Annotated in this window: 106 protein-coding genes and 4 pseudogenes (1 of these 110 cut by a window edge); 42 read left to right on the top strand and 68 right to left on the bottom strand. The window is 72.3% G+C overall.

What is annotated here, in order from left to right:
• Together IEY93_RS24305 and IEY93_RS24310 are read left to right on the top strand one after the other, a co-directional pair.
• Positions 1 to 446: cellulose binding domain-containing protein (locus IEY93_RS24305; protein ID WP_189165432.1), on the top strand; the 446-nt coding region annotated here is incomplete at its 5' end.
• 222 nt (positions 447 to 668) lie between these two features.
• Positions 669 to 773 (top strand): annotated as a pseudogene (locus IEY93_RS24310) (MerR family DNA-binding transcriptional regulator); the annotation flags it as partial.
• Between the two features lie 145 nt (positions 774 to 918).
• Here IEY93_RS24310 and IEY93_RS24315 read toward each other — a convergent pair.
• Positions 919 to 1,296 (bottom strand): hypothetical protein, encoded by a 378-nt coding sequence (locus tag IEY93_RS24315; RefSeq protein ID WP_189165433.1) that lies wholly within the window; start codon positions 1,294 to 1,296, stop codon positions 919 to 921.
• Positions 1,297 to 1,376: 80 nt separating this feature from the next.
• Here IEY93_RS24315 and IEY93_RS24320 point away from each other — a divergent pair, with 80 nt between their 5' ends.
• Positions 1,377 to 1,970, top strand: coding sequence for an alpha/beta hydrolase family protein (locus IEY93_RS24320; protein ID WP_189165434.1), 594 nt, complete (start codon positions 1,377 to 1,379; stop codon positions 1,968 to 1,970).
• A gap of 3 nt (positions 1,971 to 1,973) precedes the next feature.
• Here IEY93_RS24320 and IEY93_RS24325 read toward each other — a convergent pair whose 3' ends face one another.
• Positions 1,974 to 2,174 (bottom strand): DUF5999 family protein, encoded by a 201-nt coding sequence (locus IEY93_RS24325; RefSeq protein WP_189165435.1) that lies wholly within the window; start codon positions 2,172 to 2,174, stop codon positions 1,974 to 1,976.
• 325 nt (positions 2,175 to 2,499) lie between these two features.
• Entirely contained in the window at positions 2,500 to 3,120 is a 621-nt protein-coding gene (locus IEY93_RS24330) for a TetR/AcrR family transcriptional regulator C-terminal domain-containing protein (RefSeq protein WP_189165436.1), read from the bottom strand.
• A gap of 274 nt (positions 3,121 to 3,394) precedes the next feature.
• On the opposite strand from IEY93_RS24330, the gene IEY93_RS24335 reads away from it, so the two are divergent.
• Positions 3,395 to 3,772: a hypothetical protein gene (locus IEY93_RS24335; RefSeq protein WP_229691427.1), complete on the top strand. Its 378-nt coding sequence runs from the start codon at positions 3,395 to 3,397 to the stop codon at positions 3,770 to 3,772.
• Between the two features lie 78 nt (positions 3,773 to 3,850).
• On the opposite strand, the gene IEY93_RS24340 is transcribed toward IEY93_RS24335, so the two are convergent.
• The 3 genes from IEY93_RS24340 to IEY93_RS24350 all read right to left on the bottom strand — a co-directional run bounded on the left by IEY93_RS24340 (position 3,851) and on the right by IEY93_RS24350 (position 7,727).
• Positions 3,851 to 5,287 carry an RNA polymerase sigma factor gene (locus IEY93_RS24340; protein WP_189165438.1) on the bottom strand — a complete coding sequence of 479 codons (1,437 nt, stop codon included), beginning with the start codon at positions 5,285 to 5,287 and terminating at the stop codon, positions 3,851 to 3,853.
• An 882-nt stretch (positions 5,288 to 6,169) separates the two neighbouring features.
• The gene (locus IEY93_RS24345) at positions 6,170 to 6,514 is read right to left on the bottom strand and encodes a hypothetical protein (RefSeq protein WP_189165439.1); all 345 of its coding nucleotides are present in this window, start codon (positions 6,512 to 6,514) and stop codon (positions 6,170 to 6,172) included.
• A gap of 79 nt (positions 6,515 to 6,593) precedes the next feature.
• On the bottom strand, positions 6,594 to 7,727 hold the full coding sequence (locus IEY93_RS24350) for an AMP-binding protein (protein ID WP_229691440.1): 1,134 nt from the start codon (positions 7,725 to 7,727) through the stop codon (positions 6,594 to 6,596).
• Positions 7,728 to 7,892: 165 nt separating this feature from the next.
• Here IEY93_RS24350 and menD point away from each other — a divergent pair, with 165 nt between their 5' ends.
• A complete protein-coding gene (gene menD / locus IEY93_RS24355; RefSeq protein ID WP_189165441.1) occupies positions 7,893 to 9,548 on the top strand; it encodes a 2-succinyl-5-enolpyruvyl-6-hydroxy-3-cyclohexene-1-carboxylic-acid synthase in 1,656 nt (551 codons plus the stop codon).
• Between the two features lie 79 nt (positions 9,549 to 9,627).
• On the top strand, positions 9,628 to 10,317 hold the full coding sequence (locus IEY93_RS24360; RefSeq protein ID WP_189165442.1) for a DedA family protein: 690 nt from the start codon (positions 9,628 to 9,630) through the stop codon (positions 10,315 to 10,317).
• Here IEY93_RS24360 and IEY93_RS39600 read toward each other — a convergent pair.
• Together IEY93_RS39600 and IEY93_RS39605 are read right to left on the bottom strand one after the other, a co-directional pair.
• On the bottom strand, positions 10,284 to 10,532 hold the full coding sequence (locus IEY93_RS39600; RefSeq protein ID WP_307837593.1) for a UTRA domain-containing protein: 249 nt from the start codon (positions 10,530 to 10,532) through the stop codon (positions 10,284 to 10,286). The two genes, IEY93_RS24360 and IEY93_RS39600, sit on opposite strands and share 34 nt — an antisense overlap.
• A gap of 74 nt (positions 10,533 to 10,606) precedes the next feature.
• Positions 10,607 to 10,708: pseudogene (locus tag IEY93_RS39605) on the bottom strand (hypothetical protein); the annotation flags it as partial.
• On the opposite strand from IEY93_RS39605, the gene IEY93_RS24370 reads away from it, so the two are divergent.
• A complete protein-coding gene (locus tag IEY93_RS24370) occupies positions 10,684 to 10,950 on the top strand; it encodes a P-loop NTPase family protein (protein WP_229691444.1) in 267 nt (88 codons plus the stop codon). The pseudogene IEY93_RS39605 and the gene IEY93_RS24370 sit on opposite strands and share 25 nt — an antisense overlap.
• Before the next feature lie 138 nt (positions 10,951 to 11,088).
• Here the strand turns inward: IEY93_RS24370 and IEY93_RS24375 are convergent, their stop codons facing one another.
• On the bottom strand, positions 11,089 to 12,039 hold the full coding sequence (locus tag IEY93_RS24375) for an AraC family transcriptional regulator (RefSeq protein WP_189165443.1): 951 nt from the start codon (positions 12,037 to 12,039) through the stop codon (positions 11,089 to 11,091).
• A 136-nt stretch (positions 12,040 to 12,175) separates the two neighbouring features.
• Here IEY93_RS24375 and IEY93_RS24380 point away from each other — a divergent pair, with 136 nt between their 5' ends.
• Both IEY93_RS24380 and IEY93_RS24385 read left to right on the top strand, forming a co-directional pair.
• Positions 12,176 to 13,594: an MFS transporter gene (locus tag IEY93_RS24380; RefSeq protein ID WP_189165444.1), complete on the top strand. Its 1,419-nt coding sequence runs from the start codon at positions 12,176 to 12,178 to the stop codon at positions 13,592 to 13,594.
• Between the two features lie 103 nt (positions 13,595 to 13,697).
• A complete protein-coding gene (locus tag IEY93_RS24385) occupies positions 13,698 to 13,883 on the top strand; it encodes a hypothetical protein (RefSeq protein ID WP_189165445.1) in 186 nt (61 codons plus the stop codon).
• Here IEY93_RS24385 and IEY93_RS24390 read toward each other — a convergent pair.
• Positions 13,858 to 15,087: an isochorismate synthase gene (locus IEY93_RS24390; RefSeq protein WP_189165446.1), complete on the bottom strand. Its 1,230-nt coding sequence runs from the start codon at positions 15,085 to 15,087 to the stop codon at positions 13,858 to 13,860. The genes IEY93_RS24385 and IEY93_RS24390 overlap by 26 nt on opposite strands.
• Positions 15,088 to 15,344: 257 nt before the next feature.
• Here IEY93_RS24390 and IEY93_RS24395 point away from each other — a divergent pair, with 257 nt between their 5' ends.
• Positions 15,345 to 16,211: an SGNH/GDSL hydrolase family protein gene (locus tag IEY93_RS24395; protein ID WP_189165447.1), complete on the top strand. Its 867-nt coding sequence runs from the start codon at positions 15,345 to 15,347 to the stop codon at positions 16,209 to 16,211.
• Positions 16,212 to 16,239: 28 nt separating this feature from the next.
• Here IEY93_RS24395 and IEY93_RS24400 read toward each other — a convergent pair whose 3' ends face one another.
• Complete coding sequence (locus IEY93_RS24400) at positions 16,240 to 17,586, bottom strand: glycoside hydrolase family 6 protein (protein ID WP_189165448.1); 1,347 nt, start codon at positions 17,584 to 17,586, stop codon at positions 16,240 to 16,242.
• A gap of 545 nt (positions 17,587 to 18,131) precedes the next feature.
• Between IEY93_RS24400 and IEY93_RS24405 the strand changes: the two genes are divergently transcribed.
• Positions 18,132 to 18,344, top strand: a complete 213-nt coding sequence (locus tag IEY93_RS24405; RefSeq protein ID WP_189165449.1) for a hypothetical protein — start codon at positions 18,132 to 18,134, stop codon at positions 18,342 to 18,344.
• 227 nt (positions 18,345 to 18,571) lie between these two features.
• Here the strand turns inward: IEY93_RS24405 and IEY93_RS24410 are convergent, their stop codons facing one another.
• The 5 genes from IEY93_RS24410 to IEY93_RS24430 form a co-directional block, all read right to left on the bottom strand.
• A complete protein-coding gene (locus IEY93_RS24410) occupies positions 18,572 to 19,177 on the bottom strand; it encodes a response regulator transcription factor (protein WP_189165450.1) in 606 nt (201 codons plus the stop codon).
• Between the two features lie 203 nt (positions 19,178 to 19,380).
• Entirely contained in the window at positions 19,381 to 20,511 is a 1,131-nt protein-coding gene (locus IEY93_RS24415; protein WP_189165451.1) for a sensor histidine kinase, read from the bottom strand.
• A gap of 202 nt (positions 20,512 to 20,713) precedes the next feature.
• Positions 20,714 to 21,439, bottom strand: coding sequence for an ABC transporter permease (locus tag IEY93_RS24420; protein ID WP_189165452.1), 726 nt, complete (start codon positions 21,437 to 21,439; stop codon positions 20,714 to 20,716).
• Complete coding sequence (locus IEY93_RS24425; protein WP_189165453.1) at positions 21,439 to 22,419, bottom strand: ABC transporter ATP-binding protein; 981 nt, start codon at positions 22,417 to 22,419, stop codon at positions 21,439 to 21,441. Before IEY93_RS24425 ends, IEY93_RS24420 begins: the two co-directional genes overlap by 1 nt.
• Before the next feature lie 132 nt (positions 22,420 to 22,551).
• Entirely contained in the window at positions 22,552 to 23,574 is a 1,023-nt protein-coding gene (locus IEY93_RS24430; RefSeq protein WP_189165454.1) for a dipeptidase, read from the bottom strand.
• A gap of 99 nt (positions 23,575 to 23,673) precedes the next feature.
• On the opposite strand from IEY93_RS24430, the gene IEY93_RS24435 reads away from it, so the two are divergent.
• On the top strand, positions 23,674 to 24,306 hold the full coding sequence (locus tag IEY93_RS24435; RefSeq protein WP_189165455.1) for a TetR/AcrR family transcriptional regulator: 633 nt from the start codon (positions 23,674 to 23,676) through the stop codon (positions 24,304 to 24,306).
• Between the two features lie 36 nt (positions 24,307 to 24,342).
• Here IEY93_RS24435 and IEY93_RS24440 read toward each other — a convergent pair whose 3' ends face one another.
• From IEY93_RS24440 to IEY93_RS24470, 6 genes are all read right to left on the bottom strand, one after another.
• Positions 24,343 to 25,002 (bottom strand): response regulator, encoded by a 660-nt coding sequence (locus IEY93_RS24440; protein ID WP_189165456.1) that lies wholly within the window; start codon positions 25,000 to 25,002, stop codon positions 24,343 to 24,345.
• Positions 24,999 to 26,105, bottom strand: a complete 1,107-nt coding sequence (locus tag IEY93_RS24445) for a sensor histidine kinase (protein ID WP_189165457.1) — start codon at positions 26,103 to 26,105, stop codon at positions 24,999 to 25,001. The genes IEY93_RS24440 and IEY93_RS24445 overlap by 4 nt, the downstream gene beginning before the upstream one ends.
• Positions 26,102 to 27,580, bottom strand: coding sequence for a serine hydrolase domain-containing protein (locus IEY93_RS24450; RefSeq protein ID WP_189165458.1), 1,479 nt, complete (start codon positions 27,578 to 27,580; stop codon positions 26,102 to 26,104). Before IEY93_RS24450 ends, IEY93_RS24445 begins: the two co-directional genes overlap by 4 nt.
• Positions 27,581 to 27,721: 141 nt before the next feature.
• Positions 27,722 to 31,369: a S41 family peptidase gene (locus IEY93_RS38565; protein WP_229691428.1), complete on the bottom strand. Its 3,648-nt coding sequence runs from the start codon at positions 31,367 to 31,369 to the stop codon at positions 27,722 to 27,724.
• Between the two features lie 317 nt (positions 31,370 to 31,686).
• Entirely contained in the window at positions 31,687 to 31,827 is a 141-nt protein-coding gene (locus tag IEY93_RS24465; protein ID WP_189165459.1) for a hypothetical protein, read from the bottom strand.
• Positions 31,828 to 31,983: 156 nt separating this feature from the next.
• Positions 31,984 to 33,018, bottom strand: a complete 1,035-nt coding sequence (locus IEY93_RS24470) for an Rv2578c family radical SAM protein (protein ID WP_189165460.1) — start codon at positions 33,016 to 33,018, stop codon at positions 31,984 to 31,986.
• Positions 33,019 to 33,167: 149 nt separating this feature from the next.
• Here IEY93_RS24470 and IEY93_RS24475 point away from each other — a divergent pair, with 149 nt between their 5' ends.
• Positions 33,168 to 33,446: a DUF3040 domain-containing protein gene (locus IEY93_RS24475; RefSeq protein ID WP_189165461.1), complete on the top strand. Its 279-nt coding sequence runs from the start codon at positions 33,168 to 33,170 to the stop codon at positions 33,444 to 33,446.
• 273 nt (positions 33,447 to 33,719) lie between these two features.
• Here IEY93_RS24475 and IEY93_RS24480 read toward each other — a convergent pair whose 3' ends face one another.
• Both IEY93_RS24480 and IEY93_RS24485 read right to left on the bottom strand, forming a co-directional pair.
• Positions 33,720 to 35,357 (bottom strand): penicillin-binding transpeptidase domain-containing protein, encoded by a 1,638-nt coding sequence (locus IEY93_RS24480; RefSeq protein ID WP_189165462.1) that lies wholly within the window; start codon positions 35,355 to 35,357, stop codon positions 33,720 to 33,722.
• 214 nt (positions 35,358 to 35,571) lie between these two features.
• Positions 35,572 to 36,234: a lysophospholipid acyltransferase family protein gene (locus tag IEY93_RS24485; protein WP_189165463.1), complete on the bottom strand. Its 663-nt coding sequence runs from the start codon at positions 36,232 to 36,234 to the stop codon at positions 35,572 to 35,574.
• A gap of 1,124 nt (positions 36,235 to 37,358) precedes the next feature.
• Between IEY93_RS24485 and IEY93_RS39795 the strand changes: the two are divergent.
• From IEY93_RS39795 to IEY93_RS24495, 3 genes and pseudogenes are all read left to right on the top strand, one after another.
• A pseudogene (locus IEY93_RS39795) lies at positions 37,359 to 37,610 on the top strand (Tn3 family transposase); the annotation flags it as partial.
• Between the two features lie 73 nt (positions 37,611 to 37,683).
• Positions 37,684 to 38,028 (top strand): Tn3 family transposase, encoded by a 345-nt coding sequence (locus IEY93_RS39800; RefSeq protein WP_372444500.1) that lies wholly within the window; start codon positions 37,684 to 37,686, stop codon positions 38,026 to 38,028.
• Positions 38,029 to 38,086: 58 nt separating this feature from the next.
• On the top strand, positions 38,087 to 38,266 hold the full coding sequence (locus IEY93_RS24495; RefSeq protein ID WP_189165465.1) for a hypothetical protein: 180 nt from the start codon (positions 38,087 to 38,089) through the stop codon (positions 38,264 to 38,266).
• A gap of 127 nt (positions 38,267 to 38,393) precedes the next feature.
• Here IEY93_RS24495 and IEY93_RS24500 read toward each other — a convergent pair whose 3' ends face one another.
• Positions 38,394 to 38,765 carry a beta/gamma crystallin domain-containing protein gene (locus IEY93_RS24500; protein WP_111699642.1) on the bottom strand — a complete coding sequence of 124 codons (372 nt, stop codon included), beginning with the start codon at positions 38,763 to 38,765 and terminating at the stop codon, positions 38,394 to 38,396.
• A 163-nt stretch (positions 38,766 to 38,928) separates the two neighbouring features.
• Entirely contained in the window at positions 38,929 to 39,627 is a 699-nt protein-coding gene (locus IEY93_RS24505) for an SDR family oxidoreductase (RefSeq protein ID WP_189165466.1), read from the bottom strand.
• Positions 39,628 to 39,875: 248 nt separating this feature from the next.
• Between IEY93_RS24505 and IEY93_RS24510 the strand changes: the two genes are divergently transcribed.
• The 4 genes from IEY93_RS24510 (at position 39,876) to IEY93_RS24525 (ending at position 42,661) form a co-directional block, all read left to right on the top strand.
• Positions 39,876 to 40,775 carry a helix-turn-helix transcriptional regulator gene (locus tag IEY93_RS24510; RefSeq protein WP_189165467.1) on the top strand — a complete coding sequence of 300 codons (900 nt, stop codon included), beginning with the start codon at positions 39,876 to 39,878 and terminating at the stop codon, positions 40,773 to 40,775.
• Positions 40,776 to 41,291: 516 nt separating this feature from the next.
• The gene (locus IEY93_RS24515) at positions 41,292 to 41,690 is read left to right on the top strand and encodes a recombinase family protein (protein ID WP_189165468.1); all 399 of its coding nucleotides are present in this window, start codon (positions 41,292 to 41,294) and stop codon (positions 41,688 to 41,690) included.
• Between the two features lie 116 nt (positions 41,691 to 41,806).
• Positions 41,807 to 42,382 carry a GNAT family N-acetyltransferase gene (locus IEY93_RS24520; protein ID WP_189165469.1) on the top strand — a complete coding sequence of 192 codons (576 nt, stop codon included), beginning with the start codon at positions 41,807 to 41,809 and terminating at the stop codon, positions 42,380 to 42,382.
• A gap of 69 nt (positions 42,383 to 42,451) precedes the next feature.
• Positions 42,452 to 42,661 (top strand): hypothetical protein, encoded by a 210-nt coding sequence (locus IEY93_RS24525; RefSeq protein WP_189165470.1) that lies wholly within the window; start codon positions 42,452 to 42,454, stop codon positions 42,659 to 42,661.
• A 41-nt stretch (positions 42,662 to 42,702) separates the two neighbouring features.
• On the opposite strand, the gene IEY93_RS24530 is transcribed toward IEY93_RS24525, so the two are convergent.
• From IEY93_RS24530 to IEY93_RS24585, 11 genes are all read right to left on the bottom strand, one after another.
• The gene (locus IEY93_RS24530) at positions 42,703 to 43,689 is read right to left on the bottom strand and encodes a tyrosine-type recombinase/integrase (RefSeq protein ID WP_189165471.1); all 987 of its coding nucleotides are present in this window, start codon (positions 43,687 to 43,689) and stop codon (positions 42,703 to 42,705) included.
• A 28-nt stretch (positions 43,690 to 43,717) separates the two neighbouring features.
• Positions 43,718 to 44,281 (bottom strand): MarR family transcriptional regulator, encoded by a 564-nt coding sequence (locus tag IEY93_RS24535; RefSeq protein WP_189165472.1) that lies wholly within the window; start codon positions 44,279 to 44,281, stop codon positions 43,718 to 43,720.
• Between the two features lie 127 nt (positions 44,282 to 44,408).
• Entirely contained in the window at positions 44,409 to 44,789 is a 381-nt protein-coding gene (locus IEY93_RS24540; protein ID WP_189165473.1) for a SchA/CurD-like domain-containing protein, read from the bottom strand.
• 107 nt (positions 44,790 to 44,896) lie between these two features.
• The gene (locus IEY93_RS38570; RefSeq protein WP_203968592.1) at positions 44,897 to 45,532 is read right to left on the bottom strand and encodes an antibiotic biosynthesis monooxygenase family protein; all 636 of its coding nucleotides are present in this window, start codon (positions 45,530 to 45,532) and stop codon (positions 44,897 to 44,899) included.
• A gap of 70 nt (positions 45,533 to 45,602) precedes the next feature.
• Complete coding sequence (locus tag IEY93_RS24555) at positions 45,603 to 46,073, bottom strand: SRPBCC family protein (protein WP_189165474.1); 471 nt, start codon at positions 46,071 to 46,073, stop codon at positions 45,603 to 45,605.
• An 18-nt stretch (positions 46,074 to 46,091) separates the two neighbouring features.
• Positions 46,092 to 46,343 (bottom strand): acyl carrier protein, encoded by a 252-nt coding sequence (locus IEY93_RS24560; RefSeq protein WP_189165475.1) that lies wholly within the window; start codon positions 46,341 to 46,343, stop codon positions 46,092 to 46,094.
• 39 nt (positions 46,344 to 46,382) lie between these two features.
• Positions 46,383 to 47,627 carry a ketosynthase chain-length factor gene (locus IEY93_RS24565; protein WP_189165476.1) on the bottom strand — a complete coding sequence of 415 codons (1,245 nt, stop codon included), beginning with the start codon at positions 47,625 to 47,627 and terminating at the stop codon, positions 46,383 to 46,385.
• Positions 47,620 to 48,984 carry a beta-ketoacyl-[acyl-carrier-protein] synthase family protein gene (locus IEY93_RS24570; protein WP_189165477.1) on the bottom strand — a complete coding sequence of 455 codons (1,365 nt, stop codon included), beginning with the start codon at positions 48,982 to 48,984 and terminating at the stop codon, positions 47,620 to 47,622. Before IEY93_RS24570 ends, IEY93_RS24565 begins: the two co-directional genes overlap by 8 nt.
• Positions 48,981 to 49,400 carry a cupin domain-containing protein gene (locus tag IEY93_RS24575; RefSeq protein ID WP_189165478.1) on the bottom strand — a complete coding sequence of 140 codons (420 nt, stop codon included), beginning with the start codon at positions 49,398 to 49,400 and terminating at the stop codon, positions 48,981 to 48,983. The genes IEY93_RS24570 and IEY93_RS24575 overlap by 4 nt, the downstream gene beginning before the upstream one ends.
• The gene (locus IEY93_RS24580) at positions 49,393 to 49,722 is read right to left on the bottom strand and encodes a TcmI family type II polyketide cyclase (RefSeq protein WP_189165479.1); all 330 of its coding nucleotides are present in this window, start codon (positions 49,720 to 49,722) and stop codon (positions 49,393 to 49,395) included. Before IEY93_RS24580 ends, IEY93_RS24575 begins: the two co-directional genes overlap by 8 nt.
• A gap of 397 nt (positions 49,723 to 50,119) precedes the next feature.
• Positions 50,120 to 52,066: an AfsR/SARP family transcriptional regulator gene (locus tag IEY93_RS24585; RefSeq protein WP_189165480.1), complete on the bottom strand. Its 1,947-nt coding sequence runs from the start codon at positions 52,064 to 52,066 to the stop codon at positions 50,120 to 50,122.
• A gap of 483 nt (positions 52,067 to 52,549) precedes the next feature.
• Between IEY93_RS24585 and IEY93_RS24590 the strand changes: the two genes are divergently transcribed.
• The 3 genes from IEY93_RS24590 to IEY93_RS24600 all read left to right on the top strand — a co-directional run bounded on the left by IEY93_RS24590 (position 52,550) and on the right by IEY93_RS24600 (position 56,290).
• A complete protein-coding gene (locus tag IEY93_RS24590; protein WP_189165481.1) occupies positions 52,550 to 54,241 on the top strand; it encodes an acetyl-CoA carboxylase carboxyltransferase subunit alpha in 1,692 nt (563 codons plus the stop codon).
• Between the two features lie 184 nt (positions 54,242 to 54,425).
• Positions 54,426 to 54,902, top strand: coding sequence for an acetyl-CoA carboxylase biotin carboxyl carrier protein (locus tag IEY93_RS24595; RefSeq protein ID WP_189165482.1), 477 nt, complete (start codon positions 54,426 to 54,428; stop codon positions 54,900 to 54,902).
• A 32-nt stretch (positions 54,903 to 54,934) separates the two neighbouring features.
• Positions 54,935 to 56,290, top strand: a complete 1,356-nt coding sequence (locus tag IEY93_RS24600) for an acetyl-CoA carboxylase biotin carboxylase subunit (protein ID WP_189165483.1) — start codon at positions 54,935 to 54,937, stop codon at positions 56,288 to 56,290.
• A gap of 345 nt (positions 56,291 to 56,635) precedes the next feature.
• Here IEY93_RS24600 and IEY93_RS24605 read toward each other — a convergent pair whose 3' ends face one another.
• The 3 genes from IEY93_RS24605 to IEY93_RS24615 form a co-directional block, all read right to left on the bottom strand.
• Complete coding sequence (locus IEY93_RS24605) at positions 56,636 to 57,277, bottom strand: response regulator (RefSeq protein ID WP_189165484.1); 642 nt, start codon at positions 57,275 to 57,277, stop codon at positions 56,636 to 56,638.
• A complete protein-coding gene (locus IEY93_RS24610; protein ID WP_189165485.1) occupies positions 57,274 to 58,518 on the bottom strand; it encodes a sensor histidine kinase in 1,245 nt (414 codons plus the stop codon). The genes IEY93_RS24605 and IEY93_RS24610 overlap by 4 nt, the downstream gene beginning before the upstream one ends.
• Before the next feature lie 83 nt (positions 58,519 to 58,601).
• Positions 58,602 to 60,047: an alpha/beta fold hydrolase gene (locus tag IEY93_RS24615; protein WP_189165486.1), complete on the bottom strand. Its 1,446-nt coding sequence runs from the start codon at positions 60,045 to 60,047 to the stop codon at positions 58,602 to 58,604.
• A 497-nt stretch (positions 60,048 to 60,544) separates the two neighbouring features.
• Here IEY93_RS24615 and IEY93_RS24620 point away from each other — a divergent pair, with 497 nt between their 5' ends.
• Positions 60,545 to 61,882: an RNA polymerase sigma factor gene (locus IEY93_RS24620; protein ID WP_229691430.1), complete on the top strand. Its 1,338-nt coding sequence runs from the start codon at positions 60,545 to 60,547 to the stop codon at positions 61,880 to 61,882.
• Between the two features lie 108 nt (positions 61,883 to 61,990).
• On the opposite strand, the gene IEY93_RS24625 is transcribed toward IEY93_RS24620, so the two are convergent.
• The 4 genes from IEY93_RS24625 to IEY93_RS24640 all read right to left on the bottom strand — a co-directional run bounded on the left by IEY93_RS24625 (position 61,991) and on the right by IEY93_RS24640 (position 64,864).
• Complete coding sequence (locus IEY93_RS24625) at positions 61,991 to 62,140, bottom strand: hypothetical protein (protein ID WP_189165487.1); 150 nt, start codon at positions 62,138 to 62,140, stop codon at positions 61,991 to 61,993.
• 28 nt (positions 62,141 to 62,168) lie between these two features.
• On the bottom strand, positions 62,169 to 63,152 hold the full coding sequence (locus IEY93_RS24630) for an aldo/keto reductase (protein WP_229691431.1): 984 nt from the start codon (positions 63,150 to 63,152) through the stop codon (positions 62,169 to 62,171).
• 242 nt (positions 63,153 to 63,394) lie between these two features.
• Positions 63,395 to 64,192, bottom strand: coding sequence for an SDR family NAD(P)-dependent oxidoreductase (locus IEY93_RS24635; RefSeq protein ID WP_189165489.1), 798 nt, complete (start codon positions 64,190 to 64,192; stop codon positions 63,395 to 63,397).
• 222 nt (positions 64,193 to 64,414) lie between these two features.
• Positions 64,415 to 64,864 carry a MarR family winged helix-turn-helix transcriptional regulator gene (locus IEY93_RS24640; protein ID WP_189165490.1) on the bottom strand — a complete coding sequence of 150 codons (450 nt, stop codon included), beginning with the start codon at positions 64,862 to 64,864 and terminating at the stop codon, positions 64,415 to 64,417.
• A 129-nt stretch (positions 64,865 to 64,993) separates the two neighbouring features.
• Between IEY93_RS24640 and IEY93_RS24645 the strand changes: the two genes are divergently transcribed.
• Together IEY93_RS24645 and purB are read left to right on the top strand one after the other, a co-directional pair.
• Positions 64,994 to 68,191, top strand: coding sequence for an efflux RND transporter permease subunit (locus IEY93_RS24645; RefSeq protein ID WP_189165491.1), 3,198 nt, complete (start codon positions 64,994 to 64,996; stop codon positions 68,189 to 68,191).
• Positions 68,192 to 68,216: 25 nt separating this feature from the next.
• Positions 68,217 to 69,644 carry an adenylosuccinate lyase gene (purB, locus tag IEY93_RS24650; RefSeq protein ID WP_189165492.1) on the top strand — a complete coding sequence of 476 codons (1,428 nt, stop codon included), beginning with the start codon at positions 68,217 to 68,219 and terminating at the stop codon, positions 69,642 to 69,644.
• Between the two features lie 102 nt (positions 69,645 to 69,746).
• Here the strand turns inward: purB and IEY93_RS24655 are convergent, their stop codons facing one another.
• A complete protein-coding gene (locus tag IEY93_RS24655; RefSeq protein WP_189165493.1) occupies positions 69,747 to 70,199 on the bottom strand; it encodes an iron chaperone in 453 nt (150 codons plus the stop codon).
• A gap of 27 nt (positions 70,200 to 70,226) precedes the next feature.
• Here IEY93_RS24655 and IEY93_RS39420 point away from each other — a divergent pair, with 27 nt between their 5' ends.
• Positions 70,227 to 70,358, top strand: a complete 132-nt coding sequence (locus IEY93_RS39420; protein WP_268241583.1) for a hypothetical protein — start codon at positions 70,227 to 70,229, stop codon at positions 70,356 to 70,358.
• A 322-nt stretch (positions 70,359 to 70,680) separates the two neighbouring features.
• On the opposite strand, the gene IEY93_RS24660 is transcribed toward IEY93_RS39420, so the two are convergent.
• The 4 genes from IEY93_RS24660 to IEY93_RS24680 form a co-directional block, all read right to left on the bottom strand.
• The gene (locus tag IEY93_RS24660) at positions 70,681 to 71,274 is read right to left on the bottom strand and encodes a TetR/AcrR family transcriptional regulator (protein WP_189165494.1); all 594 of its coding nucleotides are present in this window, start codon (positions 71,272 to 71,274) and stop codon (positions 70,681 to 70,683) included.
• An 86-nt stretch (positions 71,275 to 71,360) separates the two neighbouring features.
• Positions 71,361 to 71,972: a GNAT family N-acetyltransferase gene (locus IEY93_RS24665; RefSeq protein ID WP_189165495.1), complete on the bottom strand. Its 612-nt coding sequence runs from the start codon at positions 71,970 to 71,972 to the stop codon at positions 71,361 to 71,363.
• Positions 71,973 to 72,139: 167 nt separating this feature from the next.
• Positions 72,140 to 72,445 carry a hypothetical protein gene (locus IEY93_RS24675; protein WP_189165544.1) on the bottom strand — a complete coding sequence of 102 codons (306 nt, stop codon included), beginning with the start codon at positions 72,443 to 72,445 and terminating at the stop codon, positions 72,140 to 72,142.
• Positions 72,446 to 72,452: 7 nt separating this feature from the next.
• Positions 72,453 to 73,046 carry a TetR/AcrR family transcriptional regulator gene (locus IEY93_RS24680; protein ID WP_189165531.1) on the bottom strand — a complete coding sequence of 198 codons (594 nt, stop codon included), beginning with the start codon at positions 73,044 to 73,046 and terminating at the stop codon, positions 72,453 to 72,455.
• Between the two features lie 73 nt (positions 73,047 to 73,119).
• On the opposite strand from IEY93_RS24680, the gene IEY93_RS24685 reads away from it, so the two are divergent.
• Positions 73,120 to 73,617 carry an FBP domain-containing protein gene (locus tag IEY93_RS24685; protein ID WP_189165496.1) on the top strand — a complete coding sequence of 166 codons (498 nt, stop codon included), beginning with the start codon at positions 73,120 to 73,122 and terminating at the stop codon, positions 73,615 to 73,617.
• Here IEY93_RS24685 and IEY93_RS39945 read toward each other — a convergent pair.
• A complete protein-coding gene (locus IEY93_RS39945; RefSeq protein WP_189165497.1) occupies positions 73,547 to 74,014 on the bottom strand; it encodes a cadmium resistance transporter in 468 nt (155 codons plus the stop codon). The genes IEY93_RS24685 and IEY93_RS39945 overlap by 71 nt on opposite strands.
• A 206-nt stretch (positions 74,015 to 74,220) precedes the next feature.
• Positions 74,221 to 75,963 (bottom strand): pyruvate dehydrogenase, encoded by a 1,743-nt coding sequence (locus IEY93_RS24695; RefSeq protein WP_189165498.1) that lies wholly within the window; start codon positions 75,961 to 75,963, stop codon positions 74,221 to 74,223.
• Between the two features lie 233 nt (positions 75,964 to 76,196).
• Here IEY93_RS24695 and IEY93_RS24700 point away from each other — a divergent pair, with 233 nt between their 5' ends.
• A complete protein-coding gene (locus IEY93_RS24700) occupies positions 76,197 to 77,237 on the top strand; it encodes a DUF4037 domain-containing protein (protein ID WP_189165532.1) in 1,041 nt (346 codons plus the stop codon).
• A 151-nt stretch (positions 77,238 to 77,388) separates the two neighbouring features.
• On the opposite strand, the gene IEY93_RS24705 is transcribed toward IEY93_RS24700, so the two are convergent.
• The 5 genes from IEY93_RS24705 to IEY93_RS39425 form a co-directional block, all read right to left on the bottom strand.
• Entirely contained in the window at positions 77,389 to 78,366 is a 978-nt protein-coding gene (locus IEY93_RS24705; RefSeq protein WP_189165499.1) for an aldo/keto reductase, read from the bottom strand.
• A 73-nt stretch (positions 78,367 to 78,439) separates the two neighbouring features.
• Positions 78,440 to 79,456, bottom strand: coding sequence for a tyrosine-type recombinase/integrase (locus IEY93_RS24710; protein WP_189165500.1), 1,017 nt, complete (start codon positions 79,454 to 79,456; stop codon positions 78,440 to 78,442).
• 158 nt (positions 79,457 to 79,614) lie between these two features.
• Complete coding sequence (locus IEY93_RS24715; RefSeq protein ID WP_189165533.1) at positions 79,615 to 80,628, bottom strand: tyrosine-type recombinase/integrase; 1,014 nt, start codon at positions 80,626 to 80,628, stop codon at positions 79,615 to 79,617.
• Positions 80,629 to 81,957: 1,329 nt separating this feature from the next.
• Positions 81,958 to 83,022 carry a ferritin-like domain-containing protein gene (locus tag IEY93_RS24720; protein ID WP_189165501.1) on the bottom strand — a complete coding sequence of 355 codons (1,065 nt, stop codon included), beginning with the start codon at positions 83,020 to 83,022 and terminating at the stop codon, positions 81,958 to 81,960.
• A 317-nt stretch (positions 83,023 to 83,339) separates the two neighbouring features.
• A complete protein-coding gene (locus IEY93_RS39425; protein ID WP_189165502.1) occupies positions 83,340 to 84,239 on the bottom strand; it encodes a LysR family transcriptional regulator in 900 nt (299 codons plus the stop codon).
• 241 nt (positions 84,240 to 84,480) lie between these two features.
• Here IEY93_RS39425 and IEY93_RS24730 point away from each other — a divergent pair, with 241 nt between their 5' ends.
• The 3 genes from IEY93_RS24730 to metE all read left to right on the top strand — a co-directional run bounded on the left by IEY93_RS24730 (position 84,481) and on the right by metE (position 88,594).
• Positions 84,481 to 84,966 carry a cation:proton antiporter regulatory subunit gene (locus IEY93_RS24730; RefSeq protein ID WP_372444496.1) on the top strand — a complete coding sequence of 162 codons (486 nt, stop codon included), beginning with the start codon at positions 84,481 to 84,483 and terminating at the stop codon, positions 84,964 to 84,966.
• Between the two features lie 9 nt (positions 84,967 to 84,975).
• Positions 84,976 to 86,163: a cation:proton antiporter gene (locus tag IEY93_RS24735; protein ID WP_189165503.1), complete on the top strand. Its 1,188-nt coding sequence runs from the start codon at positions 84,976 to 84,978 to the stop codon at positions 86,161 to 86,163.
• A 160-nt stretch (positions 86,164 to 86,323) separates the two neighbouring features.
• Positions 86,324 to 88,594 carry a 5-methyltetrahydropteroyltriglutamate--homocysteine S-methyltransferase gene (metE, locus tag IEY93_RS24740; protein ID WP_189165504.1) on the top strand — a complete coding sequence of 757 codons (2,271 nt, stop codon included), beginning with the start codon at positions 86,324 to 86,326 and terminating at the stop codon, positions 88,592 to 88,594.
• A gap of 215 nt (positions 88,595 to 88,809) precedes the next feature.
• Here the strand turns inward: metE and IEY93_RS24745 are convergent, their stop codons facing one another.
• The 3 genes from IEY93_RS24745 to IEY93_RS24755 form a co-directional block, all read right to left on the bottom strand.
• The gene (locus tag IEY93_RS24745; protein WP_189165505.1) at positions 88,810 to 89,187 is read right to left on the bottom strand and encodes a VOC family protein; all 378 of its coding nucleotides are present in this window, start codon (positions 89,185 to 89,187) and stop codon (positions 88,810 to 88,812) included.
• A 5-nt stretch (positions 89,188 to 89,192) separates the two neighbouring features.
• On the bottom strand, positions 89,193 to 89,654 hold the full coding sequence (locus IEY93_RS24750; protein ID WP_372444501.1) for a helix-turn-helix transcriptional regulator: 462 nt from the start codon (positions 89,652 to 89,654) through the stop codon (positions 89,193 to 89,195).
• Between the two features lie 148 nt (positions 89,655 to 89,802).
• Positions 89,803 to 90,519 (bottom strand): FadR/GntR family transcriptional regulator, encoded by a 717-nt coding sequence (locus IEY93_RS24755; protein ID WP_229691443.1) that lies wholly within the window; start codon positions 90,517 to 90,519, stop codon positions 89,803 to 89,805.
• A gap of 135 nt (positions 90,520 to 90,654) precedes the next feature.
• Between IEY93_RS24755 and IEY93_RS24760 the strand changes: the two genes are divergently transcribed.
• Together IEY93_RS24760 and IEY93_RS24765 are read left to right on the top strand one after the other, a co-directional pair.
• Positions 90,655 to 91,254: a gluconokinase gene (locus tag IEY93_RS24760; RefSeq protein WP_203968593.1), complete on the top strand. Its 600-nt coding sequence runs from the start codon at positions 90,655 to 90,657 to the stop codon at positions 91,252 to 91,254.
• A gap of 1 nt (position 91,255) precedes the next feature.
• Positions 91,256 to 92,632, top strand: coding sequence for a GntP family permease (locus tag IEY93_RS24765; protein ID WP_189165508.1), 1,377 nt, complete (start codon positions 91,256 to 91,258; stop codon positions 92,630 to 92,632).
• A 53-nt stretch (positions 92,633 to 92,685) separates the two neighbouring features.
• Here the strand turns inward: IEY93_RS24765 and IEY93_RS24770 are convergent, their stop codons facing one another.
• On the bottom strand, positions 92,686 to 93,417 hold the full coding sequence (locus IEY93_RS24770) for an HAD family hydrolase (protein ID WP_189165509.1): 732 nt from the start codon (positions 93,415 to 93,417) through the stop codon (positions 92,686 to 92,688).
• A 271-nt stretch (positions 93,418 to 93,688) separates the two neighbouring features.
• Here IEY93_RS24770 and IEY93_RS24775 point away from each other — a divergent pair, with 271 nt between their 5' ends.
• Entirely contained in the window at positions 93,689 to 94,462 is a 774-nt protein-coding gene (locus IEY93_RS24775; protein WP_229691433.1) for a hemerythrin domain-containing protein, read from the top strand.
• Between the two features lie 40 nt (positions 94,463 to 94,502).
• Here the strand turns inward: IEY93_RS24775 and IEY93_RS24780 are convergent, their stop codons facing one another.
• Together IEY93_RS24780 and IEY93_RS24785 are read right to left on the bottom strand one after the other, a co-directional pair.
• Entirely contained in the window at positions 94,503 to 96,818 is a 2,316-nt protein-coding gene (locus IEY93_RS24780; protein WP_189165510.1) for a phosphoketolase family protein, read from the bottom strand.
• A gap of 49 nt (positions 96,819 to 96,867) precedes the next feature.
• A complete protein-coding gene (locus tag IEY93_RS24785) occupies positions 96,868 to 97,371 on the bottom strand; it encodes a MarR family winged helix-turn-helix transcriptional regulator (protein WP_189165511.1) in 504 nt (167 codons plus the stop codon).
• Positions 97,372 to 97,455: 84 nt separating this feature from the next.
• Here IEY93_RS24785 and IEY93_RS24790 point away from each other — a divergent pair.
• The 6 genes and pseudogenes from IEY93_RS24790 to IEY93_RS24815 all read left to right on the top strand — a co-directional run bounded on the left by IEY93_RS24790 (position 97,456) and on the right by IEY93_RS24815 (position 102,585).
• A pseudogene (locus tag IEY93_RS24790) lies at positions 97,456 to 97,872 on the top strand (organic hydroperoxide resistance protein).
• Between the two features lie 128 nt (positions 97,873 to 98,000).
• Positions 98,001 to 98,930 (top strand): ABC transporter ATP-binding protein, encoded by a 930-nt coding sequence (locus tag IEY93_RS24795; RefSeq protein ID WP_229691434.1) that lies wholly within the window; start codon positions 98,001 to 98,003, stop codon positions 98,928 to 98,930.
• On the top strand, positions 98,930 to 99,712 hold the full coding sequence (locus tag IEY93_RS24800; RefSeq protein WP_189165512.1) for an ABC transporter permease: 783 nt from the start codon (positions 98,930 to 98,932) through the stop codon (positions 99,710 to 99,712). Before IEY93_RS24795 ends, IEY93_RS24800 begins: the two co-directional genes overlap by 1 nt.
• A 5-nt stretch (positions 99,713 to 99,717) precedes the next feature.
• The gene (locus IEY93_RS24805; protein ID WP_203968594.1) at positions 99,718 to 100,533 is read left to right on the top strand and encodes an ABC transporter permease; all 816 of its coding nucleotides are present in this window, start codon (positions 99,718 to 99,720) and stop codon (positions 100,531 to 100,533) included.
• 117 nt (positions 100,534 to 100,650) lie between these two features.
• Positions 100,651 to 101,358: an RraA family protein gene (locus tag IEY93_RS24810; protein ID WP_189165513.1), complete on the top strand. Its 708-nt coding sequence runs from the start codon at positions 100,651 to 100,653 to the stop codon at positions 101,356 to 101,358.
• 240 nt (positions 101,359 to 101,598) lie between these two features.
• Positions 101,599 to 102,585, top strand: a complete 987-nt coding sequence (locus IEY93_RS24815; RefSeq protein WP_189165514.1) for a radical SAM protein — start codon at positions 101,599 to 101,601, stop codon at positions 102,583 to 102,585.
• Between the two features lie 150 nt (positions 102,586 to 102,735).
• Here the strand turns inward: IEY93_RS24815 and IEY93_RS24820 are convergent, their stop codons facing one another.
• Both IEY93_RS24820 and IEY93_RS24825 read right to left on the bottom strand, forming a co-directional pair.
• A complete protein-coding gene (locus IEY93_RS24820; protein ID WP_189165515.1) occupies positions 102,736 to 104,394 on the bottom strand; it encodes a CocE/NonD family hydrolase in 1,659 nt (552 codons plus the stop codon).
• A gap of 2 nt (positions 104,395 to 104,396) precedes the next feature.
• Positions 104,397 to 105,389, bottom strand: coding sequence for a quinone oxidoreductase family protein (locus tag IEY93_RS24825; RefSeq protein WP_189165516.1), 993 nt, complete (start codon positions 105,387 to 105,389; stop codon positions 104,397 to 104,399).
• A gap of 120 nt (positions 105,390 to 105,509) precedes the next feature.
• Here IEY93_RS24825 and IEY93_RS24830 point away from each other — a divergent pair, with 120 nt between their 5' ends.
• The gene (locus tag IEY93_RS24830; RefSeq protein WP_189165517.1) at positions 105,510 to 106,187 is read left to right on the top strand and encodes a TetR family transcriptional regulator; all 678 of its coding nucleotides are present in this window, start codon (positions 105,510 to 105,512) and stop codon (positions 106,185 to 106,187) included.
• 183 nt (positions 106,188 to 106,370) lie between these two features.
• On the opposite strand, the gene IEY93_RS24835 is transcribed toward IEY93_RS24830, so the two are convergent.
• The 4 genes from IEY93_RS24835 to IEY93_RS24850 all read right to left on the bottom strand — a co-directional run.
• On the bottom strand, positions 106,371 to 106,877 hold the full coding sequence (locus IEY93_RS24835; RefSeq protein ID WP_504739362.1) for a YdeI/OmpD-associated family protein: 507 nt from the start codon (positions 106,875 to 106,877) through the stop codon (positions 106,371 to 106,373).
• Between the two features lie 451 nt (positions 106,878 to 107,328).
• Complete coding sequence (gene helR, locus IEY93_RS24840) at positions 107,329 to 109,473, bottom strand: RNA polymerase recycling motor ATPase HelR (RefSeq protein WP_189165518.1); 2,145 nt, start codon at positions 109,471 to 109,473, stop codon at positions 107,329 to 107,331.
• A gap of 578 nt (positions 109,474 to 110,051) precedes the next feature.
• Positions 110,052 to 110,498, bottom strand: coding sequence for a GNAT family N-acetyltransferase (locus tag IEY93_RS38585; protein WP_203968596.1), 447 nt, complete (start codon positions 110,496 to 110,498; stop codon positions 110,052 to 110,054).
• A 187-nt stretch (positions 110,499 to 110,685) separates the two neighbouring features.
• Positions 110,686 to 111,607, bottom strand: the 3' portion of a protein-coding gene (locus tag IEY93_RS24850; protein WP_372444497.1) for a L,D-transpeptidase. 299 nt of this gene lie beyond the right edge of the window; only the last 922 of its 1,221 coding nucleotides appear in the window; its start codon lies beyond the right edge, outside the window; the stop codon is at positions 110,686 to 110,688.

Raw genomic sequence — 111,607 nt, forward strand, 5'->3', positions numbered from 1 at the left:
GCTTCACCGGCGGCAGCGGCAACCTGTTCAACGTCAACTGGTGGCAGTTCGGCTCCGGTGGGCCGACGCCTACTCCCACCCCCACCCCGACCCCCACGCCCACGCCCTCTCCGACCCCCACCCCCTCTCCGACGCCCACTCCCACGCCGGGCGGTGCCTGCGGCGCGACCTACCGCACCACCAACTCGTGGTCGGGCGGCTTCCAGGGCGAGGTCACGGTGACGGCCGGCGCTTCGGCGATCAACGGCTGGACCGCCCGATGGACCCTGGGCAGTGGCCAGAGCATCAGCCAGGTCTGGAACGGCACGCTGAGCACCAGCGGCTCGACCGCGTCGGTGACCAACGTCTCCTACAACGGTTCGCTCCAGCCGTCCGGTTCGACGACGTTCGGCTTCCTCGCCAACGGCACCCCGACGACCCCGGCCATCACCTGCACCAGCCCCTGACGGCGACCGCCGTCCCCAGACGGGGACGGCGGCACGCCAGGCCGGCACGCCGGTGACCACGGCGTCGCATCTGAGCGGCCGGCGGTGTGCGGATCCCCGTGATCGCCGCACCGCCGGCCGTACCGGTCCGATCGGCATCGGCGAGTCTTCGGAGCCGGCCGCACGGCGAGCGTGATGCGCACGGTTTGACATTGACGTGACGTCAACGTTTCCGCTGAGGCCATGCTGATCGGTGAGCTCGCCGCGATGGCCGGGGTGTCGACCCGGACCGTGCGCCACTACCACCACCGGGGCCTGCTGCCCGAGCCGGCCCGCCGAGGTGCGGGTGATGCGCCTGTTCGCCGACGACCCGGCCGCCGTCCTCGCGGCCCTGCGGCCCGCCCGCACGCTGGACCCGTCCTGACCGGTCTGTGGCCCGGCCCGTCCTTCCGGCCGCCACGGCTCTGCCGCGCGGACGGCAGGTCCGCCGGGCCTACCTGCGGCGGCGGCCGAGCGCGGCGGCGACGTTCACCAGGATGATGCCGGTCCAGGCCAGAAACAGCCCGGCGGGCCCCGCCTCGCCCGCGGCGATCGCGGTCAGCGGGATGCCGATGCCGAGGGACCCGAGCGCGATCGGGATGGTGGAGTCGGTCTGCTTCGGCCTGCCCCGGGGAGGGGACGCTCCCGGCGTGCCCGGCTGGACCTGGTATCCGTTCTGCGCGGCCACCTCGGCCCGCACCCGGGCCTCGATCGCGGAGTCGATCTTGTCGAGGAAGGACTCGACCAGCGCCTGCTCGTAGTCGGGGCCGAGATCGCGCCGGGCCTCGATGGTGGCCCGGAGCTCGTCGCGGGGGAGTGTGTTGTCCGGCACCCTGCCAATGTGGCACAACGGCAGCTCACCGGCATCCCCCGGAAGAAGGAAGGCCCTACTCCCGGAGTACGGTGTTCGGCATGGAGATCATGACGCCGCGGGGGCGGGCGGTCGTGGAGGTCGACGAGGCGGCCGAGCCGAGGTTCCTGTTCGTCCTCACCCACGGGTCGGCCGGCGGGGTGGAGTCGCCTGATCTGCTGGCCGTGCGCGACGCGACGGTCGCGATCGGCGGCACCGTCGCCCGCGTGCTGCAGCCGTTCAGAGTCGCCGGAGCCCGCGCTCCGGGGTCGCCGGCCAGGCAGGACGAGGCGTGGACCTCGATCACCGCGTCGCTGGGGGAGAAGTTCCCCGGCCTGCCCCTGGTGCAGGGCGGCCGGAGCAACGGAGCCCGGGTGGCCTGCCGGACCGCGCGTGCCGTCGGTGCGGCGGCGGTCGTGGCGCTGGCCTTCCCGTTGCACCCGCCCGGCAAGCCCGGACGCTCACGGGCGCAGGAGCTGCGCGAGGCGGGGGTGGACGTGCTGGTGGTCAGCGGCGACCGGGATCGCTTCGGAATCCCCGAGCGAGCGGACGCCGCGCGCCTGGTGGTGCTGGCGGGCGAGGGGCACGACCTCAACCGGGACCCCGCCCGGGTGGGCGAGGTGGTCGCGGAGTGGCTCGGCCCGCGGTTCTCGTGACGGTCAGGCTGCGCTGATGGCCAGATCGGTGGGACGGTGCGGGGCGATGACGGCGCCATCGGGCAGGAGCTCCCCGGTGTCCTCGAAAAGCACGATGCCGTTGCACAACAGGCTCCACCCCTGCTCAGGGTGCGCCGCGATCGTGCGGGCGGCTTCGCGGTCCGGCGCGTTGGTGCCAGGACAGGACGGCTCATGCGGGCACATCGTGTGCCTCCGGTTTTCTCTCTCGGTCTGGGGCTCGCGGGGGCATCACTCGCCAGGCACCGCTGCCCTGCGCCGACTCCCCCATTCCCCGTCACACGGGGACGAGCGCTGTTGTGATGGTGTGTGCGCTAGCGCACACCTACAGAGTAAGTGTGCTGCGGGTCACACGCGTACGACATAGCCCATTGGGACGGTTTGTAGCCGCGGGTTAGGGGTCCGAGGGGGACCCGCAGGACTGGTTCGGTCGTGTGACCTGCCACACAAGCGTGCCCGACGGAAGATAACGGTCCAAGCACGACTCGCCGCCGAACGGATAAACGAATGGTTACGCGTCGGCGAGGCCCCTCAGCAGGGCGTCGAGCCCGCGTTCGAAGGCTGCTTCGGCCTCCTCGGCCGGCTCGGCCCGTACGGCCGCGGGGGACGGTCCCGTCACGGTCTCCCCGTCGTCCTCGGCGTCGGCGGCCGGTGCGGCCCAGCCGGAGCGCTGGATCTCCACCGCGACACTACCCAGCACGTACGCGCGCAGCGTGCGCACCGCCTGGGCGGCCCGGGCGGCATCGCCGAACCCGGCCGTGGCCAGTTGTTCGCCCTGCTCGCGGATGGCCAGCAGGGCGGTGCCCTGCGGCGGCTTGGTGAGAGCCAGGGCCAGCACACCCGGGTGCTCCAGCAAGGCGGTCCGTGCGACGCGCGCCCAGGCCCGGGCGACGTCCTGCCAGCCGGCGGCGGAGGCCTCGACGGTGACGCTGGTGACGTGCTCGGCGAGTGCGTCCATGAGCGCCTCCTTGCCCCGGGGGAGGTGGTGGTAGATCGCCATCGCCTCCACCTGCAGGGCGTCGCCGAGGCGGCGCATGGTCAGCCGGCGCAGGCCCTGACCGTCGGCGATGTGCAGGGCCGCTTCGATGATGCGTTCGCGGGACAGGGGGACCGGAGGTCGCTTCGCTGGCATGCCCATCATGATCCCGAGCCTGACTTACTTTGTAAAGGCCGCCGCGCTGGACAACCCCGGCGCCCCACCCGCGCCGCCGCACTCACCTGCGTGCGGAAGACACCGGTCCCGGAAGATCGATGACCGCCGGGGCCGCGGCCGAGCCGGTGCCGCGGGCGGCGTACGCTAGGGCGCGAGCGACGAACGCCGGTCAGGGCCGGCGGGCAGGAGAGATCGCCGGCGTGGCCGGTGGTGTGCCGAGAGAGGGCAGGCGATGGCGTTTTTCCGTCCGAGCGTGAGCAGGGAGGCGGAGGTCAGGCACCACGCCGACCAGGAGGTCGGAAAGAGCTTCCCCCAGTTGGTGGACAGGGCGCGTGCGGCCGAGAGTGAGCTGCGGCGGCGCCAGGCCGCCCGGGCCGGAGTGCCGGAGCTGCGGGAGGCCGCGCTCGCCTACGATCGCGCGCTGACCGACGCCCTGCGCGCCGCCGAGGCGGCCCAGCGCGCCACCCTGGGCGTCAAGGCCTACGACGACCGCATCCGGCGGCGCAAGGGCAGGGCGACCCCCGAAGGCGCCAAGTGGACCCAGGAGGTCGACCGCCTGCGCACCCTGCGCGAGGCCAACCGCCTCACCGGCATTCCCCGCGTCCCGCGCCCCGTACCCGCCGCGCGCTAGCTGTACTGCACCGGGAAGGCCCGGGCACCGCAACGGCCCCCGCCCGGTTGTGGGCGAGGGCCGTTTCGGATGGGTGCGTCAGCTCGCCCAGTCGAGCAGCGGGCGGGTGTTGCTCGGGTGGCGCAGCTTGGACAGCGACTCCTTCTCGAGCTGGCGGATGCGCTCGCGAGTCAGCCCCAGGTGCTTGCCGATCTCGTCCAGCGTGTGCGGCTTGCCGTCCACCAGGCCGAACCGCAGCGCCATGATCTTGGCCTCGCGAGGGGTGAGGTTGCCGAGCACGCCGCGCAACTCGGCGCCCAGCAGCTGCCGGTCCACCACCTCTGACGCCTCGGGGGCGTCGACGTCCTCGATGAGGTCGCCGATGGTGGTCTCGCCGTCCTCGCCGATGGTCGCGTTCAGGCTGATCGGCTGGCGGCTGGTGCGCAGCAGCTCCTCGATCTGGTCGGGGGTCTTGTCCAGCTCCACCGCCAGCTCCTCGGGGGTGGGCTCGCGGCCGAGGCGCTGGTGCATGTCGCGCTCGATGCGCGACAGCTTGGACAGCATCTCGAGCACGTGCACCGGGAGCCGGATCGTGCGGGCGGAGTCGGCGAAGCCGCGCTGGATCGCCTGCCGGATCCACCACATGGCGTAGGTGGAGAACTTGTAGCCCTTGGAGTAGTCGAACTTCTCCACCGCGCGGATCAGGCCGAGGTTGCCCTCCTGCACGACGTCCAGCAGCGCCATGCCGCGGTCGGTGTACTTCTTGGCCACCGAGACCACCAGGCGCAGGTTGGCCTCCAGCATGTGGTCCTTGGCCCGCCTGCCGTCCTCGGCGACCCACGTAAGGTCGGCGCGCTGCTCGTCGGTGAGCGTCTCGGCCTCGAGCTTGTACTCGGCGTACAGGCCGGCCTCGATGCGCTTGGCCAGCTCCACCTCCTCGGCGGCGGTCAGCAGCGTGCGGCGGCCGATCGACTTGAGGTAGGTGTGCACCGAGTCGCCCATGACCGAGGACTGGTCGTCCAGGTCGAGCGGCTCGTTGGACAGGTCGAGGTCGTCCTCGGTCCAGCTCTCCTCCGGCTCCGCGGAGTCCACCTGCTCGGCGGGGCCGGCCGGGGGCGGGGTGGGGGCGGCGGGGGCGGGGACCGTCTGCGTGGTCGTGCGGGCGCGGCGCGTCGCGGGGCGGCGGCGGGTGGCGACCGCGCCCTCGGCGGGCTCCCCGCCGGTGGCGGGGTCCGCGGTGGCGCTGGTGGTGCGGGTCATTGCCCTCTTCGCGGTAGTCTTCACTTCGGTGCTCTTACGGGTCTTTCGCGCCGGGCTGCGGGTGGGCTGGTCCTCCGTGGCCAGGCTCACGCCGGCCTCGGTGAGCTCGCGCAGGATCGAACGGCCCTTGGCCGGGCTGATCTGCGCCGATGAGAACGCCTCGCGTAGCTCCGCGAGGGAAAGGTGACCTTGCGCTCGCCCTCGGTCGAGGACCTGAGCGAGCGTCGTCGTGGTCGCCTCGCGCGAGGGCGAGGTCGCCGCGGCAGTTCGGGGCATGAGCACACCTCCTCCGTCACGGAGTCGTCATTTCGGTCTTGGGATGGTGCGGCGTTCGAGGCTCGGCGCACCGTTATCAATAACGTCAGACGGCGCCGTTTGTTCCCGGCACCCCTCGGCGCGGCCGGGCGGACCACCTGATGAGCGTGCACGTCCCGCCTGGTGAACACCCGGGGCGGCCCCGGCGGGCGTCGTTCGCGGCGGTCCGGCGGGGGCCGCGCGCCGCCGCACTGCCCGCCGGTGCCGCCGACCCTCCACTGCCCACGATCGCCCGATCCACACACCATCCGCGCTTCCCGCCGTCCTCCGGCCGGGCGCGCCGGGGAGAAGACCCCGGGGGAGTGGAGGGGACCGGGCGAGAAGATCGTGCTCGACGATGTTCACGGCCGCGCGAGCGCGGGGGATCCGCCGGTGGACGGGAGGGACGGGAAGCTCCTGTGGGTGCTCAGGCGTGTCTGACGGTTCGAAGTGGCGGAGCCGGAGCATCAGGGCGCCGATGGTGGCGCTGGCGAGGTGGCGGCCGGCGAGTTCGTCGAAGCGGGTGGCGACGGCTCGCCACTACTCGAGCCTGCCGGAGCAGGGTGGCGAAGGCGTGAGGGCGGCATCTGCGGCTGCCCCTTGTGCTTGCGGTCGGTGATCCGGTCCTTGCGCCCGGGGATGACCGCCTGGATGCCACGACGGTACAGGTAGGTGCGGATCTTGGTGGAGGACGCCCCTTGTCGCCGATCAGCCGGTCGGGACGGGACCGGGGCCGTCCTGGGCCGGTGCGGGGTGGCCGGAGTTCGGCCGTCACCGCTGCGAAGGCGGCAGGGGGGCTTGGCATGACAGGAGGCGGGCCGCCATCTGGCGGGCCGCCTCCTGAGAAGCCTGGCGCCTTGCCGGTTACTTCGGCTTCTTCTCGCCGGTGATGACCGGGATCGGCAGCGGCTCGGCCTCCTCCATGCGCTTCTCGGTCCAGAACTCCGCGACCTTCTTGGGGTCGCGGTTCATCTGCTCGTCGGTGAAGACCTTCGGCGGGGCGGTCGGCTCGGCGTTCGCGGGGACGTCGGGCCCGGGGATCCGACCAGGCGCCTCACCGGGGGCGTAGGTCGTGGAGGTCTCGCTCTGGCGACCGGCCTTATCGGTCTCGACCCGTCCCGTGGCGGCGGCCGCCGCGACGGAGATACCCCCGACGAGGACCGCTCCCACCACACCGGCGGAGATCCACATCTTGCGGGTTGGGTTCATCAAGGCGTCCTTCCTAGATCCACTGCCTGTCCCTATGACGGCTGGATACGGCTTCCGGTTCCCTGACGGGACATTGTGGTCAAGAAACATCACTTGCGCCAACAAACCCGGAAATATCCCGGCGGATCGCTACAAGATCGTGCTTGCCGTTGGGCAGCAGCGGGAGACGGTCTCTCAGCACCAGCACGCGCGGCGCCGCGTACCCGGGCATCCGCGTCTTCACCAGGGCGCGCAGCTCCTCCAGCGCCGGGGGAGCGGCCGGGTCGGCGGCGACCACCACCGCGACGACCTCCTCGCCCCACTCCGGGTGCGGGCGCCCGGCGACGACGGCCTCCCCGACGCCCGGATGCCCGGTCAGGATCGCGGCCACCTGGGCGGACACCACCTTGCGCCCGCCGGTGTTGATCACATCGTCGGCGCGGCCGAGCACCCGCAGCCGGCCGTTCTCCAGCGCGCCGAGGTCGGAGGTGACGTACCACCCCTCGCGCAGCGCCTCCCGCGTCAGGTCGGGGCGCAGCCGGTAGCCGGAGAACAGCGCCGGGCCGGCCAGCAGCACCCGGCCGTCCGCCCCCACCGCGGTCCGTACACCTGTGAGCGGCACGCCGTCGTAGACGCATCCACCGCACGTCTCGCTCATCCCGTACGTGGTCACCACGCGCGCCCCGGCGTCCCGCGCCTCGGCGAGCAGGCCCTCGGGCGCGGCGGCCCCGCCCAGCAGGATCGTGCGGAACCGCGACAGGCCGGCGCCCGCGTCGAGCATCCGCCGCAGCTGCGTCGGCACCAGCGACACGTGGTCGGCGCCGCTGCCGGCGACCGCCTCGGGGGAGAACCGCTCGTGCATCAACGGCTCAGTGCCGCCCAGCAGCGAGCGCACCAGCACCATCAGGCCGGAGACGTGGGAGACCGGCAGGCAGCACAGCCAGCGCTCGCCCGGACGGGCGCCGAGCCGGTCCAAAGAGGCCGCCGCGGCGGTGGTCAGGGCGGACGCCGCCAGCTCCACCCCCTTGGGCACCCCGGTCGAGCCGCTCGTCGCGATGATCACCGCGGTGTCCCCGGCCGCCGGCACCCCGCCCGCGTGGCGCCGCACGCCATCGGCGGTCGCCACATGGGTGGGGCGCAACGCCGAAAGCGCCTCGCGCAACGCCGGGGCGGGCAGGTCGGGGGCGAGCGGCAGCACCGCCGGACCCTCCCCGCGTACCGCGTCACGGATCATGCCGAACAGGGACGGACCGGGAGGGAGAACCACCGCGTGCACAGGACGCTCACTCACGGTCGTAAGGTTAGTCCGGGCGAGGGGCCCCATCCGGCCCTGCCCGTTCCCCCGGGTCGACCGCCCCGCCGGGCGGGCCGCCCCCCAGGCACTTTTCGAGGAGGGCAGGTGAACCCCGCCACCGCGCTGACCGGCGTCCTGTTCGACGAGCTGGCGCGCTGCGGGCTGACCGACGTGGTGCTCGCCCCCGGGTCCCGCTCGGCCCCGCTGGCGCTCGCCGCCCACGGCGACCCCCGCCTGCGGCTGCACGTGCGCATCGACGAGCGCTCGGCCTCCTTCCTGGCCCTGGGCCTGGCCCGCAGGTCGGAGCGGCCGGTCGCCCTGGTGTGCAGCTCGGGCACCGCCGCCGTCAACTTCCACCCCGCGGTGGTCGAGGCCCACGAGTCCGGCGTCCCGCTGCTGCTGCTCACCGCCGACCGCCCGCCCGAGCTGCGCGGCACCGGGGCCAGCCAGACGATCGACCAGCTCAAGCTGTACGGCGCGGCGGTGCGGTGGTTCACCGAGGTCGGAGTCCCCGAGGAGCGGCCGGGCCAGGTGGCCTACTGGCGCTCGCTCGCCTCCCGCGTCTACCAGCGCGCCCTCGGCCCCGGCGACCCCGGCCCCGTCCACCTCAACCTGGCCTTCCGCGAGCCGCTCATCCCCGACGGCGACACCACCTGGTGCGAGCCCCTGGAAGGCACCGGGACCGGCCCGTGGGTGCGGGCAAGGGTCGCGCCGCCGTCCGCCGGCCTGCACGTCCCGCCCACCCGCCGCGGCGTGCTGGTCGTCGGCGACGGCGCGCCGAACGTGCGCCGCTACGTCGCCGCCGCGGGCATGGCCGGATGGCCGGTGCTGTCGGAGCCGACCGGGGGCGGCCGGTACGGCGACCACGCCATCTCGGCCTACCACTTCCTGCTCGGCACCCCCGAGTTCGCGACCGCCCACCGTCCCGACGTCGTGGTCACCCTCGGCCGGCCCAGCCTGTCGCGGCCCCTGCTGGCCTGGCTCAAGCAGGCCACCGAGCACATCGTCGTCGCCTCCGACCTGTCACGCTGGCCAGACCCGGCCCGATCGGCCACCCAGGTCGCCCAGGCGGTCGAGATCCCGGTGGCCGCGGGCGGCGACTCCTGGCTGCGGTCCTGGCGTGCCGCCGAGGCCGCGGCGCGCGCTGCGGTGGACGCCGTGCTGGACGACGCGGGGATCACCGAGCCGCGCCTGGCCAGAGACCTGGCCGACATGCTGCCCAACAACGCCCTGCTGTTCTCCGGCTCCTCCATGCCGATCAGGAGCCTGGACCAGGCCATGCGGCCCCGGCGCGGCGTGCGGCTGCTGGCCAACCGCGGCGCGGCGGGCATCGACGGCCTGGTCTCCACGGCCGTCGGCGCGGCACTGGCCCACAACGGGCCCTCCTACGCGCTGCTCGGCGACCTGACCCTGCTGCACGACCAGAACGGCCTGGTGATCGGGCCGCGCGAGCCACGGCCCGACCTGTGCGTCGTGGTGGTCAACAACGACGGCGGCGGCATCTTCTCGCTGCTGCCCCAGGCCGCGCTGACCGACTCCTTCGAGCGGGTGTTCGGCACCCCGCACGGGGTGGACCTGTCCTACCTCGCCGCCGCCACCGGCACCCCGCACACTCTGCTGGCCTCGATCGGCGATCTGTCCAAGGCGATCAGGGGGGAGGGGCTGCGCATCGTGGAGGTGCGCACCGACCGCGCCGAGAACGCCCGCGTCCACGCCGAGATGCGCGACGCCGCCCAGGCCGCCGTGCGGAGTCTCGGCTGACCGCGCGGCCGCACCCCTGATTCCGGCGGGCCCGTCCGCGGGCGCTGCACAGGGCGTACCAGCGCATAGGGTGTGAGCCATGCATGTCGAGGAGTGGCTCCAGGCGATCCCGCCGGTGTGGATCTGCGTCATCGTGGGCGTCGTGATCGGGCTGGAGAGTCTCGGCATCCCTCTGCCGGGCGAGGTCGTCCTGGTCAGCGCGGCGCTGCTGTCGGCGCAGCACGTCGTCAGCCCGGTGTGGGTCGGGGTCTGCGCGAGCGCCGGCGCGATCATCGGCGACTCGCTGGGGTACGCCATCGGCCGCAGGGGCGGGCAGCCGCTGTTCGACCGGCTCGCCCGCCGCTTCCCCAAACACTTCGGCGCGGCCCACATCGCCAAGGCCGAGCGCGCCTTCGACAAGTGGGGCATGTGGGCGGTGTTCTTCGGCCGCTTCGTCGCCCTGCTGCGCATCCTGGCCGGTCCGCTGGCGGGCGCACTGCGCATGCCGTACTGGCGGTTCCTGGTGGCCAACGTGCTCGGCGGCATCCTGTGGGCCGGCGGCACCACCGCGGTCATCCACTACCTCGGCATCGTCGCCGACCGGTGGCTGAAGGGCTTCTCCTGGGTGGGCCTGCTCGTCGCCGTGCTGTTCGGCTGCGCCACCACCCTGTACATCAAACGCCGCGCCGGGCGCCTCACCGAGCCCGCCGAGGAGAGCGGTGCCGAGGCAGGGGCGACCGCCGCCCCGGCCGGCGCTCAGCGCTCGATCAGGGTGACCTCCAGCGAATAGTGCGAGGCCTGGTAGACATGTGAGCCGTGCTCGACGGCCCTGCCCTGGTCGTCGTAGGTCGTACGCACCATGGTGAGCAGCGGCGCACCCCGGCGCTCGTCCAGCAGTCGCGCCTCCGCGGCGGTGGCCGCGCGCGCCGATGCGCTGGTTGGCCACCCGCATGCGCACCCCGCCCGCGCACGGCAGATCGTACAGGCCGCGCTCCTCCAGAGCATGCCGTCAGCCGGCCGAGACCGGTGGGCAGCCAGTTGTGCAGCAGGGCCAGCGGCTCCCCGGCCGCATAGCGCACCCGCTCGAGCCGCAGCACCTCGGTGCCGGGCGCGACGCCGAGTACTCCGGCGATCTCGTCGTCGGCAGGCCGCGGTAGTGCTGCGCTACATCGCCCGTGCACGCGACCGCGGTCTCGGCGTGGTGTTCATCACCCACAATCCGCACCACGCCTACCCGGTGGGCGACCGCTTCCTGCCGCTCAACCGCGGCGTCAGCCTGGGAGAGTACGACCGGCACTCCATCACCCGCGAGGAGCTCACCTCGCTCATGGCCGGCGGCGCCGAACTGGACGACCTCGCCCACGAACTCGACCGCCTCCCCGGTACTTCGGCGAAAGACCGCCCGGAACCCGCGGCGGGCTGAACCGCGGTCTCCTTCGACAGAGCCGTCGCCGCCTCGAATCCCGACAAGCCGGCCATGGCCTGAGTGAACCCGAACATGGTGGGTCTCGCCGGTCCGATCGTGAGGTTCGCCCAGTACAGAGGGGCGCCACGACCGCTCTTACGTTGTCGTTCGGTCTTGTCGCCGGTATTTGCCGGGCGCGATGCCGTACTGACGCTTGAAGGCGTTGGCGAAGGCGAACTCCGAGGCATAGCCGACCTGCCGGGCCACCATGCTCAGGGGTGCCTCGGAGTCGCGTAGCAGCCGTCGGGCGATGATCATCCGCCACCAGGTCAGATAGGTGAGCGGGGGCCGGCCGACCAGGGCCGTGAAGCGGCGGGCGAACGCCGTCCGGGACAACCCGCCGCGCCTTCCCAGCTCCTCGACCGTCCAAGGCCGGGAGGGATCGCGATGGATGCCGCTCAGGGCCGCGGTGATCGCCGGGTCGCTCAATGCCGCGGCCCAGCCGGTGGTCGTGCCCTGCTCGGGGCGGCCGGAGAACCAGGCGCGCAGAATGTACAGCAGGAGTACGTCGAGGAGAGCCGGTACGGCGGCGTCCGCGCCGATGCGGGAGTTCTCCAACTCGGCGCCGAGGAGGTCGACGGCGGCGCGGAGCTCGGGATGGCGACCAAGCCGGGCCGGTAGGTGAACGATCTCGGGTAGGTCGTTCAGAAGCGGGTGCGCGAGCGCGGCGTCGAACCGGTACGCGCCGCACAGGGTCACGCTGGGCGGCCTCGAGCCCTGCTCCGCCCTGCCTGACGGGAACTCCTCGCGTTGCCCGAAGTAGAGGCCGTTCTCGCCGGGGAAGCAGAAGGGTTCGGTCAGGGGGCTGGAAGGGCTGTCGGCCAGTGCGTGGTCGATCGCCCGGGGAAGGAACACCACATCCCCTGGGCTCAGCGCGATCGGGGCGCCGTTGGAGGGAAGCAGCCAGCACGTCCCCTGGAGGACCACGTGGAAGGCGGCCCCTGGTGAGGGCGGATAGCTTCGCCCCCATGGGGCGTGTCGTCGCACGCGCGCGGAGACCGGGCGACCGACGTGCATGACCGCGAGCACGTCACTGAGCACGTCCATGAAGCCAGCTTACTCTCGCGAGCGTCTACATATCGGGACGATGCCGTATGAATGAGAGCTTTTCCAGCATTGGACGTCCCCCAACGCCGCCCTAGGGTCGTATGCGTTCCGTCTGCCATATCAGGAGACAACGCATATGCCCCAGAAGTCACGCTGGCGCGCGTTCGCCGTGCTCAGCGCCGTACAACTAGTGATCATCATCGACTCCAGCATCGTGTACGTGGCGCTGCCCACCATCCAGACCGACCTCGGGTTCTCTCCCGCAGGCCTGGCCTGGGTCGTGAACGCTTACATGATCGCCTTCGGTGGCCTGTTGCTGCTGTCCGGGCGGCTGGGCGACCTGATCGGCCGCAAGCGCATGTTCGTCGTCGGCCTGAGTACCTTCACCGCGGCCTCGCTGCTGTGCGGGCTGGCCGTGAGCCAGGCGATGCTGGTCGCCGCCCGGTTCGTTCAAGGGGCCGGTGGGGCGATGGCTTCGGCCGTGGTCATGAGCATCATCGTGACGATCTTCCAGGAACCGCGGGAGCTGGCCAAGGCGGTCGGCGCGATCGGGTTCGTCGCGGCCGTCGGCGGGGCGGTCGGCGGTACGGCCGGAGGGCTTCTCACCCAGGCCGCCGGCTGGTCCTGGATCTTCTTCGTCAACGTCCCCATCGGGGTCGTGGCGGTGGTGCTGGCCGTTCGGCTGCTGGCCGATGACCGCGGGTCAGGCCTCGCCGTGGGAGCCGACATCACGGGCGCCTTCCTGGTCACCGCGGGTCTGATGGTCGGCGTCTACACCATCGTCAAGGTGGAGCAGCACGGCTGGGGATCGGCGCATACGCTCGGCCTCGGCGCGGTGTCCATCGCCTTGCTCGCGGCGTTCGCTGCGCGCCAGGCCAGTGCCAGGAGCCCGCTGATGCCGCTGGGTGTCTTTCGCTCGCGCAACCTCGCAGGCGCCAATCTGGTCCAAGTGCTGATGGTGGCTTCCATGTCCGGATTCCAGTTCCTCACTGTCTTGTACCTGCAGCGGGTAGTGGGATACGGCGCGGCCGAGACGAGTCTGGCGGGACTGCCCATCGCGCTGGTGCTGGCGGTCGTGTCGCTCGGCCTGTCCGCGCGGATGAGCACGCGCTTCGGCCCGCGTGCCGTACTGCTGGCGGGTCTTGTGCTCCTCGCGGCCGCGCTGGCGTGGTTCACCCGTGCCCCGGTGGACGGCGGATACCTGGTGGACGTCCTGCCGTCGATGGTGCTGCTCGGCGTGGGCGGGGGCCTGGCCATGCCCGCGGTGATGACGTTGGCCATGTCAGGTGTACGCCCGGGCGACGCCGGGCTCGCCTCCGGTCTGGCCGGTACGGGAGCGCAGGTGGGAGGCGCCCTCGGCTTGGCGGCCTTGGCCGCGCTCGCATCCGGACGCACCGCCCGGCTGACCGCTGCCGGGCAGAGCACCATCTCAGGGCTGAACGCTGGTTACCACCTGGCGTTCGGCGCCGGTGCGGGCCTCCTCGCCACCGCCGTCATCGTCGGCTTCGTCATCCTGCGCCCTGAGCCCGCAGGACCGCCGCAGGAGAACCCGTGATCAAGGTAGCCGTCATGCCGCTCGGTATGGCGGCGTCCACCGCCGGGGCGGTACACGCCTGGGACCGGGCCCGCTCGCCGGTCGGTCCTGGCACTATGGGCGGGTGGATCGGTTCTTGGCCCTGGACGGGAGGACGGGGAACGCGCTGACCGCGTTCTGGCCCGCCGCCCGCGTCCGCGTGGTGCCCGGCGACCTGCCGATGCCCGCGGCCCTGGTCGCGGTCTGGTGCGGGTTCCCGCGCCGTCGCCGGCGCGGTGGGGTGATCAGCCTTCCAGGGCGTAGCGCATGACGCGGAACTTGGCCTGGGCCTCGGCCAGCTCGGCGGCGGGGTCGGAGTCGCCCATGATGCCGCAGCCGGCGAACAGCCGCGCCCGGCGTCCCTCGATCTGGGCGCAGCGCAGCGCGATGCCCCACTCGCCGTCGCCGCGGCCGTCGATCCACCCGACCGGGCCGGCGTACCCGCCGCGGTCCATGCCTTCCAGCTCGCGGATGACCTCCAGCGCGACCCCGGTCGGCGTGCCGCCGACGGCCGCCGTCGGGTGCATGGCGGCGACCACGTCCAGCACCGACGCGCCGTCGGCCAGGCGTCCCCGCACCCGGCTGGCCAGGTGCTGGACGTTGGGCAGCACCAGCAACTCGGGCTGGTCGGGCACCGTGAGCTCGGCGCACAGCGGCGCGAGCGTGTCGCGTACCGAGGCCACCGCGCAGGCGTGCTCGTAGCGGTCCTTGCGCGAGGCGAACAGGGCGGCGGCCTGGGCGTGGTCCTCCGCGGGGCCCGGCCCGCGGTAGGTCGTGCCGGCCAGCACCAGCGACTCGACCTCCTGGCCGGTGTGCCGGACCAGCAGCTCGGGAGTGGCGCCGACCAGGCCCGCGCAGGAGAAGGTGTAGCAGTCGGGGTAGGCGTCGGCGAGCCGGCGCAGCAGCAGCCGCACGTCGATCTCGCGTTCGGCGGTGGCGACCAGGTCGCGGGCGAGCACGGCCTTCTCCAGCCGGCCCGACCTGATCTCGCCGATCGCACGGCCCACGGCGTGCTGCCACTGGGGGGCGGTCAGCGAGCCGTCGCCGTAGCGGATCTCGCCGGGGCCCCGCGGCGGCGTCATCAGCTCCATCGGCGCCTCGCCCACGGTGGTCAGCCACGCGCGGCCGTTCCTGCGGCCCAGCACGACACGCGGGACGACCAGCACCGAGCCGGGGGCGTCGGGGTCGAAGGTGAACGAGCCGAAGGCGACCGGCCCCGAGCCGGGCACGTGCACGCCGTCGTCCACGCTGGCCTCGCCGAAGACGTCCGCCAGCCAGGCCCTGGCCCAGTCGAACCGGCCGGGGCCGGGAGGGACGTCGACCCGGGCCGCCTCGCCCCAGGCGACCATGCCCTCGCCCCGGTGCACCCAGGCGTAGGGGGGAGCCTGCGGCAGTCGCGCGACCAGATCTCCGGGATGGTCGATGGGGATGGTGCGAACCAGCGGGGGGCGGGTTATCCCGAGCGCGACACTCACCCGACCCACCTTATGCGGAATCTGAACATGTTCGACATCGGCCCCCTGTCTCACACGGCCCCGCAGGTCACAGGCGTCGCACGTCCATGGGGGCCTACACAGCCCTGCCGTCGTGTCAAGCCGCGATAGGAACTCGGTCAACGGTAGCAACGCCTTCCCCGCAGGTAATAGAGCATGCCCGCGCCGGTCCCTACCTTGGGTTGCCGATCTCCCACCCGGAGATCGCCCAGCTCAGCCCGTCAGCCCGGAGGTAGCCCATGGTCGGCAAGATCGCGTTCGTGCTCGCGGCCGTGGTGGTGTGCCTGCCCGGTACGGCCGCCCCGGCCGCCGCCGAGCCGGTGCCGCCGGTGATGGCGGCGCTGGGCGACTCGATCAGCGCGGGCTTCAACGCCTGCGGCTGGTACGTCTCGTGCACCTCCCGGTCGTGGGCGGCCGGGGACCACCCCTCGGTGAACAGCCACTACCTGCGCCTGCTCGGCTACGGCCAGGCCGTCAAGGGCCACAACCTCAACTTCGCCGTGCCCGGCTCCACCAGCGCCGACCTGGCCGCGCAGGCCCGCAAGGCCGTGGCGGCCGATGCGGCGTACGTCACGGTGCTGATCGGCGCGCAGGACGCCTGCGTGTCCACCGAGGCCCGCATGACGCCGGTGCCGTCCTTCCGTGACCGGATCGACCGCGCGCTGGCCGTGCTGGCCCCCTCCGGGGCGAAGGTCTTCGTGGCCAGCATCCCCGACGTCAAGCGGCTGTGGCGCATCGGCAAGGACAACGTCGTGGCCCGCTCGTTCTGGGCGCTCGGTCACATCTGCCCGGCGATGCTGGCCCGCGCCGCCTCCTCGGCGAAGAAGGACCAGGCGCGCAGAGACCGGGTCAGGGAACGCGTGCAGGACTACAACGAGCAGCTCGCCCAGGCGTGCGCGGCCTACGGGCCGGCGTGCCGCTACGACGGCGGCGCGGTGTTCGCCTTCCCGTTCACTCTGGACCACGTGAGCAAGTGGGACTACTTCCACCCCAACGCCGATGGCCAGCGCGCGCTGGCCCGGGTGACCTTCGAGCGCGGCTTCACCTGGGACCGCGCACCGCTCGCCCCCGAGACCACCCCCGACCCCCGCGCCCTGGCCCGGTGACGCCTCACCGGGCGCGCGGGGCGGTGGCTCACAGCGGCGGGTAGGCGTTGGCCAGGAGCTGACGGAACTGCGCGCCGAACCACTGCCCCGCCGGCGGGGCGCCCGGGAGCGCCCCGCTCGGCCGGTAGGAGCCGATCGGCGGAGAGTAGGTGGGGTCGCACATCGGGTCCTGGCCGACGCCCTCGGGGTCGGGGGCGCCGGTGCTGGAGCCGTCGGAGACGCCCGGCGGTTTGATCCAGGCGTAGGCGTCGATGCCGGTGGTGAGCACGGCCCGGGGGCGCTCGCCGAGCCCGGCGCCGGCCTGGTTACACCAGTTGGCGATGCGGTACCGGCGGTCGGTCCGGGACTGGTCCACGAAGGTGTCCACGTTCGTGGCGGAGCCGGCGTGGGCCGGACGGTCCGGCCCGCCCCAGCCGTTGCGAGAGGTGTCGATCACCATGCCGATGTCGGAGGTGAAGCCGGCCGCCAGGAGCCGCCGCCGGAAGTCCTGGGCGAACGGGAGCTCGTCCACGTAGTCGTTCCAGTCGACCCACCGGGACAGCTTCACCGGCTGCCCGTAGATCACCATGCGGGCGTTGTAGTGCGGTTCGACGAGCGCGCCGTAGTTCGCGACGTTCACCGTGAAGCCGTGGACGAGCGAGGCTCCCCCGGAGGCCACACCCGCGATGCCGGCCAGCAGGTCGGCGGCCCGGCCCATGTTCTCCGGGTACCCGAGGATGCCGTGGTGGGAGGCGTCGAGATAGACGTACACGTTGGGGATGGCGTGCAGCCGGCTCACCGCGTACCGCACCGCGCCGGGGTACCCGCCGCTCGACTGGACGGCCGCGCAGCGGTCGGTGACGGGCGGCATCAGCAGCCCGGGCAGGAAGTCGGGTTCGACGACCGCCACGATGCGCAGCCGCTGGTACGCCGGGTCGGCGAGGATCTCGGCGATCGGATCGACGTACTCGGTCCGGTAGCGGTCCAGGCCGCCGGAGGACACGCTGAAGTCGCCGGCGGACACCAGGCGGGTGCAGTTGCGGTCCGGCAGGTCGTTCAGCACGATCTGGATCGTGAGCGGGGCGGGGACGACGGCGGCGGCCTGCAGGAGGGCCTCGTTCAGGTGGGCGCGCAGCCCAGGTGCGGAGGCCGTGCCCTCGATGCGGGAGACGCGGTCGAGCCAGACGCCGGTCGGCTGGGCGGCCACCACGGCGCCGCCGGGCTCGGACGCGGCCGACGCCGACCACCAGGGGTCGACATAACCCCGGGCGCCCAGATAGGGATTGTCCACGCGGACGCCGGCCGCCGCCGGGGCGGCTGTGAGCATCGTCAGGACCGGCAGGAGGAAGACCGCCGCGAGCACCGCCACCAGAGGCGTTCCCCGTCGCACCGCCATGTCGTGCCTCCTCGACCGAGGGCGTGCGGATATTCGTGACAATGGACGTCGCCTCTACGATTCACACACCGCGCACCGGCTTGTACAGCGCCCGATCGGCCGGTGGCCCCTGCCATGACCGCCGCCGGCGGTGCGGACCCGCGCTCATCTCGGCGGACGCCCGCCGCGCCGGACGCCGCCGCCCGTGCCCCCGGTGAAAGCTTCAGCCAGGCCGGTCGTCCGCCAGGCGCACGGCATCCCGGCCGCACCGCCCGGGGGACCCCCTCGGTGCCCCGGCGCAGACACCTGGAAAGATCATCGCCGCGGGTCCGGCACGGCCGAGCCCGTCGGCCGTCGCGATGCCGGTCGGATCTCTCGTCCTCTTGCGGCGAAGCGTCATGCCCGGCGCCCAATCGGGCCCGCGCTGAACATTTCACCGCCATCACCCATTCCCGCAGCTCACGACCAGGCGGTGGCGGCCACACCGAAGTGATCTTCCTTCGTCCTGGCCCGGATGCGATGCTTCCACCGCCCGCACCGCGCCACCCCCGACCGCAGGAGGATCCATGCGCAGACTCTGCACGCTCCTCGTCACCGCCGCCCTCGCCGCCGGCCTCAGCTTCTCCATCGGCGCCGCCCCGGCCCAGGCCGAGAGCCTCCGCAACGTCTACTACTACGACTGGGACTGCAACCGCGTCGGCCAGCTCGGCATCAGCAGCGGCTGGTGGACCTCCTACCGCTGCGTCCCGCAGTACAACCTCTGGTTCCTCTACGCCTGACCGAAAGGCCCCTTGCCTTCTCCCGAAACCTGGAAGTCAAGGGGCCTTTCCCGGACGCCGGGTGCACAGTGGAGGCAAGGTCCGGACCACCTCACCGAGACGTTCGCGCCTTCCAGCGCGCGCATGAAGGCACGATCACTCCGGCGTGTCCGGGCGAACCAGCCGGAGCCCCGGCCGGACCCGAGCAGCGAGCGGCAGGTGGCCGGCGGCCACCTCGCCGGACGGTCTCACAGCCAGCCGTTGTGGCGGGCCGCGGCGGCGGCCTCGATGCGGTTGCGGGTGCCGGTCTTTCCGATGGCGGCCGACAGGTAGTTGCGCACCGTGCTCTCCGACAGGTGCAGCCGGCCCGCGATGTCGGCCACCGTGGAGCCGTCGGCGGCCGCGGCCAGGACATCGCGCTCGCGGTCGGTCAGCGGGCTCGGCCCCGCGCTCAGCGCGGCCGCGGCGAGCGCCGGATCGACCACCAGCTCCCCGGCCAGGACGCGCCGCACGGCCGCGGCCAGCTCCTCCACCGGGCCGTCCTTGACCATGAAGCCGCGGGCCCCGGCCTCCATGGCGCGGCGCAGGTAGCCGGGCCGGCCGAAGGTGGTCAGGATCAGCACCCGGCACCCCGGCAGCCGGTCACGCAGGTCGGCGGCGGCGGCCAGGCCGTTGCGTCCGGGCATCTCGATGTCCAGCAGCGCCACGTCGGGCCGGTGCTCCAGGGCGGCGGCGACGACCTCGTCCCCGGCGGCGACCTGGGCGACCACCTCGATGTCGTCCTCCAGGCCGAGCAGCAGCGCCAGCGCCCCGCGCATCATGCGCTGGTCCTCGGCCAGCAGTACCCGGATCACCGGGCTCCCGCCTTCGGTCTCGCCGCATCGGCCCGCCCGCCGGGGCCGTGCACCACCGCAACGCCCGCGCCGGTCGGCACCTGCTCGCCGCGGGGCCGGCGGCGAGCGGAGATGCCGGTGCGGCTGGTGTGAGACGTCACGGAAAGTCCTCTCCGGTAGGCGGTGCGGCGGCGCGCAACCGTCTCGGGTGCGCGAGGGCGAGGTCAGGCGAGCGCTCCGGGGATCGTCACCCGCAGGCGGAACCCGCCGGCGGGCAGGTCGTCCACGTCGAGCAGCCCGCCGGTCGCGGTCACCCGCTCGCGCAGCCCGCGCAACCCCTGCCCGGCACTCTCGTACCGGGCGCCGCCCCGGCCGTCGTCGCGGATCTCCAGCACCGTGCCATTGTCGCCGACCCCGAGGTCGATCTCGCACGTGCGCGCCCCGCTGTGCCGGATCAGGTTGGTCACGCCTTCCCGGACCGCCCAGCCGAGCAGCGCGTCGGCCTCCGGCGGCAGCTCGGCGGCCGGCATCCGGGTGGTGAGCGCCACCCCGGCGTCGCCGAGCACGGTGCGCGCCGCGCGCAGCTCGGCGGTGAGCCCCCGGCCGCGGTACCCGGTGACCGCCGCGCGCACCTCCCGCAGGGCCTCCCGCCCGACGCGTTCGATGTCGGCGGCCTGTTCGGCGGCGGCGGCCACGTCGGACGGCAGCACGCGACGCACGGCCTCGGCCTTGACCACCATCACCGACAGGGTGTGGCCGAGCAGGTCGTGCAGGTCACGGGCGAAGCGCAGCCGCTCCTCGGCGACGGCGGTCCTGGCCAGCTCCTCCCGGGTCTGCCTGAGCTGACCGATTACTTCGAACAGCCGCAGGACGATCGCCGGGACCAGGCCGGCGGTGAACGTCCCCCAGCCCAGGGACTGCAGGCCGCCCCACTGTCCGCCATCGGCCAGCAGGAGGCCGCAGGCCACGACCGTGGCCGCCCCGAGCACCGTGGCGGCCCGGCTGAGGCCCTTCACCGCGACGCCGCCGGCGATGGCGAACATCGGGAACAGCATGTACCAGGAACCGTGCAGGGTCAGGACGAGGACCAGGGTGAGCGCGCCGAGGGCGGGCAGCGGCCCGCGCTCGGCCCGGCGGGGGTCGACGAAGGCCAGCCTGATCGTCCACAGGTACAGCGCGCCCGCGGCGGCGAGGCCGGGGAGCGCCAGCCACAGCGGCCGCGCCTCGCCCTGGAGGACCTCCCACAGCGGCCAGGCCAGCAGCACCAGCCAGATCACGAACCCGCGGGCGTCCGGGCCCTTCGCGGCGAAGTCGCGGTCGGCGCGTTCGCGGCAGGGGACGTTCGGCTCGCTCACCGCACCAACCTAACCGCGATCCCCAGGCCTGTCCCACCCGCGTGCGCCCGCGACCTGCCCGGGGCTCCCCGGTGGCCGGGCACGCAACCGGTGTCCGGCGGTGGACACCGGCCGGGATCCGCACACCGGCGCGGATGGGACGGAGCCGGGCCCCTGCGCCGGCTCCTCCCCATCCCGCCTCGTACGGGACGCCCGATCGCGGTCACGCCCTGCGGCCGGCCCGGCGGTAGCCGTACAGCGCGTAGGCGCCGAAGACGGCCAGCCAGCCGAGCAGGATCAGCGCCGATCGGGCGGAGGGCGCCTGCCCGAAGGCGACGTGCCAGGACAGGTCGGCGTAGTTGAACGTCGGCGTCCACCGCGAGATCTCCTGCAGCCAGCCCGGGAACAGTTGTGCCGGCAGCCACAGCCCGCCGGTGACGGCCAGGGCCACACTCGAGGCGAAGTTGACCAGCCCCGCCGCCTGCCCGCTGAGCCGGTAGCCGTTGCCGAGGCCGAGCAGGGTGAACGGGATGGTGCCCGCCCACAGCAGCGCGATGATGGCCACCCACTGGCCGGGGCCGAGGGTGACGTGGTGGACCAGCGCGCCGGCGGCCAGGATCGCGGCGATCGCCGGCACCACGACGACCATTCCGGTGATCGTCTTACCCGCGACGATCGCGGTGGGCGCCAGCGGGGTGAGGCGCAGCTGCCGCAGCCAGCCGTGGGCCTTGTCCTCGGCCAGGCCGCTGCCGTTGTTGAACGCCGCTCCCATGCCGCCGTAGGCGGCCATGCTGACCATGGCGAAGAGCGCGGCCTCGCGTTCGGCGCCCGGGGCGAGACCGGCGCTGGTGAAGATCAGATACATCACGACGGGCATCGCGATGCCGAACAGCAGGAAGGTGACGTCCCGCAGGACGCGTGCCAGTTCGAGGCGGATGTAGCCGAGCATCAGGCGGCGCTCTCTTCCCCGGCCGTCCCGGCCGCGGGCATGGTGGTCGTGAACGGGGCGGTGCGGGTGGGGGAGTCCGGCGGGGAGGCGCCCACGGCGGCGTGCCGGCCGGTGAGGGCGATGAACGCGTCCTCCAGGTCGGCCGGGGCCACCTCCAGATCCCGGACGGCCCCGGCCTGCGCCAGTGCCATGACGGTGGCGTCGGAGTCGGTGCTGCGCAGCTTGGCGCGCCGGCCGCGGATCTCCACCGCCGTCACCCCCGGCAGCCCGGCGAGCCAGGAGGTGTCCCCGGTCACGGTCAGGCCGACCGTGGTGAGGGCGGCCAGGCGCTTGATCTCTCTGCTGCCGCCGTCGGCGACCACCCGGCCGCGGTCGAGCACCACGATGCGGTCGGCGTGCTCGTCCGCCTCCTCCAGGTAGTGGGTGGAGAACAGGATCGTCTTGCCCCGGGCGGCGAAGCGGCGCATGCCGTCCCAGAACTCCCGTCGCGCCTCGACGTCGAGCGCCGCGGTGGGTTCGTCCAGGATGAGCAGGTCGGGGTCGCCGGCCAGGGCCAGCGCGAATCGCACGCGCTGCGCCTGCCCGCCGGACAGCCGGTCCGCTCTGCGGCGCGCCAGTCCGGTGAGCCGGGCCATCGCCAGCACCTCCTGCACGGGGAGCGGAGTGGCGTAGGTGCCGGCGACGAAGCCGAGTAACTCGCCCACCGTGACCCGGGGGATGAGTCCGCCTTCCTGCGGCATGGCGCCCAGCCGGCCGGCCCGTACGGCGGCGGCGGGGGGCCGGTCGAACACCTGGACGTGCCCGGTGTCCGGTGCGGTCAGGCCGAGCAGCACGCTGATGGTGGTCGACTTGCCGGCTCCGTTGGGGCCGAGCAGGGCCACGGTCTGGCCTTGGGGGATGTCGAGGTCCAGGCCGTCCACGGCCCGCACCGCCCCGAAACTCTTGGTCACTCCCGCGAGTGACACGGCGTTCGCGGTCATGTCCATTGACGGTAGGCGGCGGGTGGATCGGCCAGTAGACACGCCGATCCACGGCTCCCCAGGACAAATGTCCCATGCGAATCCTCGCAAGAGGATTTGATCTACAATGTAAAGGCGCTCGCCGGGGTCATGTCACCAGGTGGCGTGCAGCACACGCTGCCAGTTCGCGTACGCGATTCCGGTCACTACGTCATCGTCGTATCCCGCGTCGCGCAACGCGACCAGCAGTTTGGGAAGAAGAACGGCTCCGCCGGGGTAGCCGGCGTTGGGCGAGCGATAGAGGTCGGAACCGAGGGCCACGTGGTCCGGCCCGGCCTGGTCGATCAGGTAGCGGATCTGGTTCATCACCTCGCTGACGATCCCGACGGGCGAGGGGGCGACGCCTTCGAGGCTGACGCCGATCACGCCGCCGCTGTCGGCGATCGCGACGATCTGGTCGTCGGTGAGTGCCCGGCTGGTGGGTGACAGGGCGTGGGCGGCGCCGTGGGTGACCACGAGCGGCGCTTGGGAGCAGGCGGCGATGTCCCAGAACCCGGCGGTGTTGAGGTGGGCGAGGTCGACCAGGATGCCGAGTTCATTGCAGGCGCGTACGAGCCGAGTGCCGGCCTCGGTCAGGCCGGGCCCGATGTCCGGGGTTCCCGGTGAGTGGTACGGCACGCCGTACCCGAAGCTGTTCTGGCGGCTCCAGGTGATCGCCAGCGAGCGCACGCCGGCCGCGTGAAAGAGGTAGAGGGTTTCCAGGCCGGTGTCGATGGCGTCGGCGTCGGCGAGGTGCAGCACGACGGCGAAGGCGCCCTCCTGCCGGGCCCTGGCAAAGTCGTCCACCGTTCGGGCAAGCCGCACCCGGCCCTTTGATTCTCGGATGAGCCGCAGCAGAGCGCCGATGCCGGCGATGTTCTGGTCGAGGGCGTAGTGGCGGTCGAGCCGAGGCGGGTATTCGATCTGAAGGCCGGTGTCCGTCTTGGTCATCTGCAGGCGATCGATGGGCGGGACCATCACTTCGAACAGGCCACCGCCCAGGCCGTTGGAGGCGGCCAGGTCCGCTGGAGGGACCTGAGCCCGAGGCGCGCCGGTGAGCGGCCCCTTCATGTCGTAGTCGGCCAGGCCCGCGATGAAGTCGCTGTGTCCGGCGAAGATCCATGGTCGGTCGGTCATTTGAGTCCTCCGGCACATGTGAGACTAGTCGGTCTAGTCTCGCTCGGATGGACACTCTAGACGGGACGGTTCCGTCTAGGCAATTGGTAGTCTGTGCCCATGGAGCAAGAAGCCGGGAACCGCCGTTCGCCTGCCAAGCGCGAAGCCATCTTGGGGGCGGCCTCGGAGCTGTTCTTGAGCGAGGGGTATGCCAGGGTCAGCGTCGATGCGATCGCCGCCCGCGCGAAGGTGGGCAAGCAGACCGTGTACAGCCACTTCGGCAACAAGGAGCAACTCTTCCTCGCGGTCGTCGGCGAGGCGCGGGCCGCGGCGAGTGTCCCACCAGATGGATCGTCGGAATCGATCCGCCCTACCGGTGACCCGCAAACCGATCTCCAAGCCGTGGGTGAGCGCCTCCTGCGCGTTGTCCTCTCACCCGCCGTCGCCGCCTTGCACCGGCTCACGATCGCCGAGCTCACCCATCATCCGGAGCTGCAGAAGTCCTGGCGAGAGACCAGCTCCGACGCGATCCTGCAGGAGGTTGCGGAATACCTGGCGGCGGCGGACCGCACCGGCACACTGGAGGTCCCCGATCCCGTCCGCGCGGCACGTCAGTTCGTGCTTCTTGTGGCCACCGAGGGGCGGGTGCGTTCGCTGCACGGCACGCACCCTCTCCCCGACCTCGACCGTCACCAGATCGCCCGCGAAACGGCGGAGTTGGTGGTTCATGCCCACCGCCCCGGCCGGCGATGAATCGGACCATCGACCAAGGCCGGTGGGAGGGCCGGGTCACAGGGCCGTGTGCACCAGACCGGCCTCGTAGGCGATGATGGCGGCTTGGACGCGGTTGTCCAGGCCGAGCCGCAGCAGGATGGCGCTGACGTGGGTCTTGACGGTGCCCTCCGAGAGGAACAGCTCACGGGCGATGGCCTGGTTGGACATCCCGCGGCCGACCAGCGCGAGCACCTCGACCTCGCGCGGCGTCAGCGCCTCCAGCCGCCTGCGCGCCGCGTCCGCCCGGGAGAGCCGTCCGCCGCCGAGGCGGGCGATGACCTTCCGCGCGATTCTCGGCGACAGGTAGGCCGCGCCGTCGGCGACCGCCCGCACCCCGATGATCAGCTCACGCGGGTCGGCGGCCTTGAGCAGGAAACCGGACGCCCCCTCGGCGAGCGCCCTGGAGACGTACTCGTCCTCGTCGAAGGTGGTCAGCATGATGACCGCGACCTCGGGCACGCCGGCGCGCAGCTCGGCGGCGGCCGACAGGCCGTCCAGGCGGGGCATGCGGATGTCGAGCATCGCGATGTCGGGCCGGTGCGCGCGCACCAGTTCGATCGCCTCGCGTCCGTCGGCGGCCTCGGCGACCACCTCGATCCCCGGGTCGGTGGTCAGGATCGTCCGCACCCCCACCCGGATCATGGCCTCGTCGTCGGCCAGCACCACCCGGATCACCGGCTCCCCCTCCTTGGTCCCGGTTCCGGGACTTCGTGGCCGTCTTCACGCTCGTACGGGCGTCGCCGCGTCAGGGCCTCCGGCGCGCAAGGCAGCCGCGCCGTCACGGCGAACCCGTCGCCGTGCGGCCCGGCGCACAAGGTGCCGCCGAGCAGCCGCACCCGCTCCCGCAGGCCCGCCAAGCCGCTGCCGCCGCCGGACGGGACCGGCTCGGCCCGTGCCGCGGAGTTGCGCACCGTGACCGCGACCTCATCGGCGGCCTGTGCCAGGTGGACGAGAACGTCCGCGCCGGGGGCGTGACGGGCGGCGTTGGTCAGCGACTCCTGCACCACCCGGTGCACGGCCCTGTCCACCAGGGCCGGCAGGGCGGCCGGCTGCCTGTCGCGTCGGAGCTCGACCACCATCCCGGCGTCGCGCGCGCGGCCGACCAGCGCCTCGACGGTCTCGTCCGGCGGCTCGGTCGGCGCGCGAGAGGGAATCTCACCCGCGCCCTGTGGAGTGGTGGTCTCGCGGAGCACCCCGATGGTGTGGCGGAGCCGGTCGGTCGCGGTGACCGCCGACGCCCGCAGACTCGCGGCCGCCTCCCGCGCCGGGCCGGTCAGGCCGGGGGCCAGTTCCAGCGCTCCCGCGCGCAGTGCGATGAGCGCCAGTTCGTGGCCGAGCGAGTCGTGCATGTCGGCGGCGATGCGGGCGCGTTCGCGCAGCGCGGCGCGTTCGGCGACCAGCTCCTGCTCGCGTTCGAGGCGGGCCACCCGGTCCCGGGCCGCCAGCACCAGTTCGGCCTGCTGCCCGCGGAACCGGCCGGCCAGCCACGGCAGAGCCACGAAGACGCCGAGCGCCATCATCGCCGTGGCCCCGTTCCAGAAGTCCGGCACGGCGAACACCGCCCCCTGCGCCGCGGCGACCGCGAGCAGCAGCCAGTCGCGCCGTTCGAGAAGGTGGCGTCCATGCAGGTAGGCCGCGACGACCAGCACGGCGAACAGGAGCTGCCGCCACGCCGGCACCTGGTCCAGGTGCAGGCCGTTGACGACGCCGGCCTGCGCGATCACCGCCAGGATCGCCCGGTTTCGCCACGTCATGGGCGGGGCCGCACGGTTGCTCACCGCGACGAGACTACCGATCGCAGCCGGAGCAGCCGCATCACGGTGGTGGCCGCCCCCGCCGCGGCCGCGACGGCCATGGTGACGGTCAGGGGCGCGGCGTGGTAGGTGAGCTGCTCCCAGGTGACGGTCCGCCCGTTCATGAGGACCGAGATCAGATCCGGGTACAGCGCGAGCAGCGCCACCGGCGGCAGCCCTGTGACCAGCCCCAGTGTGAGCCGCCAGGCGGGTCCGCCGGCGCGCCGGCGGGCCCAGCGGCGTGATCGCAGCACGCCCAGTACGCCCAGGCCCGCCGCGGCCAGGGCGGTCAGGCCCAGTGTCAGCTCCACCCACTGCCGGCCGCCGCCCGGTGTGGCGGGTGCCCGGCCCCGGCTCATCGCCACGAGCCCGGTGAGCACATCGTAGGTGTCGTCGTAGAGTCCGGCGCTGTTGGTCATGACGGCGAAGCCGTACCCGGTGTCCGGAACGATCGCCTGTACGGCGGTGTAGGTGAACAGGTTTCCGGCGTGCACGAGCAGTTCGGCGCCGTCCAGGCTCTCCCGTCCCCAGCCCATGCCGTAGCCGCCCACGGCGGAGGGGGCGTGCATGGCCAGCAGGCTCCGCGGCCGCACCGGCCTGTTGCCGTACCCGTTCTGGGTGATCAGCCATCGGCCCATGTCGGCGGCGGTGGTGATGACGCCGCCGGCGCCTCCGCCGTAGAGGAAGGCGCGCGGCTCGCTCCTGGCCGTCCAGACGCCGAACAGCGAGTCGAAGCCGTCCTCCGGCATGATCGTCCGGTCGCCGACGGCGCTGCCGGTCATGCCGAGCGGTGCGAAGATCCGCCGCCTGACGTACTCGCCGAAGGGCAGGCCGCCGGTCACCTCGACCAGCCGGGCGGCCAGCTCGTAGTTGGCGTTGCAGTACGCATAGCGGGTGCCGGGATCGGCGGCCAGGGTGCCGGTGCTCAGCGCGGCCACGTACCCGGTCAACGTCGTCGCGGACTCGGCAGCGCGGATGTCCACGGTGCCGTCGGTGATGCCGGAGGTCTGGTTGAGCAGGTGCCGCACGGTGACGCCGCGGGCTCGCGGGTCGGCCATGCGGAACTCGGGCAGCCACCGGGCGACCGGCTCGTCCAGTGCGATCTCACCGGCGTCGACCAGTGTCATGACGGCCATGGCGGTGAACGACTTGCTGAGCGAGGCGACGCGCATCGGCGTGCTGCCGGTGATGGGCCGGCCCGCCGAGTCGTGCCCGTACCCGGCGGCGTGCACGACCTTCCCGTTGTGGGTCACGACGACCGACATCCCCGGTAGCGCGGTCGATCTCATCGCCTTGGCGAGGTAGGCGTCGATGGCGGCGGGAGAGGGATCGCCGGTGGCGGTCGTGCCCGCCCGGGCGGCAGCAGAGGGGGCCGCGGCCAGGGAGGGAGCGGACGCCGGAACGGTGAGGGCCACGGCCAAGGCGGTGGCCCCTGCCAGGCCGGAGAGCTTGCGTTTCATGAGGCTCAACGCTAGGAACCGGTGATCGCGGCGGCATCCGGCGATCGGCCACGATCGCCTCTGACGAAAGGAGGACCCCGGGCGGCCGGGGCCTGTCGTCCTCGCCCGGACGGGAACGGCCGCGGCCGGGCGAGGCGCCGGTCAGGGGCGCGGGGGCAGCGCCGGGGGGACGAGCCGGGGGCGGTCGGCGGGGTTGGGAGTGTGCGGGGGGTTGTGCTCCAGGCGCTCCAGCGCGACGTCGATCGCCCGCTCGAGCTGGCTGTCCACGCCCCGCGCGTAGTCCTGCGGGGTGATGTCGACCTCGATGTCGGGGTCGGTGCCGTAGTTCTCCACCCGCCAGCCCACGTCGTCGAAGGCGAAGGAGAACTCGGGCTGGGTGGTCACCGTGCCGTCGGCCAGCCGGTGCCGCGGCCAGATGCCGATCACCCCGCCCCAGGTGCGCTTGCCGATCAGCGGGCCGAGCCCGAGCAGCTTGAAGGTGTGGCTGAAGATGTCGCCGTCGGAGCCGGCCCACTCGTTGGTGATGCCCACCAGCGGGCCGCGCGGCGACTCGGCGGGGTAGGGCTCGGGCACGCCCCAGCGCGGGAAGTCGTACCCGAGCCGGTGCCGTGCGAGCTTCTGCAGCAGCAGCCCCGAGACGTGGCCGCCGCCGTTGTAGCGGACGTCCACGATCAGCCCTTCGCGGTCGTACTCCGCCAGGAAGCCGCGGTGGAACTCGGCGTAGCCCTCGGGGCCCATGTCCGGGATGTGGACGTAGCCGATCCGGCCGCCGGTGCGATCGTGGGCGCGGGCGCGGTTGGCCTCCACCCAGTCGCGGTAGCGGGCCGGCTGCTCGTCGGACACGGCCTTGACGGTGATCGTGCGCGCCGGTCCGCCGTCGCGGGCGATGGTGAGCTCGACCTCTTCGTCGGCCTGGTTGACCAGCAGCCGCGCCGGTCCGCCCGGCCCGGTGACCGGCTGTCCGTTGACGGCCAGCACGGCGTCGCCGGGGCGGACGTCGAGGCCGGGACGGTTGAGCGGCGAGGTGGCCTCCGGGTCCCACGGGTCTCCGGTGACGATGCGGGCGATCGTGTGCAGGCGGCCGTCGTAGGCCCAGTCGACGCCGAGCTTGCCCTGCCAGTAGTGCGGACGGGGCCGGTACTCGCCGCCGCTCTCGTAGGCGTGGGAGGTGCCGAGCTCGCCGTGCAGCTCCCACAGCAGGTCGGAGAACTCCCCGCGCGTGCCGACCCGGTCGACCAGTGGCAGGTAGCGCTCGTACACGCCGTCCCAGTCGATGCCGGCCATGTCCTGGTCCCAGAAGTTCTCCCGCTGCAGCCGCCACGCCTCGCGGAACATCTGCCGCCATTCGGCCTCCGGGCAGACCGACACCTTGACCCGGTCCAGGTCGATCCATCCCGAGGACCTGCCCGGCCCGTCGTCGTCCGGTGGCGCCTCGCCGGCCTTGATGACCCGCAGCCGCCGCCTGGACCAGTAGAGCAGTGTCGTGCCGTCGCGGCCCAGCCGGAAGTCGGAGACGCCGCCGGTCAGCGCGTCGCATTTCTGCCGGTTCAGGTCGTAGGCGTGCAAGGTGCCGGAGGGGGCCTCGGGGGCGTACTCGTCGCCGAGGCCGCCCTCCACCGGGAAGGAGGTGAACAGGACCTTGTCCTTCAGCCCGGCCACGCGCTCGTAGCGGCCCTCGGGCACCGGGAAGGCGACGACCCGCCGCTCGATGCCCGCGAACTCGATCTCCAGCGCGTCGTCCTCCTCGTCCTCCTCCCCGGGCTCGGCCTCCTGCGCGTTCTTGGCGGCGCCGTCGTTCCCGCCGGCCTCGGCGGGTTCGGCCGCCGGCCGGTCGCCGGACCGCGGGGCGGCGTCCCCGTGTTCCTGCCCGTCCTCGTCCGGGTCGTCGGTGTCGTGGCCGGCCGTGTCGTCCTTGGGGGAGGCGGACTCGGCCGACAGCGGGCGGGGTTCGGGCACGAACGGCGAACCGACGTCGGGGCGCAGGGCGATGGCGTACGGACGGGTGCCGAGCGGGAATCCCAGGTCGAACTGCAGCGCGTCGTAGACGGGGTTGAATACCCGCTGGCCGATGAAGTAGAGGTAGCGGCCTTCCGGATCGAAGGCGGGCCGGCGGTCGCACAGCACCGGCCGGGTGGCCCGGTAGGTCTCGCCTGTGGCGACCCGGCACAGTTTGATCGCCGTGGTCTGGGCGGTGTCCGGGCAGGTGTAGGCGAGCCAGTGCCCGTCGGGGGACCATACGGGGTCTTCGATGCGGCCGAACCGGCTGCTGTCGACGACGGTCATCGTGGCCGTCGCCCGGCCGCCTCCGCCGTCCGTCCCGGACTCGCCCCCGGGCGCACTGTTCGCACCGTCCGTTCCCGTGGCCGGGATCGCGTCAGGTCCGCCGTCCGTCCGGTCCGCCTCCGCCGGCGGTGCCTTGTCCATGGTGCCGTCGGGCTCGGCCGCCGCGGTGGCCGCTTCGCTGTAGGCCGCTTCGCCCGCTTCGGCCGGTGCGGGAACGTCCGCTTCGCCGTGTGCCGCCGGCGCGGCCTCCGGTTGGCCGGCGCCGGTCTCACCCGAGCCGTCGGTGGCAGCGCCGTCGGCGGGGGAGGAGCCGCCGGGGGACAGTTCGATCAGGAGCAGCTCGTTGCGATGGTTGGTCAGCGCGATCTTGTCGGCGGCCGGGGAGACCTCCAGCGCGATCGCGCGCCCGGTCTCCAGTTCCGGCAGCCGGACCGGCGGGACGCTGCCGTCGGCGGTCAGCACGACCAGCACCTCGCGGTCGCCCTCGTCGCTGGCCGCCGCGACCAGCCTCCTGCCGTCGCCCAGCCAGCTCAGCAGCCGGTAGCGCACGCCGTCCGGCTCGCCGTGCTGGCGCACCGGCCCCTCCCAGCCGCCGAACGAGTACGCCTTGCCGCGCGTGGTGATCGCCAGGCCGCTGCCGTCGGGGGAGAGCCGGGCGCTGTCGAGGTAGGCGGCGGCCGGGACGAACCGGCGGTTGCGCTGGGTGCGCGAGCTGCCCAGGCGCACCTCGACCCGGCGCGGGCCGCCCTCGCCCGGGTCGAGCACGTACAGCTCGGCCCCCGCGTGGTAGACCAGCCGGGTGCCGTCTCCGGACAGGTTGCGCGCGTAGTAGTCGCCGTGGTCGGTGTGCCGCCGCAGGTCCTCGCCCGCGGGGGTGCAGGAGTAGACGTTGCCCACCCCTTCGTGGTCGGACAGGAAGTACACCCGGTCCCCCGCCCAGCAGGGGGAGGCGAGGTTGCCCGCCAGCGAGATCAGCCGGGTGAACTCGCCGTCGCCCTCGCGGTCGACCCACAGGTCGCCCACCGTGCCGCCGCGGTAGCGTTTCCAGCGCGCCGGGTCGGCGGTGTTGCGGCCCAGGACGACCGCGCCGCCGGGACCGTAGGAGATGGAGTTGGCCGGCCCGTGCGGCAGGCGCCGGGAGACCCCGTCCATGTCGAGGCGGTACAGCCACCTGCGCCGGCCGAACGGCTGTCCCTCGTCGCTGGCGTAGATGACCGCGCCGTCCCGGTCCCACCCGGTCACCGTGCACAGCGCTCCGTCGTAGGTCATCCGCCGGGCCGTGCCGCCCTCGGCGGGCATGACGTAGACCTCCTCGGGGCCCTCCTCCCGGCCGACGAAGGCGATCTGCGCGCCGTCGGGGGAGAATCGGGGGTAGCCGGCCTCCGCTACCCCGGCGGTCAGGCGGAAGGCCCGGCCGCCGCCGGCGGACACCATCCACAGGTCGTCTTCGGCGGTGAAGACCACGACGTCGCCGAAGATGGTGGGGAAGCGTACGTACACGGACATCGAACCTCGCGTTCGGGACGGGCCTCCCATGATCAGGCACCCGGCCCCGCCGCGTCGAGCCCACCGGCGATCCCGTACAGACGGCCGGGCGGTGCTGTCACGGCCGCCCTCTTGGGCCGGGGCGCGGCGCCGCGGAGGGACGCCGGCCGCGCGGGGAACGCCTCTCCCCGCTGCCGCGCGACTCCCGGATGCGGGCGGGGCCGTCGCGGCGCGCGGGGCGCGGGCTCGGCGGCGGGGGAGGGGTGCCTGATCTCGCCTGCTAGGCGGGGGCCCTGCTCAGGGGAGTGCCCGGCGTGCGGCGCGGGGCCCGTCCGCGCTCACCGGGCCTGTTCGGCGCCGGCCTCGCGCCTGTCCTCTTCCTCGCGTCTGTTCTGCTTGATCTCGCGCGTGGCCTTGATGGCGGCCTTCTTGGCCTTGCCGGTGGCCTTGCTCGACTTCTTCCGGTCTGCTCCCGCCATGATTCCCCCTGTTTCTCCGGGTTTTCTGCCGACAATGCGTCATATTCGGCGCATCACGCGCGTTAAATACCCAACAATGGAGTTAACCACCCATATGGCTATTTCGATGGCAGAACAGGGCGTTGGTCGGATCGGAGGGAACCGGTGCCGGCCGCTTCAGAGCAGGGTGAGCTGCTCAGGCCCGGCGGGGGCCTCGGCGGCGGCGCGCGGCCCGGTGCCTCGGGTGGCCGCAGGGGAGGAGCGCACCATTCCCGCGCGTCGTGCCAGCTCGTGCACCTGCCGTGCCACCCGCGCCTGGTAGGACTTGGAGGCGTAGGCGCCGCGGCCGTACAGCTCCAGGTAGCGGGGCACCAGCCGGGGGTGCTCGCGGCCCAGCCAGGACAGGAACCACTCGCGGGCGCCCGGCCGCAGGTGCAGCACGATCGGCACGATGTGCGTGGCGCCCGCCTCGGCGATCTGCCCGACGGCGCGGGCCAGCGCCTGGGGCGAGTCGGTGAGATAGGGCAGGATCGGCGCCATCAGCACCCCGCACCGCAGACCGCGCCCGGTGAGCGCGGCGCAGGCGTCCAGCCGTGCCTGCGGGCGGGGCGTGCCGGGCTCGACCGCACGCCACAGCTCGTCGTCCACGAACCCGACCGACAGCGCGGTGGACACCTCGGTCACCTCCGCCGTCTCGGCGAGCAGGTCGAGGTCGCGCAGGATGAGCGTCCCCTTGGTGAGGATGGAGAACGGGTTGCGGGCGTCGCGCAGCGCGGCGATGATGCCGGGCATCAGGCGGTAGCGCCCCTCGGCCCGCTGGTAGCAGTCGACGTTGGTGCCCATGGCGATGGAGTGGCCGCCCCAGCGTGGCGCGGCGAGCTCTCTGCGCAGCAGCTCGGGCGCGTTGACCTTCACGATGATCTTGGAGTCGAAGTCCCGCCCGGCGTCCAGGTCGAGGTAGGTGTGCGTCTTGCGGGCGAAGCAGTAGACGCAGGCGTGCGAGCAGCCGCGGTAGGGGTTGACCGTCCACTCGAACGGCACATGCGAGCTCGCCGGGACCCGGTTGACGATCGAGCGGGCACGCACCTCATAGAAGGTCATGCCGCGGAACTCGGGTGTGTCGAAGGTCCTGGCGACGGCGTCGCGGGCGAACAGCGGAACGTCGGCGGTGTCCTGCCCGGCGTCGGTCAGGCGCAGGTCGTCCCAGCGCATGCCCTCGATTAGAACAGAGGTTCGACACAGATCGCAACTGTGCCGAACGCCCGCCGAACCCGCGGTAAAAAGCGGCCCTCGAAAAGGCTAAAGATCTTCGTGGTTGGGCAGAACGTCGGCACACCGCTTGCGTCGCCGGGAGGTGCGGCATGGCCTGGTCGCAGGACGAGGAGCGAATGCTTGCCCAGATCGAGAGTTACCTCACCGATGATGACCCGCGCCTCGCCGCCCGGCTCGAGTCGTTCAACGAGCGTGTCGAGCGCAGGGAGACCCAGACCAGGAAACGCGCCGCTCGGGCGGGCCGGGGCCGTCGCCGTCCCAGCCGTTCGACGATCATCATCCTGGTGAGCTGGCTGCTGATCGCCACCTTGATCGCGACTTTGCTCATCATGGTCTTCCGGCACGACGCCGCCGCCCTGCCGATCTGATCGTACGGAGCCGCCGTCCGGCGCGCCCGGCCGCCGTCCGCACATGCGCGATCAGAGGCTTGCGGCGGGGGGAGCAGCGCCCTGCTGCCGTGGCCCGGCTTCGACCGCGTCCCAAGCCGCCGTCACCGCCTACGGAGCATCCGGGCGGTCCGCGCCGCGCCACCCACGGGCCCGGTCGCGCAGGCGTGCAGATGCAGGTCGGCCGCGTCCTGCACGGCGAGGTCAATCGGTGCATGACACCTGGACGGCAGACGCTCGGTCACGTCCTCACTGTCAGCCGGGCAGGGCGCGCAGGAAACGGGCGGCGGCCGGCGCGGCCACCTTGCCGCCCATGCCACCACCTTCGACCACCACGGCGAAGGCAACATCGCCGCGGTAGCCCATGAACCACGCGTGGGAGTCGAGCTCGGGGCCGGTGCCGAACTCCGCGGTGCCCGTCTTGCCCGCCGTGCCCTTGGGAAGGCCGGCACGCGCGGCGGTGCCCTTGGTCACCACGGCCGCCATCATCGACCGCAATTGCGGCACCACCGTCTCCGGCAGCGGCTGGGGCTGGACCTTCTGCTTGATCGAGGGCACCAGGGTCGGCGGGCGCCAGGTGCCGTCGGCGACCGCGGCGGCCACCGTCGCGATCACCAGCGGGCTGGCGGTGATACGCGCCTGGCCGAAGGACTCCGCGGCCAGCTCGGCGTCGCCGGCCGGCTCGGGCAGGCTGGCCTTGGCCGCCGGAACGCCGATCGACAGCGGCTGGTTGAACCCCATCTTGGTGGCGATCTCCCGCAGCTTGCCGCCGCCCAGATGCTGGGCGGCCAGCGGGGCGAAGGTCGTGTTGCAGGAGTGGGCGTAGGAGTCCAGGAAGCTGAGCGAGCCGAACGCCTCGTGGTCGGAGTTGCGGATCGACAGGCCGCCGACGTTGGCCGTCTTGGGGCAGGTCACCTTGCTATCCGGGGTGAGGCCCTCGGCGAGCAGCCCGGCGGCCGTGATCGTCTTGAAGGTCGAGCCGGGAGGGTAGCGCCCATCAAGGGCGCGGTTGAACCCGCCGCGGTTGTTGACCACGGCCAGGATCTCCCCGGTGGACGGGCGCACCGCCACCAGCGAGGCGGGCTTGGACAGGTCGCGCACGGCCTCGACGGCCGCCCGCTGCACGGCCGGGTCCAGGCTGGTGCGCACCGGGGAGCCCGGGGAGCCCTCGAACGTCTGCAGCGTCCGCAGGGACTTCTTGCCCGAGGCGTCCGTGACGACGATCGCGCTGGTGGGCGTTCCGGCCAGTCGCTTCTGGAAGGTCTCCTGCAGGCCGCCGCGGCCCACGGGATCGCTGGGCCGGTAGGCCGAGCCGAGCCGGGTGACGTCCTTGGCGGTGGCCTTGTCCAGGTAGCCCACCAGTTGCTGGACCGACCCGCCGGCCTCGCCGGTGTCGATGCGCCCCCCGGAGGCGTCCTCGATCGCCGCCCGCTGCGGCCAGGTGGTCTTCAGAGCGAGGTGGGACCCGGCGGTGAGCGCGGGGTGCACCGCCGCCGGCGTCCAGGCGACCTTCCAGTGGTGGTCCTTGACCACCAGGTCCAGCGAGCCGGTGTAGGTCCACGCGCCGACGTCCTTGAGGGTCATCGTCGCGGTGTAGGCGGCCTTGGCGCGATCGTCGCCGGCGGGGGTGACCGTGCCCAGCCGGATGGCGACCTTCTCGGCCCCGAGCTGCCGGACCGGCTCGGCGTAGGCGGCGTCGAACCCCGGTGCGGGACCGGTGAGATCGGCCTTCATGGCGGCGAGGTCGCCGCGCGACCATGCCGCGGCGAAGTGGCTCGCGGTCTGCTCGGCGCTGCCCCTGGTGTGCAGCACGTAGTAGGCGCCGCCCGCGGCGGCCCCCACCGCCAGCACGGTCACGGCGGAGGTGATCGCGATCGTACGGCCTCGCGGCACGCCTTACCCCCCGGTGTCTGGACGTCGCCACGAGCCTAGCGCGGCCCGCCGACAGGGCTCGCCCCTTCCGCCGAGCCGGGCTCCCCTCCGGCGGGTGCGGTCGCCGGGCGGACCAGGGCCTGCAACGGCGAAGACCGGAGCGGTACCTGCGGAGCCCGGCCGCGATGCGCGTGGGCGGCCCGGTGCGTGCCGGGGGGTGGAAGTGGGGGATGCGTCAGGCGGCCCGCTGGGCCTGCTCCTTGCGGCCGGCGGCGTAGGCGGGTACGTACTCCTGGCCGGACAGCCGCTGGATGGCGGCCATCACCTCGTCGGTCACCGCCCGCCGGTCCCTGGCCCGCGCCGCGTCGCCCTGGAAGGTCATCGGCTCTCCGATGCGTACGCCGATCTTGGCGATGCGCGGCACCGACGCCCCGGGCGGCAGCACCCGCTCGGTGTTGACCATGGCGACCGGGATGACCGGCGCCCCGGTGGTGAGCGCGAGCCAGGCCACCCCGACCTTCCCGCGGTACAGCCTGCCGTCGGGGGAGCGGGTGCCCTCGGGGTAGATGCCGAACAACTCTCCCGCCTTGAGCACCTGCACGGCCGCGTCGAGCATCTGCTGGGCGGCCGCGGCGCTCTGCCGGTCGATGGCCACCTGCCCGGTGCCGCGCATGAACATGGCCATCAGCCGGTTGCCGGTGAAGTACTCGGCCTTGGCCACGAAGGTCACCTGCCGCGGCAGCATCAGCGGCAGGAACACCGAGTCCACGATGGACAGGTGGTTGGACGCGAGGATCGCGGGCCCCGAGGCCGGGACGTGGTGCGCTCCGACCACCTTGGGGCGCCACAGCACGCGCAGAAAAGGGCTGCTGATGATCTTGGTGAGGCGATACAGCACGGACACTCCCGATGTGCGGACGGCCAAGGCCCACCATACGGTTCCGATGGGCAACCATGTGTTACGGCCGCCCACAAAGTGTTACATCGGTGTACAACGAAGCGCCCCGCAAGCCGGGCTTGCGGGGCGCTGACGTTTAGGCCGATGTGGCGGTCGCCTCCTCGGCGAGTTGCACAACACGGCTCCAGCCGAACGGTATTCCGTGAAGGCGGTAATTGCGGCCCGGGGGACACAAACCACATCGGCTCCTCGACGATATCTCACTCGCGGGGGTCGTCGTCCCGCGGCCGAGCCCCCGGCGCGCCCACCGGCGCCGCCCGCGTAACCGCGAACCCGCTCCCACCTGCGCGGACGTCCTTCTCCGCCCCGGCATCGGAAGATCTTGGGGTGCCGGTAGCTTCCCGGCGGTGACCGGTGGTGCGCAGACGCTGAAGGACTTGGTGTACGAGTTCAAGACCAAGGGCCCGGCCTACCGCACCACGGTGCAGACCACGCTGCGCGCCTCCTACACCAACCACTACCGGCGCGGGTTGATCGCGTTGCTGGACACCTTGGAGTTCAAGAGCAACAACACCGCCTACCAGCCGGTGATCGAGGCGTTGGAGCTGGTCAAGCGGTATGCCAAGGCGGGCAGCACCACCTACTACCCGCGCGGCGAGCGGGTGCCTGAGCATCGCGGCACCGCCGGGGCCTGGGAGGACCTGGTGTTCAAGCGCGACAAGCGCGGCCGCCGGCGGGTGGTGCGGATGGTGTACGAGATCGTCACCTTCCAGGCGCTGCGCGAGGCACTGCGGTGCAAGGAGATCTGGGTGGTCGGCGCGGGCTCCTTCCGCGACCCGGAGGAGGACCTGCCCGCCGATTTCGCCGCCCGTCGCGTGACCAACTACGCCGAGCTGCGCAAGCCGCTGGACCCGGCGGTGTTCATCGCCGAGTTGAAAGCCGAGATGCGCGCCGAGCTGGAGGCGCTGGACACCGCGCTGCCCACGCTGGACTGGGTGGAGATCAAGGACCGCAGGTCCGGTGCGATCAAGCTGACGAAGATCGGCCCGGCGGAGGAGCCGCGGAACCTACGCAAGATCAAGAACGAGGTGGGACGCCGCTGGGGTTCGGTGCCGCTGATCGACATGCTCAAGGAGGCGGTGCTGCGCACCGGCTGCCTGAACGCAGTCACCTCGGTGGCGGGCACCTCTAGCCTGGCGCCGGAGGTGTTGGCCGAGCGGCTGATGCTGGCGATCTTCGGGTACGGCACCAACACCGGGATCCGGGCGGTCGCCGCCGGCGGGCACGCCCACAGCGAGGACGACATCCGCTATGTGCGGCGTCGCTACCTGACCCCGCAGGTCGCCGCGGACATCGCGATCGCCATCGCGAACGCGACCTTCACCGCCCGCGACACCGCGCTGTGTTTTCGTCGCCCGCTACCTGCGCCTGCGCGAACTCCAGCGCGAGATCCAGGAAGGGCTGAACGTGGTGGAGGCCTCCAACGGCGCCAACTCGGTCATCCTCTACGGGAAGGGCGGCGACATCGCCACCAACCGGCGCGAGGAACTGGAGATGACCGTGCTGTGCCTGCGCATCCTGCAGGCCGCTCTCGTCTACATCAACACCCTGATGCTGCAAGACGTCCTGGCCGACCCCGAGTGGGTCAAGCTGCTCAAGCCCGCCGACCGGCGCGGCCTGACGCCCTTGTTCTGGCAGCACGTCCAGCCCTACGGTGAGGTGCGGCTGGATGTGGCCAAGCGCCTGCCGCTCGGCGGGCAGGAGCAGACCGGGCGGGCGCCTGCCTCCCAGTAACGCCGAGATCGACAGAAGACGGCCCGTCCCGGGCCGGGCGGATGCCAGCATCGACACCATGAACTGGTGGCGACGCAAGCCCTCCCGGCCCACCGACAGCGACCCCGACCTCGCCGACATCCGCCGCGACCTGGTGTGGAAGTTCGGCGAGGACATCGCTTACGCGATCTGGCTGACCGGCAAGGATCAGACGCCGGCCGCACCCCGACCTGGGACACGCTGGTTTCGTCCGCGTTGATGTCAGTGGCGGTGACGCGAACTCGCGACCTCAATGTGGGAGCCCGGCCTTCCCGGGGCTGTGCCCCGGGGCCTTGCCGGCCGGAGCGGCGATCGGGCAGGACCGCCGCCCCGATATCGCTGGCAGTTCAGACGATCCTGATCCCTTGGATGCGGACCCCACCGGGATGGTTCGGCCAGGTGAACACGGTCCACTTCGGGATCGGCTGAGCCGGCTGCCACCTTCCGTCCCCGTACCACTGGACGCGGTTGTTACCGGTTGAGATCCGGGTGACCCACCAGACATCCTGGACGTACATATCCGTTCCGCCGTTGGCGTAGCAGTAGTCGGCTGACGAGCCGCCGGTTGCGTGGATTGTGGCGCGCACGAGGTCGGTCCGGTCGCCGCACGGGACCTCATTGATCGCGTACGCCGCCGTCGGGAGGGCGACGGCGAGTGAGGCCGTCACCGCGACGGACGCCAGAGTGGCCAGGGCCGCGCGTTTGGTGATGCGTTTCATGGACTTCTCCTTTGCAGTGAGATTCATGCGGTGGAACTGGAGCCGGACTATCCGCAGGCGTGACCAGGAGATCTCTGGCCGCCTGCCGGGGTGGCTGTCTCGCTTCCGATGCGAACATCACGGCTCACGACCGGCTGCGATGCCACAGGGCGTCAGATCTGCCTCAGACGGGCTGGCCAACCGGCCGGATGGTCAGGGTGTTGAGGTCGACGTCGGCCGGCTGGTCGAGGGCGAAGCAGATGGCCTTGGCGACGGGCTCGGGGGACAGGGCGAAGGGCGGGACGCCGCCTTGCCAGAAGGCGGTGTCGGTCATGCCGGGGTTGACGAGGGTGACGCCGATGCCGCGGCTGGTGGCGTACATGCGCAGGTTCTCGGCCATGCCGGTGATGGCCCATTTGGTGGCGGAGTAGAGGTTGGCGGGGCTGTTCTTCAGGCCGGCGACGCTGCCGATGAGCACCAGCCGTCCGCCCGTGGTCTCGAGGTGGGGGAGGGCGGCGTGGGCCAGCAGGGCGGGGCCGAGGACGTTGGTGAGGACCATGGGCGCCCACAGGTCCGGGTCGCCGTCGGCGATGGTGCGCGGATGGTCGGCGGGGATGAAGCCGGCGTTGGCCACTGCGGCGTGCAGGGCGCCGAAGTGTGCCACGGTGCGGGTCACGGCGGCGTGGGTGGCCGGCCAGTCGGCGGCGTCGGCGATGATGCCGAGCAGGCGGTCGGGGTGGCCGGTCTCGTTGAGGAAGGACTTGAGTTTGGTCTCGTCGCGGCCGGTGACGGCCACGCGGTGGCCGCGGTCGAGGAGCAGTCGTGCGGTGTGGGCGCCGATGCCGCTGGTCGCGCCGGTGATCAGTACGGCCTTGCCGGTCATGGTCATACTCCCGGGTGCTGGAGGTCCTGGTGGTGCATCACAGGAGGGCGTCGACGGTGGTGGGCGGCCCGATCACCACGACAAAAGCTGGTCGGACAGGGTCCATCTCCGTGTCGCAGGTCGCGTTCGATTCGCTGATCCCAGGAAACCCGCCTGGCCGGGCGCGAGGCAGAGCGCGTTTATAGGGGGGATAAGCTCAGCCCCCTTACCGTCGGCGCCTGCGCGAACCCTGCGGTTACCGTGGGGGTATGGACGACCGGGCCGACAACCGCGACCAGATCCGGGATTTCCTCGCCATCCGGCGCGCGAAGCTCACTCCGGAGCAGGTCGGGCTGCCCACCGGCGGTCGGCGCCGGGTCCCCGGGCTGCGCCGCGAGGAGGTCGCGGTGCTGGCCGGTGTGAGTACCGAGTGGTACACCCGGCTGGAGAAGGGCCACATCAGCGGCGTATCGGAAGAGGTGCTCGACGCGGTCGCCCAGGCCCTTCGCCTGGACCAGGACGAACGCACCTACTTGTTCGACCTGGCCCAGGCCGCCCGGCCCGCCCGCCGCGCACCTTCGCGCTGCAAGGACGTCCAGGTCCCGCCGCGCGTCCAGTGGCTGCTGGACTCCATGACGATGTCGGCGGCGTTCGCACGCAACGGCCGCCAGGACATCGTCGCCCACAATGCGCTGGCTCGGGCCCTGCTCGCGCCGGTCTTCGACGGCCCTGCCAGCACACGGCACGGCCGCGCCAACCTCGCACGCTACGTCTTCCTCGACCCGGGCTCCCAGCGGTTCTTCGTCGACTGGGACGCGGCCACCGCCGTCAGCGCCGCGCTGCTGCGCGCCGAGGCCGGACGCGAGCCCCACGACCGGGCGCTACGCGACCTCGTCGGCGAGCTGTCCACGCTCAGCACCGCGTTCCGCGGCCAGTGGGCCGCCCACGACGTGCGCATCCGCCACGCCGGCGGCAAGCGGCTGCGGCACCCGCAGGTCGGCGACCTGGAGCTGACCTACCAGTCCCTTGACCTGCCCATCTCCAGCCGAACAGTGTACGACCTCACCATTTACACCGCGGAACCGGGCAGCGCCTCCGAAGAGCGGCTCAAGCTCCTGACCAGCCTGGCAGCCACCCAGCCGGCACACCCCACCAGCCAGCCGCGTTGAAGCGCGCCGACTTGCTCACGGCCTGCAGCTCGGGCACCTATAGCTACGGCGAGCCGCTGCGCTGACCGGGCCCCGCGGACAGGCATTGAACGAACATCACCACGACCTGAACACGCGTTCACCCCAGCATGCCAGCATGCCAGCCAACGTGCCTTTACGTGCCTGGCAAGATCACATCTCCCTGCCCTGCGAAAAGATGCGAACAACCCCAGATAGCCACGGCGACGCCTGTCATCATCGAGGTCCAGGTGTGCTTCGAGAAACGATCTCCCAGGGGGCGGCACGACGAGAGCGTGATCCCCGCCGTGCCAAGCCGATGGCGAGCGGGGGCGCAATCGACCGACTACGCCCCCTCACTCGATCCAATCAGAACCCAGCGCCCGACCTGCCGAAACCGGGCGCCGATCCAATCAGATCCGATCTTCACTTCCGCCCCTCCTTTTCGCCCCCTAAAGTGGCCATCAGAGCCCGCCGGACACCTCCCGGGCCACCTGCGGGGAAGGAACCTGATCGGGCATGGCCGACCGCGTCTACCTGCGGCACTCCACCGACAAGCAGACCGACGCCCGCCAGCGGCACGCCCTGGCCGCGCTGATCGCCTCCGGCACCCCCGTCTACGACGACCCCGCCACCTCCAGCCGCCAGCTCTCCCTGGACCGGGTGGGGTTCACCAAGCTGCTGCACGAGGCCGCAGTCGGCGACACCATCCGCCAGGCGCTCATCTGGGGGCGGATCATCCGCCGTGGCAAGGGCTACTCCATCCGCCTCACCATGCCGCTCGAACTCCACCACGCCGCGCTGCAACAGAGCGCAGCCCTCGCCGCCGAGGGCGCCGGGCCGGCCGAACGCAAGGCCTACCGGGTGTACGCCACCCGCATCACAGCTGCTCAACAGCAGAGGACGCCCGGCAACTAACCACGCCGCTTCGCCGGGCTCACCAGCCCCTGGCCGTACTGATCCGCTACCTCGGGCTCGTTTGGGGCTCATGACACGGTTCTTAGCGGCACCCCATCTTGGGGCAGAATGGGGCCATGCTGGAGACCGGACGACTCCTCCTGCGGCGCTGGACCCCGGCGGATCTCGCCCCCTTCGCCGAGTTGAACGCCGACCCCGGGGTGATGGAGCACTTCCCCGCCCTGCTGACTCGGGAGCAGAGCGACGCCTTGGCCGAGCGGTGCGTCGCCGGCCTCGAGCGGTACGGCTTCGGGCTGTGGGCGGTTGAGGTGAAGGCGAGCGGCGAGTTCATCGGCTTCACCGGCCTGGCGGTGCCGAACTTCGAGGCCCACTTCACCCCGGCGGTGGAGGTCGGCTGGCGGCTGCGCCGCTTGGCCTGGGGCCACGGCTACGCGACCGAGGCGGCGACGGCGAGTCTGGACCACGCCTTCGGGCCGGCGGGGCTGGGCGAGGTCGTCTCGCTGACCGCGACGACCAACCTGCGGTCGGCGGCGGTGATGCGGCGCCTGGGCATGACCCGCGACCCGGCCGACGACTTCGACCACCCGGTGCTGCCCGAGGGCAGCCCGCTGCGCCGGCACGTGCTGTATCGCCTGGACGCCGCCACCTGGCGCGCCCGCCGCCATACGGCGATTGCGGACCGGCCGCAATGACTCCGGAGAGAAGCCGGAAAGTCACGTGAAGTAGCGGACGCCTCGGAGATCTTGCGGCACGCTTGACCCATGGCTTACATCGAGGAACGCGTCACCACCGTCGAGGGCGGCATCACTGAGATCAGAGGCGACATCGCAGTGATCAAGAACACCCAGGCCGGGATGCAGCTGAAGCTCAACCGCGTCGCCGATGACGTCGCCGAGTTGAAGGCCGGTCAGATCGAGATCCGCGACCTGCTGGCCCGCGTCGTGGCCCGCCTGGAGGGCGTACGGGCGTAGGCGGCCCCGCGCGTCCCATCGTGCACCGCCGGCGCCGCCGGTCAGGGGGAGCCGGGGCGTAGCGGGCGGGCATCGGGCATGCGCAGCCGGTCGACGGCCTCGCGGCGGCGGGCTTCGGGCCGGCGGTCGTAGCGTGCGGTGGTGACCGGTGAGGCGTGACCGACCAGCGCCTGGGTGGTGGCGAGATCGACCCCGGCGTCCAGCAGTTCCCCGATGAAGGTGCGCCGGAAGTCGTGCGGAGTGCGCCGGGCGGCGCCGGCCGCGGCCAGGCGGCGGGAGACGATGTCGGCGATGGCCTGCCCGGTCATCGGGGCGGGGCGTCCGCCGGGGGCGCGCAGCCGCCCGGCCTTGTTGATCGGGCAGAACAGCGCTCCGGGCTCGTGGCCGCGCACGGTGAGCCATGCCTCGGCGCGTGCGACGGCCTCGCTGGTGAGATAGACCAGGCGTTCCTTGTCGCGCTTGCCGCGCACCCGTAGCGAGCGGGCGGCGCTGTCGTAGTCGGCCAGGGCGAGCCCGGCGACCTCGGCGCGCCGGCAGCCGGTGGAGTACAGGACGGCCAGCAGCGCTCCGTCGCGGGCTCCGGCGGGGGAGGGGTCGCCGTCGCAGGCGGCCAGCGCGGCGCCGGCCACCTCGGGGGGGACGTGCTGGCCGGCGGGCAGCCGGGTGTGCGCCATGGTGGGCAGGTCGGCGGCGCGGTGGTAGTCCTCGGCGCTCATCTGCCCGAGCCGCCAGGCCTCGCGGAGCACCCGCCGCAGCGCGACCAGATGCTTGTTGAGGTAGGCGGGCGACCATCCCTGCTCGGCGAGGATGGCCCGGATGCGCACGGTGTGCTCGTAGCGCAGCAGGTGCCAGGGCTGGCCCGCGCCGGTGGCGGCGGGGTCGCCGGTGATGACGCGGGCGACCCTGTCGAGGCAGCCGCGCATGGTGCGCCGCGACTCGGCGCTGGTGAGGGCGCCGAGGTAGACCACGTAGGGATCGCCCGCGGGTGTGACGGCGGCGGGGCCGCCCGGTACGGCGGGTACGTCCACGCGCCGATCTTAGCGGTCGATTAAGAATCTACAATGTAAAGGGCGTGGCCGGTTCGTTCAACACCTCCGCCAGATCGGACAACCGTCGCCCACGTGCCACCAGCCCGGCCACCAGCGCCAAGTCGTCGCATCTGCCGCCGGCGCGCGGTGCCCACGCCTCGCGCAGTTCGCGCAGAGCCGGCTCCAGTACGGCGCGCACGGCGGCGGGATGCGGGTGGACGACCGGCCTGCCCCGCCCGGGGCGGCCGCGCGGGGGGTGCCACGGCGTCGCGTCGCCCGGCCCGCCGGCCGGTGGGAACGGGTCGCCGGAGTCGGTGCCGAGCCGCACCTGGCCGTCGCACTCCAGGCGGGCGACCACCCGGGCGGCCTCCGGCTCGGGCAGACCGGCCAGCGCGGCCAGTCGCCGGAGCGTCAGCGGTCCCTGGTGCCGCAGCAGGACCAGGCAGCGGAAGCGTGGCGCGTCCAGGCCCGAGCGGGCCGCGAGGGCGTGCACCAGATGGTCGGCCTGGGCGAGCAGGCGGTCGGTCTCGCGTCCGACCGCCTCCAGGACGTCGACGCGGTCGGTGCGCTGGGCGCGGTCGTCGTGGGACATGGCGTGCTCGCTTCCGTTCGCGGCGGCGGGTCCGGGGCGGCGCCGGGTCGCCGGGGCGGACGGGGCGCTCCCGGCCTGGGGCGGCCGGCGGGGGGCCGGGTGGCCGGCCCGCCCGCCGTGGCCGGCCTCACAGCGGCGCGGCTTGCGTCTGGCCGGAGGACTGGGTGACGCAGCGCATCACGGCGTTGCGGAAGAAGGCGGCGAAGCCGTCGGGGGTCGCGGTGTCGCGCGGGTCGGCGAGGAAGGGCACGATGCCCTTCTCGATGGTGTGGACGTGCGGCTGGGCGGCCAGGTGGCGGGCGATGCCCGCGAAGTCGCCCTCGTAGTGGATCACCCGGACCAGTACGTCGTCCTTGACGAAGACGGCGGTTCCGATCAGCCGTCCGGTCTCTGTGCCGTGTTCGTCGGTGATGATGGGGGACTCCAGCGGTGGGGAGTCGGCGAATACCTTGGTCAGCTCGTCCTCATGTCCGGGTTTGACGCGGAATGTGATGGCGGCGTAGGGCATCGGATACCTCCGTGGTGGGGCTGATGGGTGTGGCGGTGCCGGTCGGCACCGGGTGCGGGGCCGGTCCCGGGCCGGTGTGGTGCCGTGGCCCGGGACCGGCGGGTGGGTCAGTAGGCGGCCACGACCTGGTAGGAGCCGAAGATGCCGAGGTTCTTGTCGTGGTAGCGGGCGAGCGGGGAGGTGGTGGGCAGGTGCTCGGGACTGCGTTCCCACTCGCGGTAGGCGGGCAGGTCGTCCCACTCGCTGAGCACGGCGTAGCGGCGGGGGTCGCGCAGGGAGCGCAGCAGTTCGTTTCCGCGTAGTCCGGGGCGTCCGGCCAGGGTGGTGCTGATCTGGTGGTAGGCCGTCTCGATGGAGCCCTTGTCGGACTCGGGTTCGTTGAGGTAGAGGGCGACGCGGACGCGGCCGGGCTGCTGGGCGGGTCGTTCGTCCAGGCGGGTGGAGACGAGCATGGGGGTCATCGAGGTGCCGGCCGGGTCGCGGTAGGGGTCCAGGCGCATGCGGTTGGCGGCGTGTTCGGGGCTGTGCTCGAACTCGTGGAACCGTTCCTCGTTCTCCCAGTCGCTGGTGACGTAGTAGACGCCGTCCTCGGTGGGGCTCTTGGCCATGGACTGGCCGCGGTTGGCGGGATGGCGGGCGATGGTGGCGGCGATCTCGCGCCAGGTTCTTTCGAAGTCGCGTTCCATGCCGGGGTGGATGCGCATTCTGACCATGACGCGGTAGACGCTGTCGTCGTGCTTCATGCCCACTGTTCTCTTTTCTCTGTGTCGTGTGTGGTGCTTTCCGGTGCCGTGGTGGGGGAGTGGGCGGGGGTCAGGCGGGGGTGGGTGACTGCCGTTCGGCGGCCTCCTCGACCAGTTGCCTGATGCGGTTCATCTGGATCACGGTGTTGTCGTTGAGTCGTTTGGTCATCTGCTTGTCGCTGACGGGGGCGTCGGGGCGCATCTCGAAGTCCTGGACCCATCGCATGCGTACGGCGTCGGGGACCTGGGTGTACTCCCAGAAGAGGTTCATGTACTTGAACCAGCCGGGTTCGACGCGGTGGGCGCGGACGGTGCGGGTGGCCGGGTCGGGGGTGCGTTCGGAGACCCAGCTCCACTGGTTGCCGTCGGCGTCGGGGTGCATGGTGAGCCGGAAGCGGACGGTGGGGCCGCGTCGTTCGAGGATGTCGGTGGCGGCGTACTCGCTGAACAGGGTGGGCCATGACTCCACGTCGTTGGTCATGTCCCACACCAGGTCCATGGGGCCGGCGATGATGATCTCGTTGTCGGTGTGTCCTGCCATGGATGGGTTCCTCCTGGTTCAGGCCGCGAGCCGGCGGTTGACGTAGTCGACGGCCGCCTGCGGGGTCTTCATCTCGTCGACGGCGTCGTCGGGGATGCGTACGCCGAGTTCCTGCTGGATGCGGGCGGCCATCTCCAAGACGGCGAGTGAGTCGTATCCGAGGTCGGTGAAGGGGATCTCCCCGATGTCGTCGGCGAGGTCGAGGCTTTCGGGGACTCCGGCGCAGCCGCCCATGATGCGTCTCATGTCGTCGAGGGTGAAGGTCGTCATGTCGTTCTCCGTTTCCGGTGGCTGGGGAGGTCTTAAGGGTCAGGGTGCGGTGACCAGCAGGGCCGCGTTGAAGCCGCCGTGCCCGCGGGCGAGGACGAGTGCGTTGCGTACGGGCCCGTCTCTGGGGGTGGCGCGCACCAGGTCGAGTTCGCATGCGGGGTCGGCGGCGCGTACGCCGACGGTGGGGGGGATGACGCCGTCGCGGACCGACAGCAGTGCCGTGGCCACGTCGAGTGCGGCGCCGCCGGCGTACAGGCGTCCGGTCATGGTCTTGGGTGCGGTGACGGGTACGCCGTAGGGGCCGAAGACGGTGGCGATGGCGTGTGCTTCGGCGAGGTCGTGGCCGGGTGTGCCGTGTGCGTCGGCGAAGACGACGTCGACGTCGCCGGGGGTGACGCCGGCTTCGCGCAGGGCCAGGGTGATGGCCCGGCCGAGGTTGGAGCGCGGTTGTCGGCCGGGTTCGGGTCGTGGGTCGAATGTGGCGCCGTATCCGGCGATGGCGCCGTAGGGGCGGGCGCCGCGTGCTCGGGCGGCCGTCTCCTCTTCCATGATGAGCATGGCGCCGCCTTCGCCGGGGACGTAGCCGCACGCGTCGGTGTCGAAGGGCAGGTAGGCCCGTTCGGGGTCGTCGCGGGGGCTGAGCATGCCGGTGGCGATCTGGGCGACCAGGCCGTAGGGGCACAGTGAGGCGTCGGTGCCGCCGGTGACCACGATGGTGGCGTCCTGGCGGAGCAGGCGTCTGGCCTGGGCCATGACGTCCAGGCCGCCGGCCTGTTCGGCGCAGATGACCCCGCATGGGCCGCGCATGCCGTAGCGGATGGAGATCTGGCCGGTGGTGGCGGCGTAGAACCAGGCGATCGACTGGTAGACGCCGACGTACTGGGGTCCTTGGCTCCAGAGTTTCTCGATTTCGCGCTGGCCGAATTCGGTGCCGCCGGAGGAGCTGGCGGTGACGACGGCCATTTCGTATTCGGGTAGGTCGCCGGGTTTGACGCCTGCGTCGTGCAGGGCCATGTCGGCGGCGGCGAGGCCGAGGTGGCTCCAGTGGTCGGTCTGTACGGCGAGCCGGCTGGGGACGTGTTCGGTGTCGTCGAATTCGGTGACCTCGCCGGCGACGCGGACGGGGTAGCGGGTGGCGTCGAAGCGGGTGATGCGTCCGAGGCCGCTTTTGCCGTCGAGTGTGGCCTGCCAGTAGGCGTGGGTGCCCAGGCCGTTGGGGGCGGTGACGCCGATGCCGGTGACCACGGGGCGGGTGGCCCGCCGGTCGGGTCGGGGTTCAGTCATGGTGGCCTCCCCGGCCGGTGTCCCCCGGGTCGCGGGCCAGGAGCATCGCCGTCTGGAATCCGCCGAATCCGCTGCCGACGCTGAGGACGACGTCGACGGGTTGTTCGCGGGCGGTGAGCGGCACGTAGTCGAGGTCGCATTCGGGGTCGGCGGTGTGCAGGTTGGCGGTGGGCGGGACGAGGTTGTGGGTGATGGCCAGGACGCAGGCGGCGATCTCGATGGAGCCGATGGCGCCGAGTGAGTGTCCGATCATGGATTTGATGGAGCTGACGGGCGCCTGGTAGGCGTGGTGGCCGAGGGCGTCTTTGAAGGCGGCGGTCTCGTGGCGGTCGTTCTGGCGGGTGCCCGAGCCGTGGGCGTTGATGTAGTCGATGTCGCCGGGGTCCAGGCGTGCCTGTCCCAGGGCGGCTCTGATGGCTTCGGCCATTTCCCGGCCGTCGGGTTTGAGGCCGGTCATGTGGTAGGCGTTGCTGCGGCTGGCGAATCCGACGATCTCGGCGTGGATGCGGGCGCCGCGGCGCAGGGCGGCTTGGCGTTCTTCCAGGACCATGACGGCCGATCCTTCGCCGAGGACGAATCCGTTGCGGTCGAGGTCGAAGGGTCGTGAGGCGTGTGCCGGGTCGTCGTTGCTGGGTGAGGTGGCTTTGATGGCGTCGAAGCAGGCGACGGTGATGGGTGAGATGGGTGCGTCGGTGGCGCCGGCGAGTACGGCGTCGGCGCTGCCTTCTTTGACGAGCTGGTAGCCGTGGCCGACGGCGTCGAGGCCGGCGGTGCAGCCGGTGGAGATGAGTGCGACCGGTCCTTCGGCGCCGCCGGCCCAGGCCACTTCGGTGGCGATGGTGCTGGGGACCATGTACCCGTAGAGCTGGGGTACGCCGTAGGCGGGGTCGACCAGCCAGGTGCGTCCGCCGTCGCTGAGGACGACGTACTCCTCTTCCAGGCCCATGGTGCATCCGACGGCGCTGCCAATGGAGACGCCCAGGCGTTCGGGTGGGATGGTGGTGGTGAGGCCGCTGTCGGTCAGGGCTTCGCGGGCGCTGACCACGCCGAGTTGGGCGGCGCGGTCCATGCGGCGTGCCTCTTGGGGGGACAGGCCGCGGGCGGCCGGGTCGAAGTCGCATTCGGCGGCGATCTGTGAGCGGAAGCCGGTTGCGTCGAAGAGGCTGATGGTGCGGGTGGCGGTCCGCCCGGCGCTGATCAGGTCCCAGAACGCGGGGGTGCCGATGCCGCCGGGGGCGGTGACGCCGAGGCCGGTGATGACGACTCTTCGCTGGTTGCGGGTGCGCCGGGTGGCGGTTCTGGCGGGCCGGGTGCGGGTGTGGCGCCGGGGGGCGGTGCGGGTGCCGGTCTGGCTCACCGCGGGCTCCCTGCCGGGGTGCCGTCGGCGGCCTGTTCGGTGTCGACGTGGCCGAGTTCGGGCCGGGGTGCGAGGGGGCTGGCGTGGAAGACCATGCACGCTTCCTCGTCGCCGGTGTTGTCGACGCGGTGGCGGACGGTTTTGGGCACCATGAGGGCGTCGCCGGGGTTGAGGGTGATCTCCTGGCCGCCGTCGATGCGGGCGGTGACGGTGCCGTGGACGAGGTACATGAACTCTTCGGAGTAGGGGTGGTAGTGCTCGACGAAGTGTTCGCCGGGTTTGAGGTAGGCCACGCCCATGAAGCCGGAGGTGGCGCCGGCGGTCTTGGGGCCGAGCAGTACGCGGATGTCGCCGCCGCGGCGGTGGTTGGGTGTGACGTTGGCGGCGTTGAACTTCTGCAGGCGGATGTCAGGCATGGCCGTCGGCCTCCCAGGTGTAGAAGGGTTCGGCCATGGCGTCTTTGGGTTCGCGCCAGCCGGGGTCGTAGGGGCGGATGTGTTCGGCGAGTCGCTGGTTGATGTCGCCGTACAGGGGGTGGCTGCGTGCCTTGTAGAGGTTGGGCGTGATGTCGTGGTCGGCTTCGACGAGGTGGAAGTAGAGGTCGTGGAAGCGGAACAGCGTGCGGCGTGACACTCCGATCAGGTGTGGCAGGTCGCTCGCGTCCGAGTCGGCGAAGATCTTCGCTACGGCTTCGGTCTCGGAGGGTTCCATTCGCGCGACGATTAGCGTGCGGTGCACCAGATGTCTCCTTTCGCTCGCAAGCAGCAATGCTGCGCGAATCTCCTGGTTTCATGCTGATGCGGCGCTAGTGTCGGAATTGCCGCCTGAAGCGCTTCCCGGTCCCCGCGTACAAGACCGGTGGCCTGGGGCTTGCGTGACGCCGGCCGAGACCTCGACGCCGGCGGGGTTCATGCGGATGGCCCTCCCGTCCCGGCGGTGGCGCAGGCTCGCCTCGATCCCGGTGACCTCCGGGTCGGCCTGCAAGGCCGCTCATGGACCGCAAGTGCGGGCGGCGTCACCGCTCACCGGAGGGCTCGCGCCTGCTGACGAGATGGGCGTACGACCGCTGTGAGCGGTGGTCGAGGGGCGGGTCGGAGTGGCGCTCCCATGCCGCACCGGTGGAGGCCGGCCGGGGTCAGGGGACGCGGACGGCGGTGCCGGTGAGGGGTTCGGCCGGCACGGTCAGCGGCGACGGCCGCTTCGCCGCCGCCTCCGTCGGCATGCCGGCGGGTTCGGGGTGCCCGGGCGCCGCGGTGGCGGGCGGTTCGGGTTCGGCGCGGCCGTCCAGTTCCCGCTCCAGGCATTCACGTGCGTACAGCCGGACCAGTTCGTGCATGGCGTAGTGCACCTCACCCGCCGGGGTGGTGTGCGCCGACAGCAGGCAGCGGTCGGCCAGGCGGGCCAGCAGCCGCTCGGCGTGGCCGCTCTGGCAGCCCAGCAGCGCCGCCGCCCGCCGGCTGGTGACCTGCGGTGTCCGCAGCAGGCTCAGCAGCCGGAACAGGCCGCGCTCGCCGTCGCCGAGTTGCTCGTAGGCGGCGTGGAAGGCGGTGCGCACGTCCAGGTCGGCCACGCGCAGATCCGACAGGCGCGAGCGGGGGTCCTCCAGCCGCTCGGCGAACATGGCCGGGGTGAGGCCCTGACCTGCGGCCAGCCGGGATCCGGCGCACCGCAGGGCGAGTGGCAGCCGGCCGCACAGGTGCACGATGCGCCGGGCGGCGGTGTGGTCGGCCCGGACCCGGTCCGGGCCGATGATCCTGGCCAGCAGCTCCAGCCCTTCGTCCTCGGTGAGGGGGTCGATGCCGATCATGTGGGCGCCGGCGAAGCCGTGCAGCGGGACGCAGCTGGTCACGATGACCGCACAGCCGCCGGAGCCGGGCAGCAGCGGCTGGATCTGGGCGTACCCGGCGGCGTCGTCGAGGACGATGAGCACCTGGCGGTCGCTGCACCAGGTGCGGAACAGCTTGCTGCGCTCGTCGCGGTCGGCGGGGATGTCGGCCGCGGGGACGCCGGCGGCGCGCAGGAACCCGGCCAGCACCTCCGAGGGGTCGGCGGGGGCGCCCGTCCCGCCGAGTTCGGCGAAGAACTGGCCGCAGGGGAAGGCGGCACGGGCCTGGTGGGCGGCGTGGACGGCCAGGGTGGTCCGGCCGGTCCCGGGCATCCCGCTGATGCAGATCACCCGTACGGCGGTCCCGCATCCGGCCGGGCGTGACAGGACGGCGGCGATGCGCTCGCCGGGCTCGGCGCGGCCCACGAAGTCGGCGATGTCGGGCGGGAGCTGGGCCGGTCGTACCGCGGCGGGCGGGGGCGCCTGCGGCGGGACCGCCGGGAGCGGCGGCTCAAGACCCGGGTCGGCCGACAGCAGGCGCTGCTGCAGGCGGCTCAGCGCGGGGGAGGGTTCCAGGCCGAGTTGCCCGACCAGCACCTGGCGCAGGTTCTGGAACACCTCCAGTGCCTCGCCGCGCCGGCCGGCCCGGTAGAGGGCGGTCATGAGTTTGGCGTAGAAGTCCTCGTTGAGGGGGTGGGTGGCGATGAGTTCCTTCAGTTCGCTGATCAGTTCGTGGTGGCGGCCCAGGCGAAGGTCGGCGTCAAGGCGCAGGTGCAGGGCGCGTAGCCGGCCCTCTTCCAGGCGGGTGATCTGCGCCGAGAGCAGTTCGCCCGCGGCCAGGTCGGCGAGCGCGGGACCGCGCCATAGGGCGAGGGCCCGGGTGAGGGTCTGGGTGGCGTGGGCGGGGTCGTCGTGTTCGAGCGCGTTCCACCCGTCGGCGACCAGCCGGTCGAAGCGGTGGGCGTCGATGGTCTCGGGGGCGGTGGCGAGCAGGTAGCCGTACGGCTGGGTGATCACGGTGGCCGGGCCGCCGGTGCCGAGCATCTTGCGCAGCTTGTAGACATAGGTGTGCAGGGTGGGCAGGGCGGTCGCCGGGGGGTGTTCGCCCCACAGTTCGTCGATGAGTTCACGGGTCGAGACGATCTGGTTGTGCCGTAGCACGAGCATGGCCAGGACCGCGCGGACCTTGCCGGCGCTGGGCGTCAGATCGGCGCCGCCGTCGACGACTTGCAGCGAACCGAGAACCCGGAACTCCATGTGATCTCCGCAATCGATCGGCGAGGTCGTCCGGGCGGGCGGCGCGCCGTGCCGCCCTTGGTGCCCGGGTGTGCCTGGTGGACCTCTCGAATTTAGATGAACCCGCTTATCCGAACTTCCGGAAAGATGGCTCATGAGGACAAAATCTCCTAAAAAGTCCCGGTCTAGTACTATATTCTTTACCGTGTACGGGATTTCGGAATAACGTGCATACCTCCAGGTAGGGGACGTCCGGTGGCCGATGGGCGGCGTCGATGGAATAACCCACTTATTTCCGGATAAGTCGCTTATGTAGCTATATGGTGTGCGTGGCCGGCGGTGCCCGGGCCGGCTCGGCATCCCCCGCCGAGCGGCCGCCGGCGCTCCAGCGGTGCTCCAGTGCGCTCCCAGCGGGCGACCAGCGGACGGGCGCATCGTTGCGGGACGGGAAGGCCCGCCATGACGCCGCGCGCCGGCCGTCCCGCCAGGCAGGGGAGGAATGCCATGCGACCGCACGCTCCTTCGGCGGCCGTCCCGCGGGCGGGCGGCGGCGCCGCGACGTCGCGGTGGATCCGCTGCCCCGGCTGCCACGATCTGCTGTACGCCGAGCACCACCGCAGGAACCTGATGGTGTGCTCCGGCTGCGGGCACCACGGCCGGCTCGGCGCCCGCGAACGGGTGGACCGGCTCTTCGACCCCGGGACGGCCACCCCGCTCGCCGCCGCGCCCACCCTGGCCGACCCGCTGGGGTTCACCGGCTACGCCGGCCGCCTGGAACGGGCCCGCGACGACAGCGGCCTGCCCGAGGCGGCGATCTGCGTATCGGCGTTCCTGAACGGCCGGCGCGTCGTCGCCGCGGTCATGGACTTCGCCTTCATGGGCGGCAGCCTGGGCTGCGCGGTGGGCGAGCGCGTCACCGCCGCCGCCGAGCACGCCCTGGCCACCCGCACGCCCCTGGTGGTGGTGACCGCCTCCGGCGGCGCCCGCATGCAGGAGGGCGCGCTGGCGCTCATGCAGATGGCCAAGACCGCCCAGGCCATGGCCGACCTGGACGAGGCGGGGGTGCTCACCCTCACCGTGGTGACCGACCCCACCTACGGGGGCGTCGCCGCCTCCTACGCCACCCTGGCCGACGTCATCCTCGCCGAGGCGGGGGCCCGCATGGGATTCGCCGGCCCCCGGGTGATCGCGGGGACCTTCGGGCAGAGCCTGCCGGAGGGCTTCCAGACCGCCGAGACCCTGCTCGCGGGCGGCCTGGTGGACGACGTGCGCCCGCGAGGCGAGCTGCGGCCCGCGCTGGCCGGCCTGCTCGCGGCCGCCGGCTGGGCGGCCGAGGGCCGCCCGGTCCCGCACACCTGGAAGGACACCGGCGCCCACCTGGTGCGCCACCCGGCCGCGCTGCCCGAGCGGGACGCCTGGCAGGCGGTCGCCCTGGCCCGCGACCCCGGCCGCCCCACCACGTTGGACTACGCCGCGTGCTTGCTGGAGGACTTCCACGAGCTGCACGGCGACCGGATGTCGGGGGACTGCCCGGCCATCGTCGGCGGCGTCGGCCGCCTGGGCGGGGTGCCGGTCGTGCTCATCGGGCACCAGAAAGGCCACGACACCCGCGAGCTGGCCGCCCGCGGGTTCGGCATGGGCACCCCGGCCGGGTTCCGCAAGGCCGCGCGGCTGATGCGCCTGGCCGGCAAGCTCGGCCTGCCGGTGGTCACGCTGGTGGACACCCCGGGCGCCTGCGCCGGGGTGGAGGCCGAACGCGGCGGGCAGGCCCACGCCATCGCCGCGAACCTGCGCCTGATGTCCACGCTGCCGGTGCCGGTGGTCGCCGTCGTCACCGGAGAGGGCGGCAGCGGAGGGGCGCTGGCCCTGGCCGTGGCCGACCGGGTGCTGGCCCTGGGCAACGCCGTCTACTCGGTGATCAGCCCCGAGGGCTGCGCCGCCATCTTGTGGCGCGAGGCCGGCGCGGCGCCGCGCGCCGCCGCCGATCTGCGGCTCACCGCCCGCGACCTGCTGGCCCACGGGGTGATCGACGCGGTGGTGCCCGAACCGGACGGCGGCGCGCACCGCGACCCCGCGCTCGCCGCCCGCCTGCTCGGCGGCGCCCTGACCGCGACGCTGCACGAGCTGGCCCGGGCCGACCCCGCCGAGCTCGTGGCCCGGCGCCGGCGCCGCTTCCGCCGTTTCGGCCTGGCCTGAGGGCCACCGGCCCACCTGGATCGCACCGGACCGGCGCCTCACCCCGGCCCTCCGGGGGGAGAGTGCGGCTCCGGCGGACCACGAGCACCCGCACGCCGCGCCCGGTGGATGCGGCCACCGGCAGCGTCGGAGCACCAAGCCACCGCATAGCCGCACGGCATGAACGTCCGGACAAGGAGGACACATGACAGCCGAACCCGCACCTTCGCAGGAGGGCGAGCGTGTGCTGGACTGGGTGACCCGCCACGCAGCCCGGCTGGCCGGCACCGGACCGGCCCCGCTGCGCCGGATCACCGTCTCCACCGCCACGCTGGCCGTGCACGTGGAGTGGGCGCCGCCTCCGGCCGGCGGCGCCGCACCGCCGGCCTGCCCGGCCGTGGAGGGGACCCCGGCCGCCGCCGCGCGGCAGGACGCCATCATGGTGACCTCGCCCATGGTCGGCACCTTCTACCGCGCCCGCGAGCCGGGAGCCGCGCCCTTCGTGGAGATCGGCGACCTCGTCGAGCCGGGCCAGCAGATCGGCATCGTCGAGGCGATGAAGCTGATGAACGCCGTCCAGGCCGAGCACGGCGGCCGGGTGGCCGAGGTCATCGCCGCCGACGGCGCCCCGGTCCAGTACGAGGAGCCCCTGCTGGCCCTGGTGCCCGACGACCGAGCCTGACCGCCGCCCCGAGCCCGCCCACCTGGAGCGTCATGTTCACCACAGTCCTGATCGCCAACCGGGGCGAGATCGCCCTGCGCGTACTGCGCACCTGCCGCGAGATGGGGATCCGCACGGTGGTCGCCCACTCCACGGCCGACCGCGACACCCCGGCGGTGCGCCTGGCCGACGAGGCGGTCCAGATCGGCCCCGCCGCGCCGCGCCGCAGCTACCTCAACCCGGCCGCGATCGTCGCCGCCGCCTTGCAGACCGGCGCCGATGCCGTCCACCCGGGGTATGGGTTCCTGTCGGAGAGCGCCGAGTTCGCCGAGATCTGCCGGGCGCACGGGCTCACCCTGATCGGCCCGCCGCCCGAGGTGATCGCCCGGCTGGGGGACAAGACCTCGGCCAGGGAGTTCGCCAAGACCGCGGGCCTTGCGGTGCTGCCCGGCGGCGGCACCTGCGGCGGCGCGGCCGAGGCCGCCCGCACCGCCGCCGCCATCGGCTATCCCGTGGTGGTCAAGGCCGCTGCGGGTGGCGGCGGGCGCGCCATGACGGTGGTGCACGAGCCGGGCGATTTCGCCCGTGCCCACGCCGCCACCCGACGTGACGCGCTCGCCCTGTTCGGCGACCCGCGGGTGTACGTGGAGCGGTACCTGGACGCCGCCCGGCACGTGGAGGTGCAGGTGCTGGCCGACGGCCACGGCAACGTGGTGCACCTGGGCGCGCGTGACTGCACGGTGCAGCGGCGCCGGCAGAAGCTGATCGAGGAGACTCCGCCGCCCACCCTCACGGCCGCGGCGGTCGAACGGCTGGGCGCGCTCACCGTGCGCGCCGCCCTGACCGCGGGGTATGTGGGGGCGGGCACCTTCGAGTACGTGCTGGACGAGCACGGCGCCTGCCACTTCATCGAGGTGAACTGCCGGCTGCAGGTCGAGCACCCGATCACCGAGATGGTGACCGGCGTCGATCTGGTGCGCGAGCAACTGCTCATCGCCGCCGGACGGCCGCTGAGCCTGCGCCAGCAGGACATCGTCTCGCGCGGGGTCGCGATCGAGTGCCGGGTCAACGCCGAGGATCCCAGCCGTGGCTTCCTGCCCACCGCCGGCACCATCGAGCACTTCGTCCCGCCGGGCGGGCCGTTCACCCGGGTGGACACCCATGCCAGCGCCGGGGCGCGCGTCACCGCCGACTACGATCCACTGATCGCCAAGGTCGCGGTGTGGGCGCCCGACCGGGCCCAGGCGCTCGCGCGTGCCGACCGGGCGCTGGAGGAGATGGTCGTCCAGGGGCCGGGGGTGCGTACCGGGCTGCCGTTCCTGCGCGAGGTGCTGGCCCACCCGCTGTTCCGCTACGCCAAGCACACCACCGGCCTGGTCGATCAGATGATGTCCACCCCGGTGCCCTGAACGCGGGGCCGAGGAACAGCCGAAGCGCTCCCAGGCGTCACCGCGTGCACGTCCGCACCGCCCGCCGCGGTGATGGCCGCGGCGGACGGCAAGGCGATCGCCGTGAGGGCCATGGCGGTGATGAGGAGGATCGCGGTGACCGTGCCGGCCGTCCACCGGCCTTCCGTCCACCGGCCTTCCGTCGGATCAAGGAGATGTGCACCTTTTCGAACGTCGGCCTGTCGGCTGTGGCACAGCCTTTGCGACGGTGGTCTTCGCCGCCCTCTCATCGAAGCGGACGCATTCCGCTGCGTCTGACGGGGCACGTGCCGTCGAACCCGGCGTCCAGGCGGCCGTCCGGCGTGGCTACTCGTCCGGGGACAGCAGCCCTGACCGGTAGGCGTAGATCGCGGCCTGGACACGGGTGCGAGTACCGATCTTGGCCAGGACGCGTGACACGTGGATCTTGACCGTTCCCGGGGCGATGCCGAGCATGTCGGCGATCTCCCCATTGGACCGGCCCAGGGCCACCAGCCGGAGCACCTGCGTTTCCCGCACCGTGAGTTCCCGGGCGCCGTCCCGGACCGGCGGGGTGGCGAACCTGCGCACGAGTCTGCGGGTGACCTGCGGGTCGATCAATCCCTGACCTCGGTGGGCCGCGTGCACCGCCGCCAGGTAGAGGTCGGGGTCGCCGTCCTTGAGCAGGAAGCCCACGGCGCCCGCTTCGAGCGCACCGAAGAGGTACTCGTCCGTGTCGAAGGTGGTCAGCGCGATGATCGCCGTGTCCGGCTCCCGGGCCGTCAGCCGCCGGATCGCCGTGATCCCGTCCATGCCCGGCATGCGCAGGTCGGTGAGTATCACCTCTGGCCGGTACTCGCGCGCCATGTCGATCAGCTCGGCCCCGTCGCGTGCGGCGCCGAGGAAGGCGATGTCGGGCTCGTGGCTCAGCAGTTGCCGCAGGCCCTCGCGGGCGAGACGCTGGTCGTCGGCGACCAGAAGACGGATCACGAGATCTCCTGCCGGACCGCACGGCCGTCCGTGCAGGACGCCGGGGAAGGGGCGTGATCGCCGCCGCCGGTCCTCGCCGCCGATCCGTGCTCCCGTCGCGCGCCGGGGGGCAGCGCGGGGAGGTCGGCGCGCACCCGCCAGCCGTTGTCACCGCGCCGGCCGATGTGGCAGTGTCCTGCGAGCGCCGCCACGCGCTCGCGCATGCCCGCCAGGCCTCGCCCCCCTTTCGGTGCGCGGTCGTCCAGCGGGTCGCCGACGGGCGATCGGCGGGGCGGGCCCGGGTCGTCGATGGTGACGATGACCCGGGTGCCGGCCGCGCGCAGATCGACCGAGGCCGTTCGGGCCGTGGAATGCCGTGCCACGTTGGTCAGCGCCTCCTGCACGACCCGGTAGGCGCAGGTCGCCGTCTCGGGGTGGACGGTGCCGTCGAGGCGGGGATCGACGTCCAAGGTGACGGCCAGCCGGGATCCGCCGCTGCGTTCCGCAAGCGCGGGAAGGTCGGCCAGGCCCGGCGCCTGCGCCTGGTCTTCGCCGTCCGATCGCACCAGTGTCGCCAGCAGCGCCCGGATCTCGGCCAGCGCATCGGCCGACGAAGCGGCGATCGCGGCCAGTGCGCGGTCGGCCTCGCCGTCGCGGCCGGCCAGCGCCCGCCGGGCGCCGACCGCCTGGAGCCTGATGGCGCTGAGGTGGTGACCCACGACGTCGTGGACATCCCGGGCGATCCGGGCGGCCTCCTGTGAGCGGGCCTGCTCTTGCCTGGCACGTCGCAGCCGCGCGGCCTGCGTGGCGCGTTCGGCCCGCAGCCGTAGCGCGTACCCGACGGCGACCGGCGCCGCGCCGGCCGCCGCATAGACGGACATGGTGGCGAGATCCGGCGTGGCCGTGCCCGCGATGCCCACCGCCACCGCCCAGGTGATCGAGCCGATCAGGAGAGCCGACCGAAGGCGGTGGCGGTGGTAGGCCGCCGACGCCACGGTCAGGCCCAGCACCCAGATGCCGCTGTCGCGCTCCAGAGCGAGGCCGGCCGCCAGCATCACCGCCGCGGACGCCGCGACCGCCGTCAGCGGCAACCGCCTGCGCACCGCCAAAGGTGCGCAGGCCGCCAGGATCGGCACCGCCCAGAGCGCCGCCGCACCCACATCGGCCAGGTCGGCAGGCTGATCGCGCCACCAGCCGTCCAGCGCCGAGACCGTCAGTGCGATGACCGCGGCGAGGCAGGCGAGCAGAGCGTCGCGGCCCATGAACGGGAGGTGCCTTAAGACACCGGCCGCCTGGCGTGTCGCCCGGGAGCCGAAGGCCGCTGTTGGTCTCACGGAGACCAGTATCACGCCGGCCATGCGGGGCAGGTGGTGCCCGCGGCCGGGAGCTTCCCGCTGATCAGGTATCTGTCCACGTGCCCGATCACGCAGGGATCGCCGTCGTTGATGTACCGGCCGTGACCGATGCCGGCGTACCTCACCGTGACCGAGCCGGGGACCTGGTCGGTCACGGCGCGGACAGAGGCGTACTCGTAGACGGGCCCGATGCCGAGCAGCGGCGCAAGCGCGCGGGCCGGAAGCGGCGCAGGCGGGTTGACGGCCTTGGCGGCCCACGGGGAACACCCAAGGAGATTGTTCTCCCGGACACCGGAGAAGTTCGGTGACACCTTGGCTGAGCGCCGTACCGCCGCACGGTAGGCGTGGTAGCCGTCGTAGCGGAAGCCGTCGGCGCACGTCACCGCCCGCAGGGCGCTGGGGAGTGGCGGCACGCCGCGGCCCTGAGGATCGAATCCGGACGCGTCGCCGTCGACGGCACTCGCGATGGCCTTGGCGAACGCGGGCCAGCCCGCCACACGCAAGACCATGCCCTGCGCCAGTGCCTTGAGGTCATCGCCGTCGTAGCGGCGGTCACCGGCGGCTGCGGCACCGGGCAGGGGATGGCGCTCGGCCCGATTCACGACATCCTGCCAGGTCGTTTCCACGTCGGTCCCGTGCAGTGCGCATTCCGGGGCTTCGGCGCACCAGCGGATGAACCGCTTGAACACCTCCTCCAAGCCCTTGTACTGCAGCCGCTCGGACTCCGCGAGGGGGGAGACGTGGTCGGGCACGCTGTCCAGCGCCATGGCGCGCACCCGCTGCGGGAACAGTCGCGCGTAGGAGACCCCGAGCACGCCGCTGTAGGAGTTGCCCAGATAGGAGAGCTTCGCCTCGCCCAGGGCGGCGCGGATGGCGTCCATGTCGCGGGCCTGGGTGGCGGAGTCCATGTGGGCGAACACCTCGGGCGCGGCCTCCCTGCAGGGGGCGACCGCGGCGGCGTTCGCCCGCAGTGCCAGGTCGTACTCGCGCCGGTTGTCCGGCGTGGCGAACGCGGGGCCGGTCACGCAGGACGCCGGCGGGAGGTGCTCGCCGCTCTGCCCGCCGCGTGGGTTCCAGGTGACGACGTTCATCCGGGTACGCAGGCCGGCGAAGTGGTGCAGCGACCGCGACAGCACCTGTACGCCAGGACCGCCAGGGCCTCCGGGACTGAACAGGACGGTGCCCGCGGCCTTTCCGGTCGCGGAGGCCCTGGCAAGGGTGAGGGAGATCATCTTCCCGTTGGGCTCGTCCCAGTCGAGGGGAACGGCGAGCTTGGCGCACTGCAGTTCGGCCGGCGCGTCCGCGCCGCATGCCGACCATGTCAGGGACGGCGCCGGTGCCGCGGTGGAGGGAAGTGAGGTGGCGCTCGCGGGGGCGAGCGATCCCAGCATCACGACCACGGGCAGGGAGCACAAAATCGATCTTGGCCAGGTCATGGAGTCTCCGATGGACGGTGCGGCCAACGCCGCAGATGACCTCGCACACGTTAGGTGGATGAAACTGCGGCCACATCTGCCACAGGGCATACACGCAGGCCCGCCGCCCGGCAGGATCGGATGGCGGTGCTCGCCGCCCTGTTCCAGCCCTTGCACCCTCCGGCGCCGCCGCGGCGTGGCCGGGAACCTTCGCCGATCGCGAGGCGGCGTCGCCGGGGCCGGTAGGTGCGCGTGCGTCGCGCGCGGGCACATCAGCGGTCGGTGTGCCCGCGCGGTCGGAGTGGCCGGGGCCGTTTCCATGCGGTCGTGGACGGCCCGGCGATGGTGCTCGGCGCCCGGCCGGTGCCGGGGGCAGGCGCCCGCGGAAGGCCTCGGGCCGGTCACGGGACCGGCCGCCCGGCCGGCTTCGTGCCGATGCCCTGTTCAACTGCCTGACCAGCCACGATCCGCCGGGGTGGTTTGCGGGAGCGGCGGAGAAGATGCTCTGATATGGGGTCATGGCGGTCTCGGAGACCCAGCACGCGGTCGGCCGGGTGTGGCGGGCGGAGTCGGCGCGCGTCATGGCCGGTCTGGCCCGTGCCGCGGGCGACATCGGCGCCGCACAGGAGCTCGCCGAGGAGGCCCTGGCGGCCGCGCTGGAGCGGTGGCCGCGCGAGGGCGTCCCCGACGACCCGGGTGCCTGGCTGCTGGCGGCCGGCCGGCGCCGGGCGGGGGAGCCGCTGCGGCGCCGCGGGTTCCTGGACGGTGAGATCGCCGGGCAGCCGGGCCGGCGGCCGGCCGGGCAGGGCCGTTGCGACGGCGCGGCGGAGGAGTTCCCGCCGGGCGGCGACGTCCAGGATGACGTGCTGCGGCTGGTGTTCACCGTCTGCCACCCGCTGCTGCCGGCGAAGGCGCGCGCCGCGCTCGCCCTGCGCCTGCTGGGCGGGTTGACGACCGGGGAGATCGCCCGGGCCTTGCTGGTGGCCGAGGCCACCGCCGCCGAACGTGTCACCGGCGCCATAGGCGCGCTGTCGCAGGCCCGCGTCCCCTTCGAGGCGCCGGCCGGGGCCGAGCTGGCCGGCCGGCTGCCGCCGGTGCTGGAGGCCGTGCATCTGATCTTCACCGAGGGGTACACCGCGGCCGCCGGCGACGGTGGGGCCCGCGGGGCGCTGTGTGAGGAGGCGCTGCGCCTGGGAGGGGTCCTGGCCGGGCTGCTGCCCGGCCAGGCGGAGGTGCACGGCCTGCTCGCGCTCATGGAGATCCAGGCCTCCCGGTCGGCCGCCCGCACCGGCCCCTGCGGAGAGCCGGTCCTGCTGCTGGAGCAGGACCGCGCCAAGTGGGACCGGGCCGCCATAGCGCGCGGCCTGGCGGCGCTGGCGCGTGCCGAGCAGGCCGCCGCCCCCGGGCCGTACACGCTGCGCGCGGCGATCGCCGCCTGCCACGCGCGCGCGGGCACCGCCGCGCGGACCGACTGGCGGCGCATCGCCGCGCTGTATGAGGCGCTGGTGCGGCAGTCGCCCTCCCCGGTGGCCGAGCTGAACCGCGCGGTCGCGCTCACCATGGCCTTCGGGCCGCAGGCGGGCCTGCGCCTGGTCGACGGGCTGGCCGGTGATCCGCGGATGGACGGCCACCCCCTGCTGCCGTGCGTGCGGGGCGACCTGCTGGTCAGGCTGGGCAGGACCGCCGAGGCGGGGCGGGAGTTCCGGCGGGCCGCCTCGCTCACCCGCGACGAGCGCGAGCGTTCTGTGCTGCTCGCCCGCGCCGCCGTCTGCGAAGCCCCCGCCGTGCCCGCCCTGTCGGAGGACACCGCGGCCCAAGAACGGCGGATCTCGGCCCGGCAGACCTCCGGAAGGTAGACCTCGCGGGTGCCGGCCTGCAGGCCTGGCGGGCTGCAGGCCGGCCGCTGAGGTGGAGCGTCGCCGGGGCGGGTCGTCCTCTCGCCGATGCCGCGGTGGCGATGGTGTTCATCCCCGCTCGCGTGTCCCCCATCCGCGGGTGGCCGCCGCCGGGACGCCGGCCTGGGCGAACCGCTGGAAGATGCGCTCGCGATCCGCCACCGCGATGCCCTCCCCGTCGCCCGGCAAGGCGACCGGCGCCCCGCGCCGATACGACATCCGGCCACCCGCGGAGGGTGGGAGGAGATCAGGAGGTGATGCGGGGGAGGGAGGCGGCCGGGTAGCGTTCCCCGGCCACGGCGCCCCTGGGCGCGGCCTGCTCCAGGGCGGCCATCTCATCGCGGGTCAGGGCGATGTCCAGCGCGGCGACGTTCTGCTCCAGGTAGGAGCGCCGCTTGGTGCCCGGGATGGGCACCACGTCCCGGCCCTGGGCCAGGACCCAGGCCAGCGAGAGCTGGGCGGGGGTGACCCGCTTGTCGCGCGCGATCTGCTCCACACCGGTGACCAGAGCACGGTTGGCGGTGAAGTTGCCGCCCTGGAAGCGCGGGTTGGCGGCGCGGAAGTCGGCGGCGCCGAACTGGTCGGCGCTGGTGATCGTCCCGGTGAGGAAGCCGCGGCCGAGCGGGCTGTAGGCGACCAGGGCGATGCCGAGCTCGCGCAGCAGGGGCAGCACCTCGTCCTCGATGTCCCGGGTGAACAGCGAGTACTCGTACTGGCCGGCCGTGATCGGGTGGACGGCGTGAGCGCGCCGCACCACGTCCGGGGCGGCCTCGGAGATGCCGAGGTGGCGCACCTTGCCGGCCGCCACCAGTTCGGCCATGGCGCCCCAGGTCTCCTCGATGGGGACCGCGGGGTCGACGCGGTGCTGGTAGTACAGGTCGATGTGGTCGACGCCCAGCCGCCGCAGGGACGCCTCGCACGCCTGCCGCAGGTAGCCGGGGCGGCCGTTGACCCCGACCCGGGTGCCGTCCGGGCGGCGTTCGATGCCGAACTTGGTGGCCAGGACCACCTCGTCCCTGCGCCCGGCGATGGCCTTGCCGACCAGGACCTCGTTGGTGAACGGGCCGTAGATGTCGGCGGTGTCCAGGAAGGTGACGCCCAGGTCGAGGGCGCGGTGGATCGTCGCGGTGGACTCGGCGTCGTCGCCTGGCCCGTAGAACTCGCTCATGCCCATGCAGCCGAGTCCGAGAGCGGAGACGGTGAGCCCTTGGCCGAGAGTGCGCTGCTTCACGACTGCTCCTCCTTGATGCTCCAGGTGGTGCCGAGAGCCCCAGTCTCGGACCTGGAGCGCACTCCACGTCAAATCGGCGCCCCACGCGCCCGGGACCGCGCGACGCATGGACATGGACGGGGGACGCCGATGCGGCGCGGGTGCCCGGCCATCCCCCCGGCGGGCCCGCCTCCGGCCTGCGAAGCCACACGACAGGGACGATGCCCGCCGGGGCGGAGGGGCGCTGGGCGCACGAGGCGCGGTCAGTGGACGGAGAAGCCGCCGTCCACGCAGATGGCCTGGCCGGTGATGTACTCGGCGCCGTCCCCGGCGAGCAGCACCGCGATGCCGGCGAAGTCGGCGGGCACGCCGTTGCGGCCGACCATGGAGCGGGCGGCCATCGCCTCGACCCGGCCGGGGACGGCCTGCGCGGAGGCGGTGAGCGGGGTGAGCACGAACCCCGGCAGGACCGTGTTGCTGCGCACGCCGTGCCGCGACCACGCCTCGGCCTGGGAGCGGGTGAGCCCGGCCAGGGCGGCCTTGCTGACGCCGTAGACGCCGCTGTCCCCGAAGGCGCTGGTCGACTGCTGGGAGCCGACGTTGATGATCCGGCCGAAGCCGCGGGCCGCCATGCGGGGGCCGAAGTACTGGCCGAGGGTGTAGGGGGCGGTGAGGTTGACCCGGATCGTCGCCTCGTAGTCCTCGGGCGTCAGCTGCTCCATCGGGCGGCGGATGTTGTTGGCGGCGGCGTTGACCAGGATGTCGATCTCACCGAAGAAGCCGGACGCCTGCTCGCACACCCGGCGCAGGTCGCCGGGGTCGCCGAGGTCGGCGGCGATCGCGGCCACCCGCACTCCGCGCTCGCGCAGCCGTCCGGCCGCGGCGTCCAGGCCGGGCTTGCCCCGGGCGAGAAGGACCACGGCGGCGCCCGCGCCGCCGATCGCCTCGGCCATGGCCTGGCCGATGCCCGAGCTGCCGCCGGTCACCAGGGCGGTGCGGCCGGACAGGGAGAACAGTGCCTGGAGGTGACCGGTGGTGCCGGTGGCGTCGCCTGGCTGCATGGACCATGAAGGTAGCAGCCCGCCACACGCGGCCGGCGCCGGACCGGACGCCGGTACGGGCGGGCCGCCGGCCGCATCGGGTGATCGCCATGGGCCGGGGAGGACTCCTCGCAGCGCCCCGCCCAAGGCGAAGGCGCCCCGTCCAAAAGGCCGGGCGCGGTCCAAGGTGGAGGGCGGCCGCGCACGCTCCGGTCGCGTTGCGTTGCGGGGCGCGGCGAAGGATCAGCAGGGGCCGTACAGGTCGGCCGCGGCGGCGCACAGCTTGGCCATCACCTCGTCCAGGCTGCGCAGCGTGGCGGTGTCCAGACGTTCGAGCAGGCGCCGGTAGCCGGCCAGGCCCGCGTCGATGAGCTCCTCGGTCATGCGGCGCCCGGCCTCGGTGAGCTCGACGCGGCGCACCCGGCGGTCGGCGGGATCCTCACGGCGGGTGACCAGGCCCTGGGCGACCAGGCGGTCGACGATGCCGGTGACGGTGCCGGGCCCGGTGCCGAGGGTGGCGGCGAGCTCCTGGCCGGAGGCCGAGCCGCGGCCGGCCAGGATGAGGGCGACCTTGAGCTGCCGCATGGTGAGGTTGAGCGCCAGCAGCGGCGTGGAGCGGTCGCCTGCGAACGCGCGCCCGAGGGTGTGCTGGGCGTCGCCGATCCGGGTGATCAGCTCCTGTCGTTCGTCCACGTTCGCCTTCCGCTGCGGGCCGCCAGATTACCAGGTGTTCATAGCAGTGCTAAATATTCGTACCAGGCGAAGTGTTAGCATTGCCGGAAACTTTCGGCCGCCGGCCGTCTTTCGGAGGAAGGTCGTGCCATGACCGCTCTGGCCAGGCTCAGCCTCGCCAACCGCAGCCTCGTCATCCTGGTCGCGGTCGTGATCAGCGGCTTCGGCGCCTTCGCGATCCCCTCGCTCAAGCAGCAGCTGCTGCCGTCGCTGTCGTTCCCCGGGGCGTTCGTGGTGGCGCCGTACGCCGGTGCGGCCCCCGACATCGTCGAGGAGCAGGTGACCAAGCCGGTCGAGGGCGCCGTGCAGGGCATCAGCGGCGTCACCGAGGTGACCTCCACCTCCCGGGAGGGCATGGCGCAGGTCCAGGTGTCCTTCGAGTACGGCACCGACATCGAGGGTGCGGTGGCCGAGCTGCAGCAGGCGGTCGGCCGGCTGGGCGGCCGGCTGCCCGCAGGGGTGGAGCCCACGGTGGTGGCGGGCAGCACCGACGACATCCCGGTGATGGTGCTGGCGGTCGGCGACGCCGGCGACCAGCGCGCGATGGCCGACAAGCTGCAGCGCATCGCGGTGCCCGAACTGCGCGGCGTGCCGGGGGTGCGCGAGGTGTCGGTGACCGGCGCCCGCGAGCAGACCGTCGTCATCACTCCCAACCTGCTCGCCATGGCGCTGCACGGGGTGGCGCCCACCGCGATCGCCGACGCGCTGCGCGCCAACGGGACGCCGATTCCGGCCGGCGGCCTCACCGAGGACGGCAGGACGCTCACCGTCCAGGTCGGCCGCCGCGTCTCCTCCCTTGATGACCTGCGCGGGCTGTACCTGACCCCGCAGGCCGCCGCCCCGGCCGGGCAGGGCTCCGGGCGGGGCGGCGCGTCGCAGGCGCCACCCGCCGGCACCGCGCAGGCCGCGCCGAAGCCGGTGAAACTGGGCGAGGTGGCGACGGTGGAGGAGAGACCGGCCGAGGCGACCACGATCACCCGCACCGACGGCGCCGACAGCCTCGGCGTGTCGATCACGATGACCCCCGACGGCAACGCCGTGCGCATCTCCCACGACGTGCGCGGCAAACTTGCCGGGCTGACCCGCTCGCTCGGCGACGTCGCCGCGATCACCGTGGTGTTCGACCAGGCCCCCTACGTGGAACGCTCGATCGAGGACCTGTCCACCGAGGGCCTGCTCGGCCTGGTGTTCGCCGTCGTGGTCATCCTGCTGTTCCTGCTGTCGCTGCGCTCGACGATCGTGACCGCGGTGTCCATCCCGCTGTCGGTGATCATCGCTCTGATCGCGCTGTGGGCCGGAGACCACTCGCTGAACCTGCTGACGCTGGGCGCGCTGACCATCGCGATCGGCCGGGTGGTGGACGACTCCATCGTGGTGCTGGAGAACGTCAAACGCCACCTGGGGTACGGGGAGGCCAAGCGCGAGGCGGTGCTGACCGCGGTGCGCGAGGTCAGCGGGGCGGTGACCGCCTCGACGCTGACCACGGTCGCGGTGTTCCTGCCGATCGCCTTCGTCGGCGGCATGGTCGGCCAGTTGTTCGCGCCGTTCGCGATCACCGTGACGGTGGCGCTGCTGGCCTCGCTGCTGGTGTCGCTCACGGTGATCCCGGTGCTGGCGTACTGGTTCCTGCGCGCGCCCGCGCTGACACCCGAGCAGGCGCGGCAGGTGCGGGCCGAGGCCGAGGCCGCCGAGCTGCGCAGCCCGCTGCAGCGCATCTACCTGCCGGTGCTGCGCCTGGCCACGCGGCTGCGCCTGGTCACCCTGCTGGCCGGGGTCGCGGTGTTCGCCGGCACCCTGGCGCTGGTGCCGGGGCTGAAGACCAACTTCATCGACTCCTCGGGCAACGACACCGTCAACCTCACCCAGAAGATGCCCGCGGGCACCGACCTGGCCACCACCGACAAGGCCGCCAAGAAGGTCGAGACGCTGCTGGCCTCCCTCAAGCAGATCGCCTCCTACCAGGTCAACGTGGGCTCCGGCGGCACGTTCGCCGGCGGGGTGGGCGGCTCACCCGACCGGGCCTCCTACTCGGTGACCGTCGCCGAGGGGGCCGACACCCCGGCGCTGGAGCAGACACTGCGCGACCAGCTCGCCGGGCTCGGCGGAGTGGGCGAGGTGACCGTCGGCGGGCAGGGCGGCGGCGCCTTCGCCTCCGACCGGGCCGAGGTGATCGTGCAAGGGCCCGACCTGCCGGCGCTGCGCGCGGGGGCCGAGGCGGTGGCGGCGGCGCTGCGCGGCATCGACGGGCTGCGGGACGTCACCTCCAACCTGCAGACCGGCGCCCCGCGCGTGCAGGTGGCCGTCGACCGGCGCAAGGCCGCGGCCGCGGGCCTCACCGAGGCGGCCATCGGGCAGAGCGTCGCCCAGGCGTTCCGCGGCGCCACGCTCGGCCACCTCACCCTGGACGGGCGCGGCAACGAGGTGATCTTGCGGGTGGGCTCGGCGCCCGATGACCTCGCCGCGGTGCGCGACCTGCGGCTGCCCACCGCCTCCGGGACGGTGAAACTGTCCTCGGTGGCGGCGGTGCGCCAGGTGGAGGGGCCCACGCAGATCACCCGCAAGGACGGCGACCGCACCGCCTCGGTGTCGGCCGCCGCCACGGCCAGCGACCTCGGCGCCGTCACCGCGAAGATCACCGAGCGGATGCGGTCGCTGACCCTGCCCGCCGGGGTGAACTACAGCATCGGCGGGGTGAGCGCCGACCAGGACGAGGCCTTCGCCCAGCTCGGCCTGGCCATGCTGGCGGCCATCGCCATCGTCTTCATGATCATGGTGGCGGCGTTCCGCAGCTTCGCCCAGCCGCTGATCCTGCTGGTGTCCATCCCGTTCGCCGCCACCGGCGTGATCGGCCTGCTGCGCGTCACCGGCACCCCCCTCGGGGTTCCGGCGCTGATCGGCATGCTGATGCTCATCGGCATCGTGGTCACCAACGCGATCGTGCTGATCGACCTGATCAACCAGTACCGCGAGCAGGGCATGGGCGTGGTGGAGGCCGTCGTGGAGGGCGGCCGGCGGCGCCTTCGGCCCATCCTGATGACCGCGATCGCCACCATCTGCGCGCTCACCCCGATGGCCTCCGGCCTCACCGGGTCGGGCGGGTTCATCTCCCAGCCGCTGGCGATCGTGGTCATCGGCGGCCTGGTGTCCTCCACGCTGCTCACCCTGATCCTCGTCCCCACCCTGTACACGATCGTCGAACGCGCCAAGGAGCGGTTCGGCCGCCGGGGCGGCGGCGCGGCCGGCCGGGAGCCGGCGGTGTACGACGAGCAGGCGCTGGCCGCGCACTGAAGCGGCCCCTCTACACTGGGGCGACGTGACCAAGCCGCGTATCCCCAATGTCCTTGCCGCCCGCTACGCCTCGCCGGAGCTGGCCCGTCTGTGGTCTCCCGAGCACAAGGTGGTGGCCGAGCGCCGTCTGTGGGTGGCCGTGCTGCGCGCCCAGGCCGAGCTGGGCGTCCCGGTGCCGCCCGGGGTGGCCGAGGACTACGAGGCGGTGGCGGGGAAGGTCGATCTGGACTCCATCGCCGCCCGCGAGCGGGTGACCCGCCACGACGTCAAGGCGCGCATCGAGGAGTTCAACGCGCTGGCCGGGCACGAGCACGTGCACAAGGGCATGACCTCCCGCGACCTGACCGAGAACGTCGAGCAGCTGCAGGTGCGCGACAGCCTGCTGCTGGTCAGAGACCGCACCGTGGCGCTGCTGGCCCATCTGGCCGACCTCGCCGCCCGCCACGGCCACCTGGTGATGGCGGGACGGTCCCACAACGTGGCCGCGCAGGCCACCACACTCGGCAAGCGGTTCGCCACCGCCGCCGACGAGCTGCTGGTGGCCTTCGCCCGGCTGGAGGAGCTGATCGCCCGCTACCCGCTGCGCGGCGTCAAGGGCCCGGTCGGCACCGCCCAGGACATGCTCGACCTGCTGGGCGGCGACCGCGACCGGCTGGCCGCACTGGAGGAGCGGGTGGCACGCCACCTGGGCTTCTCGCAGGTGTTCACCAGCGTCGGCCAGGTCTACCCGCGGTCGCTGGACTACGAGGTCCTCACCACCCTGGTGCAGCTCGCCGCCGCTCCCTCCAGCCTGGCCAAGACCATCCGGCTGATGGCCGGGCACGAGCTGGTCACCGAGGGCTTCCAGCCGGGGCAGGTCGGCTCCAGCGCGATGCCGCACAAGATGAACACCCGCTCATGCGAGCGGGTCAACGGGCTGACGGTCGTGCTGCGCGGGTACGCCTCGATGGCCGGGGAACTGGCCGGCGACCAGTGGAACGAGGGCGACGTGTCGTGCTCGGTGGTACGCCGGGTGGCGCTGCCGGACGCGTTCTTCGCCTTCGACGGGCTGGTGGAGACCATGCTGACGGTGCTGGCCGAGTTCGGCGCCTTCCCCGCGGTGATCGCCGCCGAACTGGACCGCTACCTGCCGTTCCTGGCCACGACCAAGATGCTGATGGCCGCGGTCCGCGCGGGCGTGGGCCGCGAGAGCGCGCACGAGCTGATCAAGGAGCACGCGGTGGCGTCGGCGCTGGCGATGCGCGAGAGCGGGTCGCCGAACCTGCTGCTGGACCGGCTGGCCGCCGACGAGCGGTTCCCCCTGGACCACGCCGCGCTGCAGGCGCTGCTCTCCGACCCGGCGCCGTTCACCGGCGCGGCGTCCGCGCAGGTGGAGCAGGTCGTGGCCCGGGTGGGCGAGATCGTGACCCGCCACCCCGACGCCGCCGCCTACCGGCCGGGCGCCATCCTGTGACGGCGCCCGGCCGGTAGGCCGCCGGCGCGGGCCCTTGGCGGACGGCGCTCGCCGCCGCCGAGGCGGCCGGTGACCAGGGGCCTGCCCTTCGCAGGCGGTGCCTCAGCTCACCGCCTGCTTCACCAGCGCGGCGATCCGGGCCTCCACCTCCTGCGTCATCTCGGTCAGGGCGAAGGCGACCGGCCACATCGCGCCATCGTCCAGGTTCGCCCGGTCGCTGAACCCGAGCGTCGCGTAGCGGGTCTTGAACTTCTCCGCGGGCTGGAAGTGGCAGACGATCTTGCCGTCCAGCGCGTAGGCGGGCATCCCGTACCAGAGCCTCGGCGCGAGATCCGGGGCACTGGCCATCACGACCTCATGGACGCGCTCGGCCATGATCCGGTCCGGCTCCTGGAACTCGGCGATCTTGGCGAGCAGGTCCCGCACCGCCTCCGCCGCCTTGTCCGCGCGCGAGCCGCGCCGCGCCGCCTTCTTGCGTTCCTCGGCGTGGTCCTTCATCGCGGCCCGCTCCTCGGCCGTGAAACCCTCGTAGCCGCTGCTTTCGGTGCTGCTCATGGGACGAACCTTTCGGTGAATATCGTGATGTACGGAGTTCATGGCGCCCGGGCCGGTGTCACCGGGCGCAGCCAGGCCATGCCGCCGCGAGCCGACGCCGGCACCGGCGTCCACCGGGGCCTTCGCGACATCGCGGGCACGGCGCCGGTCGCCGCGTGAACGTGGCAAGGCGCCGCGCGGGCCGCACCTGTCGGAAGGGTGTCCAGGCGGCCCGGTTACGGTGAAGGGACCGGCCCGGCCCACCGGTCCGGGTGGCCACCGTCAGGGTAGGCGACCGCGGCCACCCGGGCGGCCTTGCTTCACGAGCCGTTCATGGCGGCCCCGGTGATCGCGGGCACATCGCCTTGCCGTGTCCATGCCCACAGCCTGCTCCCCGCCCGGCCGGCCCGCATCCGTGGTGACCACGGATCAGGCCACGACAGCGGTCCGCACGGACCCCACCTGGTGGTCACCGCCATGGCGGCTCCGGCCCGGGGCGCCGTCAGCACTCCTTGGGCCTGAGCGGTTCGAGGGCCAGGGTCAGGGCCTGCTCCAGGTAGCCGACCCGGCCGGTGGCACCCAGCATGACCACGCCGCCCTGGACGGCCGCCAGGATCGCGCGCGCCCTGGCCGAGGCGTCGGCCCCGGGGGAGCGGCCGGCGGTCAGGGCCTGGACCCCGCCGGTCAGTGCCGCCTCCCAGGTGTCGTACAGCAGGGTGACGATCGCCCGGGCCTCGGGGGAGGACCTGCCGAGCTCGCTGGTGAGGGCGCCCAGAGGGCATCGCTCGCCGAGTTCGGTGTAGTGCGCCAGGACGGCCTCGCGCCACTGCTGCCAGGACCGCCAGGTCGACAGGTCACCGAGGAACGGCTGCTGCGCCTGGATGACCTGAGCCGCCTCGTGCTCGGCCACGGCGACCAGGATCTCGCTCCGGCCGCCGGGGAAATAATGGAACAACTGGCTCTTGCTGGTGGAGGTGGCCGCGCGGATGTCGTCCAGGCTCGTCTCGGACGCGCCCTTGTCACGGATCAGCAGCGCGGCGGCGATCACGATGCGCTGCCGGGTGGCCGCGCCCTTGGCGGTCAGTGTCCTGCTCATGGCCCCTACCCTCCCGCATAATGGACCTCGCGGTCCAGCGGAGCCTGGGGGCGCGCCGGCACCTGGACGCGGCCGCGCCAGGGCGCCTACCGGATCGGTTCGCCGGCCCGGGCGCCGGCGGCCTCGTCGTGGCCGGGAGGCCGCCGGTCGAGCCACTGCCGCCGGGTGATCGCGTATTCGACCTCGCCGAGCTCACTGCCGGGGAGCGGATCATCCCAATCGGGGTGGAAGGTGCGCACGTGCCGCAGGCCGACCGAGGCCATGGTGGCGCGGGAGGCGGTGTTGACGGCCATCGTCTCGGCGAAGACGCGCTCCAGCCCGAGATCCTCGAATCCGTGCCGGACGAGCTCGCGTGCCCCCTCGCTCGCCAGCCCCTGCCGCCAGTGGCGGCGCAGCAGCCGGTAGCCGAGCTCGGCCTGCCCTTCGGCCGGCCCCTGGTCGGGGCGCTCCGGCGGCTCCAGGATCCACCAGCCGACGAAGGTGTCCCCGGTGAAACCCACCCAGAACCCCAGGCCGGGAACACGGGCGGCGGCCGCCAGCCGCCGGCGGTGAAAGACCTCCACCTCCTGGCGGGTACGGGGCCGGCCGAGGTAGCGCATCACCTCGGGGTCGGCGTCGAGTTCGACCTCGTGCTCGAGGTGGTCGTCGCAGAGCGGGACGAGCCGCAGACGGGCGGTTCGAAGGATGGCCTGGTGCATGGGCGCATTCTCGTGCACGCCCCGCCGGTGTTCCATCCATATTCGCCCAAAGCCGTCACCCGCCCCCGCCGGCCGGCGCCTGCCGCCATCCTGCGGTGACGTCGTGGGTGTACAGCCAGGACGTTCCGCGCTCGTAGAACAGCCATAGCGCCGCTGGCATGAGAAGGTCACGCAGCCGGCGTGCCACCGGACCGGCGGTCTTGGCGTCGCGGTTGGCGGCGGCGGATCGCACCAGTTTGGCGATGCGCGCCCGCCGCCGCCGCGTATGGTCTTCCAGCGCGGCGGCGGGCGGAGTGCTGCTCGAGCGCGCGGGCCAGCACCACGGCGTCCTCGATCGCCATCGAGGCGCCTTGTCCGGCGCCGACAGGCTGGCCGGCGCCGCCGACCAGCACGATGCGGTCGCTGTGCCAGGTCGGGACCTCGGCCAGGACGTGCATGAGAGTGGGCGGCTCAAGGCGCAGCGCCCGTCGCACGGCCCGGTCATCGCGGCCCGGCCTCGGGCGGGGGCCAGTCGGTGAGCACGGCGTGCAGGGCGTCCAGGGTCCGCGACCACGAGGCGTCCACCAGGCGAGGGGTGTGACGGAACCCGCCCGCGATCTCCAGGCTCACGAAACCGTGGAAGGTGCCGTGCAGCATCCGGACCGCATCGGTCTGGTCGGGCTCGGCCAGCCGGTATCCGCGCAGGATCGCACGCGTCATCTCCGCGTGCCGGCGCGCCGCCTGCGCCGCCTCGCCCCGCGGGTCGATCCCGTCGAGCTCGATCTGCATCGCGGCGTACCTGCCCGGATGCTCCTTGGCGTAGCCGCGGTAGGCGCCGGCGAACGCCACCAGCGCGTCCTTGCCCGCACGGCCGGCCAGGGCCGAGGCGGCCCGGTCGGCCAGCTCGGCAAGGGCCAGGGCCGCCACCCGCACCCGAAGGTCCTGAAGGTCCCTCACGTGCGAGTACAGCGCCGCCGGCTTGACCGCGAACGCGCGGGCGAGCGCCGAGACGGTCACGTTCGCGAAACCGATCTCGTCGGCCAGCTCCGCCGCCGCACGCGTCAGGCGCTGCGCGGTCAGCCGCTCGCGCGTCATCTCGTCCCCTCCCATCACTTAAAGGCTTTAAGTATTTGCATACTACCCTTAGGGAGAGCTAGCCTCGCCGCTCATGAGACCGCTCACCGACCGCGACATCCGCGCCTCGTTCATCAACTGCTCGAAAGGGGAGACCAAACGCCTGGACCTGCCCGGCGACCTCGCCGAACGCCGCTGGGATGACCTGGACTTCCTCGGATGGCGAGATCCCGGCGCGCCCGAACGCGCCTACCTGGTGACCGAACGCGACCAGGCGCTCGTCGGCGTCGCCCTGCGGGTGACCACCTCCGCCTCACGCAACTTCACCTCGCGCAGCATGTGCTCGCTGTGCCTGACCACGCACACCAGCGGCGGGGTGGCGCTGATGACCGCGCGCAGGACCGGCGAGGCCGGCCGCCAGGGCGACTCCGTCGGACGGTACCTGTGCACCGACCTCGCCTGCTCGCTCTACATCCGGGGCGAGAAGCAGCCCGCGGGGGCCGAGATCGTCCAGGAGTCCCTCACCCTGGAGGAGAAGATCGCCCGCATCCGGGAGAACCTGTACGCCTTCCTGGACAAGGTGACCGCCTGAGACGGCGAGGCGATCGGGGGAGGGGCCACGTCCGGTGACAAGCCGTTCGCTGCCTCACAGGGGGCGGACCAAGTACGAGTGAAGGGGCGGTGAGTCGGGGCCGGGATCCGGCGCCGCGGTGCTCCAGCCACGCCTGCCAGGCGGCCTTCACCCCGAGGGCGAGGGGGAGTAGCCCCAGGTAGGGCAGCACGGGCTCGGGCAGGAACGTGGCACCGAACGCGGCGGCGACGGCGAGGACGAGGATGGCCGTGAACCCCGCGTACTGGCCGGCCACCACCTGGGCGGCGCCGCCGGGCCGCCCGGAGCCGCGGGCGTAGAACAGGGCCAGCACCACGATGTCGTCGACGTTGGTGACGGCGAACAGCCCGGCGGCCTGCCCCACGATGCCCGGGTTCATCTAAGGAGTCCCTAATCCCGTGGCGAATGTCCGATATGATCTACTTTGTAAAGGCGGTGGCCGTATACAACCAAGATCAATCACAACATAAGCCGCAAGCGACGAACCAGTAGCAGAGGAACCCTATCGAGGCCGTGGTCACCATCCAGCCGCAAAGCCCCGCCCGGTCATGAGGCGCCGTTCGGCGGAGCCGGCGTCCGCTGACGTCACGGACGGGGGATGTTGCGGAGGTTGGAACGGGCCAGGTCGATCATGCGGCCCACGCCACCGGTGAGGACCAGCTTGCTGGTGGTCGTGGCGAAACCGGCCAGCTGACGGCCGGTGATACGCGGCGGCATGGCCATCGCGTTGGGGTCGGTGACCAGATCCAGCAGAGCCGGCCCCGGATGCGCCAGCGTCTCGCGCAGCGCGTCGCGCACGTCCGCCGGATCGTCGACCCGGACACCGTGGGCTCCGGCCGCACGGGCGATCGCCGCGTAATCAGCCGAAGGATACGCCGTACCGTACGGCGGGTAGCCGGCGACCAGCATCTCCAGATCGACCATGCCGAGCGCCGAGTTGTTGAAGAGCACGACCTTGACCGGCAGGTCGTAGTGGACCAGCGTGAGGAAGTCGCCCATCAGCATGGAGAAGCCGCCGTCGCCCGACATCGAGATCACCTGCCGGCCCCGGCCGGCCAATTGCGCACCGATCGCCTGCGGCATGGCATTGGCCATCGAACCATGGGTGAATGACCCGAGCAGGCGGCGCCGGCCGTTGGGGGACAGGTAGCGGGCGGCCCAGACGGTGCACATGCCGGTGTCGACGGTGAAGATCGCGTCGTCGGCGGCCTCCTCGTCCAGGATCGCGGCGACGTACTCCGGGTGAATCGGCCGGTGGCGCTCGACGTCGCGGGTGTAGGCGGCGACGACCCCCTCCAAGGCGTCCGCGTGCCTGGCCAGCATCCGGTCCAGGAACCGGCGGTCGGACTTCTGCGCCACCTGCGGGATCAACGCCCGCAAGGTCTCGCGGACGTCTCCCCACACCGCAAGATCCAGCTTGGAGCGGCGGCCCAGGCGCTCGGGCCGGACGTCGACCTGGACGATGCGCACGTGCTCCGGCAGGAACGCCGTGTAAGGGAAGTCGGTGCCGAGCAGGATGAGCAGCTCCGCCCCGTGCATCGCCTCGTAGGCGGCGCCGTAGCCGAGCAGCCCCGACATGCCGACGTCATAGGGATTGCCGTACTGGATCCACTCCTTGCCGCGCAGCGCGTGCCCGACAGGGGCCTTGACGCGTTCGGCGAAGGCCATCACCTCGTCATGGGCGCCCGCGCAACCGCTGCCGCAGAACAGGGTGACGGCGTTCGCCTCGTCCACCAGCCGGGCCAGCTCGGTGATCTCGGCCGCTCCCGGGCAGACCGCCGGCCGCCGGGTGAGCATCGCCGCTCCGGGCAACCGTTCCGGCGCGTCCTGACCCGCGATGTCACCGGACATGCTCACCACGGCCACGCCGGACAGCCCTATGGCGTGCTGGACCGCGGTCCGCAGGATGCGCGGCATCTGCTCCGGCTGAGAGATCAGCTCCGAATAGTGGCTGCATTCGGCGAACAACCGATCGGGATGGGTCTCCTGAAAATAGGAGGTGCCGATCTCGGCGCTGGGAATGTGGGCCGCCAACGCCAGAACGGGCGCCATGCTCCGATGCGCGTCGTACAGGCCGTTGATCAGATGCACATGGCCTGGGCCGCAACTGCCGGCGCACACGCACAGCCGCCCGGTGATCTGCGCCTCCGCCCCGGCCGCGAACGCCCCGGCCTCCTCATGCCGTACCTGGACCCATTCCATCGCGGGGTCACGGCGCACGGCGTCGGTGACGGGATTGAGGCTGTCGCCGACCACACCGTAGATCCGCTTCACCCCTGCCTGGGAAAGAACCTGGACGAACTGTTCGGCCACGCTTTGCCGTGCCACTTCTCCAACCCCCGTCCGGCGTCGGCTCAGCCCCTTCCGGTGAATGATGCCCGCCAGGTGGTCATCATCGCGCCATGCCCGGAAAAACACGACTTTGACCAGGCGTGACTCGTCCAGCTTCGGAGGGCAACGGACTCACGCACCGCACAGGCACCCCACCACACGCCCAGACGACGGCACGACGCGGAAAACCAGATGAAGCCCGGCCACCGGCGAGGCACAGTTGTCGAGTGATGTCCGATTTCGCGTCCGGCTTCGTGCCAGGTCTGGAACTGTCCCGCACCTTCTACACCGAGGTGGTACGCCCCCTGATCGGCGAGGTGCCGCACAGCGCCGCGCTCATCGGCCCCGGCTCAGAGGTCCTGGCGTTCGACACCGAACGCTCGGCCGACCACGACTGGGGACCACGCGTGCTGGTGTTCGTCGAACCCGGCCAGGAGGCCGGGCTGACACAACGACTGGCCTACGCCCTGCCGGCCCGCTTCCGCGGCTATCCGACCGTCTTCGGATCCGACCGCAACCCGCCCCGCCACGGCGTGGTGGTCACCGGGTTCGGCCGCTTCGCACGATCACGGCTCGGCTTCGACCCGCGCCGCCCGATCAGCACCGCCGACTGGCTGGGCGTCTCCTGGCAGCGGCTGGCCGAGATGACCAGCGGCGAGGTCTTCCACGACGGCCTCGGCGAACTCGCCACCGCCCGCGCCAACCTGCGCTGGTACCCCGACCAGGTGTGGCGGTACGTACTGGCCAGCCAATGGAGGAGAGTGGCCGAACTGGAGAGCTTCCCCGGCCGATGCGCAGAGGTCGGCGACGACCTCGGCTCCCTGCTGGTGACCGCCCGCCTGGTCGAAGAGCTCATGCGGCTGTGCCTGCTCATGCGCCGCCGCTACCCCCCCTACGCCAAATGGCTGGGCAGCGCCTTCGCCCGGCTCGGCGGCTCGGCCGAACTCGGCGAGGCGTTCTCCGCCGCGCTCGCCGCACGCGACTGGCACGCACGCGAGGAACACCTGTGCCGCGCCTACCAGCGGGTGGCCTCACTGCACAACCGCCTGGCGCTGACCGAACCGCTGGACACCTCCGTACGCGGCTACCACGACCGGCCGTTCCGGGTGATCGGCGCCGCGCGATTCGCCGAGGCGCTACTGGACACCGTCGGACCACCCCTGCGGGACCTGCCCGCGACCGGATCGGTGGACCAGTTCTGCGACGGAGTGGCCCTGCTCGGCGACAGCACCCGCTCCCTGGCGGTATCCCGCACCGTACACGGCGCCTGACCAGCCGCGGGGGAGCGGAGGGAAGGGCCATCGCGATGGACGTCCCGACCGGCCCGCCGACACGATGAACACCCGGTGGGGGAGCGCGGCCGGCATGCCCACATCCGGCACGCCGGCCGCACGCCCTCCCGGACGACACCTCCCGCGGCGGCTACCAGCGGTGGTGCACCTGCGGGCGGATCAACTCCTCGTACACCCCGGCCACCGCCGCGTGCACCTGCGGCGACAGCGGCGGCAACTGCGCCGCGGCGGCGTTGCCCACCGCCTGCCGCTCATTACGCGCACCCGGAATCACCACGCTGACCGCCGGATGATCGATGATCCACCGCAGCGCGAACTGCGCCGTCGTCATCCCCTCGGGAACCAGCGGCCGCAACCGCTCCACCGCGGCCAGCCCCGTCCCGAACTCCACACCCGAGAACGTCTCACCCACATCGAACGCCGCACCCTGCCGGTTGTAGGCACGATGATCGTCGGCCCCGAACGTGGTGTGCTCGTCGTACCGGCCCGACAGCAGGCCACTGGCCAGCGGCACCCGGGCGATGATCCCCACCCCCGCCTCGGCCGCCGCCGGCAGGACCCGCTCCAGCGGCTTGAGCCGGAAGGCGTTGAAGATGATCTGAACCGACGCCACCCCCGGACGCGCGATCGCCGTCAACGCCTCCTCGCACGTCTCCACGCTCACCCCGTAGGCGGAGATCCGACCCTCGTCCACCAGGGTGTCCAGCGCGTCGTACACCGCCTGGTCCCCGAAAACGGCAGTAGGCGGACAGTGCAACTGCACCAGGTCGATCGTCTCCACGCCGAGGTTCCGCCGCGAACGGTCGTTCCAGGCCCGGAAATTGTCCAACGTGTAGGCCTCGGGCACCTGCGCCACCCGGCGGCCCATCTTGGTGGCCACCATCAGCCCCGGCCGCTCCTTCAGCAGCCGCCCGACGATCTGCTCGCTGCGCCCGTCACCGTACACATCAGCGGTGTCGATGAACGTCACCCCCGCGTCCACCGCGGCGTTCAGCGTGGCCAGCGCCTCGCCCTCGCTCACCTCACCCCAGTCGGCGCCCAACTGCCACGCCCCGAGCCCGACGACCCCGACCTGCCTGCCCGTACGTCCCAATACACGCTTTTCCACACGCCGAATCGTACGGCCCACCACCACCCCTCAAACCTCCGGGGCACAGCCCTCCACCCCTCACACCGCCGCGCTAACCACCGCTGCGCCGCTCACGCAACAGCGGATGCGCCCGCATCGCCACCTCAAGCTCACCCGGCAACTCATCCCGATAACGCCCCAGCGTCGCCAGATCACGATGCCCCAGCACCCGCCGCACCGCATCCATGTCCACCGCGTCCGCCAGCAGATGCGTCGCCGTCGTATGCCGCAACCCATGCGGCGTCACCGACCGCCGCCGCGCCGGATCGACCCGCCGCTGCACCCGATCGATCACCGCCTGCACATCACCCCGCGCCAGCCGCCGCCCCCGCCACGACAACAACAACGCCTTGTCCGCCGTGGCCGGCCGCGCCCCCGACAGATAGAGATCGAGCACCCCCGCCACATCACCCGGCAACGGCACATCCCGCGTACGCCCGCCCTTACCGAAGATCCGCCAATATCGCACCCCGTCATTGGTGTAGAAATCCTCCACATTGGCCCGCACCAGCTCCGACACCCGCGGCCCCAACGTCGACAACAACAACACGATCAGCGCATCACGCACCTCCACCTGCTGATCACGCCGCCCGGCCCGCGGCTCGGTCACCGCCTGCTCCCGCGCCGCCCCCACTAGCCCCTGCGCCTGCTCCCGCGTCAACGCCCGCCGCTCGGCACGCAACCCGCCCCGCTCCCGCGCCGTCACCGTCGCCGTGGTCATCGGATCGACCTGCACCCACCCCGACAACGCCGCATGCTTGAAGAACGCCGACACCGACCGGCGGAACCGCGCCTGCGACGACGGGCTCTGCGTCGCCGCCGTGGGGGAGGAGCGCCGCCCGTCCGGCTTACGCGCGAACGCCAGCAGCACCGCATCGACGTCCTCACCGGTCAGATCGTCCAGCACCCGCCCCGGCCCCGCCAGCTCGGCGAAGGTCGACACATCACGCCCGTACACCTCCGCCGTCGCCGCCGACAGCGCCCCCGTCACCGTCTTGGCACGCACCAACTCCACATAACGGTCGACACACTCCTCAACGCTCAGGCGTGTCAGCTTCACGGGACGCATCGGTCAGCAATCCTTCCGGCCGGGAACCACCGGCACCGTACCCGCTCCCACCGACACTTTCCGCGCCCACGACCCCACCGAACCGGGGGAGCGGACCAGAGAAACCGGGGGAGCGGGGAACAGAGCCGGAAACCACCCCCGCATCCTGCGCCCCGGAATCAGACTCCCTCCACGCCCTGCCCACCGGACGCCCCACCCTCCACCGGCGGACGCAACCGCCCCAGCACCCCGTACGCCGGATTTCCCCGAGCCGCCGCCCGCACCTCCCGCGCCGTCGAAGCCACATACGCCTGACCGGTGACGATCGACGAATGCCCCAGCAACTCCATCAGCTCATGCGCCGAAGCCCCCCGCTCGGCCAGCCGGGTCGCGAACTCGTGCCGCAGCGCATGCACCAGCGTCCCCCTCTGCACCCGGTCATGCACCCCCGCATACCGGTAACACTGCCGCACCAGATACTGCAGACCACCCCGCTTCAACGGCTCGTTCCGGGTGTCCACCAGCAACGGCGCGGAACGGGGGAGCGCCGCCTGCCCGAACCGCCGCAACCGGCTGCTCAGATACTCCTCGATCAACCGCTCCAGCGGCGGCTCGATCGGCAGCGAACGCGTCTTGCCGCCCTTGCCGACCACCTGGATCCTGCGCTCGCCCTCGCCACCCCCGATCGACCCCAGCGTCAGCCCCAGCAACTCCGCCGACCGCATCCCCGTGACCAACGCCAGCGCCAGAACCAGCAGATCGCGCTCCACCCACGGGTCACGCGCCTTACGCGCCCCCTCGGCCACCCGCTCCAGCAGCGTGGCCGACGCCGTGCCGTCACCCAGCAGCGGCTTGGGCGCCTTGGCCGGCTGCTTGGGCCGGGGGACCGCCGCCATCGGATTGCCCTCCAGCAACCCCTCGGCCACACAGAACGTCAGAAACTGGTTCCAGGCACTCCACGCCCGATTGACGCTCGCCGCGGACCGCGGGCCGGCGAACTCGGCGAACGCCCCTCGCATCAGCCGCCCGCCCAGATGACGCACCTCGAGGTCGGCCTCCGCCACGCCCGCCAGCCGCGCCGCGATCCGGCCCACCAGATCAAGATCACGCCGGTATCCCGCGACCGTGTGCGGAGAGAGCTTCTTGGTGCGCAACGAGGACACGTACTCCGCCACCGCCTCCGGCAGGCGCATCAGGATCAGCGGATCACGATCGTCCACGACGGCCTCACCCTCCACCTCCGGCGCGCTGACGCGCGGCGACCTCACACCACGCGATGGTGCCTCGCGGGCGGCAGGCGCGGACGCACGTGGCTGCGATTATGCATCAAAGCGATGAATCAGGGCCGGTGACACGCCGCATGAGTCCTCCCAAGCGCCCGCATAACGCGCCACCTCGCCGGATCCGGACACCTCCCGCGAATCGTCGGCCGAGGACCGGACGGCCGCCGGCCCGAGACGGACCCCGCCGCGCCGCGCAGGGACGCCTGAGCGGCGACGCCGAGCGGCAGGTAATCCGGGCGGCCAGCACCCGCATCGGGGAGGCCGGGGCAGGCGCCGCAAGTGATGCATAAGTGCGATTATGCATGAAACGCTGATAACGCACCCCGGGAAGGGGTCGCACAAGACGCGCCGGGCACGGCCCGTCTCGTGCATGCCGGACGGCCGCGCAGGCGCTCGGCGCCGGACGCGTCGCTTCGCTGACACGCCGTCGTACGCGGCCCGGCGGCCTCGGTGCAGCGTCGTGCAGCGCGCGGGTGCCAACCCTGGGCGCCGCCGCACCGCAGGACGCCGATCTTCGGCGGCGGGGACGCATCTGCGGTGGGCCTCCGTCCCAGAGCCGGCGATACGGCCGAGGTGCGGTGAGGTTTCCGCCCTTGCCGGCACGGCCGGGACGATCATCCGTAAAACGATCTTGAAGGGGACGCCTCGAGGGCCCGTCCGCTCCAGCGGCCGTCGTGCCCGGGAATCACGATGTCGGCCGGGGCGCACCGCGACGCCCGTGGCCAGGCTCACCTACAGCCCCGTTCTGGCCCCCTCTTCAGACGCACAGATCTCCTATACCGAACAGAAGCTCAATTCTGTTCGGTATAGGAGAAGTCTGTAGATAACCGGACAATGCGGCCACGGTGACCCTGCGTCCCAGATCGCCCTCAGCGGCTCCTCTGTTCAAGGGCGCCGACGCGCGACCTCAGTTCGGGACGGGCAAAGATGTGCGGTCTCACCCGCTCCGGCATCGTCAACGCCGCGTCCGCCGTCGGCGGACGCGGCGCACAGGTGCCCGCCCCTCCCCCGAACTCGGACGCGCCGCGTCTGCCGACCGGCAGACGCGGCGCGTCCGCGGGCCGCTCAGGGGTCTGCGGGCGGCCCGAACCCGCCCGGCACCGCGGCGTCGGTCAGGACCACGACCGCGCGGGTCGCAGGTGAGAAAGGGGGAACCGGATCGCGGTTCTCCCCTCCTCACCGGGGAGGGTCATCCGGCCGAGTGTGCCGGTGTCCCGCAGGGCCGATCGGACGATGCGCTCACGAGCGCGACTCCGGGGGTACGTAGTCGAAGGTGGGGCCGGCCACGGTTCCGTCCTCGTGGCGCATCAGCAACAGGGCGTCGGCCTGGGCCTTGAGCGCGTACATGGTGCCGACGGCGGCGCCGAGCGTTCCCGGGTCGCCGTTGAACGCCTGCTCCAGTTGGTTGAGCAGGGTGCAGTAGGTGCGGTTGAACTCTTCCTGCGCGTTGCGGATGGCGCTGCCCGGGGCGTGGTCGGACAGCCGCGGGTTGGGCCGCATCGGGCGTACCGCGGCCATGTCCACCGAGATCGGCTCGCCGGTGGGCCCGGACTGCGGGGTGTCTCCGCGCTGGTAGCGCCGGCCGAGTTGCAGTTCCCGGAAGCGGTAGTAGTGCCCGACCTCGTCCCGATCGGGATGGAAGACGTCCTGGTCGCCGTCCCAGACTTCGCCTCTGACGGTGCCCTCGCCCTGTTCGACGATCTCTTCCAGCGCCTCCAGTGCCGACTTCAGGTCCCGTACCGCGGTGAGCCGTCCGGCGGTGTGCCGGAAGTGGCTGTCGTTCAGCTGGCGGGCGGGATCGCCGCTGAAGACCTCCTGCTCGCCGAGCCGCTCGCTCAGCTCACGCAGTCCTTGTTCGATCGCGGCGTAGAACTGCCCGATCGTCTCGTAGTGGTCGCCTTGTGCCGGCGCTTGGCGTGGGGCGGGCCGTTCCAGGCGCAGGAACATCTCCAGGGCTTGCGGGCCGAATGGGAGCAGTGACAGTTCCAGGTCGCTGTGGGGTAGCCGCCGGGGGTGCGGTGGCAACATCTGTGGCGTGTCCAGGCGTGGCCGGCCGCCGACGGCGTTGAGCAGGTTCGCGGCGAGCGCCAGGTGGAGCATCTCCTCGGCGAAGACGCTGCTCACCACCTCTGCGGCTTCGGGGTTGTGGTCGGGTTCCAGTGAGTACAGCGCGCACAGGTACGGCGGCAGTGTGGCCTGTTCCAGTTCGACCGCCCATTGCAGGTGCTCGCGCAGGCTGTCGAGGGTGTCGATTCGTGCCGGTGCTGGAGCGGCGACCGTCTTGCGAGGCTCCGGATTCTTCATCAGGTGCTTCTCCGTGTCAGAAGGGTTTCGCGCAGCGTGATCGCCCGGCGGTCGTCCGTCCGCCGATGGCGTCCGTCGCCACCCGGTCGCCAGCTAAGACCGGATGTCTGTCCACGTTGTGACGATCCGGCGAGATTCGGCCCCGGCCGCGGTGAGGCCGCCGATGAGCTCTCGGGGCTTGGCCGGCCGTGCGCGGGTCTGTCCGTCGTGCGGGTCGCGGCGGTGACCGGCGGTTGATGTGGTCGCGGGCCGGTTGGTGGGCGAGGGCCGCTACCGGCCGGTGGGGTTGTGCCGGCCGCTCCCCTGGTCTGGATGGGTCAGCGGGTCCACAGGGCTTCCTGGACGGTGTTGATCAGGGTGATCAGTTCGGGGGTCGCCTGGTCGGGTGACCAGGCGATGCCGTAGGTGATGCGCAGTTCCCCCGCTTGGAAGGGGACGAAGGTGACGTCGGGCCGTTTGACGGAGGTGGCGAGCAGCCGGGGTACCGGCAGGACGCCGGTGCCGGCGGCGACCAGGTCGAGTAGTGCGGCGAAGTCGTCGATCTCTTCGGCGACGAGGCGGTGCTGGTGGGGGCCGTGCAGGGTGGCGGCGAGGGTGGCCCACATGCCGCCGCGTGGGCGGTCGTGGGGCATGAGGACCTTGTGTGCGGCGAGTTGGGTGGGTTTGACGGCGGTGGTGCCGGTCAGCGGGTCGCCGGTGGGGATGGCCAGGTGGGTGATGGTCATGCCGAAGCGGGCGCTGGTGGTGTAGCCGGTGGGGAACGGGGCGGGGAGCAGGGCGGCGGCGACTTCGCCGTTGGTGAGGGCTTGGAGGGCGGCGCGTCGTCCGGTGGGGCGCAGGTCGACGTCGATGGCGGGGCGGCGGCGGGACAGGCGGCGGGCGGCCTGGGCGACGAGGCTGCCGGCGGGGGGTGCGTAGGCGAGGCGGATGGCCGGGTGGCGTGGGGTGGCGAGGCGGCCGGCTTCGGCGTGCAGGGCGGCTGCGGTTTCCAGGAGCGCTTCGGCGTAGGGCAGCAGGGCCTGTCCGGCGGGTGAGAGGCGTACTTCGCGGCTGGTGCGGTCGAACAGGCGGACGCCGAGTGAGCGTTCGGCGCGGCCGATGGCTTGGCTCATGGCGGGTTGGGAGAGGTTCAGGTCCGCGGCGGCGCGGGAGAAGCTCAGTGTTCGGGCCACGCGGGCGAAGCAGTCGATTTCGCGCAGGGTGGGTGTGGGTTCCACCGGGTCAGTATGGCGGCCTGTTGTTGCCGGTGGGGTGGCGGCGATAAGCGGTGTTGATGGATGGGCGCTCTGTTGCCCTCCCCCGCTGGCGGCTGGGTGTGTGGCGCGGTGTGCCGGCTGCGCTTTTGGGGGGTGTCGGGGGTGGTCGCGCGGGTGCCGGCTCATGGATTCGTCCAGATCTACCCACTTATTGGTAAGTTTCAGGAGCACATTTGGCAATTCAGAGCAGGAGGACCGGGCCGTGGTGGACATCGAGCAGACGGCGCTACCGGGCATCGGGTTGCGGCACGAGTTCACCACCCGGTCGGGGCGCCGTATCGGTGTGATCTCTCACCGGTCCGGCCGGCGCGACCTGGTGGTCTACGACAAGCACGACCCCGACCAGGCGTGCGAGACGGTCAAGCTGAACGACGAGGAGGCCGACGCGCTGGTGGAGCTGCTCGGCGCCCCGCGCATCGTGCAGCGTCTCAACGCCCTGCACCGGGAGGTGGAGGGGCTGGTCAGCGCGCAGTTGCCGATCACGCCGGGTTCGCCCTACGCGGGCCGGGCGATGGGCGATGCGCGGGTGCGGACGCGTACCGGTGCCTCGATCGTGGCCGTGGTCCGTTCGGGGCAGGTCTTCGCGAGTCCGGCGCCGGACTTCACCATTCAGGCCGATGACATCGTCGTGGTGGTGGGCAGCCCGGAGAGCACCTCCGCCGTCGCCGACATCCTCGGCCACGGGTGAGGATCCCGCGTGGAGCACACTGCAATACTGTTTCTGGAGTTCGGTGCGGTTCTGCTTGCGCTCGGGGTGCTGGGTGCCCTGGCGTTGCGGGCGGGCATCTCCCCCATTCCCCTGTATCTGATCGCCGGGCTGGCTTTCGGCACCGGTGGGATTCTTCCGCTGGCGACCAGTGAGGAGTTCATCGGCACCGGCGCGGAGCTCGGGGTCATTCTGCTTCTGCTGACGCTGGGGCTTGAGTACAACGCCGACGAGCTGGTGACCAGCTTGAAGGGGAACGCTCGCGCGGGTGTGGTGGATCTGGTGCTGAACGCCACGCCGGGGGCGGTGTGCGCGCTGCTGCTGGGGTGGGGGCCGGTGGCGGCGGTGGCGATGGCGGGTGTCACCTATGCCACTTCCTCGGGTATCACGGCCAAGGTGCTGTCGGATCTGGGGTGGATCGGTAACCGGGAGACGCCGGTGGTGCTGTCGCTGCTGGTGTTCGAGGATCTGACGATGGCGGTGTATCTGCCGTTGCTGACCGCGATGCTGGCGGGGGTGAGCCTGGCCAGCGGGGCGATGTCGGTGGGCATCGCGCTGGCGACCGTGGGTGTGGTGCTGGTGTTCGCGCTGCGGTACGGGCGGTGGATCGAGGCGTTCGTGGCCAGCCCGAACTCCGAGGTGTTGTTGCTGAAGGTGGTCGGGCTGGCGTTGCTGGTGGCCGGGATCGCCCAGCAGTTGCAGGTGTCGGCGGCGGTGGGGGCGTTCCTGGTGGGCATCGCCTTGTCGGGTGAGCTGGCCGAGGACGCGCAGGCGTTGCTCGCTCCGTTGCGTGATCTGTTCGCGGCGGTGTTCTTCGTGTTCTTCGGTCTGCAGACCGATCCGGCGAAGATTCTGCCGGTGGCGGGGCTGGCGGCGGCGCTGGCGCTGGCGAGCATGCTGACCAAGCTGGCCACCGGTGCGTACGCCGCGCGGCGGGCGGGGATCGCGCCGGCGGGCCGGATGCGTGCGGGTATCGCGCTGATTCCGCGTGGTGAGTTCAACATCGTGATCGCGGGGCTGGCGGTGGCGGCGGGTGCGCATCCCGACCTTGGGCCGCTGGCCGCGGCGTACGTGCTGATCCTGGCGGCGTTCGGGCCGCTGGCGGCGCGGTTGGTGCAGCCGTTGCTCACCGCGATCGCGAACCGGGGGGCCGAGTCGGCCGGGCGGGCGGGTCGATAGGCGTCGTCGATGGGACGGCGGGGGTGGCAGGCGGGGCGGGGCGGTTCGCGCGGGTGGTGACCTGCGGGCGATAAGCGGCGTGGATGGATCGGGCCGGGCGGGGCGGTGGCGGGCAGGATGCGGGGCGATCACCTTCGCTTCGAGTCACCGGGAGTGTCATATGACCGCCGTACCGACGTCGCCGTTTCCCGCCTCTACCGTGCTGGGGTATCCGCGGATCGGCCCGCGCCGTGAGTTGAAGCGGGCGCTGGAGGCGTACTGGCAGGGCCGCCTTGGGGTGGAGGGGCTGCGCGAGGCGGGGGCGCGGTTGCGGGAGGGGACCTGGCTGCGGCTGGCCGAGCTGGGTCTGGCCGCTCTGCCGTCCAACACCTTCTCCTTGTACGACCATGTGCTGGATGCGGCGATGATGGTGGACGCGGTGCCCGGGCGGTACCGCCGGCCGTTGCCGGAGGACACCTGCTTTGCGATGGCGCGTGGTGGCGAGGGGGCGGCGCCGCTGCGGATGACCAAGTGGTTCGATACCAACTATCACTACTTGGTGCCGCAGGTCGGTCCGGGGACGCGGTTTCGGGCGGTGCCCGGGAAGCCGGTCGGGGAGGTGCGCGAGGCGCGGGCGCTGGGGTTGTCGACCCGTCCGGTGTTGCTAGGGCCGGTGACCTTCCTGCTGTTGTGCCAGGCCGAGCCGGGGGCTGCGGAGGGTTTCCGGCCGTTGGAGCGGTTGGACGATCTGCTGGCGGTGTACGAGCAGGTGCTGGGTGCGCTGGCCGCCGAGGGGGTCGCGTGGGTGCAGTTGGACGAGCCGGCGCTGGTGGCCGACCGCTCCCCCGGTGAGCTGGCGGCGGTAGGTGAGGCCTACCGCAGGCTGGGCGGGTTGCGGGGGCGGCCGGGGTTGCTGGTGGCGGGCTATTTCGGTGAGCTGGGGGCGGCGCTGCCGGTGCTGGCCGGGACGCCGGTGGAGGCGATCGGGCTGGACCTGGTGCGGGGTGGGGGCGATCTGGCGGCCGCGTGTGCGCTGCCGGAGCTGGCGGGCAAGACGGTGGTGGCGGGGGTGGTGGGCGGGCGTGATGTGTGGCGCACCGACCAGGAGCGGGCTTTGGCGGGGTTGCTGGCGTTGCGGGCGCGGGCGGGGCGGGTGGTGGTGAGCACGTCGTGTTCGCTGCTTCACCTGCCTTATGACGTCGATGCGGAGGACGGGCTGCCGGCGGGGTTGCGGGAGCGGCTGGCGTTCGCCGAGCAGAAGGTCGCCGAGGTGGTGGAGCTGGCCGGGCGGCTGGCGGCGGTGCCGGTGGACGCGCCGGTGCCCGGGGTTCCGGTGCTGGCTGCGGGGGCCGGTGTGCCGGACGCCGGGCGCGGCGCGGCGGGGCCGTGGCCGGCGTCGGGGCGTGCCCCGTATGAGGTGCGGGCGGCGGCGCAGGCGGCGCGTTTGCGGCTGCCGGCGCTGCCGGTGACGACGATCGGGTCGTTTCCGCAGACCGGGGAGTTGCGCGCCGCGCGGGCGGCGTTCTCGGCCGGTGAGCTGGGCGCCGGGGAGTATGAGGAGCGGGTGCGGGGGGAGATCCGCCGGGTGGTGGAGCTTCAGGAGCGGCTGGGGCTGGATGTGCTGGTGCACGGGGAGCCGGAGCGCAATGACATGGTGCAGTACTTCGCCGAGCATCTGGAGGGTTTCGCGGTCACCCGGCACGGCTGGGTCCAGTCGTATGGTTCGCGGTGTGTGCGGCCGCCGATCCTGTACGGGGAGGTGCGTCGCCGGGGGCCGGTCACGGTGGGGTGGACGCGGTATGCCCAGTCGCTGACGGACCGGCCGGTCAAGGGGATGCTGACCGGGCCGGTGACCATCGCGGCCTGGTCGTTCGTGCGGGATGACGTGCCGTTGCCGCGGGTGGTGGGGCAGATCGCCGAGGCGGTGCGGGAGGAGGTGGCCGATCTGGAGGCGGCGGGGGTGGCGATCGTCCAGGTGGACGAGCCGGCGTTGCGGGAGTTGATGCCGTTGCGTGCGGCGGGCCGGGCGGAGTATCTGGCGTGGGCGGTCGGTGCTTATCGGCGGGCGACGTCGGGGGCGGGTGAGCGCACGCAGATTCATACGCATCTGTGTTATTCGGAGGCTTCGGAGATCGTCGAGGCGATCGACGCGCTGGACGCCGATGTGACCAGTGTGGAGTCGGCGCGTTCGCAGGGGCGTCTGCCGGCCGAGCCGGGGGTGGCGGGTTTCGGCCGGGGGCTCGGGCCGGGTGTGTACGACATCCACTCGCCGCGGGTGCCGGGGGTGGCGGAGGTCGCCGGGGGGATCGAGGCGGTGCTGCGGGTGCTGCCGGTGGAGCGGGTGTGGGTGAATCCCGACTGCGGGTTGAAGACGCGCACCTATGAGCAGGTGGAGGCGGCGCTGGCCAACATGGTGGCCGCGGCTCGCCTGGTGCGTGAGCGGTTGCTCTAGGGGGTGAGGGGGCGCGTTGGTGCGGGTGGTGCGCATCCCTCGGCCGGCTGAGGGGTACGCACCACCCGCGGCCGGCCGTCGGATCGGTGGTGGTCGCCGCGTGCGCGTCCGGTCATGGACCGCGCCGTAGGGGCGGGTCGATGACCGGACGCCTTGAGGTGGAGGGAGGTGGCGGGGCCGGTCACCCCGCTCCCCCGCCGGGTGGCATGCCGGTCTCAGCGGTCCTGGATCAGGCCGAGGACGTTGCCGTCGGGGTCGGTGACGGTGGCCACCAGGCGGCCGCCGCCGACGTCGTGCGCGGCCTGGTGCACGGTGGCTCCGGCGTCGGTGAGTTCGGCCAGTTTCGCCGCGATGTCGGGGACGTGCCAGTAGGCCACCGGCGAGGTCATGCCCTGCGGTCCGCCGCCCGGGACCAGCCCGATGTGCTGGCCTCCGGCGTCGAAGCCGACGTAGTACGAGGAGTCGGCCTGAGGTTGGATGCCGAGCAGGGCGGCGTACACGGCCTTGGCCTTGTCCAGGTCGGACACCGGGTGCAGCACGGTCTTGATGGTCGGCCCGGTGAACGGGGGGATCTCGGCGTTGGTGGTGTTCATGCAGATCAGGCTAGGTGTGGCGCTCCGGCGGGCGCTTCTCGATTCCTGACCGGTCTGGTGACCTGCTTGGCCAGGCACGAGGGCAGCCCTGCCGCCGCGCTCGCCGCGCGGCGCCGGTAGACGCTCGGCGGCATGCCCACCAGTTCGGTGAAGCGTGTGCTGAAGGTGCCCAGGGAGGAGCAGCCGACCGCGAAGCAGACGTCGGTCACGTTCAGGTCGCCGCGGGCCAGCAGTGCCATCGCGCGTTCGATGCGCCGGGTCATCAGGTATCCGTACGGCGACTCTCCGTACGCCCGGCGGAACTCGCGGCTCAGGTGTCCGGCTGACATGTGCTCGCCGCGGGCCAGTGCCTCGATGTTGAGCGGCCGGGCGTACTCCCGGTCGATGCGGTCGCGGATGCGCCGCAGCCGTGCGAGGTCGTCCAGGCGTCGTGCCTCGATGCCGTTCGTGCTGGTCACCTGAGAAATCGTGCCACATGGTACGGCCTGCTGAGTCGGCGAGCCGGTGCGCTGGGCCGGCCGGCTCCAAAGCATGGCGGGGTGGGTGATTCGGACGGGTCTGCGGCGGGCCGGGCATCGGTGTGTGAATCGGTGGGGCTTGCCGCGTTGCCGGGTGTCAGGGGGTGGGGGGTGGGGCGAGCATGGCGGTGGTGGCCTCGTCGACGATGTCGCGCATGGCGCGTTCGGCGGCTTCGGGGTCGCCGGCCTGTACGGCCTGGGCGACTTCGGCGTGGCGGCGGATGGCGGCGGGTTCGGGGTGGGCGGGCATGAGGTGGTGGCGGGTGCGTCCGGCGAGTACTTCGGTGACCACGCCGGCGAGCGCGGCGAGCATCTCGTTGCCCGAGGCCTGCAGCAGGGTGGTGTGGAAGGCGATGTCGGCCTGCAGGTAGGCCGCCAGGTCGCCGGCCCTGCCGTGGACGGCCATGCTCATGACCGCGCCGGTGAGCAGGCCGCACTGCTCGGGGGTGGCGTTGCGGGCGGCCAGGGCGGCGGCGACCGGTTCGACGCCGCGGCGTAGCTGGCCGAGTGAGCGGAGCTGGTCTTCGCGGTCGCCGGCCTGCAGTCTCCAGCGGATGACGCGGGGGTCGAACAGGTTCCATCGGTCGCGGGGGGTGACGGTGACGCCGACGCGGCGCCGGCTGGTGAGCAGGCCCATCGATTCCAGGACGCGGATGGCCTCGCGGACCACCGAGCGGGAGACGCCGAAGTGTTCTTCGAGCTGTTCGATGCGCAGGGTGTGGCCGGCGGGGAGTTCGCCGGAGGCGATGCGCAGGCCGAGGCCGTCCAGGAGGGTGCCGTGTAGTCCTGGTTTGGTCTGGTCTTTGGCTCCCACGGCGGTCAATCCTGCCATGGTGTGCTGGAAGATCCGCCCCTGAGACCAAAAGGTCTGATTAATCGGTCATTACCTCTTGATTACGGCATATCAGTCATGACAGGCTGTGCGGCAGCCCCGTCGAGAGGTCCGTCAATGAACCCCGCAGATCCCTCGCCCCCGGCTTCCCCCGGCGCCGCAGGGCAAACCCGCGCCGAGGCCGGGACGGCGCCGCTGCTGGTCGTCATGGGGGTCACCGGATCGGGCAAGACCACGGTCGGCCAGGCCCTGGCCGACCGGCTCGGGCTGCCGTTCGCCGACGCCGACGACTTCCACAGCCCGGCCAGCGTCGCCAAGATGACCGCCGGGATCCCGCTGGACGACGACGACCGCATGCCGTGGCTGCGGGCCATCGGCGCCTGGCTGGCCGACCACGCCGCCGGCGGCGCCGTGGTCAGCTGCTCGGCGCTCAAGCGGTCCTACCGCGACGTGCTGCGCGCCGCCGCGCCGCCGGCCTGCTTCGTCCACCTGGCCGGCGACCGGGAGGTCGTACGCCGGAGGGTGGCCGGCCGGCCCGGGCACTTCATGCCCGCCTCGCTGGTCGACTCCCAGTACGCCGCCCTGCAGCCGCTGCAGGACGACGAGCGCGGCGTGGTGCTCGATTTCACCCGTGGCGTCGAGCAACTGGTGGAGGACTACCTGGCCGCCGCCTGTCCCGCGGATCTTCCCGGCCCCCCGCGGGCACCGGAGAGATGAGATGAGCCCCACATCGCTCGCGCTGGCCCCCGCCGGCGCGGCCGTCGCCGCCGGGCGCCTGCTGCCGGCGGCGCTGGTCGGCATCGCGCTGATCGTCGTGTTGATCACGCGGTTCAAACTGCACCCGTTCCTCAGTCTCACCCTGGGCTCGCTGGCCGTCGGCGCCGTCGCCGGTCTGCCCATGACCGAGGTGATCGGCAGTTTCACCACCGGCTTCGGCTCCACCGCGGCCGGTGTGGGCACCTTGATCGCGCTCGGCGCCATGTTCGGCCGGCTGCTGGCCGACTCCGGCGGTGCCGGGCAGATCGTCGACACCATCGTCGGCCGCTCCAGTGCCCGTTCCCTGCCCTGGGCGATGGCCGCGGTGGGCGCCATCATCGGCCTGCCGATGTTCTTCGAGATCGGACTCGTGCTGCTGATGCCGGTGATCTTCCTGGTGTCGCGCCGCTCAGGTCTGTCGCTGGTCAAGATCGGCATTCCGGCGCTGGCCGGCCTGTCGGTCATGCACGGCCTGGTGCCGCCGCACCCTGGACCGCTGGCCGCCATCGACGCCCTCAAGGCCGACCTCGGCCTCACCCTGGTGCTCGGCGTGCTGGTCGCCCTGCCCACCGTGGCCGTCGCCGGGCCGCTGCTGGCCCGCTACGCCGCCCGCTGGGTGCAGGTGCCCGCGCCGGAGCTGTACGATTCCGAGCCGGGCGAGCCCGACGCCCGCCGGCCCTCCTTCGCCCGCACCGTGGCCACCGTGCTGCTGCCGGTGGTGCTGATGATGGGCAAGGCCGTGGCCGATCTGGTCGCCGCCGAGGGCGCGTTGGCCCGTTCGGTGCTGGACTTCCTCGGCACGCCGCTGGTGGCCCTGCTCATCGCGGTCATCGTCGCCATCTTCACCCTGGGCCGCGGCGGCGCCATGGACCGCAAGGCGATCACCGCCTCGCTGGAGAACTCACTGCCGCCGATCGCCGGGATCCTGCTGATCGTCGCGGCCGGTGGCGGGTTCAAGCAGACGCTGGTGGACTCCGGCATCGGCAAGCTGGTGGCCGACTGGGTGCAGAGCAGCGGCCTTTCGGTGCTGCTGCTGGCCTGGCTGGTCGCGGTGCTGATCCGCCTGGCCACCGGGTCGGCCACGGTGGCCACCGTCACCGCCTCGGGCATCCTGGCCCCCCTGGTCCCCGCCCTGGGCACCGGGGAGACCTCGCTTCTGGTGCTCGCGATCGGCGCGGGGTCGCTGTTCTTCTCACACGTCAACGACGCCGGGTTCTGGCTGGTGAAGGAGTACTTCGGGCTGAGCGTCGGCCAGAACATCAAGACGTGGTCGGTGATGGAGACGGTGATCTCGGTGGTCGGCCTGGTGCTGGTGCTGGCACTGGACCTGGTCGTCTGACCGCAGGCCACTCCCCCGGCTCCGTCCCGGCACACCAGCAGGTGTCGATGGGGTCAGGCGCTCGCGGGTGACAGCAGGCCGGGCAGGTCGGCGAGCCGTTCGATGCGGAGCACCGCCTCGTCCGCCGTCGGCGAGGGTCCCCCGGTGACGAAGTCGACGCCGCGGTCCAGCCAGATGCCGGTGAGCCCGGCGAGGGTGGCCGCGTGCACGTCGCTTTCCAGCATGTCGCCGACGTTGACCGCCCTGGCGGGGCCGGTCCGCATCCACCGGCAGGCGGCGGCGTAGGCGGCGGGCTTGGCCACACCGAGCTCGGCCGGGGTCAGGACGGCTTCGAAGTGGTCCAGCAGGCCGAAGCGGGCGAGCTTGGCGCGCTGCTGCTCGGGGTCGCCGTTGGTGAGAACGGCCAGGCGCGGTGGGCGGGGAAGCCGTTTCAGGTCCTCCAGGCAGGGCCGGACGTCGGGGTAGCACCGCCAGGACCGCTCGAACACGGTGAGGTAGCGCTCGGCGATCCAGGCGTCCAGCAGGGCGGGGCTTTGCGGGACCGGCTCGCCGAGCATCGGCAGGAAGGAACGGAGCCTGCGCCGGTGGTGCTCGGCGAAGGAGCACCGGCCGGCCAGGTATTCGCGCATGTGGCGCGCCTCGAGGGTCCACCACAAGGTCATCAGTTCCTCGGGGGGAGCCGTCGCGTTCGGCGCGGCCTGGACGATCTGGCCGATCGCCTCCCAGACAGCGCTCCGGTGATCGACCAGGGTGCCGTCCAGGTCGAAGAAGACCACATCCGTCATGGGGTGATCATCTCGTGGTGCTCGCCCTGATTCCACAGGGGGCCGCGGCATCTGGGCGCCGGTCCGGCGGAGCGCGGTGCGGGGTGGCGCCCGGCGGCGAGGGGGTGCCTGTCACCTGGCCGAGCCGGGATCCGCGCGAGGAGTCGTGAGGCGAGGAGGCCGATCAAGCATTTACCCGCCTGTCGGCGTGGGGGTCGGCGGGAGAGGGGACTCTCCGGTGCAGCGCGGGTGCGTGCGGCGAAACCTGACAATCGGGCAAAACGGAGATATCGTGGAAGATCAACGAGGGCCGGCGGTCAGCCGCCGTGACCTGCTCAGCCTGTCCACCGTCGCACTGGCCGGCGCCGTGCCCCTCGCCGTCCATCCCGGGTCCGGCGCCCCGGCGCTCGCGGCGGTGTCCCCTTCGCAGGCCCGCGGGCACGAACCGGAGGAGACGCCGGCCGAAGACCTCATGCACGAGCACGGGGTGCTGAAGCGGATCCTGCTGGTGTACCGGGAGGGGATCCGGCGGATCCGGCGCGGTGAGCAGGTGCCCGCCCAGCCGTTGCACGCCGGGGCCCGCGTCGTGCGCGACTTCATCGAAGGCCACCACGAGCGCCTGGAGGAGAAGTACGTCTTCCCCCGCCTGGTCAAGGCCGGCCAGCTGCGCCACACGATCACGGTCCTGTGCCTGCAGCACAAGCGGGGACGCGAACTGACCGGCCGCATCCTGGCCGCCACCCGCCATTCCCGGGCCTCGGCCCATCAGCGCAACGCCCTGGTCTCCGACATGGCGGCCTTCATCCGCATGTACGAGCCGCACGAGGCCAGGGAGGACACCGTGGTGTTCCCCGCCTTCCGCAAGGTGACGCCCGCCGGGCAGTACGCCCGGCTGGGCGAGATCTTCGAGGCCGAGGAGCGCCGTCGTTTCGGGCCGCGCGGGTTCACCGTCCTGGTCCATCGGGTCGCCGACATGGAACGGGCGCTGCACATCCACGACCTGGCCCGCTTCACCCCGCCGAAGTCGTCCGCCCGCACCTCACGCGGATCCGCCCCGGCCCGCTGACCTCCCGCGTTCTCCCCCGTGAAGGCCGCGCGGGCGCGGGTCAGTGCTGCCAGGTCCAGTCGCGGATCTCGGGCAGGTCCTCGCCGTACTCGCGGGTGTGGGCACGGGCCCGGGTGCGCGCGTCGGTCATCTCCTGGCGCAGGTGGCCGCAGCGTTCCGACAGGCCGGGTACGCGGTCGATGACGTCCATGACCAGGTGGAAGCGGTCGATGTCGTTCATCATGGCCATGTCGAACGGCGTGGTGGTGGTGCCCTCCTCCTTGTAGCCGCGCACGTGCAGGTTCTCGTGCCCGTGGCGGCGGTAGGTCAGGCGGTGGATCAGCCATGGGTAGCCGTGGAAGTTGAAGATGACCGGTTTGTCGGTGGTGAACAGGGCGTCGAAGGCGGTGTCGGTCAGCCCGTGGGGGTGCTCGGAGTCCGGTTGCAGGCGCATCAGGTCCACGACGTTGACCACGCGCACCTTCAACTCCGGCAGGTGGCGTCGCAGCAGGTCGGCGGCGGCCAGCGTCTCCAGGGTGGGGACGTCCCCGGCGCAGGCGAGCACGACGTCCGGCTCATGGCCCTGGTCGCTGGAGGCCCATTGCAGGATGCCCAGGCCCCGGGTGCAGTGCAGGATGGCGTCGTCCATCGACATCAGGTCCAGCACCGGCTGCTTGCCGGCGATGACGACGTTGACGTAGTCGTGCGAGCGCAGGCAGTGGTCGGCCACCGACAGCAGGGTGTTGGCGTCCGGCGGCAGGTAGACCCGTACCACGGTCGCCTTCTTGTTGACCACCACGTCCAGGAACCCGGGGTCCTGGTGGCTGAAGCCGTTGTGGTCCTGGCGCCACACATGCGAGCTGAGCAGGTAGTTGAGCGAGGCGATCGGGCGCCGCCAGGGGATCTTGCGGCAGGCCTCCAGCCACTTGGCGTGCTGGTTGAACATCGCGTCGATGATGTGGATGAACGCCTCATAGGAGGTGAACAGTCCGTGGCGGCCGGTGAGCAGGTAGCCCTCCAGCCAGCCCTGGCACAGGTGCTCGCTGAGCACCTCCATGACCCGGCCGTCGGTGGTGATGTGCTCGTCGGTGGGCAGCTGCCCGGCCTGCCACACCCGGCCGGTGACCTCGAAGGCCGCGCCGAGCCGGTTGGAGGCGACCTCGTCGGGGCCGAGGAGGCGGAAGTCGCGGGGGTTTGCGGCGATGACGTCGCGGATGAAGCCGCCGAGCTGGCGGGTGGGCTCGGTGGTGCAGGTGGCCGGCGCCTTGACCTCGGTGGCGTAGTCGCGGAAGTCGGGCAGCTTGAGCGGGTCGAGCAGTTCGCCGCCGTTGGCGTGCGGGTTGGCGCTCATGCGGCGCGGCCCGTCGGGCACGATGGCGGTGACCTCGGGCAGGGGCCGGCCGTGCTCGTCGAACAGTTCGCCGGGACGGTAGGAGCGCATCCAGCGCTCCAGCTCGGCGAGCTTGCCGGGGTCGTCGCGTACCGCCGACAGCGGCACCTGGTGCGAGCGCCAGGTGCCCTCGACCGGCAGGCCGTCGACCTGCCGGGGGCCGGTCCAGCCCTTGGGGGACCGCAGGACGATCATCGGCCAGCGCGGGTCGTCACCGGCCTTGACCTCGGCGATCTGGTCGAAGACCACCTCCAGGGTGTCGGCCATGAGCCGGTGCATGACGGCGGGGTCGTCGCCGGAGACGATGTGCGGGCGGTAGCCGTAGCCCTCCATGAGCTTGATCAGCTCGGTCTCGGGGATGCGGGCGAGCACGGTCGGATTGGCGATCTTGTAGCCGTTCAGGTGCAGGATCGGCAGTACGGCGCCGTCCCGCGCGGGGTTGAGGAACTTGTTGGAGTGCCAGCTGGTGGCGAGCGGGCCGGTCTCGGCCTCGCCGTCGCCGACGACGCAGGCGACCACCAGGCCGGGGTTGTCGAACGCGGCGCCGTAGGCGTGGGCCAGGGAGTAGCCGAGTTCGCCGCCCTCGTGGATGGAGCCGGGCGTCTCGGGGGCCACGTGGCTGGGGATGCCGCCGGGGAAGGAGAACTGCCGGAACAGCCGGCGCATGCCCTCGGCGTCCCTGGACACCTCGGGGTAGACCTGCGAGTAGGTGCCCTCCAGCCAGGCGAGCGCGACCGCGGCCGGGCCGCCGTGCCCGGGGCCCGCGATGTAGATCATGTCCTGGTCGCGCTGCCGGATCATCCGGTTGAGGTGGGCGAAACAGAAGTTCAGCCCGGGGGTGGTGCCCCAGTGGCCGAGCAGGCGGGGCTTGATGTGCTCGGGCAGCAGGGGCTCGGTCAGCAGGGGGTTGTCCAGCAGGTAGATCTGCCCGACCGACAGGTAGTTGGCGGCACGCCAGAAGGCATCGACTCGCTCAAGCTCGTTCATGGGTACGAGGGTTCCCGCTGGGGGGTGAGTAATCCAGTGCCGTTGGTCCCTAGGCGGCGGGCCCTGCGGGGGTGGTGGCGTCGGCGTCCGCGACGGCCAGGTCCAGCGAGGCGGTGACCCGGCCCAGCATGCGGCGCAGGTGCTCGGCCTCGGCGGCGTCCAGGCCGGAGGCGGCGTGGGCGCGTGCGGGCACCCGCTCTGCCCTGGCGCGCAGCGCGTGGCCCTGGCCGGTGAGCGCGACGCGTACCGACCGCTCGTCGTGCCGGTCGCGCTCGCGGCGGACCAGGCCCGCGGCCTCCAGGCGCTTGAGCAGGGGGGACAGGGTGCCCGAGTCCAGTCGCAGGGCCCGGCCGAGTTGCTTGACGGTGGCGGCGGCCTCGCCGTTCGGCCCGGCGTCGGCGGCGCGGCTCCACAGCTCGAGCATCACCAGGTACTGCGGGTAGGTGAGGCCGAGGGCGGCCAGCTCGCGCCGGTAGAGGGCGTCCATCGCGCGGCAGGCGGCGTACATGGCGAAGCAGAGCTGCCCGTCCAGCCGCAGCAGGTCCTTTCCCATGCCGGCCAGTCTACCGCTTTGACAGCACCCAATTCGGTTGTGCACAATCAAACGGTGTCACGTTCTCCTGGAAGGGCACCCATCATGAGCACCGCGCTGTACACCGCCGTCGCCACCTCCTCGGGCCGGGACGGCCGCTCGGTCAGCTCCGACGGCCTGCTGGACGTCGGCCTCGCCGTCCCCAAGGCCCTCGGCGGTGACGGCAAGGGCACCAACCCCGAGCAGCTGTTCGCCGCCGGGTACTCCGCCTGCTTCGCCAGCGCCCTGTCCGCGGTCGCCAGGCAGACCGGGCAGGACGTGGGCGAGGCCGCGGTCACCGCCGAGGTGGGGCTGCACAAGGCCGAGGGCGGCACCTACGGCCTCAGCGTCACGCTGCGCGTCGAGCTGCCCTAGCACTTGCAGGGCGAGGCCGGCCGCACGCTGGTCGAGGCCGCCCACCAGGTCTGCCCCTACTCCAATGCCACCCGCGGGAACATCCCGGTGGAGCTGATCGTCGAGTAGCCGCCCCGGCCGCGCCTAAGCGCCCGGCGGGCCGTGCCGCCCGTGCCCGTTCCCGCCGCCTGGGACGGGCGGGCGGCGCGGGGAAAATGCGTTGCGGAAGTGTCGGTGGCCTTGGTTAGGGTCGCCTGGTGTCCCAACTACCTCTGATCCACGCGCGTGGCCTGGTGAAACGCTTCGGCGACTTCACCGCGGTCGACGGCATCGACGTGTCGGTCGCCCCCGGCGAGTCGTTCGGGTTCCTCGGCCCGAACGGCGCCGGCAAGTCCTCGACCATGCGGATGATCAGTTGCGTGTCGCTGCCGACGGCCGGCGAACTCCGCATCCTCGGCATGGACCCCGCCCGTGAGGGCACCCGCATCCGCGCCCGCCTCGGCGTGTGCCCCCAGCTGGACAACCTCGACTTCGACCTCAGTGTCCGGGAGAACCTCACCACCTACGCCCGCTACTTCGGTATCGGCCGCAGGCAGGCCCGGGCGCGCGCCGAGGAGCTGCTGGAGTTCGTCCAGCTCGCCGACCGGGCCGGCGGAAAGGTCGAGCCGCTGTCGGGCGGCATGAAGCGCCGGCTCACCATCGCCCGCGCCATGGTCAACGACCCCGACATCATCCTGCTGGACGAGCCCACCACCGGCCTGGACCCCCAGGCCCGCCACCTGCTGTGGGAGCGGCTGTTCCAGCTCAAGCGGCGCGGCACCACCCTGGTGCTCACCACCCACTACATGGACGAGGCCGAGCAGTTGTGCGACCGGCTGGTGGTGATGGACGGCGGGCGCATCGTCGCCGAGGGCTCGCCCCGCTCGCTCATCCAGACCTACTCCACCCCCGAGGTGGTCGAGCTGCGCTTCGGCGACGAACGCCCCGCCGACGTGGCCGGCAAGCTCGCCGGGGCCGGTGAGCGCATCGACCCGCTGCCCGACCGCCTGCTGGTCTACGCCGCCGACGGTGACGCCGCGGTGGCCGAGGTCCACCGCCGCGGGCTCACCCCCTCCAGTGTGCTGGTGCGCCGCTCCACCCTGGAGGACGTCTTCCTGCACCTCACCGGCCGGACGCTGGTCGACTGATGGCCCAGCTCACCGCGCAGGTCTCGGCCCGCTCGACCCTGGCCGTGCTGGAGCGCGGCCTGACCCTCTATCGCCGGCTGTGGGCGGCCTCGGCGCTGTCGACCTTCCTGCTGCCCGTGCTGTTCTTGATCAGCATCGGCATGGGGGTCGGCGGGTACGTCGGCGAGGTCGGCGGGGTCGACTACCTGTCGTGGATCGTCCCCGGCGTGCTGGCCTCCACCGCCTTCCAGATGGCGGTCGGCGAGTGCACCTACTTCGTGCTGGGCGACTTCAAATGGTCGCGGGCCTACCACGCCATGGCAGCCACCCCCGTCCAGCCCGGCGACATGGTGTGCGGCTGGCTGGCCTACGTGGTGATCCGCGTCGAGATCGCGGTGGTGGTCTTTCTGGCCGTCACCTCGCTGTTCGGCGCGCTGCGCTCCCCGTGGGCGGTGCTCACCCCGCTGGTGTGCGCCCTGGTGGCCCTGGCCTCGGCCGCCCCCACCATGGCGTTCGCCGCGAGCATCGACCACGACAGCTACTTCGCGCTGCTGTTCCGCTTCGTGATGATCCCCGCCTCGCTGTTCTCCGGGGTGTTCTTCCCCGTGGAGCAGCTGCCCGCCCTGGTGCGGCCGCTGGCCTACCTGTCCCCGCTGTGGCACGGAGTCGAGCTCGACCGCGCCGCCACCCTGGGGGCCGCCCCGCCCTGGCCGGTCGCCGCGCACCTGGCCTGCCTGCTGGCCTTCGCCGCCGCCGGCACGCTGTGGGCCTTTCGCGCCTTCCGCAAACGACTGCAGGACTGACATCCATGATGACCACCATGATCGCCGCCCGCCTTGCCCCCCAAGGGGCGGCCCCCGGGCGGGTCGGCGCGGTGATCGGCCGCAACCTCGGGGCGCTGCGCTCGGGCCCGTCGTACTGGCTGGTGCTGCTGTCGGGCTTCTTCGAGCCGCTGCTGTACCTGCTGTCCATCGGCGTGGGCGTCGGCGCGCTGGTCGGCGAGCTCACCGTCGCCGGGCGGGCGCTGTCGTACGCCGCCTACGTCGCGCCGGCCATGCTGGCCGTGTCGGCCATGACCGGGGCACTGGCCGAGACCACCTTCAACTTCTTCCACAAGATGAAGTACCAGAAGGTCTTCGACGCCATGCTCGCCACCCCGGTGCGGCCACTGGAGCTCGCGCTCGGCGAGCTGGGCTGGGCCATGATCCGCGGTTCCCTCTACACCGCGGTGTTCCTGCTGATCATGGTCGGGCTGGGGCTGGCCGAGCCGCTGTGGGCGCTGGCCGCCTTCCCCGCCACCGTCCTGGTCGGGGTGGCGTTCGGCGCCTGCGGCATGGCGGTCAGCACGCTGATGCGCGGCTGGCAGGACTTCGACCTGATCACCACCGGCCAGTTCGCGCTGTTCCTGTTCTCCGGCACCTTCTCCCCCGTCGGCGACTACCCGGCGGCCGTGCAGGTGCTCGTGCAGGTCACCCCGCTGTACCACGCGATCGAGCTGGTGCGCGGGCTGTGCATCGGCGACGCGCACCTCGGCCTGCTCGGGCACGCCGCCTACCTTTGCGCCATGGCCGCCGCCGGCCTGTGGTTCGCCGCCCGGCGGCTGCAGCGACGGCTGTGCGTCTGACCCTGTCAGGGTGGTTGAACCCGCTCCGGGCGGCGTGACAGCCTCGGGAACGGCACACCCGCCGGCCCAGGTCCCAGCAGGGCCGCGGCGGCGTGAACGGCGAAACGGAGCGGGAGCATGGACCACGGAAAGCTGCGGGCGCGATTCGCCACCCTGACCACCGCCTACCTGGCCGACGCCTGCATCCGCGCCGGCGTCCCGGTGCGCTGCGCGCCCGCGGGCCTGCGCCCGCTGTCGCCCGGCGGCCGGATCGCCGGTCCGGCGCTGCCCGCCCGGCACGCCGGCAGCGTCGATGTGTTCCTCGAGGCGTTCGAGCACGCACGGCCCGGCTCGGTGCTGGTGGCCGACAACGGCGGCCGGCTGGACGAGGCGTGCGTGGGCGACCTGGTGGTGCTGGAGGCCCGGGCCGCCGGCCTGGACGGGGTCGTGATCTTCGGCCTGCACCGCGACAGCGCCGACATCCGCGCCATCGGCCTGCCCGTCTTCAGCCTCGGCGCGATCCCGGCCGGCCCGCCGGCCCCGAGGGAGCGGCCGGCCGGCGCCCTGTCCTCGGCGACGGTGGGCGAGTGGACGGTCACGCCCGCCGACCTGGTCGCCGGCGACGACGACGGCGTGCTGTTCATCCCCGCCGAGGCCGCCGAAGAGCTGTTCACCCTCGCCGAGCGCATCCGCGACACCGAGCGCCGCCAGGCCGAGCACATCAGGACCGGCCGCACGCTGCGCGCCCAGGTGCGCTTCGAGGCCTATCTCGACCGGCGCCGGCACGAGCCCTCCTTCACCTTCCGCGAGCACCTGCGCGCCATCGGCGGCGCCATCGAGGAGTGACCCCCGCCCGCGCCCGCAGGGCGGCGATCAGCCCGGACAGGTTCCCCGCGCGGCGGCATGGGCGCAGGCGGTGGGTGGCCCCCCCTGCGGGGCGCGGATCTGGGCCGCGGCCGTCGCCGGGCACCGCGAGCCGCCTGGCGCGGCGACGGGCCACAACGCCCCTGCCACCGACAGGGCGCGGGATGCCGGGGCGGCGGGATCACTTGCCAGGCGTATCGAATACGTGTTCCACTGTAGGTCATGCGTTTCGACGCCCTTCCCCTTGTCGATCACGCCCCGGTGTCCCGGCCGCGCATCGAGCGCCGCGCTGTGCGCCGGGTCCTGGGTGAGACCACCTGCTATGAGATGCCGGCCCGCACCGTCATCGAGCGGGTGCCCGAGACCGCCGGGCTCGGCCTGTCCTTCGCGGTCAGCCCCTACCGCGGCTGCGCCCACGCCTGCCTGTACTGCGGCGCCCGGCGCGCCCACCGCTACCTCGGGCTGGACGGCGAGCGCGACTTCGGCTCGGCCATCGTGGTCAAGACCGACGCCGCCCGGCGGCTGCGCGCCGAGCTGGCCTCGCCGCGCTGGGCGGGCGAGACGATCGGTGTGGGGCTGAGCGGTGACTGCTACCAGGACGCCGAGGAGGTCTACCGGCTGATGCCCGGTGTCCTCGCCGCGCTGCGTGACGCGGGCAACCCGTTCAGGGTGATGACCAAGAGCGCGCTGATCCTGCGCGACGCCGAGCTGATCGCCGAAGCGGCCGAGGTCGCCGAGGTCGAGGCGCGGGTGTCGATCGGGTTCGTCGACGACCGGTTGCGGCGGGTGGTCGAGCCGGGGGCGCCCAGCGCGCAAAAACGCCTGGAGCTGTGCGCCGAGCTCGGCGAGCGCGGCGTGCCCTGCGGGGTGCTGATGGCGCCGATCCTGCCGTGCCTGACCGATTCGGAGGACCAGCTGCGCGCCGTGGTGCGCCGGGTCGCCGAGGCGGGCGCGGTCAGCCTCACTCCCCTGGTGCTGCGCCTGCCGCCCGGCGCCCGCGAGTGGTATCTGAAGTGGCTCGCCGAGGAACACCCGCGCCTGGTGCCGCGCTACCAGGAGCTGTACGGCGCGGGGCCGGTCGCCGCGCAGGACTACCGGAGCCGGGTCGAGGGCCGGGTCGCCGAGCTGGCCCGGCTGTACGGCATCGGCGCCCGCCGGGCCCCGTGGACGCCGCGCCGCGCCGCCGACCACCAGCTCGCCCTGCTGTAGCCAAGCCGGGGTTTCCTCCCCGGCATGTCCCGGCCGCTGTTGGGGTGCCCCCGGAATACGGCAGAAACGGGCCGCGCAGTTGATCACTGATCGTTGGACTCGCTGGGTTCCGGCTCACGATGGCGACCGGGTGCCGGGGGGAGGCGTCGATCAGCGTGCCGGGATGGTCACCGCGGACGGGTGTGCTTCGTCGTGGAAGAGTTCGAAGGTCGTCGTGTGCGCTGTCGTGGCGTGCTCGGCGGGTTCGCCGCCGCCGAGGTTGCGGGCGAATCGGGGGAAGGCGCCGGCGGAGACCTGGACGCGGAGCCGGTGTCCCTTCTTGAAGCGGTAGGCGGTCGGTGACAGGTGCACGGTGGCGCGGGTGGCGCCGTCGGTGTCGACGTGCACGAGGTCGTCGCACACGTTGAGCGACGTGCCGCGGGGATCGACGTCGCACAGCCGCACGAACACATCCGTGCTGGGCCGGTTCGCGCCTACCCAGACCTCGGCGGTGACCTGGCCGATGACCTCCAGGTCGTCAGTGAGCGGTGCTCCGGTGAAGGTGAGCACATCGGGGCGCTCTTCCAGCTTCCGGTTGTCGACGGAGCCGGCGCCGGTGGGGTTGAGTTTGGCTCCGCCGAGGGAGGGGGTGGGGTCGTTCGGGTCGTAGATGAACGTCGATGGCGGTGCCGCGGATCCCGCCGTGCCGGCCAGGGTGCCGTCGGCGCGTAGATGGAGTTGCCGGGGCTCGTATCCGGTGGGTGGCCATGAGGCGAAGTCGCGCCATTCGTCGGCGCCCATCACATACAGCCGCACCGGGGCCCGGGGCGGGGGCTCCTGGCCGGTGGCGACAGCGGAGCCCCACTCGACGACCTGGGCGATGGAGGCGCCCATGCCGCGCGGGTCGGCGTGCCACCACGGGCCGACGGTCAGCCGGGGCTTGCGGCCGGCGTCGACGAGGGTGGTGAAGTCCTGGAGCTGGTCGGCGAGGAAGATGTCGTACCAGCCGGTGACGGAGCTGACCGGCACGGTGACGTCGGCGACGGTGCCGCTGCGGTCCAGGCCCTCCAGGTAGGTGCTGTCGGGGTCGTGGCGCACGATCTGCTGGAAGAACTCCGACGTGCGGCCGAGCAACGCCTGGTCGACGTCGGTGACGGGCAGGGTGTTCATCGCGTTGGCGATGCGGCGGCGGTCGGCGCCGACCATCGACCGCAGCAGGTAGCCGCGCCGTTCCTGCGCGGCGGGCAGGGATGAGCCGTCGCGGCGCTGAGGGGCGGTGTTCCAGGAGAAGTTCGTGATCGTTTCGAGGTCGACCCTGCCGGGCCGCATCAGGCCCAGCGCGAGCCGGGAGGAGGTGATGTGCGGGACCATCGCCTTGACCTCGGGCGGCAGGGCGTCGGCGATCGCCCATTGGGTGTAGCCGAAGTAGCTGGACCCGGCCAGGATCACCTGGCCGCTGGACCAGGGTTGGCCGGCGAGCCAGCGCAGGGTGGCGAGGCCGTCGGCGCGTTCGTTGCGCATCGCCAGGAACTCGCCGTCCGACCCGAACGTGCCGCGGGTGCTGACGATCAGTACTTGCAGGCCGCGTTCGGCGAGTACGGGTCCATAAAGCCAGCCGAGGGGGCCGCCGCGCCCGTAGGCGGTGCGGACGACGACGACGGGAATCTCGCTCAGCGATCCTGCGCGGGTCTCACGCGGGGCCCAGTGGTCGGCCAGGAGCGTGGCGCCGTCGTCCATCGGAATCCGCAGGCCGCGTTCGACGCGGACCCGGCGGGAGGTGGCGGGCGGGAGCGGAGCCATGCGCTCCGCGAGGCGTCCGAGTGCGGTCATGGTCATGCCTCCGGGGTGAGCACGATGCGGCCGTTGACCTCACGGTTCTCCATACGCTGGTGGGCGGTGACGGCCTGGCTGAACGGCAGTACGTCGACCTCGATCTGCGCCAGGCCGGCGGCGGTCGCCTCGACGGCCGAGGCCAGCGCGGCGGGAACGGCTTGCGGGTGGGCGGGCAGGAACGCGCCGGCGTTGTAGCCGGACACGGTGATGCTGCGGAACCACAGCTGGTTGGTGTCCACCACGTGGCCCCAGTCGTCCGAGGCGTTGCCCGCCGCGATCAGGCGGCTGCCCGGCCGCATCACCTCGAAGCTCCGGGTGCGCAGCGTCCCGCCGACGGGGTCGATCACGACGTCGAACTTCTCATCGCCCAGGACACCGAGCAGCTCCGTGGAGTCCACGATCTGGTCGTAGGGCAGCCGGCTCGCCCGGCCGGCGGCCAGTTTGCCCGGCAGGACCGTGCCCACGACGCGGGAGGCGCCGAGCTGTTTGGCCACACCCGGGAACCCGGCGGCCAGCCCGCCCAGCGCCCCGTGCACCAAAACGCTGTCCCCCTCGGCCAGGTGCGCGACCCGGGTGAGCGCGACGTGCGCCATCGCGGCGTTCGGGACCACCGACACCGCCAGCGCCGGGTCGATGCCGCGTCCCTCGATCGAGACGGACAGCGCGGCCTTGGCGATGTAGACCGAGGCGTAACCGCCGGTGCCGGTACCCGCGGACAAAGCGACCACGTGCTCCCCGACACTCAGGCCGGTCACGCCCTCACCGAGCGCGCGCACGGTGCCGGCGACCTCCAGGCCCGACACGAACGGCGGCTGCGGCATACCAGGCTGGTCCTTGTACCGGCCCTGCCGCAGATACAGGTCGATCAGGCCGACCGCGGCGTGCGAGACGTCGATCGCGACCTCTCCCGGCCCGGGGACCGGGTCCGCAAGATCGGTGATCAGTTTGAGGACCGCCGGGTCTCCGAACCGGGTGACATGCACTGCCTGCATGAACCTGTCCTTCCACATGCGACACATCCGCGTCGCCATTTAGCACACCTCATGATGCGTTAACTGGAACCTAGCACGAAGACTCACTTAACGCATCATGGTGCGCGTTATAGTTGTCGCATGAAGGAACGAGCACGGTCCGCCCAGGACAAGGAACAGCGGTCGCAGGATCTGCTCACAGCCGCGCAGGCGCTGGCCACCGAGCTGGGCGGCGTCCGGTTCATCACCGTGCAGGCGGTCACCGAGCGCGCGGGCTTGCACCGCACCGGAGTGCGCCGCTACTACTCCAGCCGAGAGGAACTCCTGCTCGAGCTCGCCGAACAGGGCTGGGCCCAATGGCGGGCCGCGATCGCCGCACAGACGGCCGAGCGCACCGGCCTGGGGCCCGAAGACGTCGCCGGCATCGTCACCGACACGATCATCGCCCTTCCGGTGTTCTGCGACCTGCTCACCCACGTCGCTCTGAGCCTGGAGGGCGACGTGGCCATGGAACGCGCACGCCAGTACAAGACACACTCGTTCGCCGCCTACGACGCGATCGTGGAGGACCTGAACCGCGCCGGCTCGATGACCCCCGACCAGCTGCGAGGACTCATCGCCGCCACCCTCGCCCTCGCCGCCAACGGGTGGCAGGTGTCCCACCCCACACCCACCCTCGCCGCCCTCTACCAGCAAGTACCCGAATGGGGCCACGCCGCCTTCGCCTTCGCCCCACGACTGAAACTGCTCCTGACCGCACTCGCCGTCGGCCTGCACACCGTCATCCCCGCCCCCGACCCGGCTTCGGCCCCGGACTGAACCGTCCAAGCCCCCGGCACCACCTCCCCACCGCGCCGAGCGAAGGGGCTCTACCTGGGCCGCGCCGACTACCGGTTCGGCCCCGCATTCCGCGCCAGCATCAACGGGACCGGCGGACCGCTGTCCGACGACGCAGCCCACCACCGATGGAAGTACTACTGCGAAGAGCAACGGGCTGGGCGTTCAACTGCCGAGGGCGCGCTTTTGCGGGTGGATCGCCTCGCCGCGGGCGAGCATGTCAACGAACTGGGTGATACGGCGGGCTCGGGTCTCGGCGCGTTTGGCGCTTGCGATCCGATAGAGAACGGCGTAGCGGTTCTGGGAGGTGAGGATGTCGAACATCGCTTGCGCCTGGGGTTTCGCGGCCAATGCGGCGGCCAGGTCGGCCGGCACCTCGATGCCGGCTTGTCCCGCGTAGGCCGCGTCCCAACGGCCGTCGGCCTTGGCGCGTTCGACCTCGGTCATTCCGGACGGATGCATCCGGCCTTCGCTGATCAGACGGGTGACGAGGTCAACGTTACGCGCCGACCAGGAACTCCGCCGTCCGCGAGGGGTGAAGCGCCGGCAGAAGGTGATCTCATCCCGCCGTCGTAGCCGGCCGTCGATCCAGCCGTGGCACAGGGCTTCGTCGAGCGCCTGGTCGTAGGTCAAGCTCGTGGGCCGGGTCGTGTTCCGCTTGGCGAGGACCAGTCACACCCCTGCCGAGCTGTCGTGGTGCCTGCTGAGCCACTCCCGCCAGGCTCGGGCGTCGGTAACGGTCAGTTCCAGTGGTTCGTTGCTCATCGTTCGTTCGCCCTCGTGGTCATGAAAGGGATGGTCGTCGGCGGTCGTCAGAAGATGGGAGCCCGGGACGGGGACCTGCCGGAAGTGGCGCTGGATCGGTCAGCGGCGAGCCGGCCGATCAGGTCCTTCGCCACGCCGCCACCGCGACCTCTGGGCGAATGACGCCGGCCCGCCTTCACCAGGTCTTGCCGGCCTGCTCCCGATCGTGTGGTCGATCCGGTCGAAGAAGCCGGTGAGCGCGATGTCAAGAATGCGGGATCCGACGTCTCCATGGGTGCCGGCGCGAACAGCCGCGCGAAGCCGACGATGGTTGGCGGGCCGGAGCCTGGCGCTGATCAGCCTGTTCCGGCGGCCGAGGTCAGGGGCCGGTGAGGACGACCAGGCGCTGGGTCGCCCGGGTCATCGCGACGTAGCGGTCGACCGCTTCCTGGACGCCGTGGCCGGACGCCTGCGGGGTGACCAGGACGACCAGGTCGAACTCCAGCCCTTTGGACAGTTCCGGGCTCAGCGACCGCACCCGGGGGGTCGGCCGGAAGGTGGGATCGCCGATGACGCAGGCGGTCCCCTCGGCGTGCTCGGCGAGCCAGGTGTCCAGGATGGAGCGCAGATCCGACACCGGTCCGTGCACGACGGGGACGCCTCCGCGGATGGAGGCCGGCACGTTGGCGTCGGGGAGCACGGCCCGGATGACCGGTTCGGCCTCCGCCATGACCTCTTGCGGTGTCCGGTAGTTGATGCTCAGCGAGGTGAGGGTGATCCGGTCGAGCCCGATCCGCTGCAGCCGTTCCTGCCACGACTCGGTGAACCCGTTCCTGGCCTGGGCGCGGTCGCCGACGATGGTGAAGCTGCGGGAGGGGCAGCGCTGCAGCAGCATCTGCCACTGCGCGTCGGTGAGTTCCTGGGCCTCGTCCACGACGATGTGCGCGAACGGGCCGGCGAGCACGTCGGGGTCGGCGCCGGGCAGTGCGCTCTCATCGACCAGGGCGTCCTGCAGGTCCTGTCCGCGCAGCATCGTCACCGCGCCTTCACCGTCGTCATCGGCCTGCAGCAGGTCCTCCACGACCTGTGCCATGCGCGCGCGTTGCGCGGCGACGGCGGCCTGCTGGCGGCTCCTGCGCCGTGACTCCTGCGGGTCGCCGAGCCGGCGCCGCGCGGCGTCCAGCAGCGGCAGGTCCGACACCGTCCAGGCCTGGGCGTCGGCGCGCTGCAACCTGCCGATGTCGGCCGGGCTGAGCCAGGGAGCGCACAGCCGCAGGTAGGCGGGCACCGTCCACAGGTCTCCCACCAGGTCGGCCGCTTCGATCAGGGGCCAGGCGCGGTTGAAGGTGGTGAGCAGGTCCCTGTCGCGCAGCAGCGCCTTGCGCACCAGGCCGGCCGGCGTGTCGTCGTCATGCTTGTCCACCAGGATCGTGACCAGTTCCTCCCAGATCTGCCCGCGTGCCTCGTTGTGCGGCGTGCCGGGTTCGGGGGCCTGGAACGCCTCGGCCCAGTCGCCGGCGCTCAGGTCGACCTGCGACCAGGGCGTCGTCACCGTCATCGGTGCGGTGGGCGGGTTCTCGTAGAACCTCACCGCCGGCTCGATCGCCTTGACCAGCTCCGCCGACGACTTCAGCCGGGCCACCTGCGGGTCGGTCTCGGTCGCCGCCGCGGCTCCCTCGGCGACCAGGTCGCTCAGGGTGCAAAGTTGCACACCCTCCTCGCCGAGGCTGGGCAGGACGTCGGCGACGTAGGCGAGGTAGGGCTGGTGCGGGCCGACGAACAGCACGCCGCCCCGGTGGTGGCCCAGGCGCGGGTCGGAGTAGAGCAGATAGGCCGAGCGGTGCAGGGCGACGACGGTCTTGCCCGTACCCGGGCCGCCGTCGACGACGAGGGCGCCGCGCGATCCCGCGCGGATGATGGCGTCCTGGTCGGCCTGGATGGTGCCGAGCACGTCGCGCATCCGATCCGACCGGTTGCCGCCCAGGCTGGCGATGAAGGCGGACTGGTCGTCGAGCGCGGCGTGCCCGGCGAGCGCCTCGTGGGTGAACACCTCGTCCCAGTAGTCGCTGATCCGGCCGCGCATCCAGCGGTACCGGCGGCGGCTGGCCAGGCCCATCGGGTTGGCGTGGGTGGCGCCGAAGAACGGCTCGGCCGCAGGGGAGCGCCAGTCGAGCAGCAGCCGGCGGCCGGCACCGTCGGTGAGGCCGATGCGCCCGATGTACACCGGCTGCGGGTCGTCCGCGGGGACCATGTGCCCCAGGCACAGATCCAGGCCGAAGCGCCGCAGTACGCGCAGGCGGGCGGTCAGCCGGTGGATCTCCAGGTCCCGGTCCAGCGCCTGCCGGCCTTTGCCGCCGGGTGCCTTGCGCTCGGCGGCGAGGCGCCCGGACAGGTCGGCGATCGACCGTTCCAGGGTGTCGGCGATGGCCGCGAAGTGCCGCTCGTCCCCGGCGATCAGCGCCGGGTCGGCCTTGCGGGACAGCCGCCCGGGAAGGTCGAACGCGCTGGTGGGCGAAGGGTTCACGGTGTCAGGCTCCCTATGTGAGGTTCGCCGGCGCCGTCAGGCGCGGCGAAGCGGTGTCCACGGCGGGCGGGGTTTCGCCCGCCGTGCCGTTGCCGGGTCGACCGGCCGGGGTTTGAGAAGGTCGCGGTGCTGCGGGCCCCGGCCCGGCATGCCGGGCGCCTCACCTGGGTGCGACCGCTCCGGCAACGTCCTTGCACGTGCCCCCGAGCCCGCGAACCGGTGGCACAGCGGCCGGCGGGTACGCCTCCGGTACGGCCGGGAGCCTCCGCTCGGCCCGTACCTCGACGGCGCACACGCATGCCACGTCCCCGTTTCCGCAGGTTGCGGCCTCGGCCGACCGATTGTGCAGCATGGAGGGGGTCTTGCCGCAAGCCCCCCGGTGCGCTATACGTTGAGAGTGGAAAGGGGACGGCGATCTCCTTTGCCTTCCGCCTCCCTGCGGACGCACGGCCCTGCCCCTGAGGCCGCACCCCGACGTGCACGCCATTCGCGGCGGCCCAGACGCTCTGCCCTACCCCGCGGATGCTCCCCCCAGGACGGGAACTCCCCCCTTCGGCGAGGCGGTTCCAACGCGGGCGTCAGGAAGGGCGTCGCCGCGCCGGACTTTCCTTGCCGGGCTTGGCGCGCTCGACGATCGAGGCCACCCGCGCCCGGAGCCGCGCCCGGCGTTCCGGCCACCCCTGCGCGATGATCGAGTACATCGCCGAGTCGCGCGGCAGCCCATGCTCGCCCGGCGCCCACGACCGGGACCAGTTGCGCGGCACGCCCTCGGACCGGGCGCCCACGCCGGCGATCGCGGCACGGGAGCGGCCGTTGCGCGCGTCGGTCTTCAGATCGACCCTTGCGACGTTCCAGTGCTCGAAGGCGCCAGGGCCTCCTCCACCCGGCGATCGTAGGGGAGAACCCGTCGCCCATGGGTGGATCAAGACGAACGCGACGATCAGTGCCAGGGCCGTGGCGATCGACGGCACCGCGCGCGGCCCGGCCGAGGCGGCAAGACCGGCCGCGCAGGACGACCAGCACATGCGGAACGTGCCGTGATGTCAGCACGGTCGTATGATGACGCCTTCCCCTGGCGCAGGGAGCCGGCCGCGGCAGGCCGGGCTGGTTCTCCTTCACGGCCGGGCCGCCCGGGTCACGCGGGCGGCCCGGCCGTGCGGGGCGTCGGGCAGACCGGCTCCGGCGGGTGTCGCCCGGGCGAGCAGGCGGGGGTCAGGCGGCGGTCAGGGCGCTGCCCTTCTTCCACTGCTTGAACGGCATCTGCCAGAACCCCCACCCGTTGTTCCACTCCAGTGCCCTGTTGGTGCCGACGATCTTCACCACGTCACCGCGGTGGAAGTTGTCGTAGAACCACTTGGCCTGGTCGGGGCGGGCGTTGACGCAGCCGTGGCTGACGTTGGCGCGGCCCTGGGAGCCGACCGACCACGGTGCGCCGTGCACGTACTCGCCGCTGTTGGAGATGCGGACGGCGTGGTTGACGATCTCCTTGTAGTAGCCCGGGTCGCCCTTCTTCTTGCCCGGGGAGATCATGGTGACCGGGTTACCGCGTTCCATCGTCAGGTGGACGCCGTTGGTGGTGGTGTACTCGCGGGTGGTGGCCTTGCCGGCGCTGATCGCCATCTTCTGCACGACCTTGCCGTCGCGGCGGACGACCATCTGGTGGGTGCGGGTGTCGACGCTGCTGATCCACGCCGCGCCGACTTTCATGGTGGTCGCGTAGTCGCGCATGCCGTAGACGTCCTTGCCGGCGCGCACTCCGGCCAGGCTGGCGGTGAAGCGCACCTTCTGGTGGGCCGGCCAGAACTTGGCGGGACGGTAGATGGCCAGGCTGTCGTCGATCCACCGCCAGGCGCCCGCGACGGGCTTTTCCGGGGTGACCTGCATTGCCCGCTCGACGGTCTTCTTGTCGCCGACCGGGCGGCTGAAGCGCACCATGATCGGCATGCCGATGCCGACGGTCTCCCCCTTGATGTTGGGGGTGATGTCGGCGATGCGCAGCTGCTGGGAGGCGGTGGGCTCGAGGGTGGTGAAGGAGCTGGTGGCCGTCGCCTGGCCGCCCTGGCCGGTGGCCGTCACCGAGACGGTGTAGGCCTCCGATGGCCGCAGCGGGCCCTTGGAGACCCACTTGGTGCGC

The organism is Sphaerisporangium melleum (assembly GCF_014646695.1).
Classification (GTDB): domain Bacteria; phylum Actinomycetota; class Actinomycetes; order Streptosporangiales; family Streptosporangiaceae; genus Sphaerisporangium; species Sphaerisporangium melleum.

Coding starts and splice junctions, on each gene's coding strand:
- IEY93_RS24320 (WP_189165434.1), top strand. CDS start 1,377: ATGGAGATCATGACGCCGCGGGGGCGGGCGGTCGTGGAGGTCGACGAG.
- IEY93_RS24325 (WP_189165435.1), bottom strand. CDS start 2,174: ATGTGCCCGCATGAGCCGTCCTGTCCTGGCACCAACGCGCCGGACCGC.
- IEY93_RS24330 (WP_189165436.1), bottom strand. CDS start 3,120: ATGCCAGCGAAGCGACCTCCGGTCCCCCTGTCCCGCGAACGCATCATC.
- IEY93_RS24340 (WP_189165438.1), bottom strand. CDS start 5,287: ATGCCCCGAACTGCCGCGGCGACCTCGCCCTCGCGCGAGGCGACCACG.
- IEY93_RS24345 (WP_189165439.1), bottom strand. CDS start 6,514: ATGAACCCAACCCGCAAGATGTGGATCTCCGCCGGTGTGGTGGGAGCG.
- IEY93_RS24350 (WP_229691440.1), bottom strand. CDS start 7,727: ATGATCCGTGACGCGGTACGCGGGGAGGGTCCGGCGGTGCTGCCGCTC.
- IEY93_RS24360 (WP_189165442.1), top strand. CDS start 9,628: ATGCATGTCGAGGAGTGGCTCCAGGCGATCCCGCCGGTGTGGATCTGC.
- IEY93_RS39600 (WP_307837593.1), bottom strand. CDS start 10,532: ATGCTCTGGAGGAGCGCGGCCTGTACGATCTGCCGTGCGCGGGCGGGG.
- IEY93_RS24375 (WP_189165443.1), bottom strand. CDS start 12,039: ATGGACGTGCTCAGTGACGTGCTCGCGGTCATGCACGTCGGTCGCCCG.
- IEY93_RS24380 (WP_189165444.1), top strand. CDS start 12,176: ATGCCCCAGAAGTCACGCTGGCGCGCGTTCGCCGTGCTCAGCGCCGTA.
- IEY93_RS24395 (WP_189165447.1), top strand. CDS start 15,345: ATGGTCGGCAAGATCGCGTTCGTGCTCGCGGCCGTGGTGGTGTGCCTG.
- IEY93_RS24400 (WP_189165448.1), bottom strand. CDS start 17,586: ATGGCGGTGCGACGGGGAACGCCTCTGGTGGCGGTGCTCGCGGCGGTC.
- IEY93_RS24405 (WP_189165449.1), top strand. CDS start 18,132: ATGCGCAGACTCTGCACGCTCCTCGTCACCGCCGCCCTCGCCGCCGGC.
- IEY93_RS24420 (WP_189165452.1), bottom strand. CDS start 21,439: ATGCTCGGCTACATCCGCCTCGAACTGGCACGCGTCCTGCGGGACGTC.
- IEY93_RS24425 (WP_189165453.1), bottom strand. CDS start 22,419: ATGACCGCGAACGCCGTGTCACTCGCGGGAGTGACCAAGAGTTTCGGG.
- IEY93_RS24430 (WP_189165454.1), bottom strand. CDS start 23,574: ATGACCGACCGACCATGGATCTTCGCCGGACACAGCGACTTCATCGCG.
- IEY93_RS24435 (WP_189165455.1), top strand. CDS start 23,674: ATGGAGCAAGAAGCCGGGAACCGCCGTTCGCCTGCCAAGCGCGAAGCC.
- IEY93_RS24450 (WP_189165458.1), bottom strand. CDS start 27,580: ATGAAACGCAAGCTCTCCGGCCTGGCAGGGGCCACCGCCTTGGCCGTG.
- IEY93_RS38565 (WP_229691428.1), bottom strand. CDS start 31,369: ATGTCCGTGTACGTACGCTTCCCCACCATCTTCGGCGACGTCGTGGTC.
- IEY93_RS24465 (WP_189165459.1), bottom strand. CDS start 31,827: ATGGCGGGAGCAGACCGGAAGAAGTCGAGCAAGGCCACCGGCAAGGCC.
- IEY93_RS24470 (WP_189165460.1), bottom strand. CDS start 33,018: ATGCGCTGGGACGACCTGCGCCTGACCGACGCCGGGCAGGACACCGCC.
- IEY93_RS24475 (WP_189165461.1), top strand. CDS start 33,168: ATGGCCTGGTCGCAGGACGAGGAGCGAATGCTTGCCCAGATCGAGAGT.
- IEY93_RS24495 (WP_189165465.1), top strand. CDS start 38,087: ATGAACTGGTGGCGACGCAAGCCCTCCCGGCCCACCGACAGCGACCCC.
- IEY93_RS24500 (WP_111699642.1), bottom strand. CDS start 38,765: ATGAAACGCATCACCAAACGCGCGGCCCTGGCCACTCTGGCGTCCGTC.
- IEY93_RS24505 (WP_189165466.1), bottom strand. CDS start 39,627: ATGACCGGCAAGGCCGTACTGATCACCGGCGCGACCAGCGGCATCGGC.
- IEY93_RS24510 (WP_189165467.1), top strand. CDS start 39,876: ATGGACGACCGGGCCGACAACCGCGACCAGATCCGGGATTTCCTCGCC.
- IEY93_RS24515 (WP_189165468.1), top strand. CDS start 41,292: ATGGCCGACCGCGTCTACCTGCGGCACTCCACCGACAAGCAGACCGAC.
- IEY93_RS24520 (WP_189165469.1), top strand. CDS start 41,807: ATGCTGGAGACCGGACGACTCCTCCTGCGGCGCTGGACCCCGGCGGAT.
- IEY93_RS24525 (WP_189165470.1), top strand. CDS start 42,452: ATGGCTTACATCGAGGAACGCGTCACCACCGTCGAGGGCGGCATCACT.
- IEY93_RS24535 (WP_189165472.1), bottom strand. CDS start 44,281: ATGTCCCACGACGACCGCGCCCAGCGCACCGACCGCGTCGACGTCCTG.
- IEY93_RS24540 (WP_189165473.1), bottom strand. CDS start 44,789: ATGCCCTACGCCGCCATCACATTCCGCGTCAAACCCGGACATGAGGAC.
- IEY93_RS38570 (WP_203968592.1), bottom strand. CDS start 45,532: ATGAAGCACGACGACAGCGTCTACCGCGTCATGGTCAGAATGCGCATC.
- IEY93_RS24555 (WP_189165474.1), bottom strand. CDS start 46,073: ATGGCAGGACACACCGACAACGAGATCATCATCGCCGGCCCCATGGAC.
- IEY93_RS24560 (WP_189165475.1), bottom strand. CDS start 46,343: ATGACGACCTTCACCCTCGACGACATGAGACGCATCATGGGCGGCTGC.
- IEY93_RS24565 (WP_189165476.1), bottom strand. CDS start 47,627: ATGACTGAACCCCGACCCGACCGGCGGGCCACCCGCCCCGTGGTCACC.
- IEY93_RS24575 (WP_189165478.1), bottom strand. CDS start 49,400: ATGCCTGACATCCGCCTGCAGAAGTTCAACGCCGCCAACGTCACACCC.
- IEY93_RS24585 (WP_189165480.1), bottom strand. CDS start 52,066: ATGGAGTTCCGGGTTCTCGGTTCGCTGCAAGTCGTCGACGGCGGCGCC.
- IEY93_RS24590 (WP_189165481.1), top strand. CDS start 52,550: ATGCGACCGCACGCTCCTTCGGCGGCCGTCCCGCGGGCGGGCGGCGGC.
- IEY93_RS24595 (WP_189165482.1), top strand. CDS start 54,426: ATGACAGCCGAACCCGCACCTTCGCAGGAGGGCGAGCGTGTGCTGGAC.
- IEY93_RS24600 (WP_189165483.1), top strand. CDS start 54,935: ATGTTCACCACAGTCCTGATCGCCAACCGGGGCGAGATCGCCCTGCGC.
- IEY93_RS24610 (WP_189165485.1), bottom strand. CDS start 58,518: ATGGGCCGCGACGCTCTGCTCGCCTGCCTCGCCGCGGTCATCGCACTG.
- IEY93_RS24615 (WP_189165486.1), bottom strand. CDS start 60,047: ATGACCTGGCCAAGATCGATTTTGTGCTCCCTGCCCGTGGTCGTGATG.
- IEY93_RS24620 (WP_229691430.1), top strand. CDS start 60,545: ATGGCGGTCTCGGAGACCCAGCACGCGGTCGGCCGGGTGTGGCGGGCG.
- IEY93_RS24625 (WP_189165487.1), bottom strand. CDS start 62,140: ATGTCGTATCGGCGCGGGGCGCCGGTCGCCTTGCCGGGCGACGGGGAG.
- IEY93_RS24635 (WP_189165489.1), bottom strand. CDS start 64,192: ATGCAGCCAGGCGACGCCACCGGCACCACCGGTCACCTCCAGGCACTG.
- IEY93_RS24645 (WP_189165491.1), top strand. CDS start 64,994: ATGACCGCTCTGGCCAGGCTCAGCCTCGCCAACCGCAGCCTCGTCATC.
- IEY93_RS24655 (WP_189165493.1), bottom strand. CDS start 70,199: ATGAGCAGCACCGAAAGCAGCGGCTACGAGGGTTTCACGGCCGAGGAG.
- IEY93_RS39420 (WP_268241583.1), top strand. CDS start 70,227: ATGTACGGAGTTCATGGCGCCCGGGCCGGTGTCACCGGGCGCAGCCAG.
- IEY93_RS24660 (WP_189165494.1), bottom strand. CDS start 71,274: ATGAGCAGGACACTGACCGCCAAGGGCGCGGCCACCCGGCAGCGCATC.
- IEY93_RS24665 (WP_189165495.1), bottom strand. CDS start 71,972: ATGCACCAGGCCATCCTTCGAACCGCCCGTCTGCGGCTCGTCCCGCTC.
- IEY93_RS24680 (WP_189165531.1), bottom strand. CDS start 73,046: ATGACGCGCGAGCGGCTGACCGCGCAGCGCCTGACGCGTGCGGCGGCG.
- IEY93_RS24685 (WP_189165496.1), top strand. CDS start 73,120: ATGAGACCGCTCACCGACCGCGACATCCGCGCCTCGTTCATCAACTGC.
- IEY93_RS39945 (WP_189165497.1), bottom strand. CDS start 74,014: ATGAACCCGGGCATCGTGGGGCAGGCCGCCGGGCTGTTCGCCGTCACC.
- IEY93_RS24700 (WP_189165532.1), top strand. CDS start 76,197: ATGTCCGATTTCGCGTCCGGCTTCGTGCCAGGTCTGGAACTGTCCCGC.
- IEY93_RS24710 (WP_189165500.1), bottom strand. CDS start 79,456: ATGCGTCCCGTGAAGCTGACACGCCTGAGCGTTGAGGAGTGTGTCGAC.
- IEY93_RS24715 (WP_189165533.1), bottom strand. CDS start 80,628: ATGCGCCTGCCGGAGGCGGTGGCGGAGTACGTGTCCTCGTTGCGCACC.
- IEY93_RS24720 (WP_189165501.1), bottom strand. CDS start 83,022: ATGAAGAATCCGGAGCCTCGCAAGACGGTCGCCGCTCCAGCACCGGCA.
- metE (WP_189165504.1), top strand. CDS start 86,324: ATGACCGCCGTACCGACGTCGCCGTTTCCCGCCTCTACCGTGCTGGGG.
- IEY93_RS24745 (WP_189165505.1), bottom strand. CDS start 89,187: ATGAACACCACCAACGCCGAGATCCCCCCGTTCACCGGGCCGACCATC.
- IEY93_RS24760 (WP_203968593.1), top strand. CDS start 90,655: ATGAACCCCGCAGATCCCTCGCCCCCGGCTTCCCCCGGCGCCGCAGGG.
- IEY93_RS24765 (WP_189165508.1), top strand. CDS start 91,256: ATGAGCCCCACATCGCTCGCGCTGGCCCCCGCCGGCGCGGCCGTCGCC.
- IEY93_RS24770 (WP_189165509.1), bottom strand. CDS start 93,417: ATGACGGATGTGGTCTTCTTCGACCTGGACGGCACCCTGGTCGATCAC.
- IEY93_RS24780 (WP_189165510.1), bottom strand. CDS start 96,818: ATGAACGAGCTTGAGCGAGTCGATGCCTTCTGGCGTGCCGCCAACTAC.
- IEY93_RS24785 (WP_189165511.1), bottom strand. CDS start 97,371: ATGGGAAAGGACCTGCTGCGGCTGGACGGGCAGCTCTGCTTCGCCATG.
- IEY93_RS24800 (WP_189165512.1), top strand. CDS start 98,930: ATGGCCCAGCTCACCGCGCAGGTCTCGGCCCGCTCGACCCTGGCCGTG.
- IEY93_RS24805 (WP_203968594.1), top strand. CDS start 99,718: ATGATGACCACCATGATCGCCGCCCGCCTTGCCCCCCAAGGGGCGGCC.
- IEY93_RS24810 (WP_189165513.1), top strand. CDS start 100,651: ATGGACCACGGAAAGCTGCGGGCGCGATTCGCCACCCTGACCACCGCC.
- IEY93_RS24815 (WP_189165514.1), top strand. CDS start 101,599: ATGCGTTTCGACGCCCTTCCCCTTGTCGATCACGCCCCGGTGTCCCGG.
- IEY93_RS24820 (WP_189165515.1), bottom strand. CDS start 104,394: ATGACCGCACTCGGACGCCTCGCGGAGCGCATGGCTCCGCTCCCGCCC.
- IEY93_RS24825 (WP_189165516.1), bottom strand. CDS start 105,389: ATGCAGGCAGTGCATGTCACCCGGTTCGGAGACCCGGCGGTCCTCAAA.
- IEY93_RS24830 (WP_189165517.1), top strand. CDS start 105,510: ATGAAGGAACGAGCACGGTCCGCCCAGGACAAGGAACAGCGGTCGCAG.
- IEY93_RS38585 (WP_203968596.1), bottom strand. CDS start 110,498: ATGTGCTGGTCGTCCTGCGCGGCCGGTCTTGCCGCCTCGGCCGGGCCG.